At 65.1% G+C, this 99,682-nt stretch carries 85 protein-coding genes, 3 tRNA genes, 2 rRNA genes and 3 riboswitches; of the genes, 55 read left to right on the top strand and 35 right to left on the bottom strand.

Translation table 11 applies throughout. The features are described 5' to 3' along the window. Positions 1-179: 179 nt before the first annotated feature. Both rrf (IEY43_RS13530) and rrf (IEY43_RS13525) read left to right on the top strand, forming a co-directional pair. Positions 180-296: ribosomal RNA gene (gene rrf / locus IEY43_RS13530) — 5S ribosomal RNA — on the top strand. A 651-nt stretch (positions 297-947) separates the two neighbouring features. Then, positions 948-1,064 (top strand): 5S ribosomal RNA (rrf, locus tag IEY43_RS13525). A 159-nt stretch (positions 1,065-1,223) separates the two neighbouring features. Here the strand turns inward: rrf (IEY43_RS13525) and IEY43_RS13520 are convergent. The 3 genes from IEY43_RS13520 to IEY43_RS13510 form a co-directional block, all read right to left on the bottom strand. Continuing rightward, the gene (locus tag IEY43_RS13520; protein ID WP_188949096.1) at positions 1,224-2,285 is read right to left on the bottom strand and encodes an ABC transporter ATP-binding protein; all 1,062 of its coding nucleotides are present in this window, start codon (positions 2,283-2,285) and stop codon (positions 1,224-1,226) included. Positions 2,286-2,351: 66 nt separating this feature from the next. Beyond that, positions 2,352-3,131, bottom strand: a complete 780-nt coding sequence (otsB, locus tag IEY43_RS13515; RefSeq protein WP_188949095.1) for a trehalose-phosphatase — start codon at positions 3,129-3,131, stop codon at positions 2,352-2,354. 49 nt (positions 3,132-3,180) lie between these two features. Continuing rightward, the gene (locus IEY43_RS13510) at positions 3,181-4,653 is read right to left on the bottom strand and encodes an alpha,alpha-trehalose-phosphate synthase (UDP-forming) (protein WP_229777407.1); all 1,473 of its coding nucleotides are present in this window, start codon (positions 4,651-4,653) and stop codon (positions 3,181-3,183) included. A 395-nt stretch (positions 4,654-5,048) separates the two neighbouring features. Here IEY43_RS13510 and IEY43_RS13505 point away from each other — a divergent pair, with 395 nt between their 5' ends. From IEY43_RS13505 to IEY43_RS13485, 5 genes are all read left to right on the top strand, one after another. After that, a complete protein-coding gene (locus IEY43_RS13505; RefSeq protein ID WP_188949094.1) occupies positions 5,049-5,918 on the top strand; it encodes a thioredoxin domain-containing protein in 870 nt (289 codons plus the stop codon). 171 nt (positions 5,919-6,089) lie between these two features. After that, a tRNA-Thr gene (locus tag IEY43_RS13500) sits at positions 6,090-6,163 on the top strand. 232 nt (positions 6,164-6,395) lie between these two features. Next, positions 6,396-7,346 (top strand): DUF808 domain-containing protein, encoded by a 951-nt coding sequence (locus tag IEY43_RS13495; RefSeq protein ID WP_188949093.1) that lies wholly within the window; start codon positions 6,396-6,398, stop codon positions 7,344-7,346. A gap of 103 nt (positions 7,347-7,449) precedes the next feature. Further along, complete coding sequence (locus IEY43_RS13490; RefSeq protein ID WP_229777406.1) at positions 7,450-9,099, top strand: HsdM family class I SAM-dependent methyltransferase; 1,650 nt, start codon at positions 7,450-7,452, stop codon at positions 9,097-9,099. A gap of 2 nt (positions 9,100-9,101) precedes the next feature. After that, the gene (locus IEY43_RS13485) at positions 9,102-10,028 is read left to right on the top strand and encodes a hypothetical protein (protein ID WP_188949091.1); all 927 of its coding nucleotides are present in this window, start codon (positions 9,102-9,104) and stop codon (positions 10,026-10,028) included. Here IEY43_RS13485 and IEY43_RS13480 read toward each other — a convergent pair. Continuing rightward, positions 10,025-10,783 carry a GNAT family N-acetyltransferase gene (locus tag IEY43_RS13480; protein WP_188949090.1) on the bottom strand — a complete coding sequence of 253 codons (759 nt, stop codon included), beginning with the start codon at positions 10,781-10,783 and terminating at the stop codon, positions 10,025-10,027. The genes IEY43_RS13485 and IEY43_RS13480 overlap by 4 nt on opposite strands. 409 nt (positions 10,784-11,192) lie before the next feature. On the opposite strand from IEY43_RS13480, the gene IEY43_RS13475 reads away from it, so the two are divergent. Beyond that, positions 11,193-11,269, top strand: a tRNA-Val gene (locus IEY43_RS13475). 51 nt (positions 11,270-11,320) lie between these two features. Here IEY43_RS13475 and IEY43_RS13470 read toward each other — a convergent pair. Continuing rightward, positions 11,321-12,379 (bottom strand): LLM class flavin-dependent oxidoreductase, encoded by a 1,059-nt coding sequence (locus IEY43_RS13470; RefSeq protein ID WP_188949089.1) that lies wholly within the window; start codon positions 12,377-12,379, stop codon positions 11,321-11,323. 207 nt (positions 12,380-12,586) lie between these two features. Between IEY43_RS13470 and IEY43_RS13465 the strand changes: the two genes are divergently transcribed. Then, entirely contained in the window at positions 12,587-14,257 is a 1,671-nt protein-coding gene (locus IEY43_RS13465; protein WP_229777405.1) for a threonine/serine exporter family protein, read from the top strand. A gap of 6 nt (positions 14,258-14,263) precedes the next feature. Here IEY43_RS13465 and IEY43_RS13460 read toward each other — a convergent pair whose 3' ends face one another. After that, positions 14,264-15,037: a uracil-DNA glycosylase gene (locus tag IEY43_RS13460; RefSeq protein ID WP_229777404.1), complete on the bottom strand. Its 774-nt coding sequence runs from the start codon at positions 15,035-15,037 to the stop codon at positions 14,264-14,266. Positions 15,038-15,194: 157 nt separating this feature from the next. On the opposite strand from IEY43_RS13460, the gene IEY43_RS13455 reads away from it, so the two are divergent. The 3 genes from IEY43_RS13455 (at position 15,195) to groL (ending at position 18,076) form a co-directional block, all read left to right on the top strand. Next, the gene (locus IEY43_RS13455) at positions 15,195-15,485 is read left to right on the top strand and encodes a DUF3263 domain-containing protein (protein WP_188949088.1); all 291 of its coding nucleotides are present in this window, start codon (positions 15,195-15,197) and stop codon (positions 15,483-15,485) included. A gap of 47 nt (positions 15,486-15,532) precedes the next feature. Next, positions 15,533-16,144 carry a LytR C-terminal domain-containing protein gene (locus IEY43_RS13450; protein ID WP_188949087.1) on the top strand — a complete coding sequence of 204 codons (612 nt, stop codon included), beginning with the start codon at positions 15,533-15,535 and terminating at the stop codon, positions 16,142-16,144. A gap of 297 nt (positions 16,145-16,441) precedes the next feature. Further along, the gene (gene groL / locus IEY43_RS13445) at positions 16,442-18,076 is read left to right on the top strand and encodes a chaperonin GroEL (protein ID WP_188949086.1); all 1,635 of its coding nucleotides are present in this window, start codon (positions 16,442-16,444) and stop codon (positions 18,074-18,076) included. 96 nt (positions 18,077-18,172) lie between these two features. Here groL and IEY43_RS13440 read toward each other — a convergent pair whose 3' ends face one another. Continuing rightward, positions 18,173-19,069, bottom strand: coding sequence for a DUF4031 domain-containing protein (locus IEY43_RS13440; RefSeq protein WP_188949085.1), 897 nt, complete (start codon positions 19,067-19,069; stop codon positions 18,173-18,175). 86 nt (positions 19,070-19,155) lie between these two features. Here IEY43_RS13440 and IEY43_RS13435 point away from each other — a divergent pair, with 86 nt between their 5' ends. Beyond that, on the top strand, positions 19,156-20,586 hold the full coding sequence (locus tag IEY43_RS13435) for an LPXTG cell wall anchor domain-containing protein (RefSeq protein WP_188949084.1): 1,431 nt from the start codon (positions 19,156-19,158) through the stop codon (positions 20,584-20,586). A gap of 106 nt (positions 20,587-20,692) precedes the next feature. On the opposite strand, the gene IEY43_RS13430 is transcribed toward IEY43_RS13435, so the two are convergent. From IEY43_RS13430 to IEY43_RS13415, 4 genes are all read right to left on the bottom strand, one after another. Continuing rightward, positions 20,693-20,983: a WXG100 family type VII secretion target gene (locus IEY43_RS13430; protein WP_188949083.1), complete on the bottom strand. Its 291-nt coding sequence runs from the start codon at positions 20,981-20,983 to the stop codon at positions 20,693-20,695. Positions 20,984-21,079: 96 nt separating this feature from the next. Then, on the bottom strand, positions 21,080-22,633 hold the full coding sequence (locus IEY43_RS13425; RefSeq protein WP_188949082.1) for a sensor histidine kinase: 1,554 nt from the start codon (positions 22,631-22,633) through the stop codon (positions 21,080-21,082). Positions 22,634-22,673: 40 nt separating this feature from the next. Further along, a complete protein-coding gene (locus tag IEY43_RS13420) occupies positions 22,674-23,381 on the bottom strand; it encodes a response regulator transcription factor (protein WP_047118282.1) in 708 nt (235 codons plus the stop codon). A gap of 58 nt (positions 23,382-23,439) precedes the next feature. After that, entirely contained in the window at positions 23,440-23,658 is a 219-nt protein-coding gene (locus IEY43_RS13415; RefSeq protein ID WP_188949081.1) for a hypothetical protein, read from the bottom strand. A 251-nt stretch (positions 23,659-23,909) separates the two neighbouring features. Here IEY43_RS13415 and IEY43_RS13410 point away from each other — a divergent pair, with 251 nt between their 5' ends. Further along, positions 23,910-24,293 (top strand): cold-shock protein, encoded by a 384-nt coding sequence (locus IEY43_RS13410; protein WP_047118284.1) that lies wholly within the window; start codon positions 23,910-23,912, stop codon positions 24,291-24,293. A gap of 3 nt (positions 24,294-24,296) precedes the next feature. Beyond that, entirely contained in the window at positions 24,297-24,920 is a 624-nt protein-coding gene (locus tag IEY43_RS13405; protein WP_188949080.1) for a DUF3027 domain-containing protein, read from the top strand. An 80-nt stretch (positions 24,921-25,000) separates the two neighbouring features. On the opposite strand, the gene serC is transcribed toward IEY43_RS13405, so the two are convergent. Beyond that, positions 25,001-26,122 carry a phosphoserine transaminase gene (gene serC / locus IEY43_RS13400; RefSeq protein ID WP_188949079.1) on the bottom strand — a complete coding sequence of 374 codons (1,122 nt, stop codon included), beginning with the start codon at positions 26,120-26,122 and terminating at the stop codon, positions 25,001-25,003. Between the two features lie 255 nt (positions 26,123-26,377). Between serC and IEY43_RS13395 the strand changes: the two genes are divergently transcribed. From IEY43_RS13395 to IEY43_RS13380, 4 genes are all read left to right on the top strand, one after another. Further along, positions 26,378-27,076, top strand: coding sequence for an iron-dependent transcriptional repressor DtxR (locus IEY43_RS13395; protein ID WP_188949078.1), 699 nt, complete (start codon positions 26,378-26,380; stop codon positions 27,074-27,076). Between the two features lie 83 nt (positions 27,077-27,159). Further along, positions 27,160-27,330, top strand: a riboswitch (cyclic di-AMP (ydaO/yuaA leader). Positions 27,331-27,332: 2 nt separating this feature from the next. Further along, positions 27,333-28,364: a M23 family metallopeptidase gene (locus IEY43_RS18220; RefSeq protein WP_229777403.1), complete on the top strand. Its 1,032-nt coding sequence runs from the start codon at positions 27,333-27,335 to the stop codon at positions 28,362-28,364. 130 nt (positions 28,365-28,494) lie between these two features. After that, positions 28,495-28,659, top strand: a riboswitch (cyclic di-AMP (ydaO/yuaA leader). Positions 28,660-28,664: 5 nt separating this feature from the next. Beyond that, complete coding sequence (locus tag IEY43_RS13385) at positions 28,665-29,558, top strand: C40 family peptidase (RefSeq protein WP_188949077.1); 894 nt, start codon at positions 28,665-28,667, stop codon at positions 29,556-29,558. A 229-nt stretch (positions 29,559-29,787) separates the two neighbouring features. Next, on the top strand, positions 29,788-30,282 hold the full coding sequence (locus IEY43_RS13380; RefSeq protein WP_188949076.1) for an HNH endonuclease: 495 nt from the start codon (positions 29,788-29,790) through the stop codon (positions 30,280-30,282). Between the two features lie 30 nt (positions 30,283-30,312). Here IEY43_RS13380 and IEY43_RS13375 read toward each other — a convergent pair whose 3' ends face one another. Further along, on the bottom strand, positions 30,313-30,723 hold the full coding sequence (locus IEY43_RS13375) for an NUDIX hydrolase (protein WP_188949075.1): 411 nt from the start codon (positions 30,721-30,723) through the stop codon (positions 30,313-30,315). Between the two features lie 187 nt (positions 30,724-30,910). On the opposite strand from IEY43_RS13375, the gene IEY43_RS13370 reads away from it, so the two are divergent. Further along, positions 30,911-32,140, top strand: coding sequence for an ROK family transcriptional regulator (locus IEY43_RS13370; RefSeq protein WP_188949074.1), 1,230 nt, complete (start codon positions 30,911-30,913; stop codon positions 32,138-32,140). Positions 32,141-32,304: 164 nt separating this feature from the next. Here the strand turns inward: IEY43_RS13370 and IEY43_RS13365 are convergent. Next, positions 32,305-32,378, bottom strand: a tRNA-Arg gene (locus IEY43_RS13365). Positions 32,379-32,442: 64 nt separating this feature from the next. Further along, a complete protein-coding gene (locus tag IEY43_RS13360; protein ID WP_188949073.1) occupies positions 32,443-33,108 on the bottom strand; it encodes a hypothetical protein in 666 nt (221 codons plus the stop codon). Positions 33,109-33,196: 88 nt separating this feature from the next. Between IEY43_RS13360 and pcrA the strand changes: the two genes are divergently transcribed. From pcrA to sucD, 3 genes are all read left to right on the top strand, one after another. Continuing rightward, positions 33,197-35,578: a DNA helicase PcrA gene (pcrA, locus tag IEY43_RS13355; protein ID WP_188949072.1), complete on the top strand. Its 2,382-nt coding sequence runs from the start codon at positions 33,197-33,199 to the stop codon at positions 35,576-35,578. A 242-nt stretch (positions 35,579-35,820) separates the two neighbouring features. Next, entirely contained in the window at positions 35,821-36,993 is a 1,173-nt protein-coding gene (gene sucC, locus IEY43_RS13350; protein ID WP_188949071.1) for an ADP-forming succinate--CoA ligase subunit beta, read from the top strand. Between the two features lie 16 nt (positions 36,994-37,009). Beyond that, entirely contained in the window at positions 37,010-37,912 is a 903-nt protein-coding gene (gene sucD / locus IEY43_RS13345) for a succinate--CoA ligase subunit alpha (protein WP_188949070.1), read from the top strand. 183 nt (positions 37,913-38,095) lie between these two features. Here sucD and IEY43_RS13340 read toward each other — a convergent pair whose 3' ends face one another. Further along, positions 38,096-38,428: a hypothetical protein gene (locus IEY43_RS13340; protein WP_188949069.1), complete on the bottom strand. Its 333-nt coding sequence runs from the start codon at positions 38,426-38,428 to the stop codon at positions 38,096-38,098. Between the two features lie 113 nt (positions 38,429-38,541). After that, positions 38,542-41,892, bottom strand: a complete 3,351-nt coding sequence (locus IEY43_RS13335; RefSeq protein ID WP_188949068.1) for a DEAD/DEAH box helicase — start codon at positions 41,890-41,892, stop codon at positions 38,542-38,544. A gap of 87 nt (positions 41,893-41,979) precedes the next feature. Here IEY43_RS13335 and IEY43_RS13330 point away from each other — a divergent pair, with 87 nt between their 5' ends. Continuing rightward, on the top strand, positions 41,980-43,158 hold the full coding sequence (locus IEY43_RS13330; RefSeq protein WP_188949067.1) for an LOG family protein: 1,179 nt from the start codon (positions 41,980-41,982) through the stop codon (positions 43,156-43,158). 69 nt (positions 43,159-43,227) lie between these two features. Here the strand turns inward: IEY43_RS13330 and IEY43_RS13325 are convergent, their stop codons facing one another. The 3 genes from IEY43_RS13325 to IEY43_RS13315 all read right to left on the bottom strand — a co-directional run bounded on the left by IEY43_RS13325 (position 43,228) and on the right by IEY43_RS13315 (position 45,457). Then, the gene (locus IEY43_RS13325) at positions 43,228-44,331 is read right to left on the bottom strand and encodes a VIT1/CCC1 transporter family protein (RefSeq protein ID WP_188949066.1); all 1,104 of its coding nucleotides are present in this window, start codon (positions 44,329-44,331) and stop codon (positions 43,228-43,230) included. A gap of 55 nt (positions 44,332-44,386) precedes the next feature. Then, on the bottom strand, positions 44,387-44,653 hold the full coding sequence (locus IEY43_RS13320; RefSeq protein ID WP_188949065.1) for a hypothetical protein: 267 nt from the start codon (positions 44,651-44,653) through the stop codon (positions 44,387-44,389). Between the two features lie 16 nt (positions 44,654-44,669). Then, positions 44,670-44,783, bottom strand: a riboswitch (SAM riboswitch). A gap of 74 nt (positions 44,784-44,857) precedes the next feature. Then, complete coding sequence (locus IEY43_RS13315) at positions 44,858-45,457, bottom strand: DinB family protein (RefSeq protein WP_188949064.1); 600 nt, start codon at positions 45,455-45,457, stop codon at positions 44,858-44,860. Positions 45,458-45,656: 199 nt separating this feature from the next. On the opposite strand from IEY43_RS13315, the gene IEY43_RS13310 reads away from it, so the two are divergent. The 3 genes from IEY43_RS13310 (at position 45,657) to IEY43_RS13300 (ending at position 48,457) form a co-directional block, all read left to right on the top strand. Then, the gene (locus IEY43_RS13310; protein WP_188949063.1) at positions 45,657-46,220 is read left to right on the top strand and encodes a helix-turn-helix domain-containing protein; all 564 of its coding nucleotides are present in this window, start codon (positions 45,657-45,659) and stop codon (positions 46,218-46,220) included. 147 nt (positions 46,221-46,367) lie between these two features. Continuing rightward, entirely contained in the window at positions 46,368-46,793 is a 426-nt protein-coding gene (locus IEY43_RS13305) for a hypothetical protein (protein ID WP_188949062.1), read from the top strand. Between the two features lie 134 nt (positions 46,794-46,927). Further along, entirely contained in the window at positions 46,928-48,457 is a 1,530-nt protein-coding gene (locus IEY43_RS13300; RefSeq protein WP_188949061.1) for an APC family permease, read from the top strand. 66 nt (positions 48,458-48,523) lie between these two features. Here the strand turns inward: IEY43_RS13300 and IEY43_RS13295 are convergent, their stop codons facing one another. Next, entirely contained in the window at positions 48,524-50,035 is a 1,512-nt protein-coding gene (locus IEY43_RS13295; protein WP_188949060.1) for a PucR family transcriptional regulator, read from the bottom strand. 81 nt (positions 50,036-50,116) lie between these two features. Between IEY43_RS13295 and IEY43_RS13290 the strand changes: the two genes are divergently transcribed. The 3 genes from IEY43_RS13290 (at position 50,117) to IEY43_RS13280 (ending at position 54,348) form a co-directional block, all read left to right on the top strand. Then, complete coding sequence (locus IEY43_RS13290) at positions 50,117-51,472, top strand: aminotransferase class III-fold pyridoxal phosphate-dependent enzyme (RefSeq protein WP_188949059.1); 1,356 nt, start codon at positions 50,117-50,119, stop codon at positions 51,470-51,472. Positions 51,473-51,685: 213 nt separating this feature from the next. Further along, a complete protein-coding gene (speB, locus tag IEY43_RS13285; protein WP_188949058.1) occupies positions 51,686-52,675 on the top strand; it encodes an agmatinase in 990 nt (329 codons plus the stop codon). Continuing rightward, positions 52,672-54,348 carry a thiamine pyrophosphate-binding protein gene (locus IEY43_RS13280; protein ID WP_188949057.1) on the top strand — a complete coding sequence of 559 codons (1,677 nt, stop codon included), beginning with the start codon at positions 52,672-52,674 and terminating at the stop codon, positions 54,346-54,348. Before speB ends, IEY43_RS13280 begins: the two co-directional genes overlap by 4 nt. Before the next feature lie 81 nt (positions 54,349-54,429). Here IEY43_RS13280 and IEY43_RS13275 read toward each other — a convergent pair whose 3' ends face one another. Then, positions 54,430-54,648, bottom strand: a complete 219-nt coding sequence (locus IEY43_RS13275; RefSeq protein ID WP_188949056.1) for a hypothetical protein — start codon at positions 54,646-54,648, stop codon at positions 54,430-54,432. 67 nt (positions 54,649-54,715) lie between these two features. Then, the gene (locus tag IEY43_RS13270; protein WP_229777402.1) at positions 54,716-55,585 is read right to left on the bottom strand and encodes an inositol monophosphatase family protein; all 870 of its coding nucleotides are present in this window, start codon (positions 55,583-55,585) and stop codon (positions 54,716-54,718) included. A gap of 112 nt (positions 55,586-55,697) precedes the next feature. Here IEY43_RS13270 and IEY43_RS13265 point away from each other — a divergent pair, with 112 nt between their 5' ends. The 4 genes from IEY43_RS13265 (at position 55,698) to IEY43_RS13250 (ending at position 60,315) form a co-directional block, all read left to right on the top strand. Beyond that, on the top strand, positions 55,698-56,192 hold the full coding sequence (locus IEY43_RS13265; RefSeq protein WP_188949055.1) for a MarR family winged helix-turn-helix transcriptional regulator: 495 nt from the start codon (positions 55,698-55,700) through the stop codon (positions 56,190-56,192). Further along, entirely contained in the window at positions 56,185-57,744 is a 1,560-nt protein-coding gene (locus IEY43_RS13260) for an MFS transporter (RefSeq protein WP_188949054.1), read from the top strand. The genes IEY43_RS13265 and IEY43_RS13260 overlap by 8 nt, the downstream gene beginning before the upstream one ends. Before the next feature lie 85 nt (positions 57,745-57,829). After that, complete coding sequence (locus tag IEY43_RS13255) at positions 57,830-59,011, top strand: glycosyl hydrolase (protein WP_188949053.1); 1,182 nt, start codon at positions 57,830-57,832, stop codon at positions 59,009-59,011. A 140-nt stretch (positions 59,012-59,151) separates the two neighbouring features. Continuing rightward, positions 59,152-60,315 carry a CaiB/BaiF CoA transferase family protein gene (locus IEY43_RS13250; RefSeq protein ID WP_188949052.1) on the top strand — a complete coding sequence of 388 codons (1,164 nt, stop codon included), beginning with the start codon at positions 59,152-59,154 and terminating at the stop codon, positions 60,313-60,315. 9 nt (positions 60,316-60,324) lie between these two features. Here the strand turns inward: IEY43_RS13250 and IEY43_RS13245 are convergent, their stop codons facing one another. Beyond that, the gene (locus IEY43_RS13245; RefSeq protein ID WP_188949051.1) at positions 60,325-61,869 is read right to left on the bottom strand and encodes a helix-turn-helix domain-containing protein; all 1,545 of its coding nucleotides are present in this window, start codon (positions 61,867-61,869) and stop codon (positions 60,325-60,327) included. A gap of 171 nt (positions 61,870-62,040) precedes the next feature. Here IEY43_RS13245 and IEY43_RS13240 point away from each other — a divergent pair, with 171 nt between their 5' ends. The 3 genes from IEY43_RS13240 to IEY43_RS13230 are packed head-to-tail and all read left to right on the top strand — an operon-like array spanning position 62,041 to position 65,618. Further along, positions 62,041-63,219 carry an acyl-CoA dehydrogenase family protein gene (locus tag IEY43_RS13240; protein ID WP_188949050.1) on the top strand — a complete coding sequence of 393 codons (1,179 nt, stop codon included), beginning with the start codon at positions 62,041-62,043 and terminating at the stop codon, positions 63,217-63,219. 34 nt (positions 63,220-63,253) lie between these two features. Next, positions 63,254-64,720 carry an aldehyde dehydrogenase family protein gene (locus tag IEY43_RS13235; protein WP_188949049.1) on the top strand — a complete coding sequence of 489 codons (1,467 nt, stop codon included), beginning with the start codon at positions 63,254-63,256 and terminating at the stop codon, positions 64,718-64,720. A 37-nt stretch (positions 64,721-64,757) separates the two neighbouring features. Next, positions 64,758-65,618 carry a 3-hydroxyacyl-CoA dehydrogenase family protein gene (locus IEY43_RS13230; RefSeq protein WP_188949048.1) on the top strand — a complete coding sequence of 287 codons (861 nt, stop codon included), beginning with the start codon at positions 64,758-64,760 and terminating at the stop codon, positions 65,616-65,618. Between the two features lie 82 nt (positions 65,619-65,700). Here IEY43_RS13230 and IEY43_RS13225 read toward each other — a convergent pair whose 3' ends face one another. Continuing rightward, on the bottom strand, positions 65,701-66,135 hold the full coding sequence (locus IEY43_RS13225; protein ID WP_188949047.1) for a pyridoxamine 5'-phosphate oxidase family protein: 435 nt from the start codon (positions 66,133-66,135) through the stop codon (positions 65,701-65,703). A 95-nt stretch (positions 66,136-66,230) separates the two neighbouring features. On the opposite strand from IEY43_RS13225, the gene IEY43_RS13220 reads away from it, so the two are divergent. The 3 genes from IEY43_RS13220 (at position 66,231) to IEY43_RS13210 (ending at position 68,716) form a co-directional block, all read left to right on the top strand. After that, the gene (locus IEY43_RS13220) at positions 66,231-67,316 is read left to right on the top strand and encodes an App1 family protein phosphatidate phosphatase (RefSeq protein WP_188949046.1); all 1,086 of its coding nucleotides are present in this window, start codon (positions 66,231-66,233) and stop codon (positions 67,314-67,316) included. Beyond that, positions 67,313-67,780 carry an acyl-CoA thioesterase gene (locus IEY43_RS13215; RefSeq protein ID WP_188949045.1) on the top strand — a complete coding sequence of 156 codons (468 nt, stop codon included), beginning with the start codon at positions 67,313-67,315 and terminating at the stop codon, positions 67,778-67,780. The genes IEY43_RS13220 and IEY43_RS13215 overlap by 4 nt, the downstream gene beginning before the upstream one ends. Positions 67,781-67,843: 63 nt before the next feature. Next, entirely contained in the window at positions 67,844-68,716 is an 873-nt protein-coding gene (locus tag IEY43_RS13210; RefSeq protein WP_308425065.1) for a siderophore-interacting protein, read from the top strand. A 358-nt stretch (positions 68,717-69,074) separates the two neighbouring features. Here IEY43_RS13210 and IEY43_RS13205 read toward each other — a convergent pair whose 3' ends face one another. After that, positions 69,075-69,671: a DNA-3-methyladenine glycosylase I gene (locus tag IEY43_RS13205; protein ID WP_188949044.1), complete on the bottom strand. Its 597-nt coding sequence runs from the start codon at positions 69,669-69,671 to the stop codon at positions 69,075-69,077. An 80-nt stretch (positions 69,672-69,751) separates the two neighbouring features. Between IEY43_RS13205 and IEY43_RS13200 the strand changes: the two genes are divergently transcribed. From IEY43_RS13200 to IEY43_RS13180, 5 genes are all read left to right on the top strand, one after another. Next, the gene (locus tag IEY43_RS13200; RefSeq protein ID WP_188949043.1) at positions 69,752-70,123 is read left to right on the top strand and encodes an ArsR/SmtB family transcription factor; all 372 of its coding nucleotides are present in this window, start codon (positions 69,752-69,754) and stop codon (positions 70,121-70,123) included. 4 nt (positions 70,124-70,127) lie between these two features. Further along, a complete protein-coding gene (locus IEY43_RS13195; RefSeq protein WP_188949042.1) occupies positions 70,128-71,054 on the top strand; it encodes a cation diffusion facilitator family transporter in 927 nt (308 codons plus the stop codon). 128 nt (positions 71,055-71,182) lie between these two features. Then, entirely contained in the window at positions 71,183-71,932 is a 750-nt protein-coding gene (locus tag IEY43_RS13190; protein ID WP_188949041.1) for an ABC transporter ATP-binding protein, read from the top strand. Between the two features lie 3 nt (positions 71,933-71,935). Beyond that, positions 71,936-74,443, top strand: coding sequence for an ABC transporter permease (locus tag IEY43_RS13185; RefSeq protein WP_188949040.1), 2,508 nt, complete (start codon positions 71,936-71,938; stop codon positions 74,441-74,443). Between the two features lie 88 nt (positions 74,444-74,531). Then, entirely contained in the window at positions 74,532-74,876 is a 345-nt protein-coding gene (locus tag IEY43_RS13180; RefSeq protein WP_188949039.1) for a DUF6176 family protein, read from the top strand. Between the two features lie 86 nt (positions 74,877-74,962). Here the strand turns inward: IEY43_RS13180 and IEY43_RS13175 are convergent, their stop codons facing one another. From IEY43_RS13175 to IEY43_RS13165, 3 genes are read right to left on the bottom strand one after another with little or no spacing between them, the layout of a single operon-like run. After that, positions 74,963-78,286 (bottom strand): ATP-binding protein, encoded by a 3,324-nt coding sequence (locus IEY43_RS13175; protein ID WP_188949038.1) that lies wholly within the window; start codon positions 78,284-78,286, stop codon positions 74,963-74,965. A 3-nt stretch (positions 78,287-78,289) separates the two neighbouring features. Then, positions 78,290-78,982, bottom strand: coding sequence for a DUF4194 domain-containing protein (locus tag IEY43_RS13170; RefSeq protein WP_188949037.1), 693 nt, complete (start codon positions 78,980-78,982; stop codon positions 78,290-78,292). Beyond that, positions 78,979-80,439, bottom strand: coding sequence for a DUF3375 domain-containing protein (locus IEY43_RS13165; protein WP_188949036.1), 1,461 nt, complete (start codon positions 80,437-80,439; stop codon positions 78,979-78,981). Before IEY43_RS13165 ends, IEY43_RS13170 begins: the two co-directional genes overlap by 4 nt. A 221-nt stretch (positions 80,440-80,660) precedes the next feature. Here IEY43_RS13165 and IEY43_RS13160 point away from each other — a divergent pair, with 221 nt between their 5' ends. Beyond that, on the top strand, positions 80,661-81,932 hold the full coding sequence (locus IEY43_RS13160) for a polysaccharide deacetylase family protein (protein WP_229777401.1): 1,272 nt from the start codon (positions 80,661-80,663) through the stop codon (positions 81,930-81,932). Between the two features lie 38 nt (positions 81,933-81,970). Here the strand turns inward: IEY43_RS13160 and IEY43_RS13155 are convergent, their stop codons facing one another. After that, a complete protein-coding gene (locus IEY43_RS13155) occupies positions 81,971-85,429 on the bottom strand; it encodes a TM0106 family RecB-like putative nuclease (protein WP_188949035.1) in 3,459 nt (1,152 codons plus the stop codon). Between the two features lie 79 nt (positions 85,430-85,508). Next, complete coding sequence (locus IEY43_RS13150; protein ID WP_188949034.1) at positions 85,509-85,823, bottom strand: hypothetical protein; 315 nt, start codon at positions 85,821-85,823, stop codon at positions 85,509-85,511. A gap of 176 nt (positions 85,824-85,999) precedes the next feature. On the opposite strand from IEY43_RS13150, the gene IEY43_RS13145 reads away from it, so the two are divergent. After that, positions 86,000-86,719 carry a M50 family metallopeptidase gene (locus tag IEY43_RS13145; protein WP_188949033.1) on the top strand — a complete coding sequence of 240 codons (720 nt, stop codon included), beginning with the start codon at positions 86,000-86,002 and terminating at the stop codon, positions 86,717-86,719. Here the strand turns inward: IEY43_RS13145 and IEY43_RS13140 are convergent. Then, entirely contained in the window at positions 86,706-87,878 is a 1,173-nt protein-coding gene (locus IEY43_RS13140; RefSeq protein WP_188949032.1) for a YihY/virulence factor BrkB family protein, read from the bottom strand. The two genes, IEY43_RS13145 and IEY43_RS13140, sit on opposite strands and share 14 nt — an antisense overlap. Before the next feature lie 595 nt (positions 87,879-88,473). Between IEY43_RS13140 and IEY43_RS13135 the strand changes: the two genes are divergently transcribed. Together IEY43_RS13135 and IEY43_RS13130 are read left to right on the top strand one after the other, a co-directional pair. Further along, on the top strand, positions 88,474-89,226 hold the full coding sequence (locus tag IEY43_RS13135; RefSeq protein WP_188949031.1) for a LysM peptidoglycan-binding domain-containing protein: 753 nt from the start codon (positions 88,474-88,476) through the stop codon (positions 89,224-89,226). Positions 89,227-89,367: 141 nt separating this feature from the next. Further along, complete coding sequence (locus IEY43_RS13130) at positions 89,368-90,741, top strand: CoA transferase (protein ID WP_188949030.1); 1,374 nt, start codon at positions 89,368-89,370, stop codon at positions 90,739-90,741. Here the strand turns inward: IEY43_RS13130 and IEY43_RS13125 are convergent. Next, a complete protein-coding gene (locus IEY43_RS13125; RefSeq protein WP_188949029.1) occupies positions 90,738-91,577 on the bottom strand; it encodes a PaaX family transcriptional regulator in 840 nt (279 codons plus the stop codon). The genes IEY43_RS13130 and IEY43_RS13125 overlap by 4 nt on opposite strands. Beyond that, positions 91,567-92,430: a tryptophan 2,3-dioxygenase gene (gene kynA / locus IEY43_RS13120; RefSeq protein WP_188949028.1), complete on the bottom strand. Its 864-nt coding sequence runs from the start codon at positions 92,428-92,430 to the stop codon at positions 91,567-91,569. The genes IEY43_RS13125 and kynA overlap by 11 nt, the downstream gene beginning before the upstream one ends. A gap of 154 nt (positions 92,431-92,584) precedes the next feature. Here kynA and IEY43_RS13115 point away from each other — a divergent pair, with 154 nt between their 5' ends. The 4 genes from IEY43_RS13115 (at position 92,585) to IEY43_RS13100 (ending at position 96,488) form a co-directional block, all read left to right on the top strand. Next, positions 92,585-93,271 (top strand): CE1759 family FMN reductase, encoded by a 687-nt coding sequence (locus IEY43_RS13115; protein ID WP_188949027.1) that lies wholly within the window; start codon positions 92,585-92,587, stop codon positions 93,269-93,271. A 242-nt stretch (positions 93,272-93,513) separates the two neighbouring features. Further along, the gene (hpaH, locus tag IEY43_RS13110) at positions 93,514-94,299 is read left to right on the top strand and encodes a 2-oxo-hept-4-ene-1,7-dioate hydratase (RefSeq protein WP_188949026.1); all 786 of its coding nucleotides are present in this window, start codon (positions 93,514-93,516) and stop codon (positions 94,297-94,299) included. After that, positions 94,284-95,093: an aldolase/citrate lyase family protein gene (locus IEY43_RS13105; RefSeq protein ID WP_188949025.1), complete on the top strand. Its 810-nt coding sequence runs from the start codon at positions 94,284-94,286 to the stop codon at positions 95,091-95,093. The genes hpaH and IEY43_RS13105 overlap by 16 nt, the downstream gene beginning before the upstream one ends. Positions 95,094-95,177: 84 nt before the next feature. Further along, on the top strand, positions 95,178-96,488 hold the full coding sequence (locus IEY43_RS13100) for a cell division protein PerM (RefSeq protein WP_229777400.1): 1,311 nt from the start codon (positions 95,178-95,180) through the stop codon (positions 96,486-96,488). 18 nt (positions 96,489-96,506) lie between these two features. On the opposite strand, the gene IEY43_RS13095 is transcribed toward IEY43_RS13100, so the two are convergent. Beyond that, positions 96,507-97,028 carry a DinB family protein gene (locus IEY43_RS13095; protein WP_188949024.1) on the bottom strand — a complete coding sequence of 174 codons (522 nt, stop codon included), beginning with the start codon at positions 97,026-97,028 and terminating at the stop codon, positions 96,507-96,509. Positions 97,029-97,201: 173 nt separating this feature from the next. Here IEY43_RS13095 and purN point away from each other — a divergent pair, with 173 nt between their 5' ends. Beyond that, positions 97,202-97,768: a phosphoribosylglycinamide formyltransferase gene (gene purN, locus IEY43_RS13090; protein ID WP_188949023.1), complete on the top strand. Its 567-nt coding sequence runs from the start codon at positions 97,202-97,204 to the stop codon at positions 97,766-97,768. Positions 97,769-97,800: 32 nt separating this feature from the next. Then, the gene (locus IEY43_RS13085; RefSeq protein WP_188949022.1) at positions 97,801-99,315 is read left to right on the top strand and encodes an SDR family NAD(P)-dependent oxidoreductase; all 1,515 of its coding nucleotides are present in this window, start codon (positions 97,801-97,803) and stop codon (positions 99,313-99,315) included. Positions 99,316-99,682 lie beyond the last annotated feature (367 nt).

The following is a 99,682-nucleotide window of genomic DNA, read 5'->3' as shown; positions in this document are numbered from 1 at the left end:
GCTGACCTGTACTAATAGGCCGATGACTTACAACACACTATAAGATTGTGTGTCGACAAAATTCATTTTTTGCTGTTCGCGTTCACTATGCGGTTACGAGACAACAACCTCGAAACCAAAAGATTTTTTTGCAGGACGTTAGTGCCGGATCACCTGTGGTTTGTGTGCTTCGTGATTGTTACGGCGGTCATAGCGTGGGGGAAACGCCCGGTCCCATACCGAACCCGGAAGCTAAGGCCCATTGCGCCGATGGTACTGCACTCGTGAGGGTGTGGGAGAGTAGGTCACCGCCGGACTTAACTTGAAGATGTGTGGCCCTGGACTTGGTCCGGGGCCGCACGTGGTTAACGGGGAGGCCCTGGCACAGTGTGTCGGGGCCTTCCCTGTTTAAAAGGCTGCCTGGTGGCGGCGGCGTGCTTTCTCGGCAGGATTGCCTGCTGGCCGGCATCGTGGCCGGGCGTGAGGGTGCGGGGGAGCTGCCCCGGCGGCGTTTCGCTGTTGGCTGCCGCAGGGGACAACGAGGGCAAAAACAGGGTTATGGTCTCGCAATTCCAATTGCTGCATTCGTTCTCACCCGCAACGCGATGAACCGTTCTCGGTGCCATTTGTGGAAGACGAGCACCCTGATTCATTCTTCAATGCCCCCATACCCTGGCATGGTCGATCCAGGCGAGGCGCGAAGCCGCCTGTACCCGTTCAGATTGTGCTCAGACCCAATCCGGAACTAGGAAGGTGGCCTGGGCTAGCCGACGCAGTGTAAGGGCCTGAGGCAGGCATCTGAAGCTTGCTGGGAATTCTTGGCCATGAAAGTTTGTATGGCGAAGGCCACACGGCCGAGGGAGTCCCCTGATTGGCGTGGAGGCCGTTGATCCTGCTATAGTTATGGAGTTGTCGCAATCGCGGATGACACCGTAGTTTTCCCACAGCCAAGCTGTGCGGGTTAGAGTTACGGCGATCATAGCGTGGGGGAAACGCCCGGTCCCATACCGAACCCGGAAGCTAAGACCCACTGCGCCGATGGTACTGCACTCGGGAGGGTGTGGGAGAGTAGGTCATCGCCGGGCACAATGTGCCGAAGGCCCCGAGTTATCTCGGGGCCTTCGATGTTTAACAAAGCGTAGACGGCCTTGATGGGGCTTCAAGAGCCAGAGATGTCGCCAAAGACCAAGGGCTCGGATCCGTGCGGATCCGAGCCCTTGGTCGTACATCAATGTTTCTTTGGACTAGCCAAGTCGCAGACCTGTTGCTGTATCAAACAGGTGAACGTGCTGCAGCTTCGGAGCAATGTTCAGCCGCTGGCCGCGGGCCGGCGGGGTGCGGCCATCGACGCGGACAACGATGGTCTGCGGCTTGCCTGCCAGTTCGGCAGTGGCGTAGACATAGGCATCGGCGCCAAGCTCTTCGACAACGTCGATGGTGATCTCCAGACCCTCGCCTTCGCCAACGAACTCGATGTCCTCAGGACGGATGCCCAGCGTCGTGCCGCCAACGGCGCCTGAAGCGCTCAAGACGATGTTGCCGAGCTCTATCTGGCCATTGGTTGCTTCCAGCTGCACAAGGTTCATGGCTGGCGATCCGATGAAGCCCGCGACGAAGACGTTGCGCGGACGGTCGTACAGTTCGCGAGGGGTGCCGACCTGCTGCAATTCGCCATCCTTGAGCACTGCGACGCGGTCGCCCATGGTCAGCGCCTCGACCTGGTCGTGGGTCACGTACACGGTGGTGACGCCCAGACGACGGGTCAATGATGCGATCTGGGTGCGGGTCTGGACACGCAGCTTTGCATCGAGGTTCGACAGCGGCTCATCCATGAGGAAGACCTGGGGCGAGCGCACAATGGCACGGCCCATGGCCACACGCTGGCGCTGGCCGCCAGACAGAGCCTTCGGCTTGCGGTCCAAGTACTGCTCAAGGTCGAGAAGCTGCGCGGCTTCCTTCACGCGTCGGGCACGTTCGACCTTGTCGACGCCGGCGATCTTCAGGGCGAAACCCATATTCTCGGCGACAGTCATGTGCGGGTACAGTGCGTAGTTCTGGAAGACCATGGCGATGTCGCGGTCCTTGGGCGGAACGTTGGTCACGTCCTTGTCGCCGATGAGGATACGGCCGGAGTTTACTTCCTCCAGGCCTGCAAGCATGCGCAGGGTGGTTGATTTGCCGCAACCCGAGGGGCCGACCAAAACCAGGAATTCGCCATCGGCGATTTCCAGGTCGATTCCGTCGACGGATGGCACAAGAGCGCCCGGGTAAATACGGGTGGCCTTTTCAAAGGTCACAGTTGCCATAACGACAATCCTTTCACGGGCAGGTACGTGCCCGACGATCCGAAGTGAAAGTGAATTGGGACACTGCTAGTCTCGCATGGAAATCAGACTTTTCAAAAGGTCCGGAACCTCGAACGGCGAATTGATACGCTGCGTCGCCGCGGTGGGTCCGCTGCCAACCTTGACCCCAAGGTCGTTTTCGGTCAACACCTTGAACCCGTTTTCGTCGGTGACATCATCGCCGACGAAGAGCACCGACTGGACATTCAAGGTGCGGCGCAGCCAGGCCAGCGCTTCGCCCTTGTGGACGTTAAGCACCGAGGCCTCAAGCACTGCCTTGCCCGACATCAACTTGACGCCTTTCAGCTCCTGCAAGGACTCCAGCGCTTCGGACATGGCCGTCTGCGCCGATTCCGGGCTGGCTTGGCGAACATGCAGGACAGTAGCCGAGGGCTTGAATTCCAGATTCACGTTCTCGTGCCTGTCGGCGATGGCCTGCAGACGGTCGGTCAGTATGCCGAGCAGCTGCGTCTGCTCTAGGCTGAGCGAGGCATCCGACCACCCGCCAGCGAACTGTTCGGGAACCAGCCGTTCAGCGCCGTGGGAACCGATACGGATGGCCGGCAGCGGCTCCGGATAGACCTCCGAAAGGGACTGCAGGTTGCGCCCAGAAATTACTGCGGTGAAAACGCCTGCCAGCTGTCCCAGCTGCTCCACCAATTCGGCGGATTCGGGCAACGGCCTGGCATCCTGCGGCCGGTCGACCAGCGGGGAGAGCGTTCCATCGAAATCGAGTGCAACCAGCACCCGGGGATGGCCGGCGAAATCCTGCAGCGCAGCGGACAATTGCTGTGAAAGAGGTGACACGTTCTGGGGGCATCCTTCGGGGGCGGTGGTTTCGCAAGTCTGCGGCGAGCTAGGCGCGGGCAACATTCTCCTTGGCCGGGGCGGACTTCGAGTTGATTTCCGCCAGCTCTGACAGGAACCGATCCGACCAGCCGGCCACGTCGAATTCCTTCAGATGGTGGTTCATGCGCTTCATGCGCTTTGCCTGTTCGGTTTCATCCATATTGACCGCTTCCATGATCTTGACCTTCATCCCGTCGATGTCATGGGGATTGACCAGTACGGATTGGGTCAGCTGGTCGGCGGCGCCGGTGAACTCGGAGAGCACCAGCACGCCTCGGCCGTCCTGATGGGCCGCCACGTATTCCTTGGCGACCAGATTCATGCCATCGCGCAAAGCCGTGACCAGCAGCACGTCGGCCGCCAGGTACAGGGAGATCATCTCGCGCAGGGGATAGGAATGGTGCAGGTAACGCAGCGTGGTGTGGCTGAGGGTGTCGTGCTGGCCGGTGATTTGCCCGACCATGAGTTCAACTTGGTCGCGTAGTTCGATGTACGTTCCGACATTTTCACGGCTTGGACTGGCCACCTGGATCAGGCACACTTCACCAGCCTGGAGCTGTTCGTCGGCCAGCAGCTCGCCGTAGGCCTTGAGCCGGTGCCGGATGCCCTTGGTGTAGTCCAGACGGTCCACGCCGAGCATGATGGTCTTCGGGTTGCCCAGTTCATGGCGGATCTGGGCGGCTCGGGCAATGATCTGCGGGTCCCGGGACAGCCTCTGGATCTGTTCGTAGTCGATGGAGATCGGGTGGGCATCTGCACGGCAGATATTCTGCAGGTCGTTCTCCAGGGAAGGGGTCGCCTCTCGGCCCTTGGTCTGGTAATCCGTGAATCGGCGCAGACAGCGCAGGAAATTGGAGGCATCGGTTTCACGTTGGAAGCCCACGAGGTCGGCGCCGGCAAGCCCCTGGAGGATCTGCTTGCGCCAAGGCAGCTGCGAGAACAGGCTCGCTGCAGGGAAAGGGATGTGCAGGAAGAAGCCGATCTTCAGGTCGGGTCTTGCCAGTCGCAGCAGACGCGGCACCAGCTGGAGCTGGTAATCATGTACCCACACCGTGGCATTGGGTGCCGCGATACGCAGAACTGCATCCGCGAAGCGCTGGTTGATCTTCTTGTAGCGGTCCCACCAGGTGCGGTGATACGACGGCGGGACGATGACGTCATGGTAGAGCGGCCAGAGAGTGGAGTTCGAGAAACCCTCGTAGTAAAGCTCCAGGTCGTCTTCGCTCAACGGCACCGGCACTAGGTGGATACCGTCCTTGTCGAAGCTGTCCAATTCTTCGTCGACTCCGCCGTGCCAGCCGACCCAAGCGCCCTCGGAAGCAGCCATGACCGGTTCCAGCGCGGTAACCAAACCGCCGGGCGAACGCCGGAATCCTTGGGTGCCGTCCGGATTAGTGACTCTGTCAACGGGCAGTCGGTTGGCGACCACCACAAAATCGGATGCGGTGCTGGCGCGATCCCCCTGCGTCGAGCTACTCACGATAAACCTCCTGGCCTAATCCTCAACCTGCAAACCAGTGGTTTTCGAAACCCGGGTCCTGAGCAAGTCTCTACCCTGCAAGTTTATTGCTGTATGCCCTGAGCCTAATGAAATATCGGGTGCAACGGAATTATCCCCAGCATTTACATCAATAGTGACGTAAACAACGTGGCGGGGGTGGTCATGCAGCGTAACTCCGGCAGAGCCAGTATTTCGGCCTGACCAAGCCGGACTCATCCCGCTGCTAAAAGGCGCGCTTTGCCAACTGTTTGTGGAGCATATGTGCTGCCTGTGAACGTGTGTGATTATCCACGAACGAGGCAAATCGAGCGCCGACATTGGCTAAGCTTGACTGCAGATGACAGTTTTCCGCTGAGCAAGGAACCATTGAATTTATGTCTACGAATAATCCGCGGCCTTCGAAGGCTGAGCGCACGGCAAGTGCCCGCGAGAAGGCTTCGCAGATGCGCGCCGCACAGGAGTCGGCTGCCAAGCGCAAGTCGCTGTTCGTCAAGCTTGGCGTGCTCGGTGCAGTGATCCTCGTGATCGCCCTGGTCGTCACCCTGATCGTGCAGAACAACAATGCCAAGGTTGCAGATTCCGGAGCTGTTCCTGCCGGCGGCAACGCCGCCGGCGGCATCGTGGTCACCTCGCCGACTACGCTGGGAGAGCGGACCGTCGAGAACATCGACGTGACGGCCCTTGAAGTTCCTGCACAGCTGCCCGCCACCCCAGAACCCCGCGATCTGACCGTGGGCAAGAAGGGCGAGCCGGTCAACATCACCATGTACGCCGACGTGAACTGCGTGCACTGCGCGGACTTTGAAGCCACCTATGGGCCCCAGCTCAATGAGTGGCTGGCGGCAGGGGATGTCAGCATCGAGTACCGTACCGTGGGCTACCTGGACGGCGGCTCGCCGACCAACTTCTCCTCACGCGGGGCCAACGCGCTGGCCTGTGTCGCCAACGACAACCCGGCAGCCTACATGCCGTTCGTGACCGCGATCTGGGGCCACTACGAGCAGGGCGAAATGAAGAACGCCCAGCTGTCCGAGATGGCGATTGCCGCCGGCGCCAGCAAGAAGGTCACCGAATGCATCGACGAGGGCACTTTCCGCCCGTTCGTCCAGTACACGACCGACGTGGCCAAATATGACGGCGTGAGCGGAACCCCGACCCTGGTGGTCCAGGGCAAGGTCCTGGATCTGGCCAAGGACGATTTCCCGACCGTGGTGAACGCTGCCATCGAGGCGAACAAGAAGTAAATCCGCCCGGGTAAGCGGAGAGCAGGTGCGGATCGGGTAGAATTCCATATTGATCTCGCACCACGACCGGAGGGGAGAAAGCCAGCGACGGCTTTCCCCCTTCCGGCATTTAAAGCGGTGACGCGCTCAATTCGCACAGTGGCCGGGTTCTCCGATATTCTTATGCGGTACGCCCCCTTAGCTCAGCTGGCCAGAGCGTCTGTCTTGTAAACTGAAGGTCACCGGTTCGAATCCGGTAGGGGGCTCGAATAAATCCTCGGAGCGCTGCATAAGTGCAGAATTCCGGGGATTTTTTGCTGACTGCGGCTTTCCTGGGCACCCTGCGCCGGACCGAACACGGCAAACGTGCCTAACCACTCGCTGGAAGTTGGATGAAATCGTCCGTGGACCGGGCCCCGCTCGCTAAAATTGGGGCAACGGTATTTTCCGGCGCGCGGAACTGCGCGACCGGACACCACAATTTCAAGGAGACCAATCATGGCCGGTGGCCTAGTAGCCCTGCTGGATGACGTTGCCGCGCTGGTCAAGGTCACGGCCGCGTCGCTGGACGACATTGCCCTGGGTGCGGCCAAGGCCAGCACCAAGGCCATGGGTGTGGTGATTGACGATGCCGCGGTCACCCCGCAGTACGTCGCCGGAATTTCTCCCAAGCGCGAGCTGCCGATCATCTGGAAGATCGCGGTCGGCTCGATCCGCAACAAGCTGTTGTTCATCCTGCCGGCCATCTTGCTGCTGTCCGCATTCCTGCCTTGGACGCTCACCCCGATCCTCATGGTCGGCGGCGCCTACCTGGTGTTCGAGGGCGCGGAAAAGATCCTCGAAGCCATAGGGCTGATCGGCCACCACGGCGTCGCCGAAGAAGGCAAGGCCCGCGACGAGAAGGTCATCATCGGCTCGGCAACGCGCACCGACTTCGTTCTCTCGGCCGAGATCATGGTGATCTCGCTCAATGAGGTGGCCCATGAGCCGTTCCTGACCCGGGCACTGATCCTGGTGGCCGTGGCGGTGCTGATGACCGTGCTGGTGTACGGCGCGGTGGGCCTGATCGTCAAGATGGACGATATCGGCCTGGTGCTGGCGCAGAAGCAGCGCCAGTTCTCGCAGAAACTCGGCCGAGGCCTGGTCAAGGGCATGCCAATCGTGATGTCGGTACTGGGCAAGGTCGGCGTTATCGCGATGCTCTGGGTCGGCGGGCACCTGTTGCTGACCGGCACGGACGAACTGGGGTGGCACGCACCCTACGGCTTCGTGCACCACGTCGAGGTGCTGGTCCACGACGCCACCGGTGCCGCCGGAGGCGTGCTGGGCTGGCTCGTGAATACCGCCTTCTCCTGCCTGGCCGGGTTGATCATCGGCTCGGTGCTGACGGCTGTCATCCTCGGGATCAAGAAGCTGCTGGGCAAGAACAAGCCGGTTGCCGCGCACTAGGAACGGCCCCCGCACGGTTGCGTAGAATAAGTGGATCGCCCCTGGAGGCCAAGCTCCCCGGCCCGGCCATTCTGTCCGGATGCCATGGAAAGATCGATGTGTGTTGAGTAGAGAAACGACCAAGCAGGACCCTGCAGGGCGCCACGCCCGCGGTGCGTACTTCACCCCGGAACCCGTAGCACGCTTCATGGCCCAGTGGGCGTTGGGCGAGCACGGGCACCGGGTGCTTGAGCCTTCCTGCGGCGAGGCGCAGTTCCTCGCCGCCGCGCACGACATCGTGGACGACGGCCGGGGCTCGGTGGAGCTGTTCGGCATCGAGCTGCACGAGCCTTCGGTGCAGGCGGCCCGTGCGGTGCTCGACCGGCAGGGCGCCGCCGCGCAGATCATCCACGCGAATTTCTTCCACGTCGCCGGGACCCATGACATGGACGCGGTCATCGGCAACCCGCCCTACGTGCGCTACCAGCTGCACCGCGGCGAGGACCGGCGGCTCTCCCGCGCCGCCGCCCGCGAGGCCGGCGTCGAACTCAACGAGCTGGCCAGCATCTGGGCCGCCTTCGTCGTGCACGCCACCAGCTTCCTGGCTCCGGGCGCACGCATGGCCCTGGTGCTGCCGGCCGAGCTGATGTTCGTGAACTATGCGGCACCGGTGCGCCGGATGCTGCTCGAACGCTTCGAGCGGGTGCACCTGGCGGTCTTCGAAGAACGCCTGTTCGCCGACGCGCAGGAGGAAGTGGTGCTGCTGCTGGCCGAAGGCTACGGCCAGGGCTCCAGCACCGCGCTGCGCCTGCACCAGTTCCGCAACGCCGCGGACCTCGACCGGCTGGGCGACGGCATCGAGCACACCCCGGCCAGCACCTCGGAACGCTGGACCGGATCGCTGGTCGGCCTCGAGGCGCAGGGCGTGTTGGACCAGGCGCTGGCCTCAGGCCGTTTCGCGCCGCTGCAGAGCTGGGGCGAGACCTCGCTGGGCGCGGTGACCGGCAACAACAAATGGTTCACGCTGTCCCCGGCCCAGGTGAGCGAGCTCGGCCTGGCCCCCGAGGACCTGGTGCGCATCTCGCCCCCGGGGTCCCGGCACCTGCGCGGCCTGGAGCTGGATACCGAGCAGTGGGAGCGGCTCGGTGACCACGGCAGCGCCACCTACCTCTTCCGGCCCGCCGCGCAGCCCTCTGCTGCCGGGCACCGGATGGTGCACGCCGGCCAGGTTCTCGCGGTGGACAGCGCCTACAAGTGCAGGGTGCGCAGCCCCTGGTGGCGGGTGCCGCTGCTGTCAGTGCCGGATTTGTTCATGACCTACATGAACGCCGACACCCCGCGGCTGACCGCCAACGAGGCCGCGGTGCACCACATCAACTCCATCCACGGCGTCTACCTGGGCGCCGACGTGCGCGAACTCGGGCGCGAGCTGCTGCCGCTGGCTTCGCTGAATACGCTGAGCATGCTCGGAGCGGAAATGGTGGGACGCTCCTACGGCGGCGGAATCCTCAAGCTCGAGCCGCGGGAAGCGGACCGGTTGCCGGTGCCCGCAGCGCCCGCCGTCGCAGCCCATGCCCCGGCGCTGCGCGCTGTCAAGGACCAGGTGCGCGAGCACCTGGCCCACGGCCGCAAGGCCGAAGCCACCGCGCTGGTCGACGGGATTGTCCTGGAACAGCTGCTGGGCCTGAACCCCGGGGCGATCGCCGCGGTGCACCAGGCCCGCGCCGACATGTTGGATCGCCGGAAGGCACGAAGTAAGACGGTGAAAAACTAGACGTGGCAAACCCTGCGATTGAAAAGACCCTCGCTTTTGCGGAGTTCGACACCACGCTGATGTCCGCCGCCAAGGACTCGCCCTGGATCCGCAACGGCGCGGTGACCGAGGACTTCAATCCCTCCTACGACGTGCTCGAACGCCTGCTGAGCATCCCTGTGCGCTCCAAAGCAGCCACCCGCTCCGGGCGCTTCGCCCAGGGCGTGGACACCTGGCTGGCCCACGAACTGCGCCGCGCAGGATTCGACGCCGACCTGGTCTGGCCGCGCACCGAGGCGCCGCGCGTGCTCTCCAAAGACATCCTGGAGCTGCTGCGCCGGCTGCCCGAACGCCTCTCCGAGGAAGTGCACGAGGCCATCATGGCGGGCAAGGCGGGAAGCACCGATGCGCGGATCCTTGGCCGGGCCTACATGAAGCAGACCGACGTGGTGATGACCCACTGGTCCACCGGGCCGGAACTGCTGCTGAGCACCAAGGCGATGACCTCGTCCTTCGGCAAGAACCTGTCCAACCGCTACGAGGAAGCCTACGGGGACGCCGCGAACCTGCGCGCCCGCTATCCGCTGGCCGCCGTCGGGTTCTTCTTCGTCCAGCGCGCCACGATCCTGGACAGCGAACCTGCGGCATTCCGGCGCACGGTGGACATGATCCGCAAGCTGCGCGATTTCGGCGACGGCTTCGGCTATAGCGCCACCGGGCTGCTGCTCGTGGACTGGGATGACGAGGCAGAGAACCCGCAGGTCAAGTGCGTGCACTCGCCGGTACCTTCGGATATCGCCGCGCCGCAGTTCCTCAACGCGATGGTGGACGAAGTCCTGAAGGTCACCCCGATCGACCTGCATGAGGCCGCCCGCGCTCGCCGAGCCGGAGAAGTGGTCCCGCTGCCCGGCCACGAAGCGGTGGACGAACAGCAGGACGCGCTCTTCTAGTACGCCGGATCGATGCTGGTGGTTCCCAGCCAGTCGTTCTCCGGCGCCTCCACGCCCAGCCCCGGGAACTGCGGGTCGGCATCTTCGGCTTCCGGGCCGATGTGCAGCGTGGGCACCAGCGAGGGAAGCTGTCTCAGCTCAGCGCCTAGTTCCATGGCCAGTGACGGCGCCGGCTGGGCCTGCACCGCCTGTTCCAGCGCGGACTGCAGCGATACCGGTGCGGGGGAGTCTGCGGCCGGCAGCTCAACCAGGGCGATATCCGGTGCGGCGGGCACGGACTGGGGCAGTCCGGCTGCCCAGTCGCGTGCGGCGTCGGTGGCCCGGTAGATGAACTTGGTCTGCCCGTCCTGCTCGAAGGTGCGCTCGCGCTCCCACAGCTCGGATCGTTCGTAGTACGCCCACGAGGCGGGGTTCGCCGAATCGATGATGGTGATCGGCGTGCCTCCGGCCTGCAGAGCGAATTCGAGGCGCAGCGCAGCGACATGCTGGCGGATGCCCATGCGACGGTAGTCCGGGCGCACCGCCATGGATCCGAGCTCGAGCGCGTCCATGGCGCTGGTCGGGGCGATGATCGAATCGTGCACCACCCCGGCGGCGACCAGGAGCGCGCCGTCGCGGACGGTCACGATTGCGCGGGCGCGGTCCATTTTCTGGTGCCAGCGGTCATCGACCAGGGTGTACAGGCCAGCCAATTCAGCACGTTGGGCCTCATTTGGAGACAGGCGTGACAAGGCAAAAGTCAGGTTTTCAAACACTGGGGTACGGTCCTAAAAAAGCTAAGAACGAACGAAAAAGTGGCTTTGCTTCCCGGAGAAAAATCCGTTCGGCGGTTTCGTTGGCCTTGAGGGGACCGTTGCCGGCGGCTTCCGGCAGCTTCCTTGTAGGGCCCAGTTTGAGCTCGATGAGCTAGAAAAATTATGCGGTCTGAAAGTGCACTTTGACAAGTTGAAACGACGGCTCTGAAGTGAACTCTAAATAAACGAATTGCCACCGTTTTTCAGGGCTTGTCACCGGTCGTTTTGAAGATTTTTTGGTTCCCGGACCGCATGGTGTTCCAGGCTGCCGAAGCGGCCCGGGACGGGGCCGTTTCGGCACGATTTGGAACGGAGGTCGGAATACGGCTAGGATTATCTAGGTGCTGAACCGGAAACGGACAGCGCAGATGGATCTTTAGCTCAGTTGGTTAGAGCGTTCGCCTCACACGCGAAAGGTCGCTGGTTCGAGTCCAGTAAGATCCACCAGCAAAAAGCCACCGCAGAAATGCGGTGGCTTTTTTCGTATCCGGGTGCCTGCTAGTTTTCCTGCCTTGCGCTGAGCAGCTCATGGATCCTCGGCTTGACCTCGGTTCCCAGCATCTCAATGCTCTTCATGAGGTGTTCATGGGGCAGTGATCCGGCGGAGTACTTGATGTCGATGCGGGACAGTCCGAGGGTGGTGACCGCCTTGGCCATCTTGCGCGCCACCGTCTCCGGGCTGCCGGCCATCATGGCGCCCTGCGGACCCATCGCCGCCTGCAGCTGGATTCGGCTGGCGGGACCCCAGCCGCGCTCGGCTCCCAGCCGGTTCATGCTGCGCTGGTAGTGCGGCCAGAGCAGTTCCAGGGCTTCTTCATCGGTGTCGGCCACGAGCCCGTGGAAGTGGGCTCCGACCGGCTGCTCGGGTTCGCTGAACTCCTTCAGGGCCCGGTGGTACAGGTCCACCAGCGGCTCGAAGGCTGCGGGCTGGCCGCCGATGATGGCCAGGAACAGCGGCAGGCCGTGGCGTGCGGCGCGGATAACGGACTGCGGACTGCCTCCCACGCCGACCCAGGTGGTCAGCGGCTTGCCTTCGAGCAACGGGTAGACCTGCTGGCCGCGCAATGCGGCGCGGTGGCGCCCGGACCACGACACCGGATCCCCGTGGCGCAACTTGGCCATCAGGGCCAGTTTCTCTTCGAAGAGTTCCTCGTAGTCTTCGAGGTCGAGCCCGAACAACGGAAAGGACTCGATGAATGAGCCGCGCCCTGCAATGATTTCCGCGCGGCCGCTGGACAGCGCGTCCAGGGTGGCGAAGCGTTCGTAGACGCGGACCGGATCGTCGCTGGAGAGCACGGTGACCGCGGTGCCGAGCTTGATATTCTGCGTTGTCGCCGCCAGTGCCGCGAGCACCGTCTCGGGGGAGGAGACCGAGAAGTCGTCGCGGTGGTGCTCCCCGATTCCGAAGAAGTCCAATCCGACCTCTTCGGCCTTCTGCCCCTCGGCCAGCACATTGCGGATCACCTGCGCGTGGGTCAGCGGGATGCCGTTGGCGTCCTCGGTGATATCCCCGAAGGTCTCGGCCCCGACCTGCGGAAGGTGCACGGTGGTGTTCATGGGTTCGGCCTCTCGATTTGTTGCATGCATTTGCATCTACTTTTCCACTGTGCGTAACCTGTCTGGCTGCAGAAGTATTCCCTTGGCTGCGGCGCGCCCGAATGTGTTCGGCGATACGCCGTGATTTGGCGGATTCCCCAGCAACTTCCAGAACTCGGGTTGTATCGTGATTTACATGCAACATCGAACGTTTCGGGAGGGTGATCCGTGGCGCAGCTGAACAACGACCAGTGGTCCGGAATTCCACGGGGTGCAGGGGACGATCCAGATCCTGTTGTCGGCGCATTGCCGAAGATCAGCACCAGCGAAATCAAGATGGGGCAGCTTGCCGAACCCGGGCATCATGAGGAGCCGACGGCCTCGGAACTACCGCTGAACACCGCGGTCAGCGCCAGCGTCGCCGCGGCCCCTGCCTCGGATCCCGAATCGCGCACCGGCCGGGTGCACACCACGGATGAAGGCATCACCCTGGTGCCGACGCGGGCGAACCCGGTGGCCCGCAGCCTGCTGGCCAAGATGTGGATCTCCACTGCCCCTCCGACCCAGGCGCTGAACATCGTTGACCGCCTGCAGGGCACCCCCTACGCAAACCCCAAGGTCAACAAGGACCAGGACGCTTCGGCTCGCCGCACGCTGGAATTCGCGCTGGACCTGGGCGAGACGCTGATCCGCTACGGGGCCGGTGCGTTGGAAGTGGAGACCAGCATCATCGCGGTCACTGCGGCGCTGGGGCTGAGCTATCTGGACGTGGATATCACCAACCAGTCGCTGCACTTGAACTACAGCCCGCCGGACGCCGAGAGCTATTCGATCCTGCGTGTGGTGCGTTCCTCCACGGCGAACTACGCCGGACTGGTCCTGGTGCACCAGCTGGTTTCCGACATCATCGCAGGCGGTGTCTCGCGCAGCGAGTCCGCCAAGCGGCTCAAGTTGATCCTGAACAGGCCCAAGCCCTTCCCGCGATGGATCGTGGCCAGCGGCAACGCGGTATTCGCCGCGGCCTTCGTGCTGTTCATCGGCGGCTCGTGGCTCGGTGCGCTGGTGGCCATGGGTTCATCCTCGATCGTCTCGCAGATCGGGCGCTACGGTGCCCGGTGGCGCGTGCCGGCCTTCTTCACCATCGCCGCCTCCACGTTCGTGGTCACCGGCATCGCCCTGGTGAGCTATGAGCTGCATGCGCCCATCGATCCGGCGCTGGTGGTTTCCGGCGGAATCCTGCTGCTGCTGCCCTCTGGACGGTTCGTCTCCGCCCTGCAGGACGCGATCAACGGATTCCCTGTGACCTCCGTGGGCCGCTTGTTCTCCGCGGGGCTGACCTATACGGCCATCGTCTCCGGCATTTCCACGGCGCTGGTGATTTCCTCGGTGCTGGGCTGGGAGAGCGTGGACGTGCACCAGATCGTCAAGACCGAATACCCGGCGTGGCTGCTGGTGGTCCTGGTGGCGGTGGCGATCATCGCCGGCGCCGTCACGGAGCAGAGTTCGGTGAAGCTGCTGCTGCCCACCGCCGGCATCGCCGTCGGCGGCTACCTGGTCCAGCTGTTGTGCGAGTACATCGGGCTGGGCGCGCGGGCTACCCCGGCGGTGGTGGCCACGGTCATCGGCTTCGCGGCGCGCTTCGCGGCGGACAAGCTGCATTCCCCGCAGCTGGTCATCGCGGCCCCGGCGGTCATGTTCCTGCTGCCCGGCCTGATGATCTTCCGGGCCATGTACGCCATCGTGTTCGACGCCAGCGACATGTCCAGCGGCCTGGTGGAGATGTTCAACGCCTTCGCGATCATGCTCTCCATCGCCGGCGGCGTGGTCTTCGGCGACACCCTGTGCCGCCCGCTGACCTCCAGCGCGCGACGCGAGCGGCGGCGGATCCGCCGTCGCTAGGCGCGGCTACAACGCAGGAAGAGACCAGTCGATCGGCGGTTGTCCGGAGTCGGACAGTCGCCGATTGATTTCCGAGAAGGGCCGGGAACCGAAGAACCCGCGGGAGGCGGACAACGGCGACGGATGGGCGCTGGCCAGCTGCGGCATCCGGTCCATCAGCCCGGCCAGCTTCTGCGCGTGCCTGCCCCAGAGCAGGGCGACGGGCGGGTTCTCACGCTGGTTCAATGCTGCGATGACCGCTTCGACCACGGCGGACCAGCCCAGCCGCTGGTGCGCCCCGGCATTTCCCGCCTGGACCGACAGCGACTGGTTCAACAGCAGGACTCCCCGTTCATGCCAGGCGCTGAGGTCAGGATGCGCCGCCGGGGCAATGCCCAGGTCGTCGTTCAGCTCCTTGTAGATATTGGCCAGTGAGCGGGGCAGCGGGCGCACCGAAGCCTGGGCGGCGAAGGCCAGGCCGTTGGCGTGGCCCGGCGTCGGATACGGATCCTGGCCGATGAGCACGACGCGCACCTGCGACAGCGGAATGCGAAGTGCGCGCAACATCACGTGCGGCTCCGGGAGGATCTGCTCTCCGGCGGCGCTGTGCCCGGCCAGTTCAACGGCGATCGCCCGGAGCCTGTCATCAAGCGGCTGCAGTACCGGGACCCAGTCCTGTGCGATGAATCCGCGCTCCGCCATGGACTGGGCGCCGTGGTGGAAGGGGAAATCCCCGGGCTCGTAGCGGGGGATCGGCGCCGGTTCCGGGTCGCCGAAGAGGGATGGCTGCAGGTTGTCCATGGCATCCATTCTGCCGGTATTCTGGCGTGGCTGTTCTGGCAGGCGCGGCGCAGCACAGGCGAGTTGGTTAGAATATCGGTGGTATGTCCGCCAATGGTGGAGCAAAACGCAGGGCCGAGACCGGACTTTGCCGGGTGAAGGAAAGAGGTGTGGACGCATGGCCGAGGGGGAAGTACTGGTGGATTTCGTAATGAATCCCGACTCCGAGCTCGACGAGCGTTCCCAGCAGATCCTGAACATGGAAAAGTTGTGGTGGAAGTATGCCGGCGCCAAGGAACAGGCGATTACCAAACAGTTCTCCATGTCGCCGACGAATTATTATCAGCTGCTGAACCAGCTGATTGAGACGGACGCGGCGTTGGCTTACGACCCAATGCTGGTCAAACGCCTGCGTAGACTTCGTTCTACCAGACGTCGTGTGAGCGGTACCGCCGGCTCCGGACGCTAGTTTCCGGGAACCGGCCGCGACCAGTCAGACCTCGAGCAAGGACAAGAATGACCAACTACCCACGTGACGAATTCGATCGCGTTCCGGAGTTCAACACCCGTGTGGGATCGCACCACGCCAACGGGTGGGCGCAGTCTGCCGCCTCCACGAGGACCGGTGGGAAACTTCGTTGGGTAGTCATTGCAGCCGTTCTTGTTGTCCTGGTGGGCGCGTTCGCCTACTTCTTCGGTCCCGGAGGGCTGAAGCCGATCGTCGGATCCGTCCCCAACACCACCGCGACCGGCACCGCCAGCCCGAGCGAGGACGCCGCCGCCAGCCCGAGCGAAACCGAGAGCGCCACCCCGTCAGCATCCAGCACCATCGACGACGACGACGTGCTGTTCGGCCAGCTGATCGGCGTCTACAACGGCGCCAGCATCGCAGGCATCGCTTCGGCCGGCCAGGAAGCCCTGACCGACGCCGGATTCACGAACATCACCGCAAGCAACTGGACCCGCCCGGCCGAGACCTCCACCGTGTACTACACCTCGGAGGCCTACCGCACCACGGCCGAAAAAGCCGCTGAAGCGCTGAATATCGACGAGGTTCTGCAGACCCAGAACATTCCCAACCGGGTGACCGTGGTGATGGGCGCGGACGACACCCTCGAAGTACGATAACTGCGCAATATCCAATTGCTTCGCTGTGAGCCGATCGGCTTGCACTCGCAGGGCGAGAGTGCCAATATTTGTATTAGCACTCATGCGTTGCGACTGCTAACGCCGATCGGCTTTTCGCGTTTCATCCGCGGCCGGTCCGGCGCCATGCACCGCTTCGCACGGAGCGTGAAGAATACCTCAGATAGCGAGAGCTGACGCGGCTGCCGGCCCGATGCCCAGTCGTTGCACTCGTCCGTCGCGGGCGCTGTCTGTCGGTTGCATTTTCGCAAAATCGTCCCGAAAGGACCGAAAGCCACTATGGCCAAGATGATTGCATTTGACGAGGAAGCACGCCGCGGACTTGAGCGCGGCCTGAACACCCTTGCAGACGCCGTAAAGGTGACCCTGGGCCCACGCGGCCGCAACGTAGTTCTGGAAAAGAAGTGGGGTGCCCCGACGATCACCAACGATGGCGTGTCCATCGCCAAGGAGATCGAGCTCGAGGATCCATACGAGAAGATCGGCGCAGAGCTGGTCAAGGAAGTTGCCAAGAAGACTGACGACGTCGCAGGCGACGGCACCACCACCGCAACCGTTCTCGCCCAGGCCCTGGTGAAGGAAGGCCTGCGCAACGTTGCCGCCGGCGCCGACCCGATCGCATTGCGCCGCGGCATCGACAAGGCCGTAGAGGCCGTCACCGCCGAGCTGTTCGCCGCCGCCAAGAAGATCGAGTCCAAGGAGCAGATCGCTGCCACCGCTTCGATCTCCGCGGGCGACACCGAGATCGGCGGCCTGATCGCCGAGGCTCTCGACAAGGTCGGCGAGCAGGGCGTCATCACCGTCGAGGAGTCCAACACCTTCGGCCTTGAGCTGGAGCTGGCCGAGGGCATGCGCTTCGACAAGGGTTACATCTCCGCGTACTTCGTCACCGACGCAGAGCGCCAGGAGACCGTGCTGGAGGACCCGTACATCCTCATCGTGAACTCCAAGATCTCCTCGGTCAAGGACATGGTCACCCTGTTGGAGAAGGTCATGCAGTCGAACAAGTCGCTGCTGATCATCGCCGAAGACGTCGAGGGCGAAGCCCTGGCCACCCTGATCCTGAACAAGATCCGCGGCCTGTTCAAGTCCGTTGCCGTCAAGGCTCCGGGCTTCGGCGACCGCCGCAAGGCCATGCTGACCGACATCGCCATCCTGACCGGCGGCCAGGTTGTTTCCGAGGAAATCGGCCTGTCCCTGGACAACGTTGGCCTGGAGGTTCTGGGTACCGCCCGCAAGGTCGTTATCACCAAGGATGAGACCACCATCGTTGAAGGCGGCGGCGAAGCCGACGCCATCGAAGGCCGCAAGGCCCAGATCGCAGCCGAGATCAAGAACACCGACTCGGACTACGACCGCGAGAAGCTGCAGGAGCGCCACGCAAAGCTCTCCGGCGGCGTCGCCGTGCTGAAGGCCGGCGCAGCCACCGAGGTGGAGCTCAAGGAGCGCAAGCACCGCATCGAAGATGCCGTGCGCAACGCCAAGGCCGCAGTTGAAGAGGGCATCGTCGCCGGCGGCGGCGTGGCCCTGATCCAGGCTGGCGCAGCTGCCTTCGCGAAGCTGTCGCTGGAAGGCGACGAGGCTACCGGTGCGAACATCGTTCGCGTCGGCATCGAAGCCCCGCTGAAGCAGATCGCGCTGAACGCCGGCATGGAGCCAGGCGTTGTCGCCGACAAGGTCAAGGGCCTGCCTGCCGGCCACGGTCTGAACGCCGCCACCGGCCAGTACGTCGACCTGCTGGAAGCAGGCGTGAACGACCCGGTGAAGGTGACCCGTTCGGCTCTGCAGAACGCTGCCTCGATCGCAGGCCTGTTCCTGACCACCGAAGCCGTTGTCGCCGACAAGCCAGCTCCTGCCGGCGCCGCACCAGCCGGTGACGACATGGGTGGCATGGGCGGAATGGGCGGCTTCTAAGCTTCCCGCCCGGCTCGGCAGTACGCCGAGACCATCTGGTGCCTATGGCCCGTTTCCTTTGCCGGAAACGGGCCACAGGCCTTTAACCGCTGAAATCTATTCGCCGAGCCAGAGGCGCAGAACGGAGATTTCAGCGCCGACATTGTCGCGGGCCGCGGTTTCCCAGCGGTCGATGCCGCGCGCGGTGCTGTAGATGTTGTCCTTTTCCAGCAGCGAACCCAGCACCTTGATCCGTCCGGCGGCCAGGGCAGGCCGCGGGAAATGCGCGTATTCCTGGTAGATCGCCTGCGCGTAGCGCTGGTAGGCCGGGTGCGGGCGGGCCAGCACCTCTAGATCCGCGTCGCACAGGATCCGGCCCAGACGATCGTGGTCGCCGGGGGAATGCCCCGCAGTGAGCAGCACCAGCTCGCTGACCTTGGACACTGCACCGGGGCTCAGCAGCCCGTAGAGGCGCTCTCGGGCAAGGATCGCCGACTTCGCTTCGTCATCCGATGCACCCTCGTACACCGCGTCATGGAACCAAGCGGCAAGCTGCAGCAGCATCCGTTCCTCGCCGTCGGTCTGGTCCTTGGCCAGCCAGTCCAACGCCTCCAGCACGGACAGCAGGTGAACCCGGTCGTGGTATCTGCGGTGCGACTGGGACCAGCGCTCCAGCAGCTCCCGCCCCAGTTGGGGCTCGGTGGGCAGAGTACGGGCCCATCGCCGAGCCAGTACCGGCCCCAGCTTCTCCGGGCGGTACTTGGCAGGGATGCGCAGCCCGGAGGCGATCAGCGCCCGCACCAGGCTGCCGGCTGAAACCTCGCGCGCGCCGCCTTGCACCAGCTCGGAATAGCGTGCTTGCGGAACGTCGTAGTGGTCCTTGTCGAATGCGCGCTCGGGCAGCTGATGCGCACGGGCGAAGGCGTGCAGTTCATCCAGCGTCGCATCGGAAACCAGATGCGAAAAGAGCGTTCCATGGGCAGGCCATGACGGTGGGTCGATCAGGATGCTCATGCGTTCTAGCCTACGTGCTCGAATCCGTTGCGAATCACCGCGGGGAGTCCGGAATGCCGTTATTCAAACTCTTGTTGTAAGACACGATGAATTACTTGGCGGCGGTCACTTCTTCGGATAGGTTGTACCTTAATCATTCAGCACTTTCACAGGCCAGAAATCTATCGTCACTGAAGCGGAACGCCCCGGCATCCCGCGGTCTGCCTGTGACTTCTTTGGGGAATCGAGACACTATGTCGCCTAAGGTCAATACCACCCTGCTTTCGGCAGCGGTCATTTCGGGACTTCTCGTCTCCGCCGCACCGGCACAGGCCACCGAAACCACGGACGCTTCGATCCAGAGCATCACCGTTGAGCAGCCGGAAACCCAGACTGCGCCGGCAGTGCCGGCGACCCCTGTGGTCCCAGTAGCGCAGCCTGCTGTCGAGACTGTCGTTGAGACTGTGCCGCCAGTTGTTGAAGCGCCGGCTGGCATCGTCGAAGATGTTGCCGCGGAAGCACCAGCAGAGCAGGCCGTGGTTCAGGAGCCGCAGGCTCCAGCCGAGGACAGCGCCGAGGAAATTGCTCCGGCTGCACCGCTGGAGGAGACTGCTACGACCGAACCAGTTGAGGAATCGACCGTTGTGCAGGATCCGGCAACGGGCACCGAGACCGATGCAACCCAGCCAGAGGACGAGACCTCCGCTGCAACTGAGGAAACGGCCGAGATTGGTGACAGCGAGGGCACCGAACGTGACAACGCTCCCTTGGCTTCCTTCCTCGAATCCGCGGCTGTCCAGCAGCTGTCGGACGAGTTCGGAGATCTGGATTCAGATATGTCCGATGAGGAACAGGCTTTCTGGGAAAAGGTTGATGCGTTGCTGCCTGAGGGTAGCGAAGACTGGGATGATGCCCAGTGGGATGCTTACTATGAAACTGAAGATGGACAGCTCCTGCTGCAGCTGATCGAGGAAGAATTCGGTGCAGAAGATCCGGAGATGTCCGATGAGGACCTGCAGTTCCTCGAAGAGATGATGAATCGTCTTCCTGCAGAGGCTGAAGACTGGACCGACGCCCAGTGGGGAGAATTCTTCGCCACTGAAGACGGCCAAGAGTACTTGGTGTTCGTGCTCACCTACCTTCTGGACGGCGTGACCAGCGAAGCGGAGCTTGAAGAGCTCTTGGAATCAATCTGGGCCGAGTTCCCCGGCGATGAGCAGTGGCTCGAAGATTTCCTGGCTTTTTACTTCGGTGAAGAAGGCACCGAGCCCGAGGGCGAGAAGCCGGAAGTGAAGCCCGAAGCAAAACCGGAGGCCAAGCCGTCCGAGAAGCCTGTAGAAATCAAGCCGGCCGGTACCGTTGACAAGAAGCCGGAGAACACCGGCTCCGAAGCTGCCAAGGGCGATGCGAAGCCGCAGGCTTCTGAGAATGAATTGGCTGAAACCGGTTTCAGCGGTGCTCTGCTGGCGGCTGCCGGCGCAGGCCTGTTGCTGATGCTGGCCGGAGCCGCCATGGTTCTCCGCCGCCGCAAGGCCTGATTCTGGTAGCCAACGCTTAGACACCGGCCGCTGGACGTCTTCCCAGAAGATGTTCCAGCGGCCGGTGTCTTTTTGCATTAACGCTGATTTCGCTGGGACGTGCCGCTCAGTAGCGGAACAGCGAGGTGTTGACCTGTTCGACTTCCTCATACTGCGCCGAGGCATGATGCAACGCTGTGGCGATGTTGCCCAAGGCTTCTTCGATGCGCAGGTGGGTGCTTCGCCATTCGGCCACAATAGACTGGAATGACGTGGCGGCCGCCCCCTGCCAGGTGCCCTGCAGTTGGTCCAAATTCATCTGCATCGTGGCGACTTCCGACCGGAGGCGGTCGATGGTGCCCATGACCGCTTGGGACTTGGCCTGCATTTCGCCGGTGTTGGTGGAGAACGTACTCATGATTCCTGCTCGCCTTTCATCGGATCTCGATGACCTAACGATAGGAACCACGCCGCAGCAGCAGAACCAGCCGACGCCCGGTTGTGGACAACCGGGCTACGCCTTGCCGTGGTCCGGTTCGAACTCGAAGTCGTCATCGTCACGCGGCTCCGGCATCGGAACGTAGGGCAACGAGATGGCCATGGTTGCGCCGCCGCCTTCGGTTTCACTCAGGGACACGGAGCCACCGTGCTGTTGGACAATGGCCGCGACAATCGCCAGCCCGAGGCCGGAGCCGCCGGTTTCCCGCTGGCGCGAGGCATCAGAACGGTAGAAGCGCTCGAAGATCCGTTTTGCATCGTCTTCAGGAATGCCATGGCCATGGTCGCGGACCTCAAGCACTGCGTCGAGGGCTCCGGCCACCAGCGACCTCACCCCCACTGCGATCTCTATCGGGGTGCCTTCGGGGGTGTATCGCAGCGCATTGGTCAGCAGGTTGGCAATGACCTGCCGGATACGGGCGTCGTCCCCGACGGTGCTTGCCGGGCTGGGCTGGTTGCTGGAGAGTCCCACCAAGGTGACTTTGCGGTCCGGGGCGCGGACCCGGGTATCCTCCACGATGTCCTGTCCAAGGACCAGCAGGTCGACGGGCTGCTTCTCCATCGGCCGTTGCTCATCGAGACGGGCCAGCATCAGCAGGTCCTCGACGAGCTGCGCCATGCGTTTGGATTCGCTTTCGATGCGACCCATGGCCGAATCGAGGGCTTCGGGGTTCGCCAGCCCGCCGTGGCGGTAGAACTCCGAGTAGCCCTGAATGGTGACCAGCGGAGTGCGCAGCTCATGGGAAGCATCCTGGATGAAACGGCGCATTTTCTGCTCGGAAGCCTCGCGGTCCTTGAATGCCTTCTCGATCTGCGCAAGCATCGAGTTCAGCGAGCGTGAGAGCCTGCCGACTTCCGTCTCCGCAGGATAGTCGGTCACACGCTGGGTGAGGTCACCGGCGGCGATCATGGACGCGGTGCGCTCCACTTTCGTCAGCGGCTTCAGCGACCGTGTGGTGAGCGCATAGGCGATCATGGACATGACCAAGGCCGCGAGCAAGCCGGTGGACAGCACCAGTACCGCAGCCTGCTGGGCAGTGTTATTCACGGTGCTCAGCGGGATTGCCAGAAACAGGTTCAGGCTGCTGCTCTTGAGCGGAATGACCATGGTGCGCCACCCGGCGGAGTTCGACTGGATTCCGGGGATGGTTACTGGCTTGTTCGGGGTCTCCAGCAGCTTGTCGATGTTGGCTATATTCAGCAACGGAGAATCCAAGGCGGTGCTCGGCGACACTCGGGAGCGTGGCATGATGTAGACGATTTTCCCGTCTTCATCGCGGATATCGGCGTAGGAACTGTTCAGCCCCAGCAGCGTCGGGTCGAAGTCCTTGAAGCCGTCTGGATTCCCCGGATTATCCACCGAATACAGGTAGGCCTTGTTCAGCCCGAGTCCCATGGTCGGTCCGGCGGCGACGAGCTGGTCATCGATCTGATTGGTCATCGAGATCCGCAGCGTATGGGCAGAGCCCACAGCCGTGGCTACGATGGCCAGGATCATCAGCCCGAACATCACTGTCACCAGCTTGGTGCGCAGCGTGGTGCGCCGCCAGAGGGAACGAATCGACTTCATATGATGACTTTACAAGTCCCTTGTTCGTGGGCGGGCGCCGTTATCGGCGATCCGGGGTGCGCATCAGGTAGCCGACGCCGCGCTTGGTCTGGATCAGGGCAGGCCACTCAGGGCGGTCGACTTTGCGGCGCAAGTAAGAGATGTAGGACTCGACGATCGATGCGTCGCCGTTGAAGTCGTATTCCCACACGTGGTCCAGGATCTGCGACTTGGAAAGCACGCGGTTCGGATTCATCATCAGATAGCGCAGGAGCTTGAATTCGGTCGGTGAGAGGTCGATGATCTCGCCGGCTCGACGGACTTCGTGGGCATCGTCGTCCAGTTCAAGGTCGGCCACGACGATGGTGGCATTCTCTTCCTCGCCCGACGAAGTGCGGCGCAGGACTGCGCGGATGCGCGCTACGACCTCGTCCAGGCTGAAAGGCTTGGTGACGTAGTCGTCGCCGCCTACGGTCAGGCCTGTGACCTTGTCCGAGGTGTCGTCGCGTGCGGTGAGGAACAGAACCGGGAAATGGCGGCCGGCAGCGCGCAGCTTGCGGGTGATGGTGAATCCATCCATGTCCGGCAACATCACGTCGAGCACTGCCAGATCCGGCTCTTCGGCTTCAACCGCTGCCAGGGCATCGCGGCCGTTGGCTGCGGAAACAACTTCGAATCCTGCGAAGCGCAGGGAAGTGGACAGCAACTCGCGGATATTCGGTTCGTCATCGACAACGAGAAGTTTTGCCTCTGGGGTTTTTGCACTCATGAACCCCAGTCTGCCTAAGAAGTCTGGGAGCTGCCTGTATGAAAGCTGGGGCGGAAAACTAGTTGCTGCGCCGCCGAATGATATTGCCGATGACCACCGCAATGCCCAGCAGGAAGGCTACCGGAAGGCCCCAGACTCCCAGAACCATCAGGAATGGAGGGATGCTGATTTCTTGGAAATAGAGCACTAGCGTCGCGGCCAACGCCAAGGTGGAAACAGCGGCAACGCCAATGGCTAGACGAGAAACTACGGACAGGGCGACGGATAAGGTGCTCACTCTTTCTACTTTACCGTTGCCGTCCAGAAGGAGGAGCCCGCGAGTCGAACAGTGCCCAAGATGATTTTGTGTCGGGATGAATGACATAATCAAAGTTAAACGACTTGATTCGACTCCGTACGTTGAGCACCCGGGAAAAGAATTTTCATCGCCCGGCGAAAGCTCCGCGGAAGCGAACACATGAAAACGCATGGCGCTGAGCAGGCCTCGGCCGTGTAGCTACGCACGAGAAACGAACGAGGTATTACAACATGCCTACCGGCAAGGTTAAGTGGTACGAGAAGTCCAAGGGCTTCGGCTTCATTACCGCAGAAGACGGCAAAGAGATCTACGTCAACGCAGCGGCTCTGCCGGACGGCATGCATGAGCTGCGCCCGGGAACCCGGCTTGAATTCGGTGTCGCGGAAGGCCGTCGAGGCCCGCAGGCCCTGAGCCTTCGGGTGCTGGAAGCCGCCCCGTCGGTGGCGCGCGCCAAGCGCAAGAAACCCGAAGCTGAGGCCGTCGTCATCGAGGACCTGATCAAATTGCTGGACAGCGTTTCGAATACCTTGCGCAATGGGCGCTATCCTGAACATGCATACGGCAAAAAGGTAGCTACCGTGCTCCGCGCAGTAGCCGACGATCTGGACGCATAAATAATGGCCCGTAAACCCAAGCTGGACACCATCCTCGCTGAAGCGGTCGATACCGCGCGGCTATCCCTGATCGAAATCGCCGGGGAATCCGAAATTGGCGAACACCTCGGCGTCACGGCCGAGGGTGAGCGACTTGTCACCCATAGATTTATCTCCCATAAAAAGGGATACCAGGGCTGGACATGGTTCGCGACGCTCGCTCGGGTGCCACGGGCCAAAGCCAAGGATCTGACTGTGTGCGAGGTCGGGATCATCGCCGGCGAGGATTCGCTGCTGGCTCCCGCATGGGTTCCGTGGGCAGATCGCTTGGCCAAGGAAGAGATTGAAGCAGCGCAGGCTGAGCAGGGAACCGCTGACGGCGAGCAGCCTTCCGAGGGGGAGCCAGCGTCCGCAGCGGGAGATGACCAGAGCTCGGGGCAGCCGCAGGAAAAACTCGAAGGCGAAGACGACTCCACTTCTGCACAGGACGACCTCGCTGCTGACGAGGAATCGGACAGCGAGGACGAGGATGCGGCGCAGGCACTAAAGTCGCCGGCACGACGCCAAGTTCGCCGCCGACGCACTGCCCAGCGCACTGCTGCTCGACGCCGCGCAGCGCAGCGCAACCGTGCACGCAAGGACGGCTAGCACTCAAGCAACCACATGAGTAGGGGCTCGGACCAAAATGGTCCGAGCCCCTACTCATGTGGTTTCGTGCTTCGCGCGGGCTACAGCTGCTCGATGACGTAATCGATGCAGTTCAGCAGAGCCTGCACATCGCTGGGATCAATCGCGACGAAGGTCGCGATGCGCAGCTGGTTGCGGCCGAGCTTGCGGTAAGGCTCCACATCGACCACGCCGTTGGCGCGCAGCGCCTTGGCGATGGCGGTGGCATCGATCTTGTCGTCGAAATCGACGGTGGAGATGACGTTGGAGCGGTGTTCTGGATTTGCTACGTACATCGAAGCGATATCGGAGGCTTCGGCCCAAGCCTGGACCTTTGCCGCGGACTCTGCGGTGCGCTTGGCGGCCCAAGCGAGTCCACCATTGGAATTGATCCACTTAATCTGGGAATCCAGCATCACCAGCGTGGTCAGCGCGGGCGTGTTGTAGGTCTGGTTCTTCAGCGAGTTGTCCAGGGCGGTCTTCAGATTCAGGAAATCCGGGATCCAGCGGTCGGTTGCGGCGATTTCCTCGATGCGCGCGATGGCCGCCGGGGAGACGAACGCGATCCACAGGCCGCCGTCGGCTGCGAAGTTCTTCTGCGGGGCGAAGTAGTAGACGTCGGTTTCAGCCAGGTCCACGGCCAGTCCGCCAGCACCGCTGGTGGCGTCGATGACCATCAGCGCATCATCGTTGGCGCCCGCTACGCGCTTGATCGGGGCTGCAGCGCCGGTGGAAGTCTCGTTGTGAGGCCAGGCGTAGACATCGACGTCGGCTTCGGCCGATGGAACTGGAACGCTGCCCGGTTCGCTGGTGATGATGGTCGAGGCAGCCAGGAACGGCGCCTTGTCGGTCGCCTTGGCGAACTTGGAGCCGAATTCACCGAACGACAGGTGCTGTGCCTTGTTGCGAACCAGCGAGAAAGCGGCCGCATCCCAGAAGGCGGTGGCGCCGCCGACGCCCAGCAATACTTCGTATCCTGCTGGTGCGTTGAACATTTCTTTCAGTCCGTTTTGGACCGATGCAACGAGGTTCTTCACCGGAGCCTGACGGTGCGAGGTGCCGAGGAGGGAATCCGCTGCCTCAACAATCGCCTGGACTTGCTCTGCGCGAACCTTGGACGGACCGGCTCCGAAGCGGCCGTCGGCTGGCAAGAGATTCTGTGGAATAGTGATGTCCGTGCTCATCGTGCTCCTCGATATAGCTATAGATTGAAGGGCTGAAGACCCAGCGCTCCGCAGTGCGGAATAAGGTGGGTGGATTCAGGCGTTTCAGTACTATCTTCGCAAAGAATGAGCGTTTCAGAGAAAAACCGGACAGAGGGTTACGACATCCTGAGCGTCCGGCTCCGTAACGATTATGTCCAGCGCACCCAGTAGAGTGTGTAGTGACGTCTCATTATTTTTATGAACTTATTGTTGTGACTTCCAGGAGCGGCTGACGTGTCTGACCTTATCGATACAACCGAGATGTACCTGCGTACCATTCTTGAACTTCAAGAAGAGGAAATCGTGGCCTTGCGCGCCCGAATCGCAGAGCGTCTGGGCCATTCCGGTCCAACTGTGTCGCAGACCGTAGCCCGGATGGAACGCGACGGCCTCGTAGTAGTGTCGACCGACCGCCATCTTGCCTTGACCCAGAAAGGCCATGAGCTGGCTACGAGTGTCATGCGGAAGCACCGCCTTGCTGAACGACTGCTGGCAGACATGATCGGGCTGGACTGGGAGTACGTCCACGAAGAAGCCTGCCGCTGGGAGCATGTCATGAGCGAGCGCGTCGAGCGCCGCCTCTACGACCTTCTGGGCAAGCCGACGGTTTCGCCGTACGGCAATCCAATCCCGGGGCTGGAAGTCCTCGGTGGGCCGAAGGTGAGTGAAATCTCATCCGAGGTTCAGAACCTTGACCAGGCTCTTTTGGAAGGCGTAGAAGGCCCGCTGGCTATCGAGCGCCTCGCAGAACCGATCCAGACCGATCCGATTCTGCTGGGGCAGCTGAACGAAGGCGGGATCCGCCCTGGGGCGATTGTCACCCTTGAACGTGCCGAAGACTACATCGTCGTGCGAGTGCAGGGTGTGGAAGGCGCTTTGGAGCTTCCCGTAGAGGTCAGCAGCCATGTATTCGTCAAGGCCGAAAGAAGATAACGAAATTGTAACTTTCCCGTTTGACGGGTAACGTTAATGCACGGTGCGTGGGGTTTATCCCGCACCGGCCCATGTATTGCGCGAACGCCTAGTATTGCCCTGCGCGCAGGTGGGAAGTCAGTTCAAAGGGCAATAGCGGGGGACCCACTTTCCGACGTTTACGTCTAGGGGTGAAGTCCTGCCAAAAGCAGGCCGGTTCATTCTCAGGAACCGAATCCGACAGCTAACTTCGTAGGCGCTACATGAGAGGAATGTTTTGGTAGAAACCAAGACGACCGGCCGTCGCGCCGCCGTTGTTGAGCTGGATGTGATTGGCGAAATTACTGCTGCCGCTACCGAGCGCGCTGGCGGACGCCGCGCATCTCGTGCGAGCGAATCAGTTGCAGCCATCGCGCCCGCAGCGCCCGTGCACGCCAACTATGTAGGCCGCCGTTTCGAAGAACGCTCACGCTACGGCATCGCCCCTACCCGCCAGATGCTGGTGCTGGAAGAAGCGGGCAGCAATGTCATTGCACTGCCTGGTGCGATCGCTGTCGAGCCGGAATCCGCAGAGATCTCGAGCAACGTTGAATTCATCTCGAAGCTGGATACGGGTTCCAAAAAGCCATCGCGACTTGGATTTAGCCACAAGGTTGCCGCAGTTGCCGCCGTCTCGGGCCTGGCCCTTGCCGCTGTTGCTCCGCAGTTCTCGGGCTCGTCCAGCGATGACGTGAACATGGCAGTTGCCTCCGAGCGCACCGCAACCTCCGCAGTAGTGGACGTAACCGCACCGGGGTCGGCCGGCCTGGACGTCGAGCGTGCAGCTTTGACTTCAGAGCTGAACCCCAATGTGGCGGGTGAAGAGAAGCTGTCTGAGGTCATGGCGGCTTCCGGCGGCAAGGTGACCGCCATCAAGTCGACTTCCGGTCTGCTTGACCGTCCAGTGAAGTCGAACCGCATCACCTCGCCTTTCGGACACCGCAACAACCCGACCGGCGCTGGCACCATGATCCATGGTGGTACAGATTACGGTGTGGCCTGCGGCACTGAGGTTTATGCCTCCGCATCCGGCACCGTAACAGTCGCAGGATGGGCCGGCCACTCGGGCAACCGGGTCATGGTGGACCACGGCGACGGTCTGGAGACCGGCTACAGCCACAACACGAAGGTTCTGGTCAACGTCGGAGACAAGGTCAAGCGCGGCGACTTGATCGCGCTGAGCGGCACCACCGGCAACTCCACTGGCTGCCATGTGCACTTCGACGTCATCATCGACGGGCAGTTCAAAGACCCCGCCGGCTGGTTGTAACGATCTCCGTCACCATTCCGTGACCTAAACGTGACATTTGGAAAATCATCCTATAGGCTTATAGGCGTGCCAGGGGGGATCCTCTGAGCAACATTGCGTGAGAACCGAGCACTGCCAACACGCAATGTGCACTTATAAACAACTCGTACGGCAGTGGCGGGGGAACCAATATCGGGTAGTTAGTTTGAACTAACAACCCTAGGGGTGAAGTGGAAGAGAAGGAAACTTCGAATCCACCGAGGTAACTCCACTTCGAACCCGACAGCTTACCTCGTAGGTATCAAGGAGAGGCTTTAAAAAGTGACCAAGCGTCAAACTCACGGACGTCGCCGCGCCGATGTGCCACGTACCAATTCTCTGGAAGCGATCTCGCAGGCTGTTGCATCAAATGCCGGCTCTGTAGGTCGTCAGGCAGCTGTCGTAGCTGCAGCTTCCGGTCTGATCATCACCCTGGGTGTACCGGGCCAGGCCACTGCCCCACGCGACGTTTCCGCAGCTCCGGTTGATACGATCAACCCAGAGCGCGTGGCAGTCAAGGCTGTCAGCGTTGCCGCTGACAAGAAGTCTTCGGTGGATATCGAGCGAGCCAGCTTCACTGCTGATGAGAAGCCGGAACCGGTCGTCATCGCAGTAGCCAATGAAGTTTCCGCGACTTCTTCGAACGCGTCGGCTCCAACGACCCGCTCGAACGCCTCGGCTCCAACCACCCGTGCGAATCAGTCGTCTTCCAGCAGCTCCTCGGATGACTTCGCTCCGGTGACCCGGCAGAACGTCAACAGCCAGTCGAGCTCCACCCAGTCGACCAGCACCAAGAAGAAGGCCAAGAGCACCTCTTCGGTCAACACGTCGAACCTCTCCGGCATTGCGGCTACCGCTGCTAAGTACGTCGGTGTTCCATACGTATGGGGCGGCAACGGCCCTTCGGGCTGGGATTGCTCCGGCTTCGTGAAGTACGTTTACGCACAGCACGGCATCAACATCGCCCGCGGCACCTCGGCAATTCTGGGTTCCGGCCAGTTCAAGCGCACCAGCAACCCTAAGCCGGGCGACCTGGTGTTCCAGAACGGTGGCGGCCACGTTGGCATCTACCTGGGCGGCGGTCAGATGATCGGTGCACAGAACCCAACCGTGGACACCATGATCCACTCGGTGAGCCGTAACCCACTGTACGGTTACTACACTCTGGCTCGCTGAGCCTAAAGCTTTCCATAGGCCGTCGAACGTGAAATACGTTCGGCGGCCTATTGCTTTAAGCGGGATGAACATCTTGGCCTTCATAGATGAACTCCGCAGAATATCTGTCTTGAACCCTCACGTAGCAGCGGGTTGATCCCTTAGGCTTGCGATAGAGCCTTTCCATAGGGAACGCGAGCCCCACCAATGCCAGATGGTGGCTATCGGTTCAAGAAGGAAGTACTGCAAGATGCGAACACTGGTTTTGAATGCCGGCTACGAGCCCTTGGCCGTGGTGACTTTCCGCCGAGCCCTTTTACTGGTTATGGCGGAGAAAGCCACCATCGTCCTGCAGGATGACTCGTCCCCCGTGCGCAGTGCTCATGGCGAGTTACCGCGGCCAACGGTCATCGTCTTGAAGCGCTATGTACGACGCCCCTACAGGGACATGAATCATGTCACGCGTAGGGGCGTTCTCCGTAGGGACGGCTTTACCTGCGCCTACTGCGGCAAGTCAGCCAACACCATCGACCACGTCATTCCCCGCAGCAGGGGCGGCCGGAATACGTGGGAGAACCTGGTGGCGGCCTGTCTGGCCTGCAATAGCCGCAAGGCCGACAAGATGCTTGCCCAGCTCGGCTGGCAGCTTCGTGTCACCCCGCATCGCCCACGCTACGGAGGGCATCTGGTCTCGGGGCTCAACCACATCGATGACTCGTGGGATGTCTACCTCCAAGCCGGCTGATCCCTTGCCGTCGGAGTCAAGAGTCCTCGACTAGGCTCCGGCGCGAGCAATCGCGGATGGCAGCACGTGCTCGCGCAACAGCGGCGCGAGATCGTCGCGCAGCAGCGCCTTCTTCGGGTCGATCCAAAGGAGTTCTTCAAGCTCGGCCAATGGTTCGAGCTTGCCACTGAGGTGTCCCGAGAAAAGATGTGCGTGGATCGAGGTGGAGGCCTCATTGGCGGCGGGACCGTGCCACTCGCCGCGGTACTCTAGTGCATCCGGCGCGAAGTCGACACCGAGCTCTTCCTTAATTTCTCTAATGACAGTTTGTAAAGGCGACTCGCCTTTCTCGGGTTTGCCGCCAGGTTGCATGAACTTGCTGGTTCCGCGTTTGCGGACCAGCAGGATTTCTCCTTGGTTGTTGATTAAACAAGCAGCTGATATCGTCAATTTTTTCTGCATGAATTCACAATATCGCGTGTGCGAAGCTGTCGCAGGTGGTAACGTGCTTAAGTGGATCTCCAACGTTTTTAGTTGTTGTTCGCCGTGGTCTTATTACTCGCAATTTTTTGACCGAGTTGGTGGTGACAGGTGAAGGCCGAGGAACGGAAAGATCGATCCATCAAATTTATAGATCTATGGAGCATTAATGCGACGGGGTACCAACCTAGGGCGCTTGGGAGACTTCAACCAAGCCGTAATTCTTGAATCCATCCGTAGGGCACCGGATGGAATCAGCCGCGTTGAACTGGCAAGTTCGACGGGTCTGTCACCGCAGACCATTTCAAATGTCGTGCGTCGCCTGCTTGACGACGGCATCGTGCGCGAAGACCGCACCATCGTTTCCGGCCCGGGCAAGCCACGTACCGTGCTCGAGCTGGAAGGAAACCGCTTGGTTTCGATTGGTATCCACCTGGATCCCAGCGTGCTGACCTTCGTAGCCATGAACCTGCGCGGCGAAGTCCTGCGCGAGCGCAGAATTGAGGTTCCTAACCTCGAAGTGGCTTCTGAGACCGTGCAGCAGATGGCGACTACTGTCAAGGAGCTCATCGCCGAGATCCGTGTTCCGAAGAAGCATATTGTCGGAGTTGGCATTGCCGTGCCTGGGCCGGTCAACGTCGAAGAAGGCGTGGTCATTAATCCACCGCTGCTCGACGGCTGGGCCGACGTTGAACTCGTTAATCCGCTGCGCAAGCTTCTGCGCCTGCAGGTCATCATCGAGAAAGACACGATTGCCTCCGCAGTTGGGGAACTGTGGCAGTCGAAGGAAGAAAAGACCGACGACTTCGTTTTCGTCTACTGCGGTCACGGCTTCGGTGCCGGCATCGTCATCGATGGCGATGTCCACCACGGTTCGAGCAACAACGCCGGCGAAATCGGGCATTACTCCACGGGGCACAAGTCCGTGTTCTGCGAAGAGTGCGGCGCCGATGACTGCCTCGCTTCAGGGACCTCCTACGAGTTCATCGCTGCGAAGGCCAAGGAACGCGGTCTGGATCTGCCAGCTTACGAAGTCCTCGGCCCCGAGCAGCGCGCAGAAGGCATGAACCGCCTCACCGAACTGGCGCTCGAAGGCAATGCAGTAGCCAAGGAACTGGTCACTGAGAGCATGGTCATGGCAGCCGAAGTCGCCGGCCAGTTGGCCAACGCGCTGGATGTGCGCGAGGTCGTCTTCGGGGGGCCGCAATGGGACAAGGTCAGCGAGCTCGTCGGTGAAGACGTCGATGCAGCGGTCAAGCGCCGTTTCGGCTTGCGTACGGTGCACGACATCGACACCCGCACTTCCACGCTGGGTGCCAACGTTGGAGCCGTTGGCGGCGCCTGCGTCGTCATGGACGCATCGCTGTCACCCAAGGCCACTGCCTTGCTGTTGCGTTAGCCGTTATTCGGCCCAACGCCATCATTGGGTGCGTTCCATATGGGACGCACCCTTTTGCGTGTTCGGGCGCGATGCCGAGCCAGAAGCGAGGGATCTGGCGCAGCAGACGAGTATGGGCGCTTCCGCACGATGAACCTCGTGTGGAAGCGCCCTTGATATCTCGGTGCCCCTGGCCGGAATCGAACCGACGGCCTACCCTTTAGGAGAGGGTCGCTCTATCCTACTGAGCTACAGAGGCTGGGCGTGAAAACACCATCAAGACTATCCTACTAGGAACTTGCCGGGGGAATCACACGGCCGCGTCAGGAGCTCTGGTCGCGGATCTCGGCCATTTTACGTCTCAGTGAACGGTTGGCCCTGGACAAGCCGAGCCCCAGGATCAGCCCGGCGGTTATGAACAGCAGCGCCCACCGAATAGTGGTGAGGATCGACGCGAGCATGACGGCTCCGGCAGTCACCTCATCGGCGGAGAACAAGGCATCGATGGCGAAATTCTCCACTATATCGGCCACGGCGAAGCCCAGCGGGGCGCACCAAGCCAGCAGTCGGGTCTGGCGGCGCGGAATCCAACGGATGAATAACAGCATGCTCATCGCGGCGGTGAACAGGGGGAATAGTATGCCTGCGGTTTTGTGAACATAGTTCAGCTGTCCTCGGGCATCCTCGTCCATGACGCTGCGCAGCGCTTCAATATCCTCCACCGTGTAGCCGAAGACCCGCTGGTCCGGCATGGACAATCCGTTGCTGAGGTCAGACATCTGGCTCAACGCCATCCCGTGGAGATAGATAAACAGAAAAAGACTGATGACCAATCCGGCAGAGATCAGCAGCATGGGATTGGATTTGTTCTCGTGGGAAGTGCTTTGAACGTTATGTTTGTTCAGCTTCCGGTCCAAAACCTCACCCTGCTGCTCGACGAACTGGGAGGGTTTGCGGTATTCCTTGGACTTCCTGACCTTCTTTGCCATACCTTCCATTATGCCCGGTAGGCTGTGTCCCGGTTCGCTCGACCGGCATCCCGATACTGTCCAATGCGCCACGTAGACTGGCTACACCATGGATTTCCTTTTTGATGACTTCGCTCCTGAACCCACACCTCAGGCTTTGCCAACCGCGGACGAACTTCTTGTAGGCATGAACCCGCAGCAGGAAGAGGCCGTGCGCTACGCAGGAGGCCCGCTGCTGATCATCGCCGGTGCCGGCTCGGGCAAGACCCGCGTTTTGACCCATCGCATCGCGTATCTGTTGGCCACGGGGCGCTCCCGGCCGCACGAAATCCTGGCCATTACCTTTACCAACAAGGCCGCGGCCGAAATGCGCGAACGTGCCGCCGAGCTCATTGGCGAGGACCATGCGAAAAAGATGTGGATCTCCACGTTCCACTCGTCGTGCGTGCGCATCCTCCGCCGCGAGGCCGCCACCATCGGCTTGAAGTCGAACTTCTCGATCTACGACTCGGCAGACTCGCTGCGCCTGATCACCCTTGTTTCCAAGGGATTGGACATTGATCCGAAGCGCTTCACTCCCAAGGCCATCGCGCACAAGATCTCCTCGCTCAAGAACGAACTGATTGACGACGAGGACTACTCGGCGACCATCAACACGAATGATCCGTTCGCCCGGGCCGTTTCCGAGGTCTACCGTGGGTACACCCAGCGGTTGCGCGCAGCCAATGCGCTGGACTTCGACGACCTGATCGGCCAGGTCGTGTACATGTTCCGGGCGTTCCCGGCGGTGGCGGACAACTACCGCCGCCGGTTCCGCCATGTGCTGATCGACGAATACCAGGATACGAACCACGCCCAGTACTCGCTGGTTCGCGAACTCACCGGCCCCGACGGAAAGACCCCTCCGGGAGAACTGACCGTGGTCGGCGACTCCGACCAGTCCATCTACGCCTTCCGCGGCGCCGATATCCGGAACATCATCGAATTCGAGAAGGACTACCCGAACGCGGCGACGATCAAGCTGGAGCAGAACTACCGTTCCACGCAAAACATCCTGACCGCTGCCAACGAGGTTATCAAGCTCAACCCGGACCGCAATGACAAGCGGCTGTGGACCGCCAGCGGCGACGGCGAACAGATCGTGGGCTACGTGGGGGAGTCGGAGTCCGACGAGGCCCGGTGGATCGCCGAGGAGATCCTGCGGCTGAATGACGACGAAGATGTGCGTCCCGGCGACATAGCCATCTTCTATCGCACCAATGCCCAGTCGCGCGCGCTCGAAGAGCAGCTGATGCGCGTCGACCTGAAATACCGGGTGGTCGGTGGGACCCGGTTCTACGACCGCAAGGAAATCAAGGACGCATTGGCCTACCTGCGCGCCCTGGTGAATCCGGAGGACGACATCAATGTCCGGCGCATCCTCAATGAACCCAAGCGCGGCATCGGGGATCGTGCAGAGGGTGCGGTCGCCGCGTTGGCGGAACGCGAGCGCATCTCCTTCATGGATGCGCTGCGCCGCTCGGACGAGGCTCCGGGTCTGGGTACCCGCGGCATCAAGATGACTGCGGCATTCGTGGCGCTCATGGACGACCTCCAGACGGTGGCCGAAGGCTCGGGCCCGGCCGAGGCGCTGGAGGCAGTGCTGGAACAGACCGGGTACTTGGAGACCCTTCGGTCCTCCAGCGACCCGCAGGACGAGTCCAGGGTCGAGAACCTCGCAGAATTGGTCGCCGTGGTACGCGACTACGTGAACGACGAACCCGAGGGCGGTCTGGCCGGCTTCCTGGAGCGGGTCGCGCTGGTGGCCGACGCGGACCAGATCCCCGAAGCCCCGAGCGACGAGGAGGGCGCCGCCATGGCGGCGCGCGAAGGCATGGTGACGTTGATGACCCTGCATACGGCCAAGGGGCTGGAATTCCCCGTGGTGTTCCTGACCGGCATGGAGCACGGCGTCTTCCCTCATCAGCGATCCATGACCGATGAAAAGGAACTGGCCGAAGAGCGACGCCTCGCCTATGTCGGGCTGACCCGTGCCCGCGAGCGTCTCTACCTCACGCGCGCCGAGCAGCGCAGCCTCTGGGGGCAGGCGCAGTACAACCCGGCCAGCCAATTCCTGGAAGAGGTCCCAGCCCAGCTGATCGACTGGAAACGCGAGGGATCCTCCTTCGGCTCGGGGCTGTCCTTCGGGTCGGGAGCGGTCAACTTCGCCACAAGCCGCTACGCGCGAGGCAGCCACTGGGGGTCGGGTTCGTCGATGGCGAACACCCCGGCCCGCGGGCACAACGCCGCGCCAGTTTCAAAGCAGCGCGTGGTCCAGAACAAGGAAATCGTCATCCCGGAGGTCGGGCAGTCGGTCAAGCATTCGAGCTTTGGCTTGGGCACTGTCATCGCGTTGGAGGGCGCCGGGGATAAAACCGTGGCGAAAGTCCAATTTCCGGACTCCGAGAAACGGCTCCTGCTTCGTTACGCTCCCCTCGAAATCGTCGAATAGTCAATCCAATAAGCCTGTTGGCTTGGTCACAGTGATAACCAATCGTTGAATCCTGCGGAATCTCTACAGCTTGTAAAAGTGGGCAGATCGAGCAACTAAGGATAGTCTGAGAAATGCGCACGGCCTATGGCGCCATTTCGGCGCTTATTTGGTTGCGGTGCGCTCTCTTTGGGTACGGCACGGACGCAGGTCCGTGACTGTGCCGCGAGTCAGCATGAACTTCGAACGAAGGACACAAACCCGTGGACCTGTATGAGTACCAGGCGCGCGATCTATTCGAGGCACACGGCGTTCCCGTGCTTGCCGGTATCGTCGCTTACACCCCTGAAGAAGCCAAGGCCGCAGCTGAGAAGATCGGCGGCGTCGTAGTCGTTAAGGCTCAGGTCAAGGTCGGCGGCCGCGGCAAGGCTGGCGGCGTTAAGGTTGCCAAGACCGCAGACGAGGCTTTCGAGCACGCATCGAACATTCTCGGTATGGACATCAAGGGCCACACCGTGAACAAGGTCATGATCGCACAGGGTGCGGACATCGCCGAGGAATTCTACTTCTCCGTGCTGCTGGACCGTGCAAACCGCAACTACTTGGCCATGTGCTCCGTAGAGGGCGGCATGGAGATCGAGCAGCTGGCCGAGGAGCGCCCGGAGGCGCTGGCTCGCGTTGCCGTTGATCCGCTGGTCGGCATCGACGCCGAAAAGGCCGCCGAGATCGTCGCAGCCGCCGGTTTCGCCGAGGAGCTGCGCGGCAAGGTCGAAGAGACCCTGCAGAAGCTGTGGGTCGTCTTCAAGGAAGAGGATGCAACCCTCGTTGAGGTCAACCCGCTGGTGAAGACCGGCGCAGGCGACATCGTCGCACTGGACGGCAAGGTCTCCCTGGACGACAACGCTTCCGAGGTCCGCCACCCGGCTCACGAAGAGCTCGAGGACAAGGGCGCAGCCGATCCGCTGGAGGCCAAGGCCAAGGCCGCGGGCCTGAACTACGTCAAGCTGGACGGCGAAGTGGGCATCATCGGCAACGGTGCAGGCCTGGTCATGTCGACCCTGGACGTTGTCGCCTACGCTGGCGAGAACCACGGCGGCGTGAAGCCGGCGAACTTCCTGGACATCGGCGGCGGCGCCTCGGCTGAGGTCATGGCTTCGGGCCTGGACGTCATCCTGAACGACCCGCAGGTCAAGTCCGTGTTCGTCAACGTCTTCGGCGGCATCACCGCATGCGACGCCGTGGCAAACGGCATCGTCGGCGCGCTGAACACCCTGGGTGACGCAGCGAACAAGCCGCTGGTCGTCCGCCTGGACGGCAACAACGTTGAAGAAGGCCGCGCCATCCTGGCCGAAGCCAACCACCCACTGGTGACCCTGGCAGCAACCATGGACGAGGGCGCCGACAAGGCCGCCGAGCTCGCCAACGCAGCGAAGTAAGAGGGATTAGCGAACAATGAGCATTTACCTGAACAAGGACTCCAAGGTCATCGTCCAGGGCATCACCGGCGGCGAAGGCACCAAGCACACCGCCCTGATGCTGAAGGCTGGCACGAACATCGTGGGCGGCGTGAACGCCCGCAAGGCCGGCACCACCGTGACCCACGGCGAGCAGGAAATCAAGGTGTACGGCACCGTGGCCGAGGCCAAGGCCGAGACCGGCGCAGACGTCTCGATCGTCTTCGTTCCGCCGAAGTTCACCAAGGACGCCGTCGTCGAGGCCATCGAAGCCGAGGTCGGCCTCGTTGTGGTCATCACCGAAGGCGTGCCGGTCCAGGACTCCGCCGAATTCTGGGCCCTGGCCCAGTCGAAGGTCGATGCCGACGGCAACCAGATCACCCGCATCATCGGCCCTAACTGCCCGGGCATCATCACCCCTGGCGAGGCGCTGGTCGGCATTACCCCGAACAACATCACCGGCAAGGGCCCGATCGGCTTGGTCTCCAAGTCCGGCACCCTGACCTACCAGATGATGTTCGAACTGCGCGACCTGGGCTTCTCCACCGCCATCGGCATCGGCGGCGACCCGGTCATCGGCACCACCCACATCGACGCCCTGGCTGCGTTCGAGGCGGATCCGGAGACCAAGGCCATCGTCATGATCGGCGAGATCGGCGGCGACGCCGAGGAGCGCGCAGCCGAGTACATCAAGGCGAACGTCACCAAGCCTGTTGTGGGCTACGTGGCAGGCTTCACCGCCCCTGAGGGCAAGACCATGGGCCACGCGGGCGCCATCGTTTCCGGCTCGGCTGGCACCGCCCAGGCCAAGAAGGAAGCACTGGAAGCTGCCGGCGTGAAGGTGGGCAAGACTCCTTCGGAGACCGCCGTGCTGCTGCGCGAAGTTTTCGCAGCCCTCTAAACGAGGTTTCAAACCCGGTGTGACCGGGTGGGAGCGCAATGGCCGCCTGTGCCACGGGATTACCGTGGCTCGGGCGGCCATTTTTCGTCTCCACGGCGTTGTGGCTACGAATCAGAAGATTTGGGAAACGGCCCCAAGCCGGCTCTGGGATGCTGGCCCGGGGTATTGCAGTGCTCGGGGCGCCTAGCCCCGCAGGCCGGTTGCGGCCTCGGTGTCCACCCTCAGGAACGAGGATCCAATGACCGCGAAGGCTCCCGGAATCAACAGCATCCGATGCTTCGGGTTATAGAAGATCTCATCCAGCGGAGAAGCGAGGACTTTCCGGATTTTTTCCAGAAGCCGGTCGTTCTCCAAGAGCAGGCGCTCCTGCTCGGTTTCAATCACCACACGATCTGCTTCCGTCGTCACCGAAGCGTTCATCCAGTCATCTTTCGGTGTACTCAGAGTCTCCGATTTGATCAGGGACACGGTTATGACCGCCTTCATCTTGCGCTGCCCCCTGGAGAAGACCTCCATGGGGGTGCCCGACTCGTGCGTCCGGTGTGTCGTAACGCACATGAGGTGGCATATTGAATATATCGTGTCTTGCTGGTAAGCGCCTGCTAAACCACGAAGAGTTAATCAACCTGTTACTCGAGCAGGCCCCGGATGTCCTGCGCGGTCAGCGCCTTGGAGAAGCCGTCGGCCTCGTCCATGACGGTGTTGATCAGCTTCCGCTTGGAATCCTGCAGGGCCACGACCTTCTCTTCGATGGTTCCCTTGGAGATCATGCGGTAGACCATCACCTGGCGCGTCTGGCCGATGCGGTGGGTGCGGTCGATCGCCTGGGCCTCCACCGCGGGGTTCCACCACGGGTCAAGCAGGAAGCAGTAGTCCGCCTCTGTCAGGTTCAGCCCGAAGCCGCCGGCCTTCAGCGAAATCAGGAACAACGGGGCCTCGCCCTCCTTGAACTGCTGGATGACCTCCGCGCGGTTGCGGGTGCTGCCGTCAAGGTAGACGAACTTGATTCCGCGCGCGGTCAGCTTCTCGGCCAGCACCTTCAAATACGAGGTGAACTGGCTGAACACCAGCGCTCGGTGCCCTTCGTTGAGCACATCGTCGAGTTGGTCGAAGAGCGCTTCGAGCTTGGAGCCGGGTATCCCCGCCAGTTCCGGATCGACCAGCGAAGGCTCCAGCGCGAGCATGCGCAGGTGCGTGAGCGACTGGAAGATGGTGAAGCGGTTCTTGTCCAGGTCCTCGACCAGGTGCAGGATCTTCTGGCGTTCGCGGTTCAGGTGCGTGTCGTAGACGTGCTGGTGCTCGTCGGACAGGCGCACCAGCACCTGCTGCTCCTGCTTGGCCGGCAGGTCCAGCACCACGGATTCCTTGGTGCGGCGCAGCATGAACGGCTTCACGCGGCGCTGCAGCAGGGCCAGCGTCTCCTTGTCGCCCAGCACCTCGATGGGGCGGGCGAACTGGCGGTTGAATCGGCTGATGTTCACGAACAGCGACGGGGAGGTCAGCGACAGCAGCGCGCCGAGCTCGGAGAGGTTGTTCTCCATCGGCGTGCCGGTCACCGCCAGCTTGAAGTTGGTCTGCAGGTTCACCGCGGTGCGGTGGGCCTTGGTTGAACGGTTCTTCACGAACTGGGCCTCGTCAAGGATCAGCCCGGCGAAGCGCTGGGATTCGTAGATCTCGTCGTTCAGGCGCAGCAGGGTATAGGTCGTGAGCACCACGTCGTAGCCCTCGGCCAGCTCGCGCAGCTGCCGGGCGTCGCCCAGCGTGGAATCGATGCTGATGACCCGCAGGCTCGGCGCGAAGCGGCGGACCTCCATTTCCCAGTTGGAAACCACGGAGCTCGGGGCGACGACCAGGAATGGTGCGCGCACCCGCTGGGCCGGCGGCAATTCGGCGCAGGCCTCGGGGTCTTCCCACAGCTTGTGGGCGTGCAGCACCAGGGCGATGGTCTGCAGGGTCTTGCCCAGGCCCATGTCATCGGCCAGGATGCCGCCGAAGCCGCCCTGGTAGAGGCGGGCCAGCCAGCGGAAGCCGTCGACCTGATAGGGGCGCAAGGTGGCCTGCAGGGTGTCCGGCACGGCGGCCTGGCCGCCTTCGGCGACCCGCAGCAGCGAGCGCATGCGGCCGATGAACAGGTCCGCCCCGTCGATGCCCTCGGCCAGCTCGTCCAGTTCTTCGAACAGCGAGATCTGGAATACCGAGAGCTTCAGGTCGGCGTCCTTCGGCTTGTCGTTCAGCGACTGGGCCTCGTCCACCAGCTCCTTGAGCTTGGCGAAGATCGGCTGGTCCAGGGAGAACCAGGAATTGTCCGGCAGCTTCAGTTTCATGGCGCCGTTGGTCATGGCCTTCACGATGTCAGCGAACGGCACCTCGTGGGAGCCGACGGAGATCAGCAGGCCCAAGTCCAGCCAGTCGTTGCGTTCGTGGTCCACGGCGTTGATCTTGAGCTTGGGCAGCTCGCGCAGCTGGCGGTAGACCGGACGCGGCCCGGTTTCCTCCAGCTTGAGCGTGTTCAGCGCCTCCAGGGCGGGGACCAGCTCGGAAACGAAGGTGATCATCTGCTCGCCCGAGTAGAACTTGGGGGACAAGTCCGGGTTGCCGGCGCCCATGACCCGTTCGAAGACCTCGTTGACCGCTGCACGCAGGAAGCCCTCGGCCTGGGCGTCGTGGGGCTTGTGCTCGTCGTCCACCCCCGGGTAGCTGATGGAGAAGTCCAGGGTCGCCGATTCCTTGGAACCCTCCGCGGTCTGCTCCACCTTGTAGTCGACCTTGGCGCGGACGAACGGCGGCTTCAGCTCGGGGAAGACCAGGGCCTCGGAGGTGCTGCGCACGCCGAAGGTCCGGGCCATGCGCGGGTATTCCGTATCGAAGAACAACTGGTGGTCCTCCGCCGGCACCTGGAGGCGCTGGTGCGAGTCGTACCAGTTCAGCTGCTTGTCGGAGAGGCGGTCCAGGCTCGGGGCGATCAGGATCTGCTCCGGGTCGTCGAGCTGGATGTAGAATCCGTGGTTGCCGATGGTTCCGGCAGGGCTGTAGTCCTCCAGCGCCAGGTCCTGGCCCGCGGTGTGCAGCACGCCGTGCACCTGCAGGTTCTCCCGCTCGTCGAGTCCTGCGACCAGTTCGGTCCATGACTGCCCGGCGACCAGGACCGACAGGTCGTTGCGGGTGCCGATCAGCTCGATGCCCAGCTCGTGGGCTTCGTCCAGCAACGGCCAGAGCAGGTTCGAGGAGTACTCGTCCAGGAACAGCCAGTCTTCGTCGGTCTTGAAATTCGTTTGGGTGTTGCTGCGGGACATCGCCGCGAACCGGCAGAACCAGTGGTGCTGCGCGCGCAGCAGGTTCCAGCCGAAGGTCTTGAAGCCGATGGTGGTCCAGCGCAGCTGGCCGCGGACCCAGCGTCCTTCGGAATTGCGCACCATGGGGCGTACGCCCAGGCGGAAGCGGCGGTTGCGGTGGGTGGCATGCGGGAGCTTGCTGACCGGCAGCCATTGCTGCTGCTGGGTGGTGTTCTTCGCGTCGAAGAGCAGGAACTGCAGCGCCATCGGCACCACCGGGTCGTGGGGGGAGCCGACCAGGCCGTCGCTGGGGAGCGGCTCGCGTTCGGCATACCAGGTGTCGGCCTGCTTGGACCAGGTGGTGACAACCTTCTCTTCCAGCTTGGTCGCCGCCTTGGCCAGCCCGGAGAGCTTGTTGGAGGTCAGCACCAGGGCGGCGATGTGCGGGCAGATGCCCCGGGTGTCGCAGCTGCATTCGCCCGAGTCGATTTCCCATCCGGAGGCGCCGCGGCGCAGCTGGATCATGGGAGAAAAGTCCTCGCCGCCGGCGAACACGGTGCCTTCGATCTGCCCCGATGACTCCTCGAATTCAACATCGACCACGGCATTGGCTTCGTCGGCGAGTTTCTTGCCGTGGAAGAAGGGAACGTTGCCCAGGAACGCCAGCAGATGCCGTGCGTCGATGGTCGGTGGAACAGCATTAGTCATCCGCTTATCGTTTCACGTTCTGGCCCGTCGTGAAAGTTGAGAGCCCCCTACTGTGAATAATCCCTAACTGTCACGTAGCGTGGAGCCATGTCCCAAGTCTGGCCGTATCTTCCGGCGCGAGCCGTGAACATCACTTCACTGGCAGAATTTGACAGGTTGGCGGCCGAAGCGCTGGGCTTCCAGCGCTCCCGCGGCCGCAGCTGGCGTGTGCACCGGGTGGATCTGCGTGAACGCGATACGGAGCTCGCGGCGCTGGACCTGGCGGAGGCGCTGTTCATCGACTGCCAGTTCAGCGAGGCCGGCCGCGCCCTGGTGCAGCGCACCGGCGGCCTGTGCATGGACTCGGGCGAGCAGCTGCCCTTCCGCACCAGCGGCCGAGGCCTGTACACCCCCGAGGAGCTGTACGAGGGAATCCGAAGCCAGACCTATGACCACGTGCCCGACGCGTTGATCTACACCTATTCGCAGCAGCACGGCCCGCGCCGGTCGCTCACCGACGACCAGGCGATGGCTGCAACGCTGCACGACCACCATGTGGGGCAGGCGTTGATCGCCGAGGTCTACGACGGCGCCTTCAAGGACACCCCGATCATCGGGGTCATGGGCGGGCATGCACTGAGCCGCGGCACCGAACGGTATGCGCAGGCGCTGGACCTGGGCGCGCAGCTGACCCGCGCCGGATACGCGGTAGCCACCGGCGGGGGACCGGGAGCCATGGAAGCAGCGAACGCCGGGGCGTGGCTGGCCGACTACGGGCCGGCGGAGGTCTCCACGGCCCTGCAGATGCTGGCCGCCGAGCCGGATGCGATCCGCCGGCGCACCGGCTGGGCGCGCACCGCGCTCGCCGTCAAGGCCCGCTTCCCCTCGGAACGCACGTCGCTGGGGGTGCCGACCTGGTTCTTCGGGCACGAGCCGCCGAACTTGTTCGCCACGCACATCGCCAAGTTCTTCGCCAATTCGACCCGCGAAGCGCTGCTGCTGGAGCAGTCCAACGGCGGGATCGTGGTGCTGCCTGGATCCGCGGGCACGGTGCAGGAGATCTTCCAGGACGCCTGCGAGAACTACTACGCCACCGGGGCCAGGGTGGTGCCGCTGGTGCTGGTCGGCCGCGAGCACTGGACCCGCACCTTGCCGGCCTGGCAGCTGCTCAAGGCGCTGGCCGCCGAGCAGACCATGGAGGACAAGATCGCGCTGGTCGATTCGGTGGCCGAGGCAGTGGAATTCATCGGCGGCATGCAGCCGCTGCGCCGGCGCACCAGGTTTTGAGAACGGAAGCGGCCGCCGCCTGGTGGATCAGGCGACGGCCGCGGGACTGGCTGACGGGGCCAGCGGGGCTCAGGCGACGTTGGTGCCGAACAGCAGGCCCAGGCAGTAGGTGACGGCGGCGGCGCCCCAGCCGATGGCCAGCTGGCGCAGGCCGCGCTTCATCGGCGAAGCCCCGGACAACAGCCCGACGATGCCGCCGGTGATCATCAGCGCGGCGCCGACCAGCAGCACCGAGGTGATGATCGCGGCCAGGCCCGACATGCCGAAGATGTACGGCAGGATCGGAATGACCGCGCCGGAGGCGAACAGGCAGAAGGAGGTCGCCGCGGCGCCGGTGGCCGAGCCCAGTTCCTCGTGCTCGTTCTCCAGTTCTTCGGCCCGGGCTTCCGGGTTCAGCGAGAAGGACGGGTTGCAGTCGCAGGTGAACAGGCCCATGCGTTCGGCGGCGCGGTGCTCGGCGTCCTCGTCGGTCATGCCGCGGGCCTTGTAGATGAGCACCAGTTCGTTGGCGTCCAGATCCAGGTCCGGAGCGGCGGTCAGGGTCACCTGGGTGGGGCGCGAGGCGGTGAGCAGCTCGCGCTGGGAGCGCACCGAGACGTATTCGCCCGCGGCCATGGACAGCGCGCCGGCCAGCAGGCCGGCAATGCCGGAGAACAGCACCAGCCCGGAGGAAACGCCGGTCGCACCGATGCCCATGACCAGGGCCAGGTTGGAAACCAGGCCGTCGTTGGCGCCGAAGACGGCGGCGCGGAAGTTGCCCGACAGCTGCGCGCGGCCGGCGGTGGCCAAGGCGCGGACGACTTCCTCATGGACCTGCTCGTCGGCGGCCATCTGCGGGGAGGCATCGGCATCGGTCGCGTAGGGGGTGCTGCTTTCGGCCCGCTGGGCCAGCGCCAGCACAAACACCGAGCCGAAGCTCAGCGCCAGGAAACGCAGGAAGCTGCGGCGCAGCGAGGGCCGTACCGGGCGGGCATGCTCGCCGAGCTTGGTGCGCCAGTATTCCTCGTGGCGTTCCTCGGCCGCGGCCAGGCCCAGCAGGATCTGCTTTTCCTGTCCGGTCTTCCTTCGGGCCAGCGCGCGGTAGATCGCGCCTTCGGCGACCTCGTCCGCAACGTACTTGCGCCAGCGGCGGATCTGGGCGGGGGTGGGCTGCGTCGCGGGGTGTTGCGGCATCACGAGGATGACTCTCCTACGGCTTGGGATTTCTCAACGAAACCCGGGGTTCTGTTCAGCCTCTCACTCTAGCCAGTGCGATGGTGCCGGGGAATTTGGCAAGCCTAAAAGCGCACCTGCGCCCGTCCGGCTGTCCGGCGGCCGCCAAGAACACCACCAGCTCCCCACCCCGGGGATCGAACACCGGGCGCCGGGAGGAGCGGGAGACCAGCCGTTCAAGATGCGCGGGATCGGCGATATAGCGGGTGTGCCAGCGGCCCTGCACCGTGAACTGCACCTGGCCGGTTTGCAGATCGATAATGGGGAGGACGGAAAATGCCATGGCAGGGACAACTCTCGCTGAGCTCTTGCCCGTGCATCGGTTGATGCCCGGACCGCTTCTTCATCCGAACCACCCATGAACCTGGGGTTGGTGCGCGGCCAGTCGGAGCTTGGCGCCGCGTCTCGTGAAGCAACACTGCCGATGCTACCTTCGCGCGATTAAGCAGTGAAGTTCCGTTCCGTAATATGACCGCCGGGCAACGCCCTAGCCGCTGCCGCGCTTCGAGTCGGCGGCCTGCTGCAGCCGGTCCCGCTGCTCCTGCCATTGCCGGGCCGTGTAGTCCGGCAGGTTCGGGGCTTCGGGGCGCAGCCCGACCTGCCCGTCCAGCAGTTCGCGCACGATGTCCAGATGGCCTGCATGGCGCGAGGTCTCGGCGATCATGTGCACCATCAGGCGCTCAAGGGTGGTCTGCCGGTGGCGGACCCACCAGGGGACTTCGGCCGGGGAAGCGAGCTCGAGCTCGTCGAATCCTGCGTCGGCGAACTCGATGGCCCGCTGGTAGAGGTCGATGACCTGCTGTGCGGAGAAGTCTGCCGGAGGGATGAAATCCGCCTGCGGGTCATCGAGCTCCAACAGCTTCCGCGCGTAGGGGTCGTCTACCGGCCGGTTGAGGCACAACCCGAAATAGCCGTACTCGGTGATGGCCAGGTGGTGCACGACCCCCAGGATGTGGGTGCCGGTGCCGGTCATGGGCTGGCGGGCCAGTTCCTCGCTGAGCTGCCCGCTTTTGAAGATCACCGCTTGGCGCGCATCGTTCAGGTATTCCCGCAGCCGGGCGGCGGTGCTGTTCGGGGTGGAGTCCATGGATCGAGTGTAGGCGCGGGCCCCGGCCGGCGGATACCGGATCCAGCCAACGGGAAGCCTGCCCGAAAGGTGTCATAATCTTCCGTCCAGGCTGGACGGATGTTGCGTATTGGTAAACTGGGGCGCGCAACGGCCGGCAGGAGAACACGCCCGCGGTCGCTGCCCATCCTCCGAGAGAACAGGTTCAGGTGCCCCACTGATGAAAGCTCTGCCCGTTGAACCCTCAGGCTCATCAATCAACATCGGTGCACGACTGCGCGGCATCCGCCAGCAGCAGCGCATGACGATCGACCAGGTCGCCGAGCTGTCCGGGCTGACCAAGGGTTTTCTTTCCCGCGTCGAACGGGATTTGACCAGCCCGTCGGTCTCCACGCTGCTCAAGCTCTGCGAGGTGCTGGGTATCGAGGTCGGAACCCTGTTCGAGGTCCCCGACACCACCTTGGTGCGCCTGGGCGAGGCGCCGAGGATTTCGCTGGGCGGCTCGGGGATCACCGAGCAGCTGGTCACCCCGCGCGGCGAAAAGCGCGTCCAGGTCATCCGCGCCGAGGTGGAACCGCGCGGCAGGGGAGAGGCTGAGCTGTATTCGGTGGACTGCGAACTCGAAGTGCTGCACGTGGCCTCCGGGGTGTTCACGCTGGTGCTTCCCGAGCAGCGGGTCGAGCTCGCCGCGGGGGACACCATGACGTTCCCGGGGCGCGAACCGCACAGCTGGGAAAACCCCGGGGACGAACCCGCCGTGGTGCTCTGGACCCTGATTCTCTGAGCAACGGCCGCGCCCCGAGCGCGGCGCGGCCGCCCGGGCGGTGCGCGCCGGGAGGAGGGCCCGCGTTCACGTCTGGCCAATGCACCGCGTATTCTTGGAATAGTGCCTGTCAACGCAGGCGGGCTAGTGAAAACGGGAAGGAGCGCAATGGCGACAGGTAAATCCACCGGAAGCTCGGAGACCACGCCGCACGAATTGCGCTCCATCAGCTGGTGGGCTTCGGCCTTGGCCGGCATCCTGGTCGGCTCGACCCTGGCGTGGCTGAGGACCCAGCGCAACTTCTTTTTCCTCGGCGCCGCCATCCTCGCGGTCGTCATCATCGTGCTGACCGTGCGCACGGTCCGCCGCCGGGCGCGGCACCCGCAGATGATGGAAGCAAAGACCTCCTGGGCCTACAACATCTGGGCGCTGGTCCTGATCATCTTGGCCGGGCCGGTGCAGCTGGTCTACGTTCCCGACGACATCAGCGAGCTGACCATCAAGTCGCTCATCCTTTCGGTGGGTTTCTGCCTGGGAATTCACGAAGTCGACCGGGCGCTGGTCAAGGGCGCCGGATCCAAGCAAAAGGCCTAATCAGAGGTTCGTCGCCGGCTAGCCGCCCAGATTCTTTTTAGATCTTTCGACCTCCACTTTGGTTCTTTTATCCAAAGAATTCTCCCCACCTCTTTCGTAGTGTGATCCACATCATCATCTTGAAAGGGGTTGGCATGACGCGAGCAGCGGCGAACCAACAAGGCACTGAGCAGGGACTCAAAAAGGTTCTCGGCAAGTGGGATGCATTGGCCATCGGCGTTGGAGCCATGATCGGCTTCGGCTGGGTAGTGCTCACCGGTGACTGGATCACCACCGCCGGCCCGATCGGCGCCTCGCTGGCCATGCTGGTCGGCGGCGGCATCATGGCCGTGGTCGGCCTGACCTACGCCGAGCTCGTGGCGGCAATGCCCAAGGCCGGCGGCGAGCACAACTACCTGCTGCGCGCCATGGGAGCCCGCTGGTCCTTCGCCGGATCCTGGGCCATCGTCGGCGGCTACATCACCATCGTCGCCTTCGAGGCGGTCGCGCTGCCCAAATCGGTGCAGTACATCTTCCCCAACCTCTCGCAGATCAAGCTCTGGGACATCGCCGGCTCCGAGGTCTACCTGACCTGGGCCTTGGTGGGCGTGCTGGGTGCCGTGGTGATCACCTGGATCAATATCCGCGGCATCAAGACCGCCGGCGTGGTGCAGACCTTCGTGGTGATCTTCCTGTTCATCATCGGCGCAATGCTGCTCACCGGGTCCTTCGCCGGCGGCGAAACCCGCAACATGGAACCGTTCTTCGAGAACGGGCTGGCCGGATTCTTCGGCGTCATGATCGTTGTTCCGTTCATGTTCGTCGGCTTCGACGTCATCCCGCAGTCCGCCGAGGAATGCGACATCCCGCCGCGCAAGATCGGCAAGTACGTGATCATCTCCGTGCTGATCGCCACCGCCTGGTACGTCATGGTGGTGCTGGCAACCTCCTCCGGCCTGGGCCCGGCCGCGCTCGCCGGTTCCGATCTGGCCACCGCCGACGCCATGGGCGCGCTGTTCAACTCCGAGGTCATGGCCAAGATCCTGATCGCCGGCGGCATCGCGGGCATCCTGACCTCCTGGAACTCGCTGCTGATGGGCGCCTCGCGGCTGATGTACGCGATGGCCCAGTCCGGGATGCTGCCGCGCTGGTTCGCCCAGCTGCATCCGAAGTACCGCACCCCGCATCATGCGCTGCTGTTCATCGGCGGGCTGTCGATCCTGGCGCCGTTCTTCGGCACCGCGATGCTGGGCTGGCTGGTCGACTCCGGCTCGCCGTCCATCGTGATGGCCTACCTGCTGGTCGGCGTAGCCTTCCTGATCCTGCGCCGCCGCGAACCGCAGATGCCGCGCCCGCTGCGCATCGGCGGCAAGGGCAACTTCGGCCAGGTCATCGGCGTCCTGTCGGTGCTCTTCTGCGCCGGCCTGATCTCCCTGTACCTGCCGGGCATGCCGGCGGCGATCACCTGGCAGCCGTGGGCGCTGTTCGGAGCCTGGTGGCTGCTGGGAATGTTCTTCCTGTTCCGGGTGCCCCGCGGGGTCCAGCCCGGTGAGCATGCAGAGGAAGAGCTGCTGCACCTGATCAGCATCCGCCAGCAATCCAAGCTGGGTGCCGTCGGGCCCGACGACGTGGCCGTGACCTCCCGCCGGGGCCGCCGCCGGCAGGCGACCAACGCGAAACGCTAGAAACCAACAGGCAAGCCCCGACCGCAAGGTCGGGGCTTGCCTGCGTCCCGGGGCCCGGCGGCCGGCCTATCCCTGGTTGCGGCGCAGGGCAAGCCAGAGCGAGGCCGAGACGTCCGGGTCGTCCAGATCGATGCCCAGCAGGTCCCCGGCCACGGTGATGCGGTGGCGCAGCGAATTGCGGTGGATGCCCAGCGCCCGCGAGGCATCTTCCCAATGCCCGCGATGCCGCAGGTACTGGGTGACGGCCGAAAGCAGATCGGCCCGGGTGTACGCTGCCAGCGCCTCCACCCAGGTCTGCGCGCTGGCATCGAAGTCCGCCCCCGCATCGGACAGCTCCCCGGCCGGTGCCCCGGACAGGTTCTGGCGCAGCGCCGGAAGGTTGGCCGGCAGCTCGGCCAGCGTGAGCGGGGCCGAGAGCACCGCGCGCAGGTTCCGGGCGGTGTCCCCGGCGCTGGGCTCCGGGTCCTGCCCCGGAGCGGCGGCGGAGGTCTTGCCCAGCTGCGCCTCGTCCAGCAGCAGGTAGAGCACCCCGTCGTCCGCGAAGCGCAGCTGGCAGCGTGCGGCCGCCTCGGCCACCGGCGGCAACGCGGCGCCTGCTGGCAGCGCGCCCAGCGCCTGGATCACGGTGCGGACCTCGGTCTCGTCATCCAGGGACAGCGCCAAAACCCTGACGCGGGAGGGAAGCTCGTCCATTCCGGCTTCCTCCGCGACCAGCCGGGCGGATTCCGGCTGCCCGTGCAGCAACAGCTTGGCGGTGGCTCCGCCCAGGGCCGCATTCGTGCTGACCATCAGCTCGCGCTGGCGGGCGCGCAGCGACAGCAGCATGCACACCGTCATGATGATCTGCCGGTCGGCCTTGGTCAGCGTGCGCCCGGAGCCGACGCCGAGGAATCCGTGGATCCGGGTCCCGGCCAAGATCGGGTACAGCACCACGGCCTGGCCGTTGATCCCGAAGGTGGACGCCGAGGGCATGCCGGTGCGCGGGAAGCGCAGCGACTCCTGGCGCAGCATCGGCACGAAACCCTGGGCGGAGGCCGGGTAGACCGTGGCCGGCTGCGGGTCGTCCGGGAGGAAAGCGGCCCAGCCGCCCAGCGCCTGCGCCAGCCCGCGCACCACCGCGTTGATGGCATCGGAGCGGATCGCCGCCCGCGCCAGCGCGGTCTGGGTGCCCAGCGAGCTCATCAGGTTCACCGTGTCGTCCCTGGCCGACAGCCGCCAATAGGCCCGCGACACGTTTTGGAAGGGCGCCCCGTCCGGGACGATGCCCAGTTCCACCCCGGTCTGCCGGCAGGCATCGATCACATGCTGTGGAACCTCATCCAGCCACGGGCCGAGCCCCAGGCCCAGCGCCCGGACTTCCTTGTCCCGCAGCCGCTGCATGTAGGCCAGCGAAGCGGTGGCCGAATGGCCGAAGGGCATGCCGGTGGTCAGCAGCAGTTCGCCGCCCTCAAGATAGGTGGTGGGATCCTCCAGCTCGGAAATGTGCACACCGGTGACCGGTGAGGCGCTGAAAGTGGGCGAATCGGCGGGGAAGAACTCGTCGCCAAGCTCAGCCCCCAACTGCAACAGAGTGATCATGGGTAAATTATCCAATCTTTAACTGCTCTTTGGACGTAAGAACTAATGACGCGTGTCACATGGATTTCTATCGTTGGAAGCATGACCGAAACTCTTGCGGCGCGCGACGCCGAAACGCTGACCCAGACCCGCCACCTGGCTACCGCCATCCCGGGGCCGCGCTCCATCCAGCTCCACGAAGAACGTGTGCAGCAGGTGAGCAGCGGCCTGGGCATCACCCTGCCGGTCTTCGTCTCCCGTGCCGACGGCGGCATCATCGAGGACGTCGACGGCAACCGCCTGATCGACTTCGCCTCCGGCATCGCCGTGACCTCGCTGGGCGCTTCCAACCGCCGCGTGGCGCAGCGCGTGGCCAAGCAGCTGGAAGCCTTCACCCACACCTGCTTCATGGTCACCGAATACGAATCCTTCACCCAGGTCTGCGACTGGCTGAACCGCAACACCCCGGGCGACTTCGACAAGCGCACCGCGCTGTTCTCCACCGGCGCCGAAGCCGTGGAGAACGCGGTCAAGATCGCCCGCGCCGCCACCGGCCGCGCCAACGTGCTGGTCTTCGACGAGGCCTACCACGGCCGCTCGCTGCTGACCATGGGCATGACCGCCAAGGTCAACCCCTACAAGCTGAACTTCGGCCCGATGCCGGAGCATGTCATCCGCGCCGCGTCGGCCAACCCGCTGCGTCCCGCCGTCGACGGCGGCGTCGAGGCCGCGCTGGCTTCCGTCGAGGCCACGCTCGTGGAGCACGACCCGGCCAGCTTCGCCGCCATGGTGATCGAACCGATCCAGGGCGAGGGCGGCTTCATCGTCCCGATGGCCGGCTTCATCCCGGGCCTGCGCCAGCTGGCCGACAAGTACGGCATCGTGCTGGTCATCGACGAGATCCAGGCGGGCATGGGCCGCACCGGCACGCTGTTCGCCTCGGAGCACGAAGGGGTTGCCGGCGATTTGATCCTCACCGCCAAGGCGCTGGCCAATGGCGTGCCGCTGTCCGCGGTCACCGGGCGCACCGAGCTGCTCAACGCCCCGCATGCAGGCGGCCTGGGCGGCACCTACGCGGGCAACCCGCTGGCCTGCGAGGCGGCGCTGGCGGTCTTCGAGCAGTTCGAGGACGGCAGCTTGCTGGAGAACGCCCGGCTGATCGAGCGAGTGGCCCGCGAGGTGCTGGAACCGCTGCTGGAATCCACCGATGTGGTGGCCCAGGTCCGCGGCCGCGGCGCCATGCTGGCCGTGGAGTTCGCGGACCGCGTCACCCTGGCTCCGCGCCCGGAGCTCGCCGCCGCCGTTTCCAAGGCCTGCCACGCCCGGGGCGTGCTGACCCTGACCTGCGGCACCCATGGGAATGTGCTGCGCCTGCTGCCTCCGCTGGTCATCGGCGAGGCGCTGCTGCGCGACGGGCTTGAGGTGCTCGCGCAGAACATCATCGAGCTGGCCGGCTAACCGCCTGCCGCTGTTGCGGACCGGTTCCGCCGCCCCGATCGGGGCGGCGGAACCGGTCCCTTTGTTTTGCGCCGGGCGGCTTCGGGAATTCCCGGCTCCGCGGCGGCCCGCACCTTGACGTGGCGCAGATCGCAAAATAGCATAATAGGAAACTGAAGTTTCGTATTAGACAACTAGTTGCGGACTGGTCCGGGTTGTCGGAAGGATGCTCCCATGAAGGAAATCAGGATTGAAGAGAACGGCAACCTGGGCCCCATCAACGCGGCCCAGATTCCGCGTTATGCAGGCTTCGGCACCTACGCCCGCCTGCCCCGCCTGGACCAGGTGCAGCAGGCCGATATCAAGATCGTCGGCGTGCCCTTCGACACCGGGGTGTCCTACCGTCCCGGCGCCCGCTTCGGCGCCAACCACGTGCGCGAATCCTCGCGCCTGATCCGCCCCTACAACCCGGCCACCGACTCCTCGCCGTTCGCGCAGAGCCAGGTCGCCGACGCGGGGGACATGGCGGTGAACCCGTTCAACATCCACGAGGCCATCGAGACCATCGAGCACGAGGCCCTGGAGTTGACCGCCGACGGCGCCACCCTGGTGACCCTGGGCGGCGACCACACCATCGCGCTGCCGCTGCTGCGCGCGGCCGCCCGGCGCGCCGGCGCCCCGGTGGCGATGCTGCACTTCGACGCGCACCTGGATACCTGGGATACCTACTTCGGCGCCGAATACACCCACGGAACCCCCTTCCGCCGCGCGGTGGAGGAAGGCATCCTCGATACCGAGGCCATCTGCCACGTCGGCACCCGCGGCCCGCTGTACGGCAAGAAGGACTTGGAGGACGACAAGCGCTTCGGCTTCGGCATCGTGACCAGCTCGGATGTCTACTACCAGGGCGTGCGCGAGATCGTGGACAAGCTGCGCGTGCGCATCGGCAACCGCCCGCTGTACATCTCGGTGGACATCGACGTGCTGGATCCGGCCCACGCCCCGGGCACCGGCACCCCGGAAGCCGGCGGCATCACCAGCCGCGAACTGCTGGAAATCCTGCGCGGGCTGCGCGGGCTGAACATCGTCGGCGCGGACATCGTGGAGGTCTCCCCGGCCTACGACCACGCGGAGATGACCGGCGTGGCCGCGAGCCACGTCACCTACGACCTGATTTCCCTGATCAGCGACTTCCGCAGCCGTGAAGGGGTGAATGCCCGATGACCGGCATGCAGGACGCGGCGCAGGACACCGTGAAGCGCGCCGCGCAGCGCAACGGCGGCGACCTGGTCATCGAGACCCTCACCGCGCTGGGCGCCAAAACCGTCTTCGGCATCCCCGGGCAGCACGCCCTGGGCCTGTTCGACGCGCTGTCCCGCTCCACGCTGCAGTTCATCTCCTCGCGGGTGGAGAACAACTCCGCCTTTGCGGCCGACGGCTACTCGCGGGCCACCGATGAAGTCGGGGTGCTCTTCCTGTCCACCGGTCCCGGAGCGCTGACTTCCCTGGCCGGGCTGCAGGAGGCCTATGCCACCGGCGTGCCGATGGTCGTGATCGCCAGCCAGATCCCGCTGGACGGACTGGGCGCGCGCCGCAAGGGCATGCTGCACCAGCTCGACGACCAAAAGGCCTCCGCCGCGAATGTCACCAAATTCCAGCAGACCGTCCACCACGCCTCAGGCATCCCCTCGGCCATCCAGGACGCCTGGGCCCGGGCCGTGACCGTGCCCATGGGCCCGGTGTGGGTCGAAGTTCCGCAGGACGTGCTGCTGGCCCCGGTCATGGTGCCGCCGGTGCAGGACGCCCTGGCCGAGGCCTATGACCACCCGCCGCGCGTGGAGCTGATCCGCGAAGCCGTGCGCTGGCTGTCCGAGGCCAAGCGGCCGGTGATCGTGGCCGGCGGCGGCGTGCGCCGCGCCAAGGCGCAGGCCCAGCTGCTGGACGCGGCCCGGACGCTGCAAGCCCCGGTGCTGTGCACCCCCGGCGGCAACGGCGCCTTCCCCTGGGAGCACGAGCTCTCGCTGCAGTCCTGGGTGGAAGACCGCTATGTTTCCGAGGTCCTTGAAGACGCTGACGTGCTGGTGGTTATCGGCTCCTCGCTGGGCGAGGTGTCCAGCAACTACTTCACCCTGGCCCCGCGCGGCCGGCTGATCCAGATCGACGCGGAACCGCGGGTGCTGGAATCCAACACCCCGGCCCTGGGCATCCGCGCGGATGCCGGGGCGGCGCTGGATTTCCTGAACGCGCAGCTGCACCGGGAAGGCTTCACCGCCCGCGCCGACTGGCACGGGCGCGGCCCGCAAGAGGTGGTGGCCGAGACCCTGGGCAAGGTCGCAGCGCGGCTCGACGCCCAGGACCTGGGCCTGGAACGCCGCTTCATGGCGGACATCCGCGAGGCGGTCCCGGCGGCCATGCAGACCTTCTGGGACATGACGATTTCCGCCTACTGGGGCTGGAGCTGCTGGGACTCCCGCGAGGGCCAGTTCCACTCGGCGCAGGGCGCCGGCGGGCTGGGTTTCGGTTTCCCGGCGGCCATCGGCGGGGCCATCGGCCTGGGCGAGCGGGTGCTGGCGGTCAGCGGCGACGGCTCGGCCATGTACTCCATCGCGGAGCTGGCCACCGCCAAGCAGCACGAGGCCCCGGTGACCTGGCTGATCGTGGATGACGGCGGCTACGGCATCCTGCGCGAATACATGGAAGGGGCCTTCGGCAAGGCCACCGCCACGGAGCTGGCCCGTCCGGACTTTGTCGCGCTGGCCCGCTCCTTCGGTGTCCCCGCCCGCGAGGTGCAGCCGCAGGACGTCGGGCAGGCGCTGCGCGAATCCTTCGCGGCGCAGGGCCCGAACGTCGTGGTGGTCAAGACGCTGCTGAAGATGTTCGCCCCGACCCACTTCTAGGTCGCCGGCGCAGCCAGGGGGCGGCACCTGTGCGGGTGCCGCCCCCTGGCTGCGTTGTTGCTGGTGTTCTGGTATTGATGCTCAGTGCGTGAAATGGTAGACGATGCCGAACATCATCGTTGAGAAGCCCAAGCTGACGCCTATGAGCAGTGGCACCCAGTCCTGCGTTTGAGTCTGGGTTGCCAACATCACTGCGAAAGTACCGAAGAGAATCATCACTCCGATCCCTCCCAGGATCACCCCTCCGCCTCCGTGATGACGCACGGCGGAGTGTGCGTTCCGGTGGAATAGTGGTTCCATACTCGTATCCTACGACCGGGAATCTCGAATTCCGAGGGTTTGGCCCAAGATCTTTGGAATTGTCAGATTATATTGCGGACCGGGCGCTGCGCCGCGCGTGCATCCGCTGCGCCGCCTGCGACAGCGAAGGGTAGTCGGCCCCCGGTCCCTGGGCGATGAATCCAGGGCACAGGTGGTCGGCGGCGAACTGCGTTCCATAGCCGAGCCCCGTGTAGCTGCCGCCGGCCATGCGCACCAGATGCGCCCCGGCGGCCACATCCCATACCTTGGTGTCGAACCCGATGGTCGCATCGCACCAGCCGGCCGCCACGTGCGCCAGCGCCAGCGCGGCGGACACCTTGCGCCGCACCGTCGCGAAATCATGGATCCACCCGCCCAGCAGTTCGAGGGCCAGCGGGCCGTCGGCCACCAGCGATTCGGCGCCGGGGTAGTCGGTCATCAGGTTCGCGCGGGCCTGCTCCGGGCGCGCGGTCGGGCTGAGGATGTGCCCATTGAGGTAGGCATGGGCCAAATCGGCGCTGAATTCGTCGCCGGAGACCGGGTCGATGACGGCCGCGGCGACCAGCCGGTCGTCGATGGCGGCGGCGATGGAAACGCAGAAGAAGGCGATGCCGTGCACGAAATTGCTGGTGCCGTCGATCGGATCCACGATCCACTGCACGGTGCCCGGGGCGGCGGAGCCCGCCTCCGCCTCGACCTGTTCCTCGCCCAGTACCCAGGAACCGGGAACCGCGGCGCGCAGCGAGCGGGTGATCAGCTCCTGGCTCTGCCGGTCGATCGTGGTGACCAGGTCGTGGGTGTTGGTTTTTTCCTCCGCCCGCACGCCGCCGCGGAAGGCTCCGCGCAGCAGGTCGGCTGCCTGCCGTCCGGCAGCCAAGGCGGCGCTTCGCAGGGTCGCGGCGGTGGATTCCAGATGCGCTTCGGAAAGATCAATCACGACTCCAGCCTATCGGGAGTGAGACCCGCAAAACGTTGACCTAGGCAACTATCTCAACTTACAGTTGAGTGGAACCCTAAAGATAGGCAGGCGATATATTGTGCAGTGGCCAGTGAATGAGGCTTCAACCGAGCTGCTGGGACGCCTGCTGGACGAGCTGGCCCGAACCTCGCGGCTGCTGCGCTCCTTCTCGCACCTGGACCAGACCGATCCCGAGGTCTCCAACGCCTCGCACCACGTGCTCAAGACCCTGGACATGCGCCAGCCGACGCACGCGGCCGACCTGGCCAGCCACCTGGGCATCGGCACCGCGGCGATGAGCCGGCATCTGGCCGAACTGGAGCAGGCAGGACTGGTGGACAAGCGGCCCAGCGACCTCGATGCCCGCCGCCAGGTCCTGTGGGTCACCGAGGCCGGCAGCGACCGGCTCGAAGCCAGGGCGCAGCTGCGCATCGAACGCCTGCGGCCGCTGCTGCCCGACTGGGACGTCGACCGGTTGGCCCTGGTCGCCGACGCGCTGGGCGAACTGAACAACTCGATGATCCAGGGCATCCACGAGCATCGCGAGCTGCAGGCCGAAGAGCCACGAACCGACCCCGATGACTAATCCGCCCCAGGGCGCCGCGACGCCGACCGACCTGACTGAGACGGCCGCCGACACCCCGCAGATGACGCAGCGCGAGGTGCTGCGCTCCATCGCCGGCGTGCTGGCCTCGTTCTTCGCGGCGATGCTCGCCGCCACCATCGTCGCCATCGCGCTGCCCACCATCATGGACAAGCTCGGCGGGTCGCAGACCGACTTCAACTGGGTGCTGTCCACCACCTTGCTGGCCAACGCGGCCACCACCCCGATCTGGGGCAAGATGGCGGATCTGTTCAACAAGAAGAAATTGCTGCAGGTCGGCATCCTGATTTTCATTCTCGGGTCGTTCCTGGCCGGGATGGCGTGGTCCATTCCGGTGCTGCTGGCCGCCCGCGTGGTCCAGGGGATCGGCATGGGCGGGCTGACCGCCATGGGCATGGCGGTGATCGGCACGGTCATCGCCCCGCGCGAACGCGGGCGCTACTCCGGGTACTTCGGCGCCGTCATGGCGGTGTCCACTGCGACCGGGCCGCTGCTGGGCGGGTTCATCGTCGACTCGCCGCTGGGCTGGCGCTGGTGCTTCTTCTTCGGCATTCCGATCAGCGTGCTGTCCCTGATCCTGATCCAGAAAACCCTCCACCTGAACCACCAGAAACGCACGGTGCGCATCGACTGGGGCGGCGCGCTGCTGCTGACCGTGGCGGTCTCGACGCTGCTGATCTGGGTGTCCTATGTGGGCAAGGACGAGTACTTCGCCTTCAACTCCTGGCAGACCTACACCATGCTCGGCGCGGTCGCGGTGCTGACCGCGGCGCTGCTGCTGGTTGAATCCCGCGTCGTGGAACCGATCATTCCGCTGAAGATCATCGCCACCCGCACCACCTCGTTGGCGATCCTCGCCTCCGTCTCGATCGGCGTGGGCATGTTCGGCAGCGGCGCATTCATCGGGCAGTACTTCCAGATCGCCCGGGAAGCCACCCCCACCCAAGCCGGGCTGATGACGCTGCCGATGATCGCGGGAAACTACTTCGGCTCGGTGTTCTCCGGCCAGATGATCACCCGCTACGGGCGGTGGAAGGTCTACCTGGTCATCGGTTCGCTGCTGAACGTCGCCGGGTTGGGGCTGCTGGGTTTCATGCACCACGACACCGAGTACTGGATCCTGGCCATCGGCATGTTCCTGAACGGCGTGGGCATGGGCTTCATGCTGCAGAACCTGGTGCTCGCGGTGCAGAACACCGTGAAGGTCACCGACATCGGCGCTGCCAGCTCCTCGGTGGCATTCTTCCGTTCGGTGGGCGGTTCCGCCGGTGTCGCCTTCCTCGGCGCCATGCTCGCCGCCCAGGTCGCCACCCTGGTGTCGGAGGGGCTGGAGCGGCTGGGCGTGAACACCTCGAAGGGCGGTGCCGGCGGCTCGCTGAACCTGTCGGGCATGCCGCCGGCGGTGCGCGGGGTGGTCGAATCGGCCTACGGCGAAGCCACGGGGCTGGTGTTCCTGGTCTCGGCCGCGGTCGCCGCCGTCGCCTTCATCTGCATCCTGTGCATCAAGGAAGTGCCGTTGCGCAAGACGATCTAGGATCCGCGCCGGGACGGTCCTGTGCCGGCGCCAGTCGCGGCACCCCTTCCGGAGCGGGTGGGGCCGCCCGGGAGAAGGAACTGCCGTGCCCCAACCAGCCTTTCCAGGTTTCCGCCGGATCGGCGCCGCCGCGCTGGCGGCGGCGCTGTCCCTGGCCGCCCTTCCGCCGGCGCAGGCCGCCGAACCGCCGCAGGGATGCAGCGGGCGCGCGGACCCCGGCAGCTGCCGGACGGTCGTCGGGTGGGCCGCCGCGCAGCTCGGGGACGTGCCCGGGGACGAAGCCGAGCTCGGGGCTTCGAACGGGATGCTGTCCACGTACGTGGACTTCGCCAACCACCCCGGATTCCCGGCGGATTATGCGGCCGAAGCCGCGCGGCGTGACGCGGCCCTGCTGATCGCCTGGGAACCCTACGACTGGGAGAACCGCAGCGTGGACCAGCCGGACTACCGCCCGGCGGCCATCGCCGACGGACACCACGACACCTATCTGGTCTCCTGGCTGCGGCAGGCCCAGGAGCATGCGGCGGACCAGCCGGTCCTGGTGCGTTTCGCACCGGAGATGAACGACGCCATCCGACCCTGGTCGGTCGGGGTGAACGGCGGGAATACCGCCGCCGACTACGTCCGGATGTTCCGGCACGTGTACGAGCTCAAACAACGCTGGGCGCCGGATGCGGCCATGGTCTGGAACCCGTTGGTAGCGGGCTCGACCCCCGACGGGACGCCGGTCGACTTCGCCTCGGTCTACCCGGGCGCGGACTACGTGGATGTGCTGGCGTTGGATGGTTTCAACTGGGCCGACGCCAACGACCCCGCCGTCAATTGCAACTGGCAGTCCTATGACGACGTCTTCGGCGCACCGGTGGCGCAGCTCAAGGAGCTGGCCGGCGGCAAGCCATGGGGCATCGCGGAAGTCGCCTCGGCTTCGCGCGGCGAATCATTCTTCACCGGCTCGGGCGAGTGCGCCGAGGCCTGGGGCTCCTGGGTCTTCCACTGGCCGCAGAGCCCGCCGTTCTACGCCGAGGCCGAGGACTGGATCACCCAGGCCGGCTGGGTGGAAACCATGATGCTCCAGGCGCACGCGGACGGCGCGTTGTTCGTCAACCTGTTCAACATGGACAAGGAAACCGACTGGCGGCTTGAATCAACGCCGGCCGGAACCGAAGTGCTGGGCCGGATGGATGCCACCGGTTCCTTCAGCTTCGGGCACGAGGGCAGCTCCCAGCTGATTCACGACGCCCTGCGCGCCGAAGCTGCCGCCCCGTAGCAGGTGTCCGCAGGCCGTGCGGCGGCAAAGCACCGATTTTTTGTGCATTCTTCACAAGAACTTGGGCAGAACGGCCTAAGCCCGTGACGGTGCGCACACCTAGGGTAGAGAAGGACGAAATCAACGAGCAGGGGAGCATCATGACCGGACTTCGACCATTGGACGGAATCGTCGTCGCAGACTTTTCCCGGGTTCTCGCCGGACCACTGAGCACCATGACGCTCGCCGACCTGGGCGCGCGGGTCATCAAGGTCGAACGCCCCGAATCCGGGGACGACACCCGCAGCTGGGGTCCTCCCTTCTCCGCGACCGGCGCCACCTACTTCGAGTCGGTCAACCGCAACAAGCAGTCCATCGCACTGGACCTGCGCAACGAGCAGGACCGCGAGGTCGCCCGCGAGCTGGTCTCCAAGGCGGACGTGCTGGTGGAGAACTTCATCACCGGCGGCATGGACAAGATGGGTCTGGGCTATGCGGAGCTTTCAGAGCTGAACCCTTCGCTGATCTACGCCTCGATCACCGGCTTCGGGTCGGCGGGCGGATCCAAGATCCCCGGGTACGACTTCATCGTGCAGGCCCTGGGCGGGCTGATGTCCATCACCGGCGAACCGGACGCGGACCCGATGAAGGCCGGCGTGGCGCTGGTGGACGTGCTCACCGCCAAGGACGCCACCATCGCGATCCTGGCCGCGCTGCAGAACCGGCAGAAGACCGGACGCGGCGCCCACATCGAGGTGAACCTGCTCTCCAGCCTGCAGGGCGCGCTGGCCAACCAGGGCCAGGCATACCTGGGCGCCGGCAAGATCGCCGGGCGCATGGGCAACGCCCACCCGTCCATCGTTCCGTACCAGCTGCTGGACTGCCAGGACGGCTCGGTGGCCGTGGCCTGCGGCAACGACGGCCAGTTCGTCAAGCTGTGCGCCGAGCTGGGGGTTCCCGAGCTGAGCGGCGACCCGAAGTTTTCCACCAACACCCAGCGCGTGGCGCACCGCGAGGAGCTCATCCCGCTGCTGGAGCAGGCGCTGCGCGCCGACACCGGCGCCAACTGGCAGCGCCGCCTGACCGAGGTCGGCGTGCCCGCCGGCAAGGTCGCAAACATCGCCGAAGGCCTGGACTACGCCGCCTCGCTAGGCCTGGAGCCCACCATCGAGGTGCTGGACGAGCAGGGCACCGCAGTTGGCGAACAGGTGCGGCATCCGGCGACCTGGACCCCTGCGCTGGATACCCCGCGCCAGGCCCCGCCGAAGCTCGGCGAGCACAATGACGTGGTGCGCGGATGGCTGGGGGCCGCCGCCGCCGTCTAGGACCTGTTCCTAGAATCCGTGCGTTTCGGCGTGCCGCAGGGCAAGCCACAGGTGCGCTGAAACGTCCGGGTCGTCAACATCCACGCCGATCAGCGAATTCACCAGCTGCATGCGGTAGCGCAGCGTGTTGCGGTGCAGCCCCAATTCCCGGGCCGCTTCCTCCCAGGTGCCGCGGTGGCGCAGGTAGCTGGTGACCGTGGCCACGAGATCCGCCCTGGCGTACTCGTGCAGCGCCTTGACCCAGTTGGACGCCTTGGACTCGTCGCTGGAGCCCAGATGCGTCAGCATGCCCTTCGGCGCCCGCGCAATGGCGGCGCGCAGCGCCTGGAAGATCGCCGGGATCTGCGTGCCCTGGATTTCCGCGGAGAGCACCGCCGCCGTTTCCGGTTCCCGGGCCGGGTGCTCGGGGGAGAAGCCCAGCACCTGGAACTCGGTGCCCTCCAGGTCGTCGAAGGGACGCTCGGTCAGCGGGGCCACCAGTGCCGCGTCAAGCAGGGCGATCAGCGAGTTCTCGTGCTCGAACACGAAGGGCGTGGCCTTCAGCGCCGGTCCCAGGTCGTAGGGCTCCGGACCCAGCAGCCCCCGGACCGACTCGGCGGCGAAAGACACCGGGATGCTGCCCTGCGCGCGCAGCGCCAGCAGCCTGAGCGTCGAGGGGACATCGGGCAGCCCTGAATCCTCGGCCAGCATCCTGGCCGCCTCCAACTGGCCGCGCACCGCGAGCTTGGCCACCGCGCTGCCCAGCACCGCAGTGGATTCGGCCTGTTGCTCGCGCTGGCGCGAGCGCATGGCCAGCAGCACGCAGACCGTCGTGATGACCTGCCGGTCCGCCGGGGTCAACCGCCGGCCCGGACCGAGCGCGAGCACCCCGTAGACCTGCGCATTGACCAGGACCGGATAGAGCACTACCGGCTGGTTCAGGATTTCGAAGGTCGCAGTGCTGGGCGCTTCGAGCTTGTCGATGCGGTGGGTTTCCCTGCGCACCTTGGGCATGAACTGCTCCGCGGACGGCGGCCAGACCGTTTCTCCCTCGCCGAAGCGCGGCACATAGGCCGCCCAGCCGCCCAGCGACTGCGCCAGCCCGCGCACCACCGCGGGAACCGCGTCCGGGCGCATGGCCGCGCGGGCCATGGCCGTCTGGGTGCCGAGCGAATCCATCAAATCCGCGTTGCTGCTGCGCATGGCCAGATTCCAGTAGGCGCGCGAGATGTTCTGGAAAGGCACCTGGTCTGGAATCACCACCACCTCCAGGTTTGCCTCCGCGCAGGCCGCGGCCAGGGCCGGCGGGATCGCGGTCAGCGAAGGCCCCAGGCCGATTCCGAGAACCTTGATGGATTTCTCCTGCAGCCGCTGGATGTAAGCGGCCGGGTCGACCTGGCCGCGGGCGAAAATCATGCCGGTGGTCAGCAGCAGCTCGCCGCCGGAAAGATACGGGGTCGGATCCTCCAGCTCGGAGACGTGGACGCCGGCAATCGGGATGGCGCTGTAGTGGCCCGAAGGACCCGGTTCCAGGTCCGTCGCCAGGGCAGTGCCGAGCTGAAGAAGGGTGATCATAGAAAAAGTATCCGATGAAACGCAGTCTCTTGTACAGAATGTCTAAGGCGCGAATCACAAAAGTTCCGTAATTTCTTAGGTAAGCAGTTCAACAGCGTGTGACGAAGTCCCGTCTAACGGGACCGTGGCGCACCGAATCCCACGTTTCAACACCTCTTCAAGGAGACCACCATGGCACTGGCAGAACGCGTTTTGGACCCGGCAGACCTGATCAACTTCGATGCGCTGCTGACCAGCGAAGAGCTCGCCCTGCGCGACTCGGTTCGCGGCTTCGTCAATGAGAACATCAAGCCGAACATCGCCCGCTGGTACGAGGACGCGGTCTTCCCGCTGGAGATCGTGCCGGAAATGGCCAAGCTCGGCCTGCTGGGCATGCACCTGGACGGCTACGGCTGCGCCGGACGCTCCGCCGTGGAGTACGGCTTGGCCGGCGCAGAGCTGGAAGCCGGCGACTCGGGCTTGCGCACCTTCGTCTCGGTGCAGGGTTCGCTGGCCATGAGCGCCATATACAAGCACGGCTCCGAGGAGCAGAAGCAGGAATGGCTGCCGCAGATGGCCGCCGGCGAGGCCATCGGCTGCTTCGGGTTGACCGAACCGACCGCAGGATCCGACCCGTCCAGCATGAAGACCTTCGCCCGCCGCGACGGCGACGACTGGGTGCTCAACGGCTCCAAGCGCTGGATCGGCCTGGCCAACGTCGCCAAGGTCGCCGTCATCTGGGCGCAGACCGACGAGGGCATCCGCGGTTTCGTGGTCCCGACCAGCACCCCGGGCTACAAGGCCACCCCGATCGAGCCGAAGCTGTCCATGCGCGCCTCGATCCAGTGCGAAATCGAGCTGGTCGACGTGCGCCTTCCCGGCTCGGCCGTGCTGCCTGAGGTCAAGGGCCTGAAGGGCCCGTTCTCCTGCCTGAATGAAGCCCGTTACGGCATCATCTGGGGCTCCATGGGCGCCGCCCGCGATGCCTTCGAGGTGGCGCTGAAGTACTCGCAGGAGCGGCTGCAGTTCGACAAGCCGCTGGCCGGCTACCAGCTGACCCAGCAGAAGCTGGTGGACATGGCCCTGGAAATCAACAAGGGCTTCCTGCTGGCGCTGCACATCGGGCGTCAGAAGGACGCCGGCACCCTGGACCTGCACCAGATCTCCGTGGGCAAGCTGAACAACTGCCGCGAGGCCATCGAGATCTGCCGCGAGGCGCGCACCATCCTGGGCGGCAACGGCATCACCCTGGACTACTCGCCGCTGCGTCACGCCAACAACCTGGAATCCGTGCGCACCTACGAGGGCACCGACGAAGTCCACACCCTGATCCTGGGCAACAAGCTGACCGGCGTCCCGGCCTTCCGCTAAACCGGACGAACCGCACGAGAGAAGGCATACTTCGATGACCCTATCGACCTCCGCACACCTGCTCGCCCAGCTCGACCAGTACATCAACGGTGTCTGGGTGCAGGGCGAGGGCGGCACCATCACCACGCAGAGCGCCTCGGACTCCACCCGCGTCCTGGCCTCCGGCAATGCCGCCAGCGCGGACCAGATCGACCAGGCGTTCCAGGCCGCCGAGGCGGCGCGCAAGTCCTGGGCGGCCACGCCGATGGCCGCCCGCGGGGCGATCCTCGTCAAGGCCGCCGCCTACCTGCAGGAGAACTCCGCCGGTTTCGGCGAGCAGCTCTCCGCCGAGGAAGGCAAAACCAGGGCCGAAGGCGTGGGTGAGGTGCTGCGCGCCGCGCAGATCCTCACCTACTACGCCGGCGAGGCCGAGCGCGCCGCCGGCACCGTCTACCAGTCCCCGCGTGCCGGGGAGCAGATCATGGTCACCCATAAGCCGCTGGGCGTCATCGGCGTGATCACGCCGTTCAATTTCCCGATCGCCATCCCGGCCTGGAAGATCGCCCCGGCGCTGGTCTTCGGCAACACCGTGGTCTTCAAGCCGGCCAGCCTGGTGCCGCTGCTGGCGGTGCGCCTGGTGGAGGCCCTGGCCCATGCCGGCCTGCCGGCCGGCGTGCTGAACCTGGTCATCGGGCCGGGCTCGCTGGGCGACGCGATCATGGAGCACGAGCACCTGGACGGACTGAGCTTCACGGGATCCACCGGGGTGGGCCGGCGGCTGTGCGCCGCCGGCGCGTCCCGCGGCATCCCGGTGCAGGCGGAAATGGGCGGCAAGAACGCCTCCGTGGTGCTGGCGGACGCGGACCTGGACCTGGCCAGCGAGCAGGTGCTGTTCGGCGCCTTCCGCTCCACGGGCCAGAAGTGCACCGCCACCAGCCGGCTGATCCTGGACGAGTCGATCGCCGACGAGTTCCTGGCCAAGCTCTCCGGCCGCCTTGATTCCTGGGTGACCGGCGATCCGCTGGATCCTTCGGTGCACATGGGGCCGCTGGTGGACACCAAGGCCGCGGTCTCGGTGCGCGCCGGGGTGGACAAGGCGATCGCCGAAGGCGCCACCGTAGCCTACGCCGGGAAGGCGCCGAACGGCGGAAGCTTCATGGCGCCGACCATCCTGGAACTGCCTGCCGGACAGGCCGGGCGCGCGAACACCGCTTGGCGCGAGGAATTCTTCGCCCCGGTGCTGTCCGTGGTGCGCGTGAACGGGACCGAGGAGGCCTTCGAAGCCGCCGAGGACTCGGAGTTCGGCCTGAGCATGGCGCTGTTCACCCGCGACCTGTCGGTGGCGCTGGCCGCGCAACAGACTCTCGATGTGGGGATTTTGCATGTAAATTCGGAATCAGCGGGTGCCGACCCGCACGTTCCGTTCGGCGGTGCCAAGGCCTCAGGCTACGGTCCCAAGGAACAGGGCGCCGCCGCGCGCGAGTTCTACACGCACACCACGACGGTGTACCTGCGCGGCTAGTGAAGCAGCAATACCCGAGCAGAGAATAGAGGAATCAATGACGATCGAACGCATTCTGGTAATTGGCGCAGGGACCATGGGACGGCAAATCGCCATGAGTTGTGCGCTGGGAGGCTACGCGACCATCCTGCAGGACATTTCCGCGCAGGCACTGGCCGCCGCCCGCACGGAGCTGGAGGGCTGGGCCGCCTCCCGCGTGGCCAAGGGCAAGCTGAGCCAGGATGAGGCCGATCGGGCGCTGGGCCTGCTGACCCAGTCGACCGACCTCGCCAGCTCCGCCGCGCAGGCGGATCTGGTCATCGAAGCCGCGGTGGAGCGCTTGGACATCAAGGAGCAGATTTTCGCCCAGCTAGGCCAGGCCGCACCGGCCCACGCCATCCTGGCGACCAACTCCTCGACCCTGCCGTCCTCGCGCATCGCCGCGGCCAGCGGACGCCCGGAACTGGTGTGCAACATGCACTTCTTCAATCCTGCCCTGGTCATGAAGTGCGTGGAGGTCGTGCGCAACGAGCAGACCAGCGACGCCACCGTGCAGGCGGTCACCGAGGTCGCCAAACGCCTGGCCAAGCAGCCGGTGCTGGTGAACAAGGAGATCCCGGGCTTCATCGCCAATCGCATGATGGGCGCCATCAACCGCGAGGCGCTGGACCTGGCGGCGGCCGGAGTGGCGAGCATCGAGGATATCGACACCACCGCCCGCACCGCGCTGGGCCACCCGATGGGCCCATTCGAGCTGATGGACCTGGTGGGCCTGGACGTGGTGGACTTCATCGCCAAGGCCACGTTCGACGAGACCGGGCGCCAGGAGGACAAGCCCCACGCCTTGATCGTGGAGAAGGTCCAGGCCGGCAAGCTGGGCCGCAAGAGCGGCGAGGGCTTCTACCCGTACAACGGCTGAGCCGTCCGCCGTTTCGGGCAGACACAGGACCCGCAGCGCCAACCGGTGCTGCGGGTCCCGCGCCTTAAACGACTTCTGGAGCCTACTGGCCGACCTCGGGCTGCTCGCCGAGCTGGAAATGGCGACCGGAGATCGAGCGGACGTGGATGCGGATCCAGAAGTCCTTCTGCGTCGGGACCCAGGGGCTCACGCCGCTTTCGCGGGCTTCCTGGATGTCGGCCTCGTGCTCGAGCACCTCGGCGGTGCCGTGCACCACGACTGACCATGCCTCGTCGGCGAGGATTCCGTCGGCTTCGAAAGCGATCTTGTCGTTGATGGTCATGGAAGCGAGCTTGTTGCCCGGCGCGGTGCGCAGGAAGAGCTTGCCCTTGTGAACCCCGTAGTTGACCGGGACGATATCGACATCACCTGCGACGGAGGTGGCAACGCGACCGTGCGAGGTATGAGCCAGAAGTTCCCAGGACTGCTCCTCGTTCAGGACGAGGACCGGATGGTTGTTGTCGTGGTCGTATTTCATACTCTGATCTTTCTACGTAAAGTAGAAAACTGCAAGGTCTGCGACACATTGTGATTGGTCAGGGCAGCCGACCGAAGCCATGAAAGACTTGGAGCATGAGTCACGTTGCAAGCGACGGAGTTGCGCGCCATGTCGCCTCCCGGTTCGAGGACGGCTACCACCGCTGGAGGGTCCGCAACGCGGAGCGCAAGGGCTTGGGGCCGGTCATCCTGCCCTACCTCGGTTACGGCTACGCCAGCAGCGCCGGCGGCTGGATCCGCGTGCTCGCGCGGGTTGTGCTCGCCAAGCCCGGCGCCTTCGAAGACGGCCACCACCAGGCGCAGGTCATCGCCGACGGCATCCGCGGTTTCCGGAATTTCATGTCCCCGATCCTGCCGGGCGGCAAGGTCGCCATCGAGGTGGCCGGCCGGCGCTTCGAAGTGCAGGCGGACCGCGGCGGGGTCATCGACGCGAAACTCGCGGTGGATTTGGACCCCGGATGGCACGAGGTCGCGCTGCGCGCCCACGACGGCGATGACGCAAGCGCGAAAATCCTGGTCATCAGCGAGGACCAGCGCTTCGGCGTGATCAGCGACGTGGACGACACCGTGGTGGTCACCGCGCTGCCACGCCCGCTGCTGGCCGCCTGGAACTCCTTTGTGCTCTCCGAACACGCGCGCGTGGCAACCCCGGGCATGGCGGTGATGATGCAGCACATCCTCAAACAGCATCCGCACAGCCCCACCATCTACCTGTCCACCGGCGCGTGGAACGTCGCGCAGACGCTGCAGCGCTTCATGTCGCGCAACCTCTACCCGCGCGGACCGCTGCTGCTGACCGACTGGGGACCGACCGACCGGGCCTGGTTCCGCAGCGGCCAGCAGCACAAGGTCGACCAGCTGCGCCGGCTGGCCGAGGAATTCCCCCATATCGCCTGGGTGCTGATCGGGGATGACGGCCAGCACGACCCGGCGATCTACGCCGAGTTCGCCCGCCGCTATCCGGAGCATGTACGGGCCATTGTGATCCGCCAGCTCACCCCGTCCGAAGCGGTGCTGGCCGGCGGCCGCTCCCAGGAGCTGTGGCGGAGCACTCCGGGGATCCCCTGGGTCTACGAGCCCGACGGCGCACGGATCCTCCAGGGGCTGGCCCGGCTGGGGCTGGTCGATGTTGATACCGAATTCCAGGAGGATGAATCATGAGCGGTGCACCGTTGCGGGTACAGGTTCCCATGCGCTGGGGCGACATGGATGCCTATGGGCACGTGAACAACGTGAACCTGATCAGGCTCATGGAAGAGGCGCGCATCGCCGGGTTCGGCGTGCCGGGAGGTACCGGGGCGCCGGGCATGGAACCGAAGGCCGACATCTTCTCCGCGGTGCCCGCGGGGGTGCAGATCCTGGTGGTCGAGCACCGGGTGCGGTATGCGCGGCCGCTGGAATACCGCAACGTCCCGGTGAACGTGGATTTGTGGGTCGCCAACATCAAGCCGGCCAGCTTCGAGATCTGCTATGAATTCCGCGATCCCGTCGAGGACCATCTCTGCGTCAAGGCCGCCACCACCCTGGCCTATTTCGATCCGGCGGTCGGCCGTGTCCAACGCTTGAGCGACGCCGAGCGCCGGGGGCTGGCGGTATTCGAAGGGGCGCCGACCTTCGCAAAGTAGTGAGCCCGGCTTGGGTGAATTAGGATTGAGTTATCTAGTCTTATTCAGATAGGAAGTGCTACCGTGGCCAATCCCCAAGCCGAACGCCCACAGGGTGGCGGGCGCGCAGCCCGTCCGCAGACCGTACTGCAGGTCATGCAGCGCGAGCAGATTGCTCCGCACCTGGTACGCCTGACCCTCGGCGGTCCGGGCTTCGAGACCTTCGTCGACAAGCCGGTGACCGACCGCTACATCAAGTTCCTGTTCGCCAAGCCGGAGCTCGGCCTGACTCCTCCCTATGACATGGAGGAGCTGCGCGGGAAGCTGGAAATGCAGGACCTTCCGGTGCGGCGCACCTACACCGTGCGCAACAGCGACGCGGAGGAGGGGACCATCCAGGTGGATTTTGTGGTCCACGGAGATGAGGGGCTGGCCGGCCCATGGGCCCGCGATGCCCAGATCGGCGACACCGTCTGCTTCTCCGGACCCGGCGGACTGTACTACCCGAAGGAAGAATTCGACTTCCACTTCCTGGTCGGCGACGAGACCGCCATCCCGGCCATCGCCGCCGCGCTGGAATCCATGTCAGAGCACATGCGCGGCGTTGCGATCATCGAGGTTTCCGCCGCCGAGGACGAGATGGAGCTCAAGGCTCCGGCCGGTGTGGAGATCCGCTGGGTCCACCGCAACGGAGCCTTCACGCCCGAGAACACCAAGCTGGAGTCCGTGGTGCGCGGCTACCCGTGGCCCGAAGGCAGGGTGCAGGTCTTCTCCCATGGGGAGCGCGAAGTGACCAAGAAGCTGCGCGGCTACTTCTACAATGAGCGCGGTGTGGACCGCCGCGACATGTCGCTCTCCGCCTACTGGGCTTTCGGCCGCGCGGAAGACGACTTCCAAGCCGAGAAGCGCAGCCCGGTCGGCCAGATCTTCGAGGAAGCCCCGCTGCAAAGAAGTTAGAGCTACCTAAGTTAATTTTTATTAAATTAGCATCTAAGGGTTGACGTTATTACCTGCCGTCGGGTTATGCTTATTCCAGAGCTTCTCCCGTGTGTGGTCGGGAGAAGCTGCAAACTTGACCGATGCGAATCGGCTAGTTCACCGCGAGCCAGGAAATGCTCATCCTGCTCTGGTGGTCGGCTTGGCCGGCTTGAAATAAGGGGAATAGGGAAGCGGTTGACCTGCTCAGTCAGCCGAGTCGCAGAAAAATGAGACCTGCCGGGATCGCACACCCTGGCAGGTCTCATTTTTATGCCGTTGCGGCCGACGCCGCGCGGCGCCCGGTCTGATCGGCCCGGCCTCCTCGGCGGAGGAAAGCCTACTGGGGCCAGATCCCGGAGCTGCCACGGCGATGGGATCCGAGCAAGTGGGTATCGACCATCCCCACGGCCTCCATGAGGGCGAACATGGTGGTCGGCCCCACGAACTTGAAGCCGCGCTTCTTCAATTCCTTGGCCAGCTGCTTGGACTCTTCGCTCTGCGTGGGAATCTCCGACATGGTGCGCGGTCTGGGGGTTTGCCCCGGCTGGTGCGACCAGATGAGCTGCGCCAGCCCGCCCTCGTCGCGCAGGGCAAGGGTCGCCTGCGCGTTGGCGATCGTGGCGCGGATCTTCAAGCGGTTGCGCACGATACGGGGATCCTCGATGAGCCGCTCGAAATCCGTTTCGGAAAACAAGGCGACCTTTTCCGGGTCGAACTGCGCGAAGGCGTCGCGGAACGCCTCGCGCTTGGACAGGATGATCGCCCAGGATAAGCCCGACTGGAAGCACTCCAGGCTCAGCCGCTCGAAGAGCCCGGTCTCGTCGGTGATCGGCATGCCCCATTCGGTGTCGTAGTACCGGCGCAGCATCTCGTTGCTCGAAGCCCACAGCGGCCGGGCCAGCCCGTCATCGCCAATGATCAGGTCGTTGCTCATTCCTCCATCTTGCCATTGGCGGATGACGCCAGGATTAAGCGACCCTGTTGTGCGGCGACCGGAAATGCTATCATCGCCATATGGCGATAATAGAGTCACGGATCGATGCAACGGAAGAGGCCCAGCAGCGCCTGCAGCTCGCGGCACTGTTCCATGCCTTGGCCGACCCCACGCGGCTGCTGATCCTGGAACACCTGAAGACCGGCGAGCACAAGGTCAAGGACCTCACCGAGCATCTGGGCCTGGCCCAGAGCACCGTCAGCGCGCATCTGTCCTGCCTGAAGGACAGCGACCTGGTCAGCGTCCGCAGCCAGGGCCGCGCGAGCCTGTACTCCCTGAACCATGCCCAGGACCTGGCCGCCGTGCAGGACCAGGCCCTGCGCCTGGGCCGGCCGGCCAACCAGAACCACCGATGGCATGAAGGCCATCCGATCGCGGACGGCGAGGCGTAGCAGCATGGGCCACGACCATTCGCACGGGCATTCGCACGACCATTCGGAGACCAACCGGACCCGACTGGCCTGGGCGCTGGGAATCACCGCCAGCATCCTGGTCGCCGAGGTCATCGGGGCGATCACTACCAATTCGCTGGCGCTGCTGGTGGACGCCGCGCACATGCTCACCGACACCGCTGGCCTGCTGATGGCCCTGACGGCGGCGAACCTGATCCTGCGCAAGCCCACCACGAAACGGACCTGGGGCTTCCGCCGCGCCGAGGTGCTCTCCGCCACCCTGCAGTCTGCCCTGCTGCTGGCCGTGGGCATCTACGCGGCGGTGGACGCCATCCAGCGGCTCTTCGACCCGCCCGAGGTCCAGCCCACCGGCCTGCTGGTCTTCGGCATCATCGGCCTGGCCGGGAACATCGCCTCGATGCTGATCATCGCCGGGGGACGCGGCCACAACTTGAACATGCGCGCGGCCTTCCTGGAAGTCGTCAACGACGCCCTGGGCTCCGTTGCCGTCATCGTGGCCGCCGTGGTCATCGCGCTGACCGGCTGGATGCGCGCCGACTCCGTGGCGGCCCTGCTCATCAGCGCGCTGATCGTGCCCCGCGCCGTCGCCCTGCTGAAGGAAACCACCCACATCCTGCTGGAATCCACCCCGCGCGGCTTGGACCTGAACGCCGTGCGCACCCACCTGGAGGGGCAAGCGGGCGTGTTGGCGGTGCACGACCTGCACGCCAGCCAGATCGCCTCCAACCTTCCGGTGCTCACCGCGCACGTGGTGGTCAAGGACGAGATGTTTGACGCGGATGCGGCCGGGGGACTGCTGCGCAATCTGCAGCAGTGCGTGGCCGCGCATTTCGAGGTCAGCATCGAGCACTCGACCTTCCAGATCGAGCCGGAATCGCACCAGCGCACCGAGCACCACCCGGACTGCTGAACGGCCCGATGCGCCACCGCGGGACCAGCGGTGGCGGCCGCGGCTCATACTCAGGTATGAGCCGCGGCCCGGCAAGACCGGCCTGTCGGCCGATACGGGTTTCTCTTGGGGTTTTATAGTCTTGGAACATGACATCTGAAACTCTGCCCCTTACCGAATACGCGGTCTCAGCCCGAGGTCTGACCAAGAGCTACGGACACGACAGCACCCGCGTGGAAGCGCTGCGGACAGTAGACGTCGCCTTTGCCCGTTCCCGTTTCACCGCCATCATGGGCCCCTCGGGTTCCGGCAAGTCCACCCTGATGCACTGCCTGGCCGGGCTGGACACCGCGGACGCCGGGGAGATCATCATCGGCGGCCGCGACCTGATGACCCTGAACGACGACGAACTGACCATGATGCGCCGCGAACAGATCGGCTTCGTGTTCCAGTCCTTCAACCTGGTCCCGACCATCAACGCCAAGGACAACATCCTGCTGCCGCTGTCGCTGGCCGGCAAGAGCCACGACCGCGAATGGTTCAACACCGTCATCGACGCGCTGGGCCTGCGCGACCGTCTGAGCCACAAGCCGCACGAGCTCTCCGGCGGACAGCAGCAGCGCGTCGCCGTGGCGCGCGCACTGCTCACCCGTCCCGAGGTCGTGTTCGGCGACGAGCCCACCGGAAACCTGGACTCCCGCACCGGCGCCGAGGTGCTCTCGCTGATGCGCACCTCGACCCGCGAAATGGGGCAGACCATCATCATGGTCACCCACGACCCGGCCGCCGCCTCCTACGCGGACACCGTGCTGCTGATGAAGGACGGCAGCATCGTGGGCCAGCTGGAAAACCCGACCGTCGCCACCGTGACCGAGGCCCTGGCCTCGCTGGCGGAGTAGTCCATGCTGCACGTAGCCCTCGCCAACATCAAGACCTATGCACGGCGCTATATCGCCGTGATCCTCGCGGTCGCCATCGGCACCGCCTTCCTCGCGGCCACCCTGGCCGTGAACACCTCGACCCGCGCCACCTTGAAGAACTCGCTGGGCGACACCTACAAGAACGCGGACCTGGTCGCCTTCCAGGACTGGGAGCTGGCCCCGGACGACCCTGACTTCAAATACACGGAACTGGGCCTGAAGCAGGTCCAGCAGATCCGCGAGCTTCCCCAGATCTCCACCGCCTACGGCACGGCCTTCGTCTCCGGCGAGCTGCGCACCGCGGACGACGGCTACGGCGTAATGCTGCAGCCGGTATCAGCCGAGCAGAACCTGGGCGGCATGGAACTGCTGGAAGGCCGCGCCCCGCTGAACTCCAACGAAATCATCCTCGACGACGAGCATGCCCAGAAGATGCTGGTCTCGGTGGGGGACACCGTCGGGCTGACCGGAGCGGACTCCGCGACGCGGGACGTCAAGGTGGTGGGCATCCAGCGCACCAGCACGGACCCGATGCTGTCAGGTTATGCGCTGGTGGGCATGCAGGAATCGGCGTGGGAAAAATCCGCCGGGGAATCGGCCCAGTTCCAGAACATCGTGATCGATGCCAGGGACTCGGTGCCCGCCGCGCAGCAGGCGCTGGCCGCCTACCTCGCCGAGCACCGGATGATCGACGTGTCGGTGATGACCGCGGATGAAAAGGTCATCAATGATGTCGCCATGCTGACCGACGGCACCGACCAGCTGACCATCGTGCTGCTGGTCTTCGCCCTGGTCGCCCTGGTGGTCACGGGACTGGTTGTGGTCAACACGTTCAACGTGGTGATCGCCCAGCGCACCCGCGAGCTGGCGCTGCTGCGCACCCTGGGCGCCAAGCGCCAGCAGATCCGCAGCTCCGTGCTGATCGAAGCCCTGGTGATCGGCGTGGTCGCGTCGCTGCTCGGGGTGGCGCTGGCCGTCGCACTGATGGCCGGCCTGATCCAGCTGGTGCACGTCATGGTGCCGAGCATGTCCTACGCGACGCTGGCGCTGAATACCACGGGACTGGTGGTTCCGGTGGTGGTCGGCATCCTGATGACCGTCATCGCCGCCAGCCTGCCGGCCCGGCGCGCCATGAAGCTCGCCCCGCTGGCGGCGCTGCGCCCGTTCGACGCCGCCAGCGTGAAGAACCGCGCCGGCAAGCTGCGCATCGTCTTCGGCATCCTGCTGACCCTGGCCGGCGGAGGCCTGCTGGCCTGGGGCGCCATCGCCGGCTCGCTGCCTATCGCCTTCGGCGGCGGGCTGCTCTCCTTCCCGGGCATCCTGATGCTCGCCTCGCTGTTCGTCCCGGCCAGCGTCTTCGGCATCGGCAAGCTGGTGGCCGGACGTTCGGTGGCCGGCAAGCTCGCCGCCTTGAACGCGGTGCGCAACCCTGGCCGCACCACCGCCACCGCCACGGCCCTGCTGATCGGCGTCACCCTGGTCTCCATGATCATGGTCGGCGGCCAGACCGCCAAGGCCAGCCTGAACAACTCCATTGCCGGCGAGTATCCGGTGGACCTGACCGTCTCCCTGTATGAACGCGCGGTCAACGAGGCCAAGACCCAGGACCTCGCCCGGGAGCTGGGCTCGCTGGACGGCATCGAGGAAACTTCGACCTTCCTTGCAGGATCCGTGGAAACCAAGGGTGGGGACAACGAAGGCGGGTTCTCGCTGATGGGTGTCGACCCGCAGACCTTCTCCAAGGTTGTGCTGGACCAGAACATCGTGCCCGAAGACGGGCAGATCATCCGCTTCAACACCGGTGGAGAAGAACAGCCCAAGAAGCTGACTGTCGGCGGCAGGGAACTGGACGTCAAGGTGTCCTCCGCCTCGCTGTTCCAGGACCTGGTCACCAAGGACACCTTGGAATCGTTGAAGACCGGGGACGCGGCGGACGAATACGCCGGCGTGCTGATCAAGGTCGCCCCGGACCTGTCCAACTCCGAAATCACCGCACTGGTGGAGCAGATCGCCGACGTGGCCAACGTCGAGTCCTACATGGTCAGCGGGGGTGTGGTGGAGAACGCCATGTTCTCCCAGGTGATCGACGTGCTGCTGGCCATCGTGTCAGCCTTGCTGGCCGTGGCGGTGCTGATCGCGCTGATCGGCGTGGCCAACACGCTCAGCCTCTCGGTGCTCGAACGCACCCGCGAGAACTCGCTGCTGCGGGCCCTGGGCCTGAAGAAGAAGCAGCTGCGGGCCATGCTGGCCCAGGAAGCCGTGCTGATCGGCGGCGTGGCGGCCCTGCTGGGACTGGTGCTCGGCGTGGTCTACGGACTGCTTGGCGCCCACGCCACGCTCTCCGCGATCGGCGAGATGTCCTACGAGATCCCGTGGCTGCAGCTGGCCCTGGTGCTGGTGGTCAGCATCGTGGCCGCGCTGCTGGCCTCGGTGACCCCGGGACGCCGTGCCGCGAAGCTCTCCCCGGTCCAGGGGCTGGCTACCGAGTAGCCCGGCGCTTCGCGACAGGAAGGCAGACGCCCGGGTTCGATGATTTCACGTCATCGGACCCGGGCGTTGCTCGCATACCGTTGGTTCTATGAACATCGAGCTGATGCGTTTTCGCGTGAAACCAGGCAAAACCGAACGAGTCGACCAATGGCTGCAGTTCCTGAACTCCAATATGCCAGCGGTTCTGGAAACCCTGGAGGGGGAGCGGATGTACGTCGAGACGATTTTCAGCGAGACGCTGGACGGGGCGCAATACCTGTACTGGTACAGCATCCAGGGCCGCGGCGGCACCGAGGTCCGCGACTCGGTGCACTGGATCGACCGCAAGCACCTGGAGTACTGGGACGAATGCATCGATCCCGAGTTCACCCCGCAGACGCTGGCCACGCGGGTGAGCATGATCCCGCAGCGCATCCTGGAACAGATGCAGTAGCCGCGCCGAAGGCAGGCAAGAGCCCGCAGGACGCTCCGCCGGATGCGTGGCTCAGCGTCCTGCGGGCCATGCATGGCGCCGCGCAGCTAGCGCAGCGTGATGGTGGTGGCCATGGCCGGGGAACGGCCGGTGGTGACGAAGCCCGAGACGCTGGATCCCGGGTGCTTGATGATGTCGGTGATGGAGCCCAGATGGCGGCTCAAATCGATCTTGTCCTCCGGGGCCGCCAGCACCAGATGGAAACCGAACTCCTGCAGCGCGCGGATGCCCGCCGCGGCATATTCGGAGTTGGCCTGGATGAACGCCTCGTCGATCATCACCGTGCCGAAGGACGTGAACCCGGCGGTGGCGAACCCCAGCTGGTAGGCCAGCGCGGCGCCCATGATGAACGAGGTGAAGCGCTGCCCCTCGCCGCCGGAGAGGGTGCCCGGCTCCAGCCCGGTCTCCACCTCGCCGTTCGGCTTGTGCTCATTGCAGCTGATGAGAACGTGCTGGCGCACGTCCAGCACCGTGGAACGCCAGGCCGACAGGCCTGGCTCGCTCAGCGCCGAGACCAGTGCCTCCAGCGCCTGGTAGGAGCTGGCCAGCGTGCCCTCGTCCTTGGTGGTGTAGGCGTCCTGCAGGGCGTTCTTCAGGTCCTTGCGGAAGGCGGCGGCCTCAACCGGGATGGAGCTTTCCACCTCCAGACGCAGCAGCGAGCCGTGCTCGAAGGCGACCTCGCCCAGGATCTGGTTCAGCGGCTTGATGCGCTCGGAAATCATCCGGCGTTCCTCGTCGAGCAGCTGCAGCAGGTCGCTGAAGCGCTCGTAGGAGCGGTTGGCGAAGTATTCGCGGAACTGCGCCTCGTGGTGCGGCAGGCCGTCGGCGACGATCTGCTGGTGCAGCCGGGCATAGTGCTCCGCGGCCTCGGGGGAGGTGCCGTGGGTCTGGGCATGGGAGCCGCCGAATTCGCGGGCGAAACGGCGGAAGGTCTCGCTCAGCGCGCCGCCGAGTTCCTGGCGCCGCGCGGTCAGCTCGCTCAGCTGGCTCGCCAGCTGCAGCTTGACCTCGGCAAAGGCGTTGGAAATCTCCTCGGAGGCGGGGCAGTTGCCGGTGCTAACGGTTTCCAGCAACCCGCCGAGCAGCTCATGGCCGCGCAGCGCCGCCGGGACCCGCTCCAGCCAGTCGCCGTCGTCCGCCGGGCCGGAAGCCATGACCTTCTCGGCTCGCTCGATCTGCAGGCCCAGTTCGCCGACGCGGGAGCGGACCAGCGCCAGGTCCCCGACCAGCTGCTCGGCCTCGGCCTTGGCGGCCTCGATCTGCGTGCGGACCCGGGAGGAATCGCCGGAAAGCGCCAGCGCGTCGCCCAGCTTCTGCTCGCTGCGGCGCAGGGCTTCCAGCGCGGGGGCGGCATCCAGCTGCGCGAAGCTGCGTTCGTCGTTGATCAGCGCACCGAGCAGCTGCGCCTTGGCCAGCACCTTGGTTTTGGCCGCGCTGCGGTCATCCGCGGCGTTCTTGGCGTCCTGCACCTTGATCTCAAGGCGCGCGGCCTTGGACTGCAGCTCGGAGATCTTCGCTTCGTTGGTGAAGCCCAGCAGGTACTCGGACGCCGGCAGGGTGCGGGTGTCGCGCTCGAAGATGCCGGTGCCGGTCTTGATGGTGCCGGACGGGGTAATGGCCTTGGGGTGGATGTGCATGGCCGCGTCGTTCTCCACGCAGGCCAGCGGGTAGTCAGCGGTGATCTTGGCGCGCAGCCAGGCGCCAGCCTCGCCCGGGGCGAAGTCCAGCTTGGTGACCAGGTCCGCCGGTCCGGCTTCCGCCTCGCGCGGGGCCAGCGAGATGTCCGCCCAACGCACCCGGCCCAGCCCGTCGAGCTTGTCGATGGCGTGGGTGACCTGGGCCAGGAACTCGCCGGGCACCAGGATCGTGCGGGCCACCGAATGCAGCGCCTTTTCCGCGGCCAGGCGCCACATGGCGCAGTCGGCGGAGACGTCCATCAGCTCGCCGGCGAAGGGCAGCTGCTCCTCGCGCAGCGAGCAGGCCGAGGCGATGGCGCGCCGGGCCGCGACCGAGCGGTCGTCGATGTTGGTGCTGCGGCGCTGGTAGGAGCGGATCTGCTCGGCCAGGGTGTCGGCGCGCTTGCGCAGGTTGACCAGCGAGGCCATGGCCTCGTATTCCACGGTCTGCGCGTCCTTGGTGATGGAGTCCAGCTGCTGCAGGGTGCGGGCTGCATTGGCGCGCAGCTCGTCCAGCCCGGTGGCGCTGAATTCGAAGGCCAGCCCGGCCTGGTCGGCCTGCTCCTGCAGGGCGCGCAGCACGCGTTCCTTCTCGCTCAGCGCCTTGCGGGCGGAGTCCGCCTCGCGCTCCAGCAGCATCAACGAGGCAGATCCGGCCGCATCATGCGCGGCCTCCAGCGACTGCAGCTGGTCATCGAGCTTGGCCTTGCGTTCGCCCAGCGCGGCCTGCTTGGCCGTGAGTTCCGCATGCTCGGCGCGGTGCGCCGCCAGGTCGTTGCGCAGCACCAGCTGGCGCACCTGCGTTTCGAGCTGCGCCAGCTCGGTCTCCAGCAGCTGGCGGGTGCCATCGATCTGCCCGGCCAGCGATCGGTAGGCGCGGTCCTGCTCCGGCACGGCGGCCAGCACGTCGCGCTGGGCGCGGGCGGTGTCCAGCTGCCGGTAGATGCCGCGCAGGTGGGCGAAGTCCTCCACCGCGGCGGCGGCGGCCTTGAGCGTGGCCGGTTCCTCCAGCACTTCGTGGCGGAAGAACTGGTTCACCCCCTTGGCCAGGCCCTTGCCGTTCTGCAGGGTGCGCAGCAGGGCGAAGGCCTTGTCGCTTTCCACGCCCAGACGGCGGCGCAGCCGGTCGATGAACGCCTTGTGGGTGTCGAAGGCTTCGGTCGGGGCCAGCGTCTTGGACAGCGAGGAGACAGTGAAGCGGCGCGGGCCGTGGTTCTCCAGCTGCGCGATGTCCAGTCCGCCCTCGCACAAGAGGTAGTGCTTGGACACCTGGCCTTCCAGCCCGGCATCCGGCAGGTCGAAGACCGCGCCGGCGCTGACGGTGTTGCCCATGCCGTCCTGGTAGCTGAGCAGCACGGCGCTCCAGGTGGCCCCGGGGCGCTGGAACACGGTGCCGGCGCTGGTCTTGAACTTGCGTCCGCGCATGTAGGAATAGGTGGTGCGGCGGTCCTCTCGGGTGGCCGCGTCGTTGGCGGACTCGTTCAGCCGCGGGCTGGCGAAGAACACGTGGCCCATGGCGTCGAAGAGCGTGGACTTGCCCACGCCGGGGTGGCCGGTGACCAGCGTTCCGGCGCGGTCCACCGCCAGGTCGTGCAGCCCGTGGAAGGTTCCCCAGTTCACCAGCTGGACACGCGAGAGCCGGTGCTGGCCGGGGTTGATCTCGCCGCCCAGCGGCAGCGTCATTTCAATGCTCATCGGCTACTCCTGCACCAGTGCGTCGGTCTGTTCGGATGCGTCGGCCTCGTCGGGCTCCGCCCCGGAGAGGTTCAGCACGCTCTCATTGGCGTCGATGGCCGCGATGTAGCGCGGGATGTCCTGGATGGAGGACAGCGGCAGGGCCATGGCCAGCGCCGGGGAAATGCGGAATTCGTCGGCCAGCTCGGTATTGGTCAGCAGCCTCAGCGAGCCCAGTCGGGCGATGGCCGCGTCGCAGGACTCGGCGAAGCGCTTGTCGTCGCGGTCGGCGGCGGCGCGGTGCTCGGCCAGGATCTCGTGCATGCCGGCGCGGGATATCACCGCGTCGGCCCCGGTGCCGGACTGCTGCTCCAGCAACAGGCGCAGGCGCAGCGCCAGCAGGGTCTCGTCGCGCTTGAGCGGGCGGCGCGGGGCGATCGGCGCGGTGTGCGCCTGCTCGATGTCCACCGGGGCCAGCATGGCGATCTTGCGGTCCATGTCCAGGCTCAGGGCCAAGAAGATTTCCGAGAAGTACGCGGTGAGCGTGTCCTGCGAATCCAGCAGCAGCTGCCAGGCCGCGGCGTCCATGGAGCCGTCCAGGTACGGGCCGCGCAGCAGCCGCACCAGCAGCTGGCGCAGCGGGAGCGGGAAGCTGCCGGCGTCCCCGTCGAACAGGGGATCGGTGATCGGTGCGGCATATGAGTCGGTGTAGGTCATAGCGGCTCCTTCGTGAAGCTCAGGGCGGGCAGGTAGGCGGTGCGCGGGGAACCGTCGAGCTGGGCGAATTCAATGCACAGAAGTTCGCCCTCGTGCAGGGTTTCGCCGTTGGTGCGCCCGATTTCGATCAGCGCGCGGATGGTGTTCAAGTGCTGGTGCTCGGCCGGCAGCGCGGCGAACATCTCATCCAGCGGCACCGGGGCGTCCGGGGCGCGGCGCAGCCGTTGCGCGATGGCGCAGCGCAGCGCGGGCATGTCCGCCTCCGGCGTGCTGGGGGTGCGCACGATGTCCTCGGCGCTGAACTCCGGCGCGTGGGCCAGCGGCGGCGGGGCCACGTGCTCGGACGGGTCGTAGATGCCCAGCCCGTGCAGGGTGACGAACTGCGGGGCGAACAGTTCCAGCGGGGCCAGCCCGCTGCGCGGCTTCAGGGCCGCGGACTTGCTGATCGCAGCCTCCGCCTCGCGCACTGCCCGGCGCAGCAGCTCGGCCTGCTTGTAGGCCTCGGACTGCACGAAGGCGTGCAGGGATTCGGAGAGCTTGCCGTAGGAGGTGTGCACCTCGGCGGCCTGGCGGCGCAGCTCGCGCAGCAGGTTGGTGAGGATCTGGCGTTCGGGGGTGTCCAGGTCGTCCACGAAGTCGCGCTCCAGCACCTCGGCCAGCGCCGCACGGAAACGCTGCTGGGCATCGGGGGAGTTCAGGAACTCGGTGAAGCCGCGGAAGGTCTCGCCCTCGGCGGTCGAGCGCAGCTGCCGGTCGGCTTCCAGCACCTGGCCCACCGCTACGCCCTTGGCGGTGGAGGCATCGAGGATTCCCTCGCGCAGCGAATGCAGCATCTCCTGCACGCCGTCGCGCATGCGGCGGAAGTCCGCCGGGAGGCTCGCGGCCAGATCCAGCACGGAGCGCGCCGCGGAGAGCGCGGTGGTGCGCGAAAGCACCGCCGGATCGGTGCCGGCGCGCAGCTGGTCGATCTGCGCCTGGCGCAGGGCGATCTGGGATTCCAGCGCGCGGATGCGGGCCTCGGGATCCGGGTCGGTCTCGTGGGCCAGGGACTCCAGCGAGGACAGCAGGGTATTCAGGCGCGAGGAGTTCAGGTGCGAGTCGTCGGTGGAGAAATCCGCCAGGAAACGCAGGGTGCGCAGGGTCTGGGCGCTGGGCTCGTAGACGAAGCGTCCGTCGATCAGCGGCCGGGCCAGCAGTCCCTGCTTGACCCATGTTTCGGCGAAATCCTGGGCACTGTAGGACTGCGGGATCTGCTCGTCGCCGCGGCGGGCGGTTTTCAGGAAGGAATCCAGCGAGGCGTGGAAAAGTTCCAGGGCGATGCGCGGGCGGTCGGCGGTGAACTCCGCGCGGATGAAGGCGACCGCCCAGGGCTGGGCCGTTAAGAGCCGGTACGCCGCCGAGCTTCTGAACTGCTGGGACTGAATCCACAGGCTATTCGCGCGGTGCGAGGGCTGCATGAATTTCCTTGATCTTCTCGACGCCTAACCTCCTAATTCTAGGGCATCGGACTGCGCGCCAAGTGTGCGCTTCCTGCGCGGCGGATTCCAGTTCTGTATCGATTGGAGTAATGAACCGGCATTCGGTGTTCTTGGGCGGACGGCCTGTGTAGTGTCGGAAGCAGACGATGACAACGCCGTATCTGCTGGTTTTCGGCGCGTTTCGGGCATGGAGGTCGAAAATGATGAAGTTCGCACGATTGCTGGCGGCGGGGATCCTGGTGGCGGCGCTCGCCGGATGCAGTAGTGAGCAACCCAACCCGCAGGACGCGGGGAACGGACCCTCCGCCACCCCGGATGCCTCGGCCCAGGCGGCCCAGGAGCAGGCCCGCGTGGCCGAGGCGAAGGCGGAGGTCAATCGGCTGGCCGACGGCTACGACTACTCCGCCGCCATCAAGCTGGCCTCCAAGGATTCCAGCGAAGAGCTGCAGAAGCTGGTCCCGGGGCTGGAAGAGGAAAAGTCCCAGACCGTCGCCTGGGAGAGGCCGGATGCGATCCCGCACCTGTTCTTCCACTCGCTGGTCATCGACACGGACCGCGCTTTCGACGGGGACGGGGAAGCCCAGGGCTACAAGGACTACATGGTGACCCAAAAGGAGTTCACCGCGATCATCAAGGAGCTCTACGCCAGGGACTTCGTGCTGGTGAACCCGGCGGACTTCGCCGCCCCGGACAAGAAGGGGAACATGGCCTATCGCAAGATCATGCTTCCCAAGGGCAAGCAGCCGCTGGTGCTGTCGGTGGACGACCTGAGCTACTACGAGTACATGGACGGCGACGGCTTTGCGAGCAAGCTGCTGGTGGACGACGACGGCAAGGTCCGCAACGAGTACACCGATGCCAAGGGCGCCACGCATGTGGGCGCCTACGACGTGACCACCATGCTCGACGACTTCATCGAGGAGCACCCCGACTTCTCCTACCGCGACGCCCGCGGCATCGTGGCCATGACCGGGTACAACGGCGAGTTCGGCTACCGCACCTCGGCCAGCCAGTACCCGGATAACAAGAACCTGGAAAAGGACCGGAAGGCCGCGACCGCGGTCGCGGACGCCATGAAGGACGAAGGCTGGGTCTTCGCCTCGCACTCCTGGGGCCACATCTCCACCGGCACCGTGGACATGGCGCGCTTCAAGCGCGACATGAAGCTGTGGAAGGAAGAAGTCGAGCCGATCGTGGGCAAGACCGAGCACCTGATCTACCCGTTCGGCTCGGACATCGCCCGCACCGCCAAGTACTCCGGAAGCCGCTACGAATACCTCAAGGACCAGGGATTCAAGTACTTCTACGGCGTGGACGGCACCATCCGCGCATGGATGCAGCAGACCGACGACTACCAGCGCCAGATGCGCATCAACATCGACGGGCTGCAGTTCGCCAAGGAGCTGCGCGGGGACCGGCCGGTGCTCTCCGAGTTCTTCGACGTCCAGAAGGTCATCGATCCGGCGCGCTGAGCGCGCACCGGATCGGCCGGGCGGAGGATTCCGCCCGGCTACAGCCCCATGAAGGCGCCCAGCTGGGACAGGGCGGCCGGGCTGGACGGCAGGTAGTCGGTCAGCCGGTCGCTGCGCACGATGACCGCCTTCCACTGTCCCCGGGAAATAGCCACGTTGATGCGGTTGCGGTTGAGCAGGAAGTCGATGCCGCGGGCCGCGTCATCCGCGCTGGAACAGGCCAAGGTCACCAGCACCACCGGGGCTTCCTGCCCCTGGAACTTGTCCACGGTGCCGACCCGCACCTCTGCGAGCCCCTCGGATTCCAGGACCTCGCGCACCATGTTGACCTGCGCGTTGTAGGCCGCGACCACCAGGATGTCTTCGGCGGCCAGCCTGCGGGCGCCGGCATCCTGCGCCGGGGTCCACTCCGATCCCAGATGTTCGCGCACCAGCCGGACGATTTCCCCGGCTTCCTCCGCGCTGCTGACCGTGTTGCCGCGGTGCTCCACCAGCCGGGTTTCCACCCCGGCGGCGCTGCCGGCCAGGCTGCGCTGCCCGGCGGCCTGCGCCGAGAACAGCTGGTGGTCGTAGCTCAACGCGGACACCTTGGCGCACAGGGCCGGGTGCATGCGCCACGAGGCGGCCAGGAAGTAGCCCAGCTCCCCGGGCAGCACCGGCCGGCCGTTGGACAGCCAGCCGAGCGCCGACTCGTCCACCGGCTGCGGATGCGACCCCTGGGTCACCTGCGGCAGCTGCTGCGGATCCCCGAGCAGCAGCAGGTTGCGGGCCGCCCTGGACACCGCCAGGGTGTTGGCCAGCGAAAACTGCCCGGCTTCGTCGATGACCAGCAGGTCCAGGCTGCCCGCGGGCACCTTGGAACCGGTCATGGTCCAGGCGGTGCCGCCGATCAGCGCGCCGCCCGAACCCGACAGCACGCTGGACAGGTCCTCCTTGGTGGTGCCGTGCCATGGCACCGGGTCCTTGTACTTGACCTCCTTGGCCACGGCCTCCGGGTCCACGCCGGCGGCGATGGCCTTGTGCAGCACGTTCTCCACCACCGCATGGGACTGCGCCACGACGCCGACCTTCCAGCCGGCTTCCACCAGTTCGCGGATCACATGGGAGGCGACAAAGGTCTTGCCCGTGCCCGGAGGTCCCTGCACCGCCAAATAGGAGTTGTCCAGGTCGCGCAGCGTCTGCGCCACCGCCTGGTATACCTGTGCGCTGCCGTCCACCACGACCGGCTGGACCGGCGCCTCCAGGGTCTTCAGGCGCGGCGGGATGCGACGCAGGATGTCGATGCCCGGCTGCTGCGGCAGCACCGGCACAGTGGCTCCCACCTGGATGGCGATGTGCGCCAGGGACTCGTCGATGCTCTTGGTGGCTATGGGTTTGTCAGGGGTGAGCGCGACCGGGAAGGCCCCGTATTCGGGGACCTTGCCGCTGGTCTTCTCGGCGATGGTGATCCAGCCGTCGCCGACCTCCACCACCGTTGCATTGAACGCGCCGCCGCGCAGCGCCTCGGCGTCGACCTCCATGCCCTCGGGCAGGGGAGCTGCGAACATGGCGAACACCCCGGAGCCGGGGGAGAGCAGCGAACCTTCGGCCAGGGTGCCGTGCAGTCTGGAAATACGCGTCACGGTCCGTGCGCGCGGTGTGGGCTTGTGCCAGTCTTCGAGCACCTGCGCCGAATCCACCATGAAGACCCCGCGCACGTCCGACCACTGGTCCATGGGCTTGCTGAGCCGGTCGAAGTGGTCCCACCAGTACTGCTTCTTCTCGCGCCGGTTGTAGCCGGTCGCGGCGGCGACCATCGCAATGGCGCGGTCGTCGGCGCTGAGCGCTTCCCCCTCGGGCAGCGCCGCCAGGTAGTCCTGCAGGCGGAGCTCCTCGGGGGAGGGCTCGTACTCCTCGACGGCTTCTGGGACTGCGGATTCCGGAAGCAGCGTGTGCGGCTGGAAATCGCCGACGGACAGCAGCCAGTCCCGCAGGCGCAGGGTCGACAGGCAGTCGTACTCGTTGTAGTCCGCGATCGACTCCAGGACGTGCCGCGCCTTCGCGTCGTCTCCGGCATCGCGGGCCTCCATGTACTGGGCGTAGGCGACCACGGAGGCGCCGGCATCGGTGACGTCCCCCGAACGCAGGTGCTCGCCCATGTACAGCGGCTCGAGCTTCTTGATCGAGTAGGAGCGGGTGGAAACGACCAGCGAATTGCGCACGGTGTCGTACAGGTCGATCAGCAGGTTCTCGCGCAGCCACTGGTCCACTTCGTCTTCCCCGGCGATATGCACCTGGGAGAGCTTGCGCAGGGCGCTCTTCTCATAGGCCGCGTAGTGGTAGATCTTCATGTTCGGGAAGCGGCGGCGGCGTGCCTCGACGTACTCGATGAATTCCAGGAAGGCCTGGCGCTCGCCGGCCCGGCTATGGGCCCAGAAGGGGCGGAACACCGGTTCTCCGATGTCGTTCTCGATCACGCCGAACAGGTACTCCAGGCCCCAGGAGCCATCCAGCGGCTCCTGGTAGAGCGGGTCGCCCTCGAAGTCGAAGAAGATGTCGCCCTGGTCCGGGTTGGGAAGCTTGGTGATGGTCTGCGAGGACTTCACCCGGTAGGAGACGCCCTGGATGGACTGCGCCAAGGGGTCGAGGCCGACCTGCATCCTTGCCTGTTCCACTGCGCGTCCCAGCGCGGTATTCCACTCCGGTTCCAGCGCGGCGAGCTGGTCGATGGTGACAATGCCCTGGCGGCGGAGCTTTTCGCGCTGCGCCATGGACATCCCTGCAACCAGCAGGACGTCCCGGGTCTGTTCAACCTGCTCGGCGCACAGGGCGCACCGTCCGCACAGGCGCAGCCGGTCAGAATCCCAGGCCACCGGTGCGTCGGAAGCGGTATGCGAGTGCACGTTGGCCAGGAAGCGCTCGCGCTGCGCGCGGAAGACCGGCAGGATCTCGTCGATGCGATGGGTTGAATGGGTGCCGTCGCCCAGCACCAGGGTCGTATGGCGGTTGACCTCGATGCCTTCGGCGATCATCTGGTCCGCGTAGGCCGCGACCTGGAGCAGGGCGCTCACGCGGGCATGGCGGGCCAGCTTCGTATCCCAGACCGCCCAGGACCCGTCGTCCTGGCGGACCAGGAAGTCGGCAAAGCCCACGAAGGACCCGTCGAAGAAGGTTGCCTGGAAAATCACGTCGGCGCCGCTGCGCAGCACGGCCATCGTCTGTTCGTGGGCCTGGCGCAGGGATTCCTCGGTCTTCTGCGGCCGGTCGGTGAACTGCTTGACCCCGGTGCCGGTCTGCGGATCGTATTCGCCGTAGGTCCGCACCAGCTGCTCCAGGACCCGATGCTCATGCTCGTCACCGAGCAGGGCGGTGCGGTGCAGCATCTCGTCGGTGACAGCCTCCGGCTTCTCGCGGCGCTTGAGCGCGACGTCCAGCACGAAGAGCGACTGGTACTGGCAATCGACGGCGATCGACAGGTCGCTGGCCGAGAATACGAATTTGTTGTTCAAAAAGAACACGGGGCCGGTGCCTTTCGCCGACTGGATATGTATCTAGTCAACGTAGCACCCGGCCCCGACAAAAGGATTATTGCGGTTCTTACTGGTCAGCGGCCTTCTTCTTGCCGCCGAGGAGCAGTGAGAGCACGCCGACGCCTGCGGTGACCGCGTTGACCGCAGGCCATGCGCCCATCTTCTTGGCCAGCGGGTGGGACGCACCGAAGCCCCCGAGGTAGGCCGAGAGCAGGGTGACGGCCCTGGCGGTTCCTGCATCCTTCTTCCAGACCAGGAATGCGCCCACGCCTGCGGCACCCAGGACCACTGCCGCCAGCGGCCGCTTCTTGGTCGCGCGACCAGTGGCGTAGCCGCCAGCCAAACCGGTGACTGCCAGTGCAGTTGATGCCAAACGGGACACGATGAACCTCCAGTTATAAATATTCACTTGCTGCACCAATCTTATGGTTGGCAGCTGTGACTTTTCATAGAACTTGGACGGGCACGTGTCGTGCTGCGCGGCTCGCCGGCAGGGGCTTGGAAGAATGGAGGCGAACACGGGCCAGGGCTCGTGCAGCCCGAGCGGAAGAGCAGCAAATGAACCTGAACATCGGCGAAGCATGGGCTCGCCTGGCCGAACCGGTTGCGGTCGACCTGCTGGGGTGGCAGTGGCTTGCCTTGGCCGCCGTGGCGGGGCTGCTGGTCTTTCCGCGACGCATCTGGCGGATCACCGGGCTGTATTCGACGCTCGTCCACGAGATGGGGCACATCGTCGCCGCGATGCTCACCGGGCGATTCGTCATGGGGCTGCGACTGGGATGGGACCATTCCGGCGAGGTGGTCAGCCGGGGCCGGGGAAAATTCTCGGTGATTTTCTCGGGCCTCTTCGGTTATCCGGCGCCGTTGTGGGTTTCTGCCGTGATGCTGTGGGCGATTTCCGGGGGCTATGCCGGCCGCGCCTTGGGTGTTTATGCGCTGTTCTTCCTGCTGGCCCTGTTCTTCGCGCGGAATTGGCCGGCGGTGGTGGTTTGCCTGATCACCTCGGCGGTGGCGCTGGCCGTGGTGTTCTTCGCCCCGGCAGGCACCTATGTTTATCTGTCCCTGCTGGTGGCCGGGTTCCTGCTGCTGGCAGGAGTGAAGGACTTCATCAAGGTCCTCGGGGTGCACACCTGGAGGCGGCGTGATCTGGGGCAGTCAGATGCCTACCTGATTGCCCAGGCGACAGGCACCTTCGCCACCCTATGGCTTGCGGTGATGCTGGTCTTGGGGGCGGCGGCGCTCCTGTGGGCGGTGAACAGCCTAGTCAGTCTTTTCTGAGGCCTTGGTTCTGCAGTGATTTCTTGGTTGCCCACCGGGAGGCGGCCCAGGCTGCTGCGGCGACCAGGACGATGGGTGCGAGCTTGGCCTTGCGCTTGGTTTTTCCTTCCGGGTCCACTCCCATGTCCTGCAGCGGATCACCGCCGTGCTGGATGCGGATTTCCTGGGCCTGGACCAGATCGCGGTAGTTGGACAGGGATTTTTTGGCCACCAGCGTTGAGTCGCGCAGCGGCAGCTGGACCTCTTCTGCCGATGGCATTCCCGTGCGCAGCTGCCGGAGCCGGATGAACTCGATGTCGACCAGGGCGCCGAGGATCAAGGCGATATTGCTGACCCAGCAGGCGATGATCAGTACGATCACGCCGCCGATGGCGCCGTAGGTGGCCGAGTAATTGGCGAAATTGCTCAGGTAGATGCTGAAGCCGGCCATGGAAAGTCCGAGGATGATCATCGCTGTGATGGTGCCCGGCGAGAACCACTGGAACCGCGGACGCTTTACATTAGGGGTGTAGTAGTACAGCAGCGCTAGCACCAGCAGGAAAACCACCAGCAGCGCCGGAGGCTTGGCCAGGTTGAAGATGGTGACGAAGCTGTCGCCCAGCCCGAAGACGTTCCCCAGCGCTTGAGCGACGGAGCCCGAGGCAACCAGCAAAACCATGGTGATGACCGCCAGGATCATGATCAGCAGGGTGATCAGGAACATCTGCGGACGGCGTTTCCACTGCGGCCGTCCTTCCACTGCCCCGTACAACCGGTTCATCGACCGGCCAAAAGCCCCGACATAGGCGGAGGTACTCCACAAGGCACCGAGGGAACCGGCGATGATCGCCAGCGTTGTTCCGGCGGCGTGCTCTGCCAGGGTGTCGAGCAATTGTTCTGCGGTCTCCAACAGCTGTTTTGATTCACCGCTCAGCGTTTCGCCGTTGGGGGCCAATGCAAGGCGCAGCACTTCCAGCATCCACTCGGTGCCGCTTTCGCTGGTCCCCGTCAGCGTCAGCAGGGAGATCAGCGCCAGCAGTCCGGGGAACATGGCGAGCACCATGTAGAAGGAGAGGGAAGCGCCGCCGTCAAGGCCATCGTTCCTGAAGAACTCGCGCACTGCCCTCGGATAGCAGCGGTAGGCTTCCCGCAGCTTGTCCTTCGCAGGCTTTTTCATCATGGGCATGAGCTTCCTCTGCTGCCCAATGCCGGGCTCCGGGCTTTGCATCTTAGGCTTCAGACTACAGAAGATCGATTCCGTTCGTGCTAAAACCGCGTCTGACCGCAGAACTATCGTCAGATGGGATGGAGAAGGGCACGAGCCGCCGGCTGGATTCGTGGTGCACTGTGGATCCGACATATCGTGTGCAGAAGACACCCGGCTCCCTTCGCTTCTTGGAAGGAATAGCTCAGTCGAAATGAATGGTTCCATATCACATCTGCAGGTTGGGAATCCATTTCGAAACCATAACGGTCTGTGCTCCTCGGGGCCCGTTTTCCGGCTGCACAGGGAAGTTTTCTTAAAGTTTTTTTCCGGCGTTGACATGACGTTATGTTCTCTCTGAGAATTCACTGAGTTGCCAAGGGCCCGGGGAGGTGCGCTATCGTCTTTCATAACGTTTCGATAACACTCGCGGTGTTATGGGGAAACAGGTACTGCCGGAACTTCCGAACCGCTCGTCAGGGCAGTGCTTAATCAATGTCGAAATGCGACGCTGAGCGGTGCACAAGGATGGTCTTGGACGACCTGAGTGTGGGAAGAGCACTGGAGAATCATGATCCAGCAGAAGACCAAGAAGATCATCCGCCGCGGCGGAGCCACCATCGCGGCTTTCGCAGTAGCTGGCGGCGCCATGGTTGCTACGACCGCACCTGCCTCAGCGGCAAGCACCTGGGACAAACTGGCCCAGTGCGAGTCCGGCGGCAACTGGAACATCAACACCGGCAACGGCTACTCCGGCGGCCTGCAGTTCTCGCCGTCGACCTGGAAGGCCTACGGCGGCAAGGGCTCGGCCCACAACGCATCGAAGGCCGAGCAGATCCGCGTGGCCACTAAGGTCCAGCAGGGCCAGGGCTGGGGCGCATGGCCGGCATGTACCGCGAAGCTGGGCATCAACGGCTCGCCTAAGGGCACCGCCTCCAAGCAGTCGACCGCGACCGCCAAGAAGTCGAGCACCCAGAGCTCGCAGAAGGCCAAGTCGTACAAGTCGACCTCGAACAACTACGAGCGCACGGCTTCGCGCAGCGCAGCTCCGACCCAGTCGTACAAGTCGGTCAAGTCGACCAAGTCGGTGGCACCGGCAACGTCGGGCAAGCGCGTAGCGGCAGCTCCTGCTCCGGTGAGCTTCAACATCAATGTCACCGACTCGGGCAAGAACTACACCGTGAAGTCCGGCGACACCCTGGCAAAGATTGCCAAGAAGCTGGATATCAAGGACTGGCGCGGACTGTTCGTGCTGAACAACGACCAGCTGAGCAACCCGGACCTGATCATGGTCGGGCAGACCCTGAACGTTCCAACGAAGTAATTTCGCAGAACGTTTCACGAGTCCCACGATTGGCCTGCGGCCGATCGTGGGACTCGTGGTTTAACCCCTCTGCATCCCTTGCGGAGGCATACCCGTTTTGTACCTATATATAGAGGTATAAAAGTGGCGTAGGGTGGCGCCATGAACAGCGATTCCGTCGACTGGCCGCCGGAGGCGCAATGGGACATCCTGGGCGCGGGATTCCATGAATCCGGGCTGCTTGAAAGACACGCACCGAAGTACTGCGATTCCGGCACCTGGTGGGGCGGCGCCCTGGACGTGGAAGGGCTGGCGCGCCACAGCGCGGGACTGGTCGGCCAAGCCGTTGCCGAACTGACCGCCGGACGATGCCGGCTGCGCAGCACGCCGGCCCAATTGGCGGCCGGCTTCGAATCCTTCCGGCACCTGCGGGTTGCCGGACACAAGGTGCAGGCCTTTGCGCCGCTGTCCGGATTCTTCCTGACCGCCGACGGGTGGATTCGGACCCACGCAAACTATCCGCACCACGAGCGCGCGCTGCTGGATGCGATGAGGGCGCGCACCCCCGAACAGCTGCCCGGCCTGCTGGCGCAGGCGGGATCCCTCGAAGCCCAGGAACGCATCGTGTCCGCCGGGGGCGTCGCCGCAGCGGTGCGCAGCCGGCGGCAATGGCTGCAGTCGCCTGAAGGGCAAGCGGCCGCTGCAGGGCCCTGGGCGCAGTTCGAGCTGCATGGAATCCGCGAGGCGGGCGCTTGGCAGTTCCGGCCGGAGGCCAAGCTGCCCCTGGCGGGGCTGAAAATCCTGGACTTCACCCGGGTCATCGCCGGCCCCACCGCCTCGCGGACGCTGGCCGCGCTGGGCGCCCAGGTGCTGCGCGTCGACGGACCGCGGCATGCGGAACTTCACGACCAGCACATCGACACCGGCTTCGGGAAACGCAGCACGATACTGGATCTCGCCGCGGTACGGGGCCTCGCCGCGGCCCACGGGCCGCTCGCGCAGGCCGACGTGGTGATCCTCGGGTACCGTCCCGGGGCCTTGGATGCGCTGGGCCTGTCCGCCGAGCTTCTGCGCGAGTGCTACCCGCAGCTGGTCATCGCCCAGCTGTGCGCCTGGGGATTCGCCGGGCCGTGGGCCTCGCGCCGCGGGTTCGACAGCATCGTCCAGGCGGCCACCGGCATTGCGGACGCGTACCGGTACCCGGAGGGGAATCCCGGGACGCTGCCGGTCCAGGGGCTGGATTATGCCGCGGGTTACGGCATCGCGGCCGCGGTGATCGCCCTGCTCCGTGCACGTCGAGAGCTGCATTCGACCGGAACCGTGCGGATTTCGCTGGCCAGGACCGCCCAGGCCCTGTTTGAATTCGGCGGGCCGAGCGCCCCGGAGCTGGCGCTGGGTATCCCGCGGGTCTCCCGCTGCACCAGCGGCTACGGGATGCTCGACTATGCGCTGCCGCCCTTCGAGCTCAACGGGGTGCAGCTGGACTACCCGCATTCGCCGACGCGCTACGGCGCGGACGAGCCGGTGTGGACCTAGCCGCCGAGCAGATCCCTGGCGAATTGCCGTGCCGCGGGTTCGTAGGTGCGTGAGAGGGCGAGGAAGCGTTCGCGGCTCAGCCGGCCGGGCCAGGTGCCGGGCAGCATGGAATCCGGCAAGCCCGGGTCGAGGTAGGGCAGCGCCCGCCAGGCGTCGACCAGGGCCACGTAGCCGCGATAGGCTGCTGCCGGCGACTCGGGCGCGGCGTCCAACGCGGCGGTGCTTGCCAGGAACGTTGAGTGCAGGGATTCCAGCCGGCCCAGATCCCACCATTGCCGGGCCGCCTGCGCGGCGCCCTCCGGGAAGTCCGGGGTCTGCGTGGTAAAGACGGTGGCATAGGACCGGACTTCCAGCGCACCGAGGACCTGGAGCACTTCCTCACGCAGGTAGGCGGGGAAGATCCACAGCCCGGCGGAAACCAGGCCGCCGCCGAGCTGGAGGAAATGCTTGCGCACCTGGTGCCGCAGCGGCCTCATGGTCTCCGGCAGCGAGTAGGCCACCAGGCACCACAGCTCCTGGTCCGCCATCTGGCGGGGTGTGAAGATCCGCCGGTCGCCGCGGGCGAACATCGCCTGCGCCTCGGCGGTGACCTGCAGGCTGGAAGCCCCGGCGGCCTCCAGCACGCCGCGGTCAGCCAGTCGCGAGATCGCCGTCTGCGCGGTCGGGGCCGAGACGCCGGCGGCCGTGGCCAGGGCGAGGATCCTGGTGCGGGCTACCGGAGCGTGCTCATGGCGGAGGTACAAGCCCGCGATGGTCCGGATGATGGAGGCGGCGCTGCCGGTGCGCGCCTCGAAGTCATCCAGGGTAAAGGCGACGAGCTGCGTGCTAGCTGCCAATTTCGGTGCGCACCGCGAACAGTTCGGGGAAGAACGTCAGGTCCAGGGCCCGCTTGAGGAAGTCGACGCCGGATGAGCCGCCGGTGCCGCGCTTGAATCCGATGGTGCGCTGCACCACGCGCAAATGGCGGAAGCGCCAGGCCTGGAAATTGTCCTCGACGTCCACCAGATCCTCGCAGGCCTGGTACAGGCTCCACAGGGTGTCCTCGGATTCGTAGATGTCCTTGTAGACCGGGATCAGCGATTCCTGGAACGTCCACGGCTTGGTGACGTCGCGTTCGAGGACCTCTGCCGGGATGTCGTAGCCGTGGCGGGCCAATGCGGCCAGGAACACGTCGTAGAGGGTCGGCTCGTTCAGCAGGTTGCTGAGCAGCTCGTGCGCCTTGGGGTCCGCCTCATGAACCTTGAGCATTCCGGCATGCTTGTTGCCGAGGATGAACTCCACCGCACGGTACTGGAAGGACTGGAAGCCCGAGGAAGAACCGAGGAAGCCGCGAAACTGCGCGTATTCGCGCGGGGTGAGTGTTGCCAGCACGGACCACTGCTCGGTCAGCGTCTTCTGGATGTGCTTGACGCGGGCCAGGCACTTCAGGGCCTTGCCGATGTCGTCCGTGCCCAGCAGGCGGCGCGCCTCGACGAGCTCGTGGAGCATGAGCTTGAGCCACAGTTCGGAGGTCTGGTGCTGGATGATGAACAGCATTTCGTCGTGGTGCTCCGGCACGCTGACCGGATGCTGTGCGGAGAGGATGCGCTCCAGGTCGAGGTAGCTGCCGTAGGACATCGTGTTGTGGAAGTCGGTGCGGACCCCTGACTCGATGTCGCGCTGATTCGTTCCATGCTGGTCTTTGCTCATGAAGCCAAGCGTATCAATATCGTTCCGCTCGTCACAATAGTGAAATTGTAGGCTGGTGCGGGCCGCTGGCAAGGCTCGCCGGCCCTGGGAATAGAATCCCGGTGCCAGGGGTTATTACATGCGTACGCATCTAAATCTTGGGAAAGGCGTGGGCATGAGCAAGTCCGTTGTGGTGATCAGTGGTGGGCTGGGAAGCCCGTCGAGTTCCTCGCTGCTGGGGCGCCAGCTGGGCGAATCCATCGCCGGGCAGCTGGCGCTCGCCGGCGTGCAGGCCGATCTGACCACTGTCGAGCTGCGCGAGCATGCCAGCGACATCACCAACAACATGCTCAGCGGGTTCGCCGCGCCGTCCCTGCAGCGGGTTATTGACGCGGTGGTCGGCGCCGACGTGCTGGTGGCCGTGACCCCGGTCTTCACCGCATCGGTCTCGGGTCTGTTCAAGTCCTTCCTGGACATCCTGGACCCCAAATCGCTCAGCGGGAAGCCGGTGGTGCTCGCGGCCACCGCAGGCACCCAGCGGCACCAGCTGGCCATCGACTACGCCATGCGGCCGATCTTCGCCTACCTGCGTGCGCAGATCATGCCCACCACGGTCTTCGCCGCCTCGGAGGACTTCGGCGGCCACGGCATTTCCGGCACCCTGTCCGACCGGGCGCAGCGTGTGGCCCGCGAGGTGGCCGCAGCCCTGGCTGCGGCCGAAGGCGAGCTGGGGCCCGATACCGGCCTGGGCGATACCCGGTCCATCGCTCCTTCGGTCAGCGAGACCGCCGACCCCAACGACGAGATGACCTCCCTGCCCTTCGAGGCGCTGCTGGCCAACGTCCGCGCCGGGGCCAATTAGGCACGCCCCGCGAGCCGGCAGCTCCCGCCGGTTCGCGAGCCGGGAGCCCGGACGGCCGGCGGGAATTTCCCTGCCCGCCGGCGGAGCATCCGGGTTCGTCGAGGGCAGGGAAAAAATGTTAGTACGATGTGCCATGCCTGCTGAACCTCGATACCATCAAAGACTGTGGGCCGAGCCGCGACGCGACGGCGTTCTGCGGCGCCCGCACAGCTTTGAACTACCAGTGAAAGGTGTAGCAGTCGATGCTATCCGAGGAAACAATCACGGCAATCGCCGATGAACTGGTCCAAGCCGGAGTCACGCGTACCCCGGTGCCCCGCCTGACTGCGCGCTACCCGGACATGACGGTTGAGGACTCCTACCGGGTGCAGAACCTGTGGCGCCAGCGCTCCGAGGCCAACGGCCGCGTGCTGGCCGGCCGGAAGATCGGGCTGACCTCCCGCGCCATGCAGATGGCCACCGGCATCACCGAACCGGACTACGGCATCATCTTCGACGACATGGTCCTTGACTCCGGGTGCACCGTGAAGTGGGACCAGTACACGCATCCGCGCATCGAAATGGAACTGGCGTTCAAGCTCAAGAAGGACATCCAGGGTCCGAACGCGAACATCTTCGACGTGCTGGAAGCCACCGAATGCGTCATCCCCGCCCTGGAGATCCTCGATTCGCGCATCGAGATGGAAGGCCGCACCATCGTGGACACCATCTCCGACAACGCGGCGATGGGCGCCATGGTCATCGGCGGCAACCCGGTGCGCCCGGAAGCCGTGGACCTGCGCTGGGTCTCGGGCATCCTGTTCAAGAACCAGACCGTGGAGGAAACCGGCGTCGCCGCCGGCGTACTGAACCACCCGGCCGCCGGCGTGTACTGGCTGGCCAACAAGATCGCCGCCCACGGCGACAAGCTCAACGCCGGCGAGATCATCCTGGCCGGATCCTTCACCCGTCCGATGTGGGTCTACGAAAACGACACCGTCTTCGCCGACTACGGACCGCTGGGAACCGTGACATGCCATTTCGAGTAGAACCCGATCCCTCGCTGAAGGACGCGCTCAAGGACGCCGACCATGCCCTGTCAGGGGTGTGGGTCTGCTCGGGGTCGCCGCTGGTGGCCGAGATCTGCGCCGGCGCAGGCTTCGACTGGCTGTTCATCGACGGCGAGCATTCGCCCAATGACCTGGGCAGCATCCTGGCCCAGCTGCAGGCGGTGCGCGGCTACCCGGTGGTTCCCGTGGTGCGCCCGCCGGTGAACGATCCGGTGATCATCAAGCAGTTCCTCGACCTGGGGGTGCAGTCGCTGATCATCCCGATGGTCAACGACGCGCAGCAGGCGGCCAACGCGGTCGCCGCCTGCCACTACCCGCCGCTGGGCGTGCGCGGCGTCGGCTCGGCCCTGGCCCGATCGGCCCGCTGGAACCGCATCCCCGACTACCTGAACCGCGCGGCTGAGACCATCACCGTCATGGTGCAGATCGAATCGGCCGAAGCGGTGGAGAACGTCGAGGAGATCGTGGCCACCGAAGGCCTGGACGGCGTCTTCATCGGCCCGTCGGACCTTGCGGCCTCCATGGGCGTGATCGGCCAGCAGAACCACCCCGAGGTGGTCGCCGGCGTGATGAAGTCCATCGCCGCGGCCCGCGCCGCCGGCAAGTACGCGGGCGTGAACGCCTTCGATGCGGCCACCGCGCGCAAGTACATCGAAGCCGGAGCCCAGTATGTGGGCGTCGGCGCGGATGTGGCGTTGCTGGCCCGCTCCACCGAGGCGCTGGCCGCCAGCTACCGCGCCGACGCCTCGGGAGAAACTCCGGACAGCTACTAGCCCGGGCGATCTGCAGCACCTCCGGTGCCATCATTGCGCGTCGATCATGATCGGTCGGCGCCGATGGTGGCACCATGGAAGATGATGAGCCGCGAAAAGAAACCCATGAAGGCCGTGATGTTGCGCCTGCGCAACGGCTGGCCGATGCCCCTTGCCCTGCAGGGGGTTTTCGAAATGCTGCAATCGGTCGTGTTCTGCCTAGCGCTGATTGCGCTGCCGCTGGTCGCTGTCTACTTCAGCGGCGGCTTCCTGGAGGACTCGTTCGAGGTGATCTTGCAGTTCGCCGGGTTCGTCTGGCTGCTCATCCACGGCGTGCCCATCGAGGTCTTCAACGTGGGGCCGGACACCGACCCCAGCTCGATGACCGGCTGGCTGACGCTGATGCCGCTGGGGCTGAGCCTGCTGCCCTTCCTCTTCTGCCTGCGCGCCGGACGGCGCATCGCCCGCGCTTCCTACACCGACCAGCTGTGGCAGGGACTGCTGGGCGCCGTGGTGGCCTACGGGGCCATCGGCACCGGCGTGGGCTTCCTGGTGGCCAACGACTACGGTCGGGTCAACATCCTGGCCGCCACCTTCATCCCGCTGGTGATCGCCTCGCTGGGCCTGCTCATCGGCGCGCGCCGCGAAGCGGGATCCTGGGGGCGGCTGTTCGGCATGGACACCGCCGCCTACCTGCACAGCATCTCCCCGCACCGACGCTGGGCCGGTTCCTACGTCTGGCATGTGGTCGTCTCGGGGTTCATGGGCTACGTGGCCGCCGTGGGCATCTCCGGCATCCTGCTGACCATCACCCTGGGACTGCACTGGACCGAGGTGGCCAACGTCTACCAGGAACTGCGCCCCGGGCCCATCGGCTCCGCCGCGCTGACCCTGCTGCAGCTGGCGCTGATCCCCAACGCGGTGTTCTGGGTGCTGTCCTGGATCAGCGGCGGCGGGTTCAGCCTGGGTGCCGGCAGCACGCTGTCCACGCTCGAAACCACCGTGGGCCCGCTGCCCTCGATTCCGATGCTGGCAGCGCTGCCTTCCGGGGAGCCGACCAACCAGTGGCTCTACCTGCTGATCCCGGTGCTCGCCGGCATCCTGGCCGGCTGGTACTTCCTGCGGGTGGGGGAGAACCACCTGGAAGACTGGTTTGCCCGCCGCATCCCGTTCAACGCGCTGGCCCTGGGCGCTTCCACGGCCTGCCTGGCCGTGTTCACCGGTGTCGTGGCCGGGCTGCTCTCGCTGGGCGGATCCTGGTTGTCCTCCGGCTCGCTGGCCATCGGCCGGCTGACCGAGCTGGGTCCGCATGCCTGGGTGACCGCCGGGGCGCTGGCCCTGCAGATCGGCCTGGGCACGGCCATCGGCTACCTGATCGCCCCGCTGTTCGAAACGGATCCGGTGCTCGAAGGCTAGCGCGGACGGCGCGCCCGCTCAGGCGTCCAGGTCCCACAGATGGTGCACCATATCATGCCAGGCGTACTGGTTCAGCGTTTCCACCGTGAACGTGGCACCATTTGAGCGTATGCCCTTGCGGGAATACTTCTCCGGGCTGATGCTTTCCAGCTTGGCCGCATAGGCTTCGGCCGCCGTGCGCAGCTTCTGCGCCGCCTGTCCGGCGCCCAGCGCGTTGTACTTGCCCTGCTCCGCCGCGGCGTCCTGGTCCCAATTGGGGAAGCCCGGATCGGTTTGCTCCAGCATCAAATCCAGGCGGCCCTCCATGACCGCCAGCATCTCGGCCACGTGCACCACGTATTCCTGGTCGCTCCAGCGGGCGGCGTTGCGGCGGGTCGCGGCCCCGGGACGCTCGAGCACCTTTTCATAGCGCGCCACGACCCCGGGCAGCCGCGCGGCCGTCTCCTGCACGGACATGCCGCGCACATCGACGCCGCATTCGGGGCAGGTTTCGCGCAGGACGACGGTCCAGTCCTTGCCGTCCGGGATGATCTGGCTCATGTCCGCTCCTTGGTCGACCGGCGTGGCGGCCCGGCGCCGCCGCGTCTCCGGGGTTCCAGTGTAGGCCCGGGCGCCGGGCGGCGGCGGGGCTGAGCTGCATGTGACGAATTACGACCGCTGGAGCCGGAAGCCAAGGTCGGCGGGCGCCGCCGGCCAACCGTAGAATGGAAGCTATGCGTATTGTGGTTTTGGTGTCCGGCACCGGTTCGAATCTCCAGGCAGTCATCGACGCGGTCGCGGCCGGCGACCTGCCGAATGTCGAAATCGCGGCGGTGGGTGCGGACAAGCACGGCACCTACGGGGTGCAGCGTTCGGCGGAGGCGGGCATCGAGACCTTCGTGGTGAACTTCAAGGACTTCGCCGACCGCGGCGATTGGAACCACGCGCTGACCGAGAAATGCCTGTCCTACGCTCCTGATTACGTGGTCTCCTCCGGGTTCATGCGCATCGTCGGCGAGGAATTCATCAACGCCTTCGACGGCACCTACATCAACACCCACCCGGCGCTGCTGCCGTCCTTCCCGGGCGCCCATGGCGTGCGCGACGCGTTGGCCTACGGAGTGAAGGTCACCGGCTGCACCGTGCACATCGCGGATGCCGGCGTGGACACCGGCCCGATCCTGCGCCAGGAGGCCGTGGCCATCGAAGAGACGGACACCGAGGAAACCCTGCACGAACGCATCAAGGTGGTCGAACGCCGCCTGCTCATCGCCACCCTGGCGGACCTGGCAGCCAACTAGCGGGCCACCGGCCCAGCAGCATCGAGACTGAGATGACCGAACATACTTCATCGCCCGCATCGGCCGGCGACACCGAACCATTCACCGCCGAGGAACTGGCCACCGCATTGAAGGTCCTGTCCGTGGTGCACACGCTGGACCCCGAGGACGGGCGGCACGTCGCCGTGCGCCGTGCGACCAGCAACATGTTCAAGGCCGCCAAACGCCACCGCAAGTCGCAGAAGCGCGCCGAAATCAGCGCCGCGGACCGGGCGCTGATCGAGCGGACCGCCACCGGCTCGCCGCAGCGGCTGGACGACGAGACCCTGGGCCTTGATCTGAGCACCCCGACCCAGGGGGACAGCGCCGGAGAATTCCGCAAGCCGCGCGGCTGCTACATCTGCAAGCAGCGCTACACCACGGTGGACGCCTTCCACCACTACCTGTGCCCGGACTGCGCCGCCGCCGGCCGCGAACGCCGCGACGCCCGTGCCGACCTGTCCGGCAAGCGGGCGCTGCTCACTGGCGGTCGGGCGAAGATCGGCATGCACATTGCGCTGCGCCTGCTGCGCGACGGCGCCCACACCACCATCACCACCCGCTTCCCCAAGGACGCGGCCCGGCGCTTCGCGGCGCTTGAAGACAGCGCCGACTGGCTGCACCGGCTGCGGATCGTGGGCATCGACCTGCGCGACCCAGCCCAGGTGATCTCGCTGGCCGACCGCGTCGCCGCCGAAGGCCCGCTGGACATCCTGATCAACAACGCCGCGCAGACCGTGCGCCGCACCGCCAACTCCTACCAGCACCTGATTGAATCCGAGCAGCAGCCGCTGGCCGGGGAGCTGGCCTTCGGGCAGGGCGGGCCGGAGTTGTGGGGCGAGGCCAACCCGCCGGCCGAGCACCCCCGTGCGCTGGCCAGCGCCTTCCGGCTGGAGGACTCGGCGCTGCTGGCCCCGAGCACGGTGGGCGGCTACGACGCCCAGCAGCTCGCGGACCTGGCCATGACCGCCGGCTCCGCCTCGCTGGAGCGCATCGCCGCGGGCACCGCCATCGACGCCGGCGGGCTGGTGCCGGATGTGGTCACGGAGAATTCCTGGACGCAGATCCTGGGCGACGTGGACGCGCTGGAAATGCTCGAAGTGCAGCTGTGCAACGTCACCGCGCCGTTCCTGCTGGCCTCCCGGCTGCGCCCGGCGCTGGCCGCCTCTGAGGCGCGGCGCAAGTACATCGTGAACGTCTCCGCCATGGAGGGGCAGTTCTCCCGCCGCTACAAGGGTGCCGGACACCCGCACACCAACATGGCCAAGGCGTCGCTGAACATGCTCACGCGCACCAGCGCGGAGGAGATGCTGGCCACCGACCGGATCCTGATGTCCGCGGTGGACACCGGCTGGATCACCGACGAGCGTCCGCATGATTCCAAGGTGCGCATGGTCGCCGAGGGCTGGCACGCCCCGCTGGATTTGATCGACGGAGCCGCCCGCGTCTACCAGCCCATTGTCGACGGCGAACGCGGCATCGACCTCTACGGCTGCTTCCTGAAGGACTACGAACCGTCCCCGTGGTGAGGCGCCGGCCTGGGGGTAACGCAATGATGGCGGGAGCAGTTCGCGAAGAACTGCCCCGCCATCACCGGATTAATGGGACCTAGCTGTTGGGTTAGGCGCGGCTGGTGGATCAGGCAAGGGTAAAGCGCATCGTGCGCACCTCGAAGGCCCCGAGCTTGAGCTGAACAGAATTTTCGTTCACTTCCACCGGCTCCAGCGGATCCTCCACTCGTCGAAAGCCTCGAAGTGAGTCCCCGCTATCTGGCCGGCACCGAGCGCGGAGAGCGGAACCTCACCCTTGATTCTGTGGACGTGCTCGCGGGGCAGTTGGGCGTCGACTCGCTGATGCTTCTCAGCTCTGTCGAAAGTAAATATTCCGCGAGTGATT

Origin of the sequence: Glutamicibacter protophormiae, from assembly GCF_014647495.1 — a bacterium.
Taxonomy (GTDB): Bacteria; Actinomycetota; Actinomycetes; order Actinomycetales; family Micrococcaceae; genus Glutamicibacter; species Glutamicibacter protophormiae.
This window is presented reverse-complemented; position numbering and strand designations above follow the sequence as displayed.

Excerpts from the sequence above, each read along its gene's own strand:
- IEY43_RS13440 (WP_188949085.1), bottom strand. The coding sequence starts at position 19,069 with ATGAGCATCCTGATCGACCCACCGTCATGGCCTGCCCATGGAACGCTC.
- serC (WP_188949079.1), bottom strand. The coding sequence starts at position 26,122 with ATGAGCACGGACATCACTATTCCACAGAATCTCTTGCCAGCCGACGGC.
- IEY43_RS13130 (WP_188949030.1), top strand. The coding sequence starts at position 89,368 with ATGAACAGCGATTCCGTCGACTGGCCGCCGGAGGCGCAATGGGACATC.
- IEY43_RS13195 (WP_188949042.1), top strand. The coding sequence starts at position 70,128 with ATGGGCCACGACCATTCGCACGGGCATTCGCACGACCATTCGGAGACC.
- IEY43_RS13495 (WP_188949093.1), top strand. The coding sequence starts at position 6,396 with ATGGCCGGTGGCCTAGTAGCCCTGCTGGATGACGTTGCCGCGCTGGTC.
- IEY43_RS13520 (WP_188949096.1), bottom strand. The coding sequence starts at position 2,285 with ATGGCAACTGTGACCTTTGAAAAGGCCACCCGTATTTACCCGGGCGCT.
- IEY43_RS13330 (WP_188949067.1), top strand. The coding sequence starts at position 41,980 with ATGTCCCAAGTCTGGCCGTATCTTCCGGCGCGAGCCGTGAACATCACT.
- IEY43_RS13160 (WP_229777401.1), top strand. The coding sequence starts at position 80,661 with ATGATGAAGTTCGCACGATTGCTGGCGGCGGGGATCCTGGTGGCGGCG.
- IEY43_RS13200 (WP_188949043.1), top strand. The coding sequence starts at position 69,752 with ATGGCGATAATAGAGTCACGGATCGATGCAACGGAAGAGGCCCAGCAG.
- IEY43_RS13295 (WP_188949060.1), bottom strand. The coding sequence starts at position 50,035 with ATGATCACTCTGTTGCAGTTGGGGGCTGAGCTTGGCGACGAGTTCTTC.
- IEY43_RS13290 (WP_188949059.1), top strand. The coding sequence starts at position 50,117 with ATGACCGAAACTCTTGCGGCGCGCGACGCCGAAACGCTGACCCAGACC.
- IEY43_RS13250 (WP_188949052.1), top strand. The coding sequence starts at position 59,152 with ATGACCGGACTTCGACCATTGGACGGAATCGTCGTCGCAGACTTTTCC.
- IEY43_RS13340 (WP_188949069.1), bottom strand. The coding sequence starts at position 38,428 with ATGGAGGTCTTCTCCAGGGGGCAGCGCAAGATGAAGGCGGTCATAACC.
- IEY43_RS13140 (WP_188949032.1), bottom strand. The coding sequence starts at position 87,878 with ATGATGAAAAAGCCTGCGAAGGACAAGCTGCGGGAAGCCTACCGCTGC.
- IEY43_RS13185 (WP_188949040.1), top strand. The coding sequence starts at position 71,936 with ATGCTGCACGTAGCCCTCGCCAACATCAAGACCTATGCACGGCGCTAT.
- IEY43_RS13300 (WP_188949061.1), top strand. The coding sequence starts at position 46,928 with ATGACGCGAGCAGCGGCGAACCAACAAGGCACTGAGCAGGGACTCAAA.
- IEY43_RS13190 (WP_188949041.1), top strand. The coding sequence starts at position 71,183 with ATGACATCTGAAACTCTGCCCCTTACCGAATACGCGGTCTCAGCCCGA.
- IEY43_RS13235 (WP_188949049.1), top strand. The coding sequence starts at position 63,254 with ATGACCCTATCGACCTCCGCACACCTGCTCGCCCAGCTCGACCAGTAC.
- groL (WP_188949086.1), top strand. The coding sequence starts at position 16,442 with ATGGCCAAGATGATTGCATTTGACGAGGAAGCACGCCGCGGACTTGAG.
- IEY43_RS13325 (WP_188949066.1), bottom strand. The coding sequence starts at position 44,331 with ATGCCGCAACACCCCGCGACGCAGCCCACCCCCGCCCAGATCCGCCGC.
- sucD (WP_188949070.1), top strand. The coding sequence starts at position 37,010 with ATGAGCATTTACCTGAACAAGGACTCCAAGGTCATCGTCCAGGGCATC.
- purN (WP_188949023.1), top strand. The coding sequence starts at position 97,202 with ATGCGTATTGTGGTTTTGGTGTCCGGCACCGGTTCGAATCTCCAGGCA.
- IEY43_RS13405 (WP_188949080.1), top strand. The coding sequence starts at position 24,297 with ATGGCCCGTAAACCCAAGCTGGACACCATCCTCGCTGAAGCGGTCGAT.
- IEY43_RS13165 (WP_188949036.1), bottom strand. The coding sequence starts at position 80,439 with ATGCAGCCCTCGCACCGCGCGAATAGCCTGTGGATTCAGTCCCAGCAG.
- IEY43_RS13180 (WP_188949039.1), top strand. The coding sequence starts at position 74,532 with ATGAACATCGAGCTGATGCGTTTTCGCGTGAAACCAGGCAAAACCGAA.
- IEY43_RS13460 (WP_229777404.1), bottom strand. The coding sequence starts at position 15,037 with ATGGACAACCTGCAGCCATCCCTCTTCGGCGACCCGGAACCGGCGCCG.
- IEY43_RS13275 (WP_188949056.1), bottom strand. The coding sequence starts at position 54,648 with ATGGAACCACTATTCCACCGGAACGCACACTCCGCCGTGCGTCATCAC.
- IEY43_RS13220 (WP_188949046.1), top strand. The coding sequence starts at position 66,231 with ATGAGTCACGTTGCAAGCGACGGAGTTGCGCGCCATGTCGCCTCCCGG.
- IEY43_RS13260 (WP_188949054.1), top strand. The coding sequence starts at position 56,185 with ATGACTAATCCGCCCCAGGGCGCCGCGACGCCGACCGACCTGACTGAG.
- IEY43_RS13360 (WP_188949073.1), bottom strand. The coding sequence starts at position 33,108 with ATGGCAAAGAAGGTCAGGAAGTCCAAGGAATACCGCAAACCCTCCCAG.
- IEY43_RS13145 (WP_188949033.1), top strand. The coding sequence starts at position 86,000 with ATGAACCTGAACATCGGCGAAGCATGGGCTCGCCTGGCCGAACCGGTT.
- IEY43_RS13305 (WP_188949062.1), top strand. The coding sequence starts at position 46,368 with ATGGCGACAGGTAAATCCACCGGAAGCTCGGAGACCACGCCGCACGAA.
- IEY43_RS13225 (WP_188949047.1), bottom strand. The coding sequence starts at position 66,135 with ATGAAATACGACCACGACAACAACCATCCGGTCCTCGTCCTGAACGAG.
- pcrA (WP_188949072.1), top strand. The coding sequence starts at position 33,197 with ATGGATTTCCTTTTTGATGACTTCGCTCCTGAACCCACACCTCAGGCT.
- IEY43_RS13240 (WP_188949050.1), top strand. The coding sequence starts at position 62,041 with ATGGCACTGGCAGAACGCGTTTTGGACCCGGCAGACCTGATCAACTTC.
- IEY43_RS13310 (WP_188949063.1), top strand. The coding sequence starts at position 45,657 with ATGAAAGCTCTGCCCGTTGAACCCTCAGGCTCATCAATCAACATCGGT.
- IEY43_RS13170 (WP_188949037.1), bottom strand. The coding sequence starts at position 78,982 with ATGACCTACACCGACTCATATGCCGCACCGATCACCGATCCCCTGTTC.
- IEY43_RS13230 (WP_188949048.1), top strand. The coding sequence starts at position 64,758 with ATGACGATCGAACGCATTCTGGTAATTGGCGCAGGGACCATGGGACGG.
- IEY43_RS13315 (WP_188949064.1), bottom strand. The coding sequence starts at position 45,457 with ATGGACTCCACCCCGAACAGCACCGCCGCCCGGCTGCGGGAATACCTG.
- IEY43_RS13175 (WP_188949038.1), bottom strand. The coding sequence starts at position 78,286 with ATGAGCATTGAAATGACGCTGCCGCTGGGCGGCGAGATCAACCCCGGC.
- IEY43_RS13370 (WP_188949074.1), top strand. The coding sequence starts at position 30,911 with ATGCGACGGGGTACCAACCTAGGGCGCTTGGGAGACTTCAACCAAGCC.
- IEY43_RS13435 (WP_188949084.1), top strand. The coding sequence starts at position 19,156 with ATGAATTACTTGGCGGCGGTCACTTCTTCGGATAGGTTGTACCTTAAT.
- hpaH (WP_188949026.1), top strand. The coding sequence starts at position 93,514 with ATGCTATCCGAGGAAACAATCACGGCAATCGCCGATGAACTGGTCCAA.
- IEY43_RS13095 (WP_188949024.1), bottom strand. The coding sequence starts at position 97,028 with ATGAGCCAGATCATCCCGGACGGCAAGGACTGGACCGTCGTCCTGCGC.
- IEY43_RS13115 (WP_188949027.1), top strand. The coding sequence starts at position 92,585 with ATGAGCAAGTCCGTTGTGGTGATCAGTGGTGGGCTGGGAAGCCCGTCG.
- IEY43_RS13215 (WP_188949045.1), top strand. The coding sequence starts at position 67,313 with ATGAGCGGTGCACCGTTGCGGGTACAGGTTCCCATGCGCTGGGGCGAC.
- IEY43_RS13470 (WP_188949089.1), bottom strand. The coding sequence starts at position 12,379 with ATGAACACCACCGTGCACCTTCCGCAGGTCGGGGCCGAGACCTTCGGG.
- IEY43_RS13375 (WP_188949075.1), bottom strand. The coding sequence starts at position 30,723 with ATGCAGAAAAAATTGACGATATCAGCTGCTTGTTTAATCAACAACCAA.
- IEY43_RS13380 (WP_188949076.1), top strand. The coding sequence starts at position 29,788 with ATGCGAACACTGGTTTTGAATGCCGGCTACGAGCCCTTGGCCGTGGTG.
- IEY43_RS13105 (WP_188949025.1), top strand. The coding sequence starts at position 94,284 with ATGCCATTTCGAGTAGAACCCGATCCCTCGCTGAAGGACGCGCTCAAG.
- IEY43_RS13450 (WP_188949087.1), top strand. The coding sequence starts at position 15,533 with ATGACCAACTACCCACGTGACGAATTCGATCGCGTTCCGGAGTTCAAC.
- IEY43_RS13335 (WP_188949068.1), bottom strand. The coding sequence starts at position 41,892 with ATGACTAATGCTGTTCCACCGACCATCGACGCACGGCATCTGCTGGCG.
- IEY43_RS13245 (WP_188949051.1), bottom strand. The coding sequence starts at position 61,869 with ATGATCACCCTTCTTCAGCTCGGCACTGCCCTGGCGACGGACCTGGAA.
- IEY43_RS13280 (WP_188949057.1), top strand. The coding sequence starts at position 52,672 with ATGACCGGCATGCAGGACGCGGCGCAGGACACCGTGAAGCGCGCCGCG.
- IEY43_RS13135 (WP_188949031.1), top strand. The coding sequence starts at position 88,474 with ATGATCCAGCAGAAGACCAAGAAGATCATCCGCCGCGGCGGAGCCACC.
- IEY43_RS13085 (WP_188949022.1), top strand. The coding sequence starts at position 97,801 with ATGACCGAACATACTTCATCGCCCGCATCGGCCGGCGACACCGAACCA.
- IEY43_RS13455 (WP_188949088.1), top strand. The coding sequence starts at position 15,195 with ATGGCCGAGGGGGAAGTACTGGTGGATTTCGTAATGAATCCCGACTCC.
- IEY43_RS13420 (WP_047118282.1), bottom strand. The coding sequence starts at position 23,381 with ATGAGTGCAAAAACCCCAGAGGCAAAACTTCTCGTTGTCGATGACGAA.
- IEY43_RS13505 (WP_188949094.1), top strand. The coding sequence starts at position 5,049 with ATGTCTACGAATAATCCGCGGCCTTCGAAGGCTGAGCGCACGGCAAGT.
- IEY43_RS13410 (WP_047118284.1), top strand. The coding sequence starts at position 23,910 with ATGCCTACCGGCAAGGTTAAGTGGTACGAGAAGTCCAAGGGCTTCGGC.
- IEY43_RS13100 (WP_229777400.1), top strand. The coding sequence starts at position 95,178 with ATGAGCCGCGAAAAGAAACCCATGAAGGCCGTGATGTTGCGCCTGCGC.
- IEY43_RS13320 (WP_188949065.1), bottom strand. The coding sequence starts at position 44,653 with ATGGCATTTTCCGTCCTCCCCATTATCGATCTGCAAACCGGCCAGGTG.
- IEY43_RS13205 (WP_188949044.1), bottom strand. The coding sequence starts at position 69,671 with ATGAGCAACGACCTGATCATTGGCGATGACGGGCTGGCCCGGCCGCTG.
- IEY43_RS13425 (WP_188949082.1), bottom strand. The coding sequence starts at position 22,633 with ATGAAGTCGATTCGTTCCCTCTGGCGGCGCACCACGCTGCGCACCAAG.
- kynA (WP_188949028.1), bottom strand. The coding sequence starts at position 92,430 with ATGAGCAAAGACCAGCATGGAACGAATCAGCGCGACATCGAGTCAGGG.
- IEY43_RS13430 (WP_188949083.1), bottom strand. The coding sequence starts at position 20,983 with ATGAGTACGTTCTCCACCAACACCGGCGAAATGCAGGCCAAGTCCCAA.
- speB (WP_188949058.1), top strand. The coding sequence starts at position 51,686 with ATGAAGGAAATCAGGATTGAAGAGAACGGCAACCTGGGCCCCATCAAC.